At 61.1% G+C, this 115,343-nt stretch carries 105 protein-coding genes (1 of these 105 cut by a window edge); 60 read left to right on the forward strand and 45 right to left on the reverse strand.

Going from position 1 to position 115,343, the window contains the following annotated elements:
* Positions 1-53: 53 nt before the first annotated feature.
* The 8 genes from KHO30_RS04060 to KHO30_RS04095 all read left to right on the forward strand — a co-directional run bounded on the left by KHO30_RS04060 (position 54) and on the right by KHO30_RS04095 (position 9,832).
* Positions 54-1,079 carry an amidohydrolase family protein gene (locus KHO30_RS04060; protein WP_093636943.1) on the forward strand — a complete coding sequence of 342 codons (1,026 nt, stop codon included), beginning with the start codon at positions 54-56 and terminating at the stop codon, positions 1,077-1,079.
* Positions 1,080-1,123: 44 nt separating this feature from the next.
* A complete protein-coding gene (locus KHO30_RS04065; protein WP_211700117.1) occupies positions 1,124-1,975 on the forward strand; it encodes an amidohydrolase family protein in 852 nt (283 codons plus the stop codon).
* Positions 1,976-2,059: 84 nt separating this feature from the next.
* Positions 2,060-3,340 (forward strand): MFS transporter, encoded by a 1,281-nt coding sequence (locus KHO30_RS04070; RefSeq protein WP_211700118.1) that lies wholly within the window; start codon positions 2,060-2,062, stop codon positions 3,338-3,340.
* Positions 3,341-3,403: 63 nt separating this feature from the next.
* Positions 3,404-4,390 carry a DODA-type extradiol aromatic ring-opening family dioxygenase gene (locus KHO30_RS04075; RefSeq protein WP_200651770.1) on the forward strand — a complete coding sequence of 329 codons (987 nt, stop codon included), beginning with the start codon at positions 3,404-3,406 and terminating at the stop codon, positions 4,388-4,390.
* 49 nt (positions 4,391-4,439) lie between these two features.
* Positions 4,440-5,297, forward strand: coding sequence for an HpcH/HpaI aldolase family protein (locus KHO30_RS04080; protein ID WP_211700119.1), 858 nt, complete (start codon positions 4,440-4,442; stop codon positions 5,295-5,297).
* Complete coding sequence (locus KHO30_RS04085; RefSeq protein WP_211700120.1) at positions 5,298-6,845, forward strand: acetolactate synthase large subunit; 1,548 nt, start codon at positions 5,298-5,300, stop codon at positions 6,843-6,845.
* Positions 6,846-6,873: 28 nt separating this feature from the next.
* On the forward strand, positions 6,874-7,782 hold the full coding sequence (locus KHO30_RS04090; protein WP_211700121.1) for a type 2 periplasmic-binding domain-containing protein: 909 nt from the start codon (positions 6,874-6,876) through the stop codon (positions 7,780-7,782).
* A gap of 283 nt (positions 7,783-8,065) precedes the next feature.
* Positions 8,066-9,832: a hypothetical protein gene (locus KHO30_RS04095; RefSeq protein WP_244863934.1), complete on the forward strand. Its 1,767-nt coding sequence runs from the start codon at positions 8,066-8,068 to the stop codon at positions 9,830-9,832.
* A 92-nt stretch (positions 9,833-9,924) separates the two neighbouring features.
* Here KHO30_RS04095 and KHO30_RS04100 read toward each other — a convergent pair whose 3' ends face one another.
* Both KHO30_RS04100 and KHO30_RS04105 read right to left on the reverse strand, forming a co-directional pair.
* Entirely contained in the window at positions 9,925-11,223 is a 1,299-nt protein-coding gene (locus KHO30_RS04100) for an MFS transporter (protein ID WP_211700123.1), read from the reverse strand.
* 305 nt (positions 11,224-11,528) lie between these two features.
* Positions 11,529-12,503 carry a hypothetical protein gene (locus KHO30_RS04105; RefSeq protein ID WP_211700124.1) on the reverse strand — a complete coding sequence of 325 codons (975 nt, stop codon included), beginning with the start codon at positions 12,501-12,503 and terminating at the stop codon, positions 11,529-11,531.
* 571 nt (positions 12,504-13,074) lie between these two features.
* Here KHO30_RS04105 and KHO30_RS04110 point away from each other — a divergent pair.
* The 5 genes from KHO30_RS04110 (at position 13,075) to KHO30_RS04130 (ending at position 19,662) form a co-directional block, all read left to right on the forward strand.
* Positions 13,075-13,560, forward strand: coding sequence for a porin (locus KHO30_RS04110; protein WP_244863935.1), 486 nt, complete (start codon positions 13,075-13,077; stop codon positions 13,558-13,560).
* A gap of 230 nt (positions 13,561-13,790) precedes the next feature.
* The gene (locus tag KHO30_RS04115; protein WP_211700125.1) at positions 13,791-14,735 is read left to right on the forward strand and encodes a helix-turn-helix domain-containing protein; all 945 of its coding nucleotides are present in this window, start codon (positions 13,791-13,793) and stop codon (positions 14,733-14,735) included.
* 332 nt (positions 14,736-15,067) lie between these two features.
* Entirely contained in the window at positions 15,068-16,201 is a 1,134-nt protein-coding gene (locus KHO30_RS04120) for a lactonase family protein (protein ID WP_244863936.1), read from the forward strand.
* A gap of 213 nt (positions 16,202-16,414) precedes the next feature.
* The gene (alr, locus tag KHO30_RS04125) at positions 16,415-17,482 is read left to right on the forward strand and encodes an alanine racemase (protein WP_211700127.1); all 1,068 of its coding nucleotides are present in this window, start codon (positions 16,415-16,417) and stop codon (positions 17,480-17,482) included.
* Between the two features lie 245 nt (positions 17,483-17,727).
* The gene (locus KHO30_RS04130) at positions 17,728-19,662 is read left to right on the forward strand and encodes a putative bifunctional diguanylate cyclase/phosphodiesterase (RefSeq protein WP_093636979.1); all 1,935 of its coding nucleotides are present in this window, start codon (positions 17,728-17,730) and stop codon (positions 19,660-19,662) included.
* A gap of 51 nt (positions 19,663-19,713) precedes the next feature.
* Here the strand turns inward: KHO30_RS04130 and KHO30_RS04135 are convergent, their stop codons facing one another.
* The 8 genes from KHO30_RS04135 to msuE are packed head-to-tail and all read right to left on the reverse strand — an operon-like array spanning position 19,714 to position 27,567.
* Positions 19,714-20,508, reverse strand: a complete 795-nt coding sequence (locus KHO30_RS04135) for an ABC transporter ATP-binding protein (RefSeq protein ID WP_200650763.1) — start codon at positions 20,506-20,508, stop codon at positions 19,714-19,716.
* 2 nt (positions 20,509-20,510) lie between these two features.
* Positions 20,511-21,872, reverse strand: coding sequence for an ABC transporter substrate-binding protein (locus tag KHO30_RS04140; protein ID WP_211700128.1), 1,362 nt, complete (start codon positions 21,870-21,872; stop codon positions 20,511-20,513).
* Between the two features lie 58 nt (positions 21,873-21,930).
* Entirely contained in the window at positions 21,931-22,998 is a 1,068-nt protein-coding gene (locus KHO30_RS04145; RefSeq protein WP_211700129.1) for a branched-chain amino acid ABC transporter permease, read from the reverse strand.
* An 8-nt stretch (positions 22,999-23,006) separates the two neighbouring features.
* Positions 23,007-23,888 (reverse strand): branched-chain amino acid ABC transporter permease, encoded by an 882-nt coding sequence (locus KHO30_RS04150; RefSeq protein WP_054033662.1) that lies wholly within the window; start codon positions 23,886-23,888, stop codon positions 23,007-23,009.
* Positions 23,889-23,901: 13 nt separating this feature from the next.
* Entirely contained in the window at positions 23,902-24,681 is a 780-nt protein-coding gene (locus tag KHO30_RS04155) for an ABC transporter ATP-binding protein (RefSeq protein ID WP_211700130.1), read from the reverse strand.
* Positions 24,682-24,699: 18 nt separating this feature from the next.
* Complete coding sequence (locus KHO30_RS04160) at positions 24,700-25,851, reverse strand: AMP-binding protein (protein WP_211700131.1); 1,152 nt, start codon at positions 25,849-25,851, stop codon at positions 24,700-24,702.
* Positions 25,852-25,853: 2 nt separating this feature from the next.
* Entirely contained in the window at positions 25,854-26,957 is a 1,104-nt protein-coding gene (sfnG, locus tag KHO30_RS04165; RefSeq protein WP_211700132.1) for a dimethylsulfone monooxygenase SfnG, read from the reverse strand.
* 28 nt (positions 26,958-26,985) lie between these two features.
* Positions 26,986-27,567: an FMN reductase gene (gene msuE, locus KHO30_RS04170; protein ID WP_211700133.1), complete on the reverse strand. Its 582-nt coding sequence runs from the start codon at positions 27,565-27,567 to the stop codon at positions 26,986-26,988.
* 512 nt (positions 27,568-28,079) lie between these two features.
* On the opposite strand from msuE, the gene KHO30_RS04175 reads away from it, so the two are divergent.
* On the forward strand, positions 28,080-29,309 hold the full coding sequence (locus KHO30_RS04175) for an acyl-CoA dehydrogenase family protein (protein ID WP_211700972.1): 1,230 nt from the start codon (positions 28,080-28,082) through the stop codon (positions 29,307-29,309).
* A complete protein-coding gene (locus KHO30_RS04180) occupies positions 29,306-30,421 on the forward strand; it encodes a sigma-54 interaction domain-containing protein (RefSeq protein WP_093637008.1) in 1,116 nt (371 codons plus the stop codon). Before KHO30_RS04175 ends, KHO30_RS04180 begins: the two co-directional genes overlap by 4 nt.
* A gap of 78 nt (positions 30,422-30,499) precedes the next feature.
* On the opposite strand, the gene KHO30_RS04185 is transcribed toward KHO30_RS04180, so the two are convergent.
* The gene (locus KHO30_RS04185; RefSeq protein ID WP_211700134.1) at positions 30,500-31,744 is read right to left on the reverse strand and encodes an acyl-CoA dehydrogenase family protein; all 1,245 of its coding nucleotides are present in this window, start codon (positions 31,742-31,744) and stop codon (positions 30,500-30,502) included.
* 269 nt (positions 31,745-32,013) lie between these two features.
* Here KHO30_RS04185 and KHO30_RS04190 point away from each other — a divergent pair, with 269 nt between their 5' ends.
* The gene (locus KHO30_RS04190; RefSeq protein WP_211700135.1) at positions 32,014-32,433 is read left to right on the forward strand and encodes a hypothetical protein; all 420 of its coding nucleotides are present in this window, start codon (positions 32,014-32,016) and stop codon (positions 32,431-32,433) included.
* 128 nt (positions 32,434-32,561) lie between these two features.
* Here KHO30_RS04190 and KHO30_RS04195 read toward each other — a convergent pair whose 3' ends face one another.
* On the reverse strand, positions 32,562-32,729 hold the full coding sequence (locus KHO30_RS04195) for a hypothetical protein (RefSeq protein ID WP_200650773.1): 168 nt from the start codon (positions 32,727-32,729) through the stop codon (positions 32,562-32,564).
* Positions 32,730-32,793: 64 nt separating this feature from the next.
* Here KHO30_RS04195 and KHO30_RS04200 point away from each other — a divergent pair, with 64 nt between their 5' ends.
* From KHO30_RS04200 to bla, 3 genes are all read left to right on the forward strand, one after another.
* Positions 32,794-34,908, forward strand: a complete 2,115-nt coding sequence (locus KHO30_RS04200) for a phosphocholine-specific phospholipase C (protein WP_211700136.1) — start codon at positions 32,794-32,796, stop codon at positions 34,906-34,908.
* 131 nt (positions 34,909-35,039) lie between these two features.
* Positions 35,040-35,264, forward strand: coding sequence for a hypothetical protein (locus tag KHO30_RS04205; RefSeq protein WP_093637023.1), 225 nt, complete (start codon positions 35,040-35,042; stop codon positions 35,262-35,264).
* Positions 35,265-35,395: 131 nt separating this feature from the next.
* Positions 35,396-36,268, forward strand: a complete 873-nt coding sequence (gene bla, locus KHO30_RS04210; protein ID WP_200620658.1) for a class A beta-lactamase — start codon at positions 35,396-35,398, stop codon at positions 36,266-36,268.
* Between the two features lie 75 nt (positions 36,269-36,343).
* Here the strand turns inward: bla and KHO30_RS04215 are convergent, their stop codons facing one another.
* The 5 genes from KHO30_RS04215 to KHO30_RS04235 form a co-directional block, all read right to left on the reverse strand.
* Positions 36,344-36,637 (reverse strand): transposase, encoded by a 294-nt coding sequence (locus KHO30_RS04215; RefSeq protein ID WP_175049284.1) that lies wholly within the window; start codon positions 36,635-36,637, stop codon positions 36,344-36,346.
* A 150-nt stretch (positions 36,638-36,787) separates the two neighbouring features.
* On the reverse strand, positions 36,788-37,477 hold the full coding sequence (locus tag KHO30_RS04220; RefSeq protein WP_244862824.1) for a DUF2894 domain-containing protein: 690 nt from the start codon (positions 37,475-37,477) through the stop codon (positions 36,788-36,790).
* Positions 37,470-38,117, reverse strand: a complete 648-nt coding sequence (locus tag KHO30_RS04225) for an OmpA family protein (RefSeq protein WP_054033637.1) — start codon at positions 38,115-38,117, stop codon at positions 37,470-37,472. The genes KHO30_RS04220 and KHO30_RS04225 overlap by 8 nt, the downstream gene beginning before the upstream one ends.
* Positions 38,114-40,729: a DUF802 domain-containing protein gene (locus KHO30_RS04230; RefSeq protein WP_211700137.1), complete on the reverse strand. Its 2,616-nt coding sequence runs from the start codon at positions 40,727-40,729 to the stop codon at positions 38,114-38,116. The genes KHO30_RS04225 and KHO30_RS04230 overlap by 4 nt, the downstream gene beginning before the upstream one ends.
* A 10-nt stretch (positions 40,730-40,739) precedes the next feature.
* Entirely contained in the window at positions 40,740-41,513 is a 774-nt protein-coding gene (locus KHO30_RS04235) for a DUF3348 domain-containing protein (protein WP_211700138.1), read from the reverse strand.
* A 422-nt stretch (positions 41,514-41,935) separates the two neighbouring features.
* Between KHO30_RS04235 and KHO30_RS04240 the strand changes: the two genes are divergently transcribed.
* Both KHO30_RS04240 and KHO30_RS04245 read left to right on the forward strand, forming a co-directional pair.
* Positions 41,936-43,627: a purple acid phosphatase family protein gene (locus tag KHO30_RS04240; protein ID WP_211700139.1), complete on the forward strand. Its 1,692-nt coding sequence runs from the start codon at positions 41,936-41,938 to the stop codon at positions 43,625-43,627.
* Between the two features lie 144 nt (positions 43,628-43,771).
* A complete protein-coding gene (locus tag KHO30_RS04245; protein ID WP_054033629.1) occupies positions 43,772-44,083 on the forward strand; it encodes a hypothetical protein in 312 nt (103 codons plus the stop codon).
* A gap of 65 nt (positions 44,084-44,148) precedes the next feature.
* Here the strand turns inward: KHO30_RS04245 and gcvA (KHO30_RS04250) are convergent, their stop codons facing one another.
* Complete coding sequence (gene gcvA / locus KHO30_RS04250) at positions 44,149-45,066, reverse strand: transcriptional regulator GcvA (protein WP_234487546.1); 918 nt, start codon at positions 45,064-45,066, stop codon at positions 44,149-44,151.
* Positions 45,067-45,177: 111 nt separating this feature from the next.
* Here gcvA (KHO30_RS04250) and KHO30_RS04255 point away from each other — a divergent pair, with 111 nt between their 5' ends.
* The 8 genes from KHO30_RS04255 (at position 45,178) to KHO30_RS04290 (ending at position 55,207) form a co-directional block, all read left to right on the forward strand.
* Positions 45,178-46,023: a transketolase gene (locus KHO30_RS04255; protein WP_093637042.1), complete on the forward strand. Its 846-nt coding sequence runs from the start codon at positions 45,178-45,180 to the stop codon at positions 46,021-46,023.
* Complete coding sequence (locus tag KHO30_RS04260; RefSeq protein WP_200620653.1) at positions 46,020-47,018, forward strand: transketolase family protein; 999 nt, start codon at positions 46,020-46,022, stop codon at positions 47,016-47,018. The genes KHO30_RS04255 and KHO30_RS04260 overlap by 4 nt, the downstream gene beginning before the upstream one ends.
* Positions 47,019-47,114: 96 nt before the next feature.
* The gene (locus tag KHO30_RS04265; protein ID WP_054033623.1) at positions 47,115-47,879 is read left to right on the forward strand and encodes an SDR family NAD(P)-dependent oxidoreductase; all 765 of its coding nucleotides are present in this window, start codon (positions 47,115-47,117) and stop codon (positions 47,877-47,879) included.
* Positions 47,880-48,037: 158 nt separating this feature from the next.
* Entirely contained in the window at positions 48,038-49,081 is a 1,044-nt protein-coding gene (locus tag KHO30_RS04270; RefSeq protein ID WP_054034227.1) for a TRAP transporter substrate-binding protein, read from the forward strand.
* 4 nt (positions 49,082-49,085) lie between these two features.
* Positions 49,086-50,945 carry a TRAP transporter large permease gene (locus tag KHO30_RS04275; RefSeq protein ID WP_093637047.1) on the forward strand — a complete coding sequence of 620 codons (1,860 nt, stop codon included), beginning with the start codon at positions 49,086-49,088 and terminating at the stop codon, positions 50,943-50,945.
* A 119-nt stretch (positions 50,946-51,064) separates the two neighbouring features.
* On the forward strand, positions 51,065-53,134 hold the full coding sequence (gene tkt, locus KHO30_RS04280) for a transketolase (RefSeq protein WP_211700140.1): 2,070 nt from the start codon (positions 51,065-51,067) through the stop codon (positions 53,132-53,134).
* Positions 53,135-53,152: 18 nt separating this feature from the next.
* Entirely contained in the window at positions 53,153-54,118 is a 966-nt protein-coding gene (locus KHO30_RS04285; RefSeq protein ID WP_211700141.1) for a D-2-hydroxyacid dehydrogenase, read from the forward strand.
* Between the two features lie 672 nt (positions 54,119-54,790).
* Complete coding sequence (locus KHO30_RS04290) at positions 54,791-55,207, forward strand: hypothetical protein (RefSeq protein ID WP_211700142.1); 417 nt, start codon at positions 54,791-54,793, stop codon at positions 55,205-55,207.
* Between the two features lie 24 nt (positions 55,208-55,231).
* Here the strand turns inward: KHO30_RS04290 and KHO30_RS04295 are convergent, their stop codons facing one another.
* Positions 55,232-55,744, reverse strand: a complete 513-nt coding sequence (locus tag KHO30_RS04295; RefSeq protein WP_211700143.1) for a DUF3455 domain-containing protein — start codon at positions 55,742-55,744, stop codon at positions 55,232-55,234.
* 255 nt (positions 55,745-55,999) lie between these two features.
* Here KHO30_RS04295 and KHO30_RS04300 point away from each other — a divergent pair, with 255 nt between their 5' ends.
* Entirely contained in the window at positions 56,000-57,151 is a 1,152-nt protein-coding gene (locus tag KHO30_RS04300) for a peptidyl-alpha-hydroxyglycine alpha-amidating lyase family protein (RefSeq protein WP_093637061.1), read from the forward strand.
* Here the strand turns inward: KHO30_RS04300 and KHO30_RS04305 are convergent.
* The gene (locus tag KHO30_RS04305) at positions 57,132-58,439 is read right to left on the reverse strand and encodes a TAXI family TRAP transporter solute-binding subunit (protein WP_244179413.1); all 1,308 of its coding nucleotides are present in this window, start codon (positions 58,437-58,439) and stop codon (positions 57,132-57,134) included. The genes KHO30_RS04300 and KHO30_RS04305 overlap by 20 nt on opposite strands.
* A gap of 158 nt (positions 58,440-58,597) precedes the next feature.
* Positions 58,598-59,320: a response regulator gene (locus KHO30_RS04310; RefSeq protein WP_093637067.1), complete on the reverse strand. Its 723-nt coding sequence runs from the start codon at positions 59,318-59,320 to the stop codon at positions 58,598-58,600.
* Positions 59,321-59,603: 283 nt separating this feature from the next.
* On the opposite strand from KHO30_RS04310, the gene gcvA (KHO30_RS04315) reads away from it, so the two are divergent.
* The 3 genes from gcvA (KHO30_RS04315) (at position 59,604) to bfr (ending at position 62,567) form a co-directional block, all read left to right on the forward strand.
* The gene (gene gcvA, locus KHO30_RS04315) at positions 59,604-60,524 is read left to right on the forward strand and encodes a transcriptional regulator GcvA (RefSeq protein ID WP_093637069.1); all 921 of its coding nucleotides are present in this window, start codon (positions 59,604-59,606) and stop codon (positions 60,522-60,524) included.
* A gap of 182 nt (positions 60,525-60,706) precedes the next feature.
* Positions 60,707-61,906 (forward strand): aminotransferase class V-fold PLP-dependent enzyme, encoded by a 1,200-nt coding sequence (locus KHO30_RS04320; protein ID WP_211700144.1) that lies wholly within the window; start codon positions 60,707-60,709, stop codon positions 61,904-61,906.
* 184 nt (positions 61,907-62,090) lie between these two features.
* Positions 62,091-62,567: a bacterioferritin gene (gene bfr / locus KHO30_RS04325; protein WP_054033607.1), complete on the forward strand. Its 477-nt coding sequence runs from the start codon at positions 62,091-62,093 to the stop codon at positions 62,565-62,567.
* A 107-nt stretch (positions 62,568-62,674) separates the two neighbouring features.
* On the opposite strand, the gene KHO30_RS04330 is transcribed toward bfr, so the two are convergent.
* Positions 62,675-63,583, reverse strand: coding sequence for a LysR family transcriptional regulator (locus KHO30_RS04330; protein ID WP_211700145.1), 909 nt, complete (start codon positions 63,581-63,583; stop codon positions 62,675-62,677).
* 106 nt (positions 63,584-63,689) lie between these two features.
* Between KHO30_RS04330 and metE the strand changes: the two genes are divergently transcribed.
* Positions 63,690-65,969, forward strand: coding sequence for a 5-methyltetrahydropteroyltriglutamate--homocysteine S-methyltransferase (gene metE / locus KHO30_RS04335; RefSeq protein WP_211700146.1), 2,280 nt, complete (start codon positions 63,690-63,692; stop codon positions 65,967-65,969).
* Between the two features lie 39 nt (positions 65,970-66,008).
* Here metE and KHO30_RS04340 read toward each other — a convergent pair whose 3' ends face one another.
* A complete protein-coding gene (locus KHO30_RS04340) occupies positions 66,009-67,142 on the reverse strand; it encodes an MBL fold metallo-hydrolase (RefSeq protein ID WP_211700147.1) in 1,134 nt (377 codons plus the stop codon).
* Between the two features lie 83 nt (positions 67,143-67,225).
* Between KHO30_RS04340 and KHO30_RS04345 the strand changes: the two genes are divergently transcribed.
* The gene (locus KHO30_RS04345) at positions 67,226-67,840 is read left to right on the forward strand and encodes a TetR/AcrR family transcriptional regulator (RefSeq protein WP_200659100.1); all 615 of its coding nucleotides are present in this window, start codon (positions 67,226-67,228) and stop codon (positions 67,838-67,840) included.
* Between the two features lie 3 nt (positions 67,841-67,843).
* Here the strand turns inward: KHO30_RS04345 and KHO30_RS04350 are convergent, their stop codons facing one another.
* The 4 genes from KHO30_RS04350 to oxlT form a co-directional block, all read right to left on the reverse strand.
* On the reverse strand, positions 67,844-68,275 hold the full coding sequence (locus KHO30_RS04350; RefSeq protein WP_211700148.1) for a PAS domain-containing protein: 432 nt from the start codon (positions 68,273-68,275) through the stop codon (positions 67,844-67,846).
* Between the two features lie 113 nt (positions 68,276-68,388).
* The gene (gene frc / locus KHO30_RS04355) at positions 68,389-69,639 is read right to left on the reverse strand and encodes a formyl-CoA transferase (protein ID WP_200650793.1); all 1,251 of its coding nucleotides are present in this window, start codon (positions 69,637-69,639) and stop codon (positions 68,389-68,391) included.
* A 25-nt stretch (positions 69,640-69,664) separates the two neighbouring features.
* Positions 69,665-71,407 (reverse strand): oxalyl-CoA decarboxylase, encoded by a 1,743-nt coding sequence (gene oxc / locus KHO30_RS04360; protein ID WP_093637090.1) that lies wholly within the window; start codon positions 71,405-71,407, stop codon positions 69,665-69,667.
* Between the two features lie 63 nt (positions 71,408-71,470).
* Positions 71,471-72,802, reverse strand: coding sequence for an oxalate/formate MFS antiporter (gene oxlT, locus KHO30_RS04365; RefSeq protein WP_093637093.1), 1,332 nt, complete (start codon positions 72,800-72,802; stop codon positions 71,471-71,473).
* A gap of 495 nt (positions 72,803-73,297) precedes the next feature.
* On the opposite strand from oxlT, the gene KHO30_RS04370 reads away from it, so the two are divergent.
* On the forward strand, positions 73,298-73,687 hold the full coding sequence (locus tag KHO30_RS04370; protein ID WP_093637096.1) for a hypothetical protein: 390 nt from the start codon (positions 73,298-73,300) through the stop codon (positions 73,685-73,687).
* Positions 73,688-73,765: 78 nt separating this feature from the next.
* On the opposite strand, the gene KHO30_RS04375 is transcribed toward KHO30_RS04370, so the two are convergent.
* Positions 73,766-75,112: a 2-hydroxycarboxylate transporter family protein gene (locus tag KHO30_RS04375; protein ID WP_093637099.1), complete on the reverse strand. Its 1,347-nt coding sequence runs from the start codon at positions 75,110-75,112 to the stop codon at positions 73,766-73,768.
* A gap of 264 nt (positions 75,113-75,376) precedes the next feature.
* Entirely contained in the window at positions 75,377-76,360 is a 984-nt protein-coding gene (locus KHO30_RS04380; protein ID WP_211700149.1) for an aldo/keto reductase, read from the reverse strand.
* A 108-nt stretch (positions 76,361-76,468) separates the two neighbouring features.
* Between KHO30_RS04380 and KHO30_RS04385 the strand changes: the two genes are divergently transcribed.
* A complete protein-coding gene (locus KHO30_RS04385) occupies positions 76,469-77,368 on the forward strand; it encodes a LysR family transcriptional regulator (RefSeq protein WP_211700150.1) in 900 nt (299 codons plus the stop codon).
* A 1-nt stretch (position 77,369) separates the two neighbouring features.
* Here the strand turns inward: KHO30_RS04385 and KHO30_RS04390 are convergent, their stop codons facing one another.
* Together KHO30_RS04390 and KHO30_RS04395 are read right to left on the reverse strand one after the other, a co-directional pair.
* Complete coding sequence (locus tag KHO30_RS04390; RefSeq protein ID WP_211700151.1) at positions 77,370-78,038, reverse strand: Vgb family protein; 669 nt, start codon at positions 78,036-78,038, stop codon at positions 77,370-77,372.
* Between the two features lie 13 nt (positions 78,039-78,051).
* The gene (locus KHO30_RS04395) at positions 78,052-79,269 is read right to left on the reverse strand and encodes a helix-turn-helix domain-containing protein (RefSeq protein WP_211700152.1); all 1,218 of its coding nucleotides are present in this window, start codon (positions 79,267-79,269) and stop codon (positions 78,052-78,054) included.
* 130 nt (positions 79,270-79,399) lie between these two features.
* On the opposite strand from KHO30_RS04395, the gene KHO30_RS04400 reads away from it, so the two are divergent.
* Together KHO30_RS04400 and KHO30_RS04405 are read left to right on the forward strand one after the other, a co-directional pair.
* Positions 79,400-80,173 carry a DUF899 domain-containing protein gene (locus KHO30_RS04400; protein ID WP_093637113.1) on the forward strand — a complete coding sequence of 258 codons (774 nt, stop codon included), beginning with the start codon at positions 79,400-79,402 and terminating at the stop codon, positions 80,171-80,173.
* 8 nt (positions 80,174-80,181) lie between these two features.
* Entirely contained in the window at positions 80,182-81,027 is an 846-nt protein-coding gene (locus KHO30_RS04405) for a DUF2182 domain-containing protein (RefSeq protein ID WP_211700153.1), read from the forward strand.
* A gap of 25 nt (positions 81,028-81,052) precedes the next feature.
* On the opposite strand, the gene KHO30_RS04410 is transcribed toward KHO30_RS04405, so the two are convergent.
* The 4 genes from KHO30_RS04410 to KHO30_RS04425 form a co-directional block, all read right to left on the reverse strand.
* Positions 81,053-82,057, reverse strand: coding sequence for a sterol desaturase family protein (locus KHO30_RS04410; protein WP_211700154.1), 1,005 nt, complete (start codon positions 82,055-82,057; stop codon positions 81,053-81,055).
* A 48-nt stretch (positions 82,058-82,105) separates the two neighbouring features.
* Complete coding sequence (locus KHO30_RS04415) at positions 82,106-83,047, reverse strand: YVTN family beta-propeller repeat protein (RefSeq protein ID WP_244863990.1); 942 nt, start codon at positions 83,045-83,047, stop codon at positions 82,106-82,108.
* A 351-nt stretch (positions 83,048-83,398) separates the two neighbouring features.
* Positions 83,399-83,722: a TFIIB-type zinc ribbon-containing protein gene (locus tag KHO30_RS04420; RefSeq protein WP_093637126.1), complete on the reverse strand. Its 324-nt coding sequence runs from the start codon at positions 83,720-83,722 to the stop codon at positions 83,399-83,401.
* A gap of 41 nt (positions 83,723-83,763) precedes the next feature.
* Positions 83,764-84,513 carry a TerC family protein gene (locus KHO30_RS04425; RefSeq protein WP_093637129.1) on the reverse strand — a complete coding sequence of 250 codons (750 nt, stop codon included), beginning with the start codon at positions 84,511-84,513 and terminating at the stop codon, positions 83,764-83,766.
* A 121-nt stretch (positions 84,514-84,634) separates the two neighbouring features.
* On the opposite strand from KHO30_RS04425, the gene KHO30_RS04430 reads away from it, so the two are divergent.
* On the forward strand, positions 84,635-85,516 hold the full coding sequence (locus tag KHO30_RS04430) for a LysR family transcriptional regulator (protein WP_054033580.1): 882 nt from the start codon (positions 84,635-84,637) through the stop codon (positions 85,514-85,516).
* Here KHO30_RS04430 and KHO30_RS04435 read toward each other — a convergent pair.
* The gene (locus KHO30_RS04435; protein WP_200619669.1) at positions 85,489-85,950 is read right to left on the reverse strand and encodes a TerB family tellurite resistance protein; all 462 of its coding nucleotides are present in this window, start codon (positions 85,948-85,950) and stop codon (positions 85,489-85,491) included. The genes KHO30_RS04430 and KHO30_RS04435 overlap by 28 nt on opposite strands.
* A gap of 219 nt (positions 85,951-86,169) precedes the next feature.
* On the opposite strand from KHO30_RS04435, the gene KHO30_RS04440 reads away from it, so the two are divergent.
* A complete protein-coding gene (locus KHO30_RS04440; protein WP_093637138.1) occupies positions 86,170-86,502 on the forward strand; it encodes a DUF2322 family protein in 333 nt (110 codons plus the stop codon).
* 84 nt (positions 86,503-86,586) lie between these two features.
* Here the strand turns inward: KHO30_RS04440 and KHO30_RS04445 are convergent, their stop codons facing one another.
* The gene (locus tag KHO30_RS04445; protein WP_211700156.1) at positions 86,587-87,498 is read right to left on the reverse strand and encodes a LysR family transcriptional regulator; all 912 of its coding nucleotides are present in this window, start codon (positions 87,496-87,498) and stop codon (positions 86,587-86,589) included.
* Between the two features lie 111 nt (positions 87,499-87,609).
* Between KHO30_RS04445 and KHO30_RS04450 the strand changes: the two genes are divergently transcribed.
* Positions 87,610-88,632, forward strand: a complete 1,023-nt coding sequence (locus tag KHO30_RS04450; protein WP_211700157.1) for an aldo/keto reductase — start codon at positions 87,610-87,612, stop codon at positions 88,630-88,632.
* An 81-nt stretch (positions 88,633-88,713) separates the two neighbouring features.
* On the opposite strand, the gene KHO30_RS04455 is transcribed toward KHO30_RS04450, so the two are convergent.
* Positions 88,714-90,402, reverse strand: coding sequence for a hypothetical protein (locus KHO30_RS04455; protein ID WP_211700158.1), 1,689 nt, complete (start codon positions 90,400-90,402; stop codon positions 88,714-88,716).
* A 181-nt stretch (positions 90,403-90,583) separates the two neighbouring features.
* Positions 90,584-91,441 carry an oxidoreductase gene (locus KHO30_RS04460; RefSeq protein WP_093637150.1) on the reverse strand — a complete coding sequence of 286 codons (858 nt, stop codon included), beginning with the start codon at positions 91,439-91,441 and terminating at the stop codon, positions 90,584-90,586.
* Positions 91,442-91,557: 116 nt separating this feature from the next.
* Here KHO30_RS04460 and KHO30_RS04465 point away from each other — a divergent pair, with 116 nt between their 5' ends.
* Positions 91,558-92,493 carry a LysR family transcriptional regulator gene (locus KHO30_RS04465; RefSeq protein WP_200619675.1) on the forward strand — a complete coding sequence of 312 codons (936 nt, stop codon included), beginning with the start codon at positions 91,558-91,560 and terminating at the stop codon, positions 92,491-92,493.
* Positions 92,494-92,538: 45 nt separating this feature from the next.
* On the opposite strand, the gene KHO30_RS04470 is transcribed toward KHO30_RS04465, so the two are convergent.
* The gene (locus KHO30_RS04470; protein ID WP_154559415.1) at positions 92,539-92,922 is read right to left on the reverse strand and encodes a hypothetical protein; all 384 of its coding nucleotides are present in this window, start codon (positions 92,920-92,922) and stop codon (positions 92,539-92,541) included.
* 273 nt (positions 92,923-93,195) lie between these two features.
* Here KHO30_RS04470 and KHO30_RS04475 point away from each other — a divergent pair, with 273 nt between their 5' ends.
* The gene (locus tag KHO30_RS04475; protein WP_211700159.1) at positions 93,196-93,864 is read left to right on the forward strand and encodes an RraA family protein; all 669 of its coding nucleotides are present in this window, start codon (positions 93,196-93,198) and stop codon (positions 93,862-93,864) included.
* 125 nt (positions 93,865-93,989) lie between these two features.
* Here KHO30_RS04475 and KHO30_RS04480 read toward each other — a convergent pair whose 3' ends face one another.
* From KHO30_RS04480 to KHO30_RS04490, 3 genes are all read right to left on the reverse strand, one after another.
* Positions 93,990-95,024, reverse strand: coding sequence for an L-idonate 5-dehydrogenase (locus KHO30_RS04480; RefSeq protein WP_093637159.1), 1,035 nt, complete (start codon positions 95,022-95,024; stop codon positions 93,990-93,992).
* Between the two features lie 249 nt (positions 95,025-95,273).
* Positions 95,274-96,386 carry a porin gene (locus tag KHO30_RS04485; RefSeq protein WP_244863938.1) on the reverse strand — a complete coding sequence of 371 codons (1,113 nt, stop codon included), beginning with the start codon at positions 96,384-96,386 and terminating at the stop codon, positions 95,274-95,276.
* A 123-nt stretch (positions 96,387-96,509) separates the two neighbouring features.
* Positions 96,510-97,718, reverse strand: a complete 1,209-nt coding sequence (locus KHO30_RS04490; RefSeq protein WP_211700160.1) for an aspartate transaminase — start codon at positions 97,716-97,718, stop codon at positions 96,510-96,512.
* A gap of 275 nt (positions 97,719-97,993) precedes the next feature.
* On the opposite strand from KHO30_RS04490, the gene nac reads away from it, so the two are divergent.
* The 15 genes from nac to KHO30_RS04565 all read left to right on the forward strand — a co-directional run bounded on the left by nac (position 97,994) and on the right by KHO30_RS04565 (position 111,028).
* The gene (nac, locus tag KHO30_RS04495; protein WP_054033557.1) at positions 97,994-98,920 is read left to right on the forward strand and encodes a nitrogen assimilation transcriptional regulator NAC; all 927 of its coding nucleotides are present in this window, start codon (positions 97,994-97,996) and stop codon (positions 98,918-98,920) included.
* A 224-nt stretch (positions 98,921-99,144) separates the two neighbouring features.
* Positions 99,145-99,642 carry an acetyl-CoA carboxylase biotin carboxyl carrier protein gene (accB, locus tag KHO30_RS04500; protein WP_211700161.1) on the forward strand — a complete coding sequence of 166 codons (498 nt, stop codon included), beginning with the start codon at positions 99,145-99,147 and terminating at the stop codon, positions 99,640-99,642.
* A 6-nt stretch (positions 99,643-99,648) separates the two neighbouring features.
* On the forward strand, positions 99,649-101,001 hold the full coding sequence (gene accC, locus KHO30_RS04505) for an acetyl-CoA carboxylase biotin carboxylase subunit (protein WP_200619682.1): 1,353 nt from the start codon (positions 99,649-99,651) through the stop codon (positions 100,999-101,001).
* Between the two features lie 83 nt (positions 101,002-101,084).
* Positions 101,085-101,756 carry a 5-oxoprolinase subunit PxpB gene (pxpB, locus tag KHO30_RS04510; RefSeq protein ID WP_234486745.1) on the forward strand — a complete coding sequence of 224 codons (672 nt, stop codon included), beginning with the start codon at positions 101,085-101,087 and terminating at the stop codon, positions 101,754-101,756.
* Entirely contained in the window at positions 101,753-102,760 is a 1,008-nt protein-coding gene (locus tag KHO30_RS04515) for a 5-oxoprolinase subunit C family protein (RefSeq protein ID WP_200619684.1), read from the forward strand. Before pxpB ends, KHO30_RS04515 begins: the two co-directional genes overlap by 4 nt.
* A gap of 3 nt (positions 102,761-102,763) precedes the next feature.
* Positions 102,764-103,234 carry an acetyl-CoA carboxylase biotin carboxyl carrier protein gene (locus KHO30_RS04520; RefSeq protein WP_211700162.1) on the forward strand — a complete coding sequence of 157 codons (471 nt, stop codon included), beginning with the start codon at positions 102,764-102,766 and terminating at the stop codon, positions 103,232-103,234.
* A gap of 85 nt (positions 103,235-103,319) precedes the next feature.
* Positions 103,320-104,087, forward strand: a complete 768-nt coding sequence (locus KHO30_RS04525) for a LamB/YcsF family protein (RefSeq protein WP_211700163.1) — start codon at positions 103,320-103,322, stop codon at positions 104,085-104,087.
* A gap of 172 nt (positions 104,088-104,259) precedes the next feature.
* The gene (locus KHO30_RS04530; RefSeq protein ID WP_054033544.1) at positions 104,260-105,018 is read left to right on the forward strand and encodes an SDR family oxidoreductase; all 759 of its coding nucleotides are present in this window, start codon (positions 104,260-104,262) and stop codon (positions 105,016-105,018) included.
* Positions 105,019-105,050: 32 nt separating this feature from the next.
* A complete protein-coding gene (locus tag KHO30_RS04535) occupies positions 105,051-106,061 on the forward strand; it encodes a 2-hydroxyacid dehydrogenase (RefSeq protein ID WP_211700164.1) in 1,011 nt (336 codons plus the stop codon).
* A 349-nt stretch (positions 106,062-106,410) separates the two neighbouring features.
* A complete protein-coding gene (locus KHO30_RS04540; protein WP_054033540.1) occupies positions 106,411-107,112 on the forward strand; it encodes an amino acid ABC transporter permease in 702 nt (233 codons plus the stop codon).
* Position 107,113: 1 nt separating this feature from the next.
* On the forward strand, positions 107,114-107,863 hold the full coding sequence (locus KHO30_RS04545) for an amino acid ABC transporter permease (RefSeq protein ID WP_154559404.1): 750 nt from the start codon (positions 107,114-107,116) through the stop codon (positions 107,861-107,863).
* 27 nt (positions 107,864-107,890) lie between these two features.
* On the forward strand, positions 107,891-108,619 hold the full coding sequence (locus tag KHO30_RS04550) for an amino acid ABC transporter ATP-binding protein (RefSeq protein WP_211700165.1): 729 nt from the start codon (positions 107,891-107,893) through the stop codon (positions 108,617-108,619).
* Between the two features lie 127 nt (positions 108,620-108,746).
* Positions 108,747-109,595, forward strand: coding sequence for a transporter substrate-binding domain-containing protein (locus KHO30_RS04555; protein WP_093641600.1), 849 nt, complete (start codon positions 108,747-108,749; stop codon positions 109,593-109,595).
* Positions 109,596-109,713: 118 nt separating this feature from the next.
* Positions 109,714-110,253, forward strand: a complete 540-nt coding sequence (locus KHO30_RS04560) for a gluconokinase (protein ID WP_244863939.1) — start codon at positions 109,714-109,716, stop codon at positions 110,251-110,253.
* A gap of 19 nt (positions 110,254-110,272) precedes the next feature.
* On the forward strand, positions 110,273-111,028 hold the full coding sequence (locus KHO30_RS04565; protein WP_211700975.1) for a glucose 1-dehydrogenase: 756 nt from the start codon (positions 110,273-110,275) through the stop codon (positions 111,026-111,028).
* A gap of 38 nt (positions 111,029-111,066) precedes the next feature.
* Here KHO30_RS04565 and eno read toward each other — a convergent pair whose 3' ends face one another.
* Positions 111,067-112,371, reverse strand: a complete 1,305-nt coding sequence (gene eno, locus KHO30_RS04570) for a phosphopyruvate hydratase (protein WP_211700166.1) — start codon at positions 112,369-112,371, stop codon at positions 111,067-111,069.
* 134 nt (positions 112,372-112,505) lie between these two features.
* Between eno and KHO30_RS04575 the strand changes: the two genes are divergently transcribed.
* Complete coding sequence (locus KHO30_RS04575; protein ID WP_211700167.1) at positions 112,506-113,375, forward strand: LysR substrate-binding domain-containing protein; 870 nt, start codon at positions 112,506-112,508, stop codon at positions 113,373-113,375.
* A gap of 40 nt (positions 113,376-113,415) precedes the next feature.
* On the opposite strand, the gene KHO30_RS04580 is transcribed toward KHO30_RS04575, so the two are convergent.
* Positions 113,416-115,343 carry the 3' portion of a SulP family inorganic anion transporter gene (locus KHO30_RS04580; protein ID WP_280531428.1) on the reverse strand. The gene runs 304 nt beyond the window's last position, so the window shows 1,928 of its 2,232 coding nt (coding positions 305-2,232); its start codon lies beyond the right edge, outside the window; its stop codon occupies positions 113,416-113,418.

The following is a 115,343-nucleotide window of genomic DNA, read 5'->3' on the forward strand; positions in this document are numbered from 1 at the left end:
CATGGGACCAGAGTAAGGCGCTGAAGCGCCAACTCTGGTCGACAGGAGACGACATGATTATCGATTGCCACGGTCATTTCACGACCGTACCCGCTTCATTCCGCAACTGGCGAGCCAGGCAGGTCGAATTCGCGAACGACCCGGTCAACGCGCCATCGCGTGCCGCCGCGCATGTGAGCGACGACGAGATTCGCGAAGCGATAGGAAATGGTCAACTCAAGCTGCAGCGCGAGCGCGGCAGCGACCTGACGCTGTTTTCGCCGATCGCCGGATTGATGAGCCACCATCTGGGCAATGAGCGCACGAGCCTGGAATGGGCCGAAGTATCGAACGACCTCGTGCACCGCGTGACGGAACTCTATCCGGACAACTTCGCGCCGGTGTGCCAGTTGCCGCAATCGCCGGGCGTGGCGCCCGCGAATTCCATCCCCGAGTTGCGACGCTGCGTCGAACAAATGGGCTTTGTCGGGTGCAACCTGAACCCCGATCCGAGCGGCGGCTACTGGACCGGCAAACCGATGTCCGATCGCGAGTGGTATCCGATCTACGAAGCGCTGGTCGATCTGGATGTGCCGGCGATGATCCACGTGGCGGCTTCATGCAATCCGTGCTTCCACGGCACCGGCGCCCACTACCTGAACGCCGACACCTCGGTGTTCATGCAACTGCTGCAGTCCGATGTGTTCAAGGATTTCCCGACACTGCGCCTCGTGATTCCACACGGCGGCGGCGCGGTGCCTTATCACTGGGGGCGCTATCGCGGCATGTCGCTTGAAATGTGCGAGCGCCCGCTCGAAGGGCTGCTGAACAACATCTTTTTCGACTCCTGCGTCTACCACAAGCCGGGCGTCGAGTTGCTGACCAAGGTGGTGCCAACCGACAACGTGCTGTTCGGATCGGAAATGATCGGCGCCGTACGGGGCAAAGATCCGGCAACCGGCCAGTACTTTGACGACACCAAACGCTATATCGACGCGTGTACTGCGCTGACGGACGAGGATCGCTACAAGATTTTCGAGGGCAATGCGCGGCGCGTCTACCCGCGCCTCGATGCGCGCCTGAAAGCGCGCGGCAACTAACTTTGGCGCGAGCCATATGCAATGAAACACGCACAGAGACACTCATGACTTCCGCAATCGTTGATATCCATCCCCACATCATTTCCGATGACGAGAGCCGCTATCCACCGGCGCCGTTGTTCGGAAAGCGCTCGGATTGGTCGAAGGAGCGTCCCACTACCGTTGAGACGTTGATCGCGGCGATGGACGCGGCCGGCGTCGCCAAGGCCGCGGTGGTTCATTCTTCGACGACCTACGGTTTCGACAATCGCTATGTCGTTGAAGGTTGCGGCAAATATTCAGACCGGCTGGTTGCCGTCGGCTCCGTTGACGTACTGCAGCCGGATGCACCGGAACGCATTCGGGAATGGGTCGGGCTCGGTCTAGCGGGTCTGCGTTTGTTCACCGGCGGCAGCACCAAGGAGTTCGATCCGAGCGAACTCGACGATCCGCGTGCGTTCCCAGCGTGGGAACTGTGCGGAGAACTCGGCCTGACGATGTGCATCCAGACGGGGCCGATCGGACTGCCGCAGGTCACGGCGCTTGCACGGCGTTTCCCTAAGGTGCCCATCATCCTCGATCACCTGGGGCGCCCCGAAGTAGCCGATGGTGCGCCCTATGCCGCGGCGCGCAGCCTGTTCGACCTGGCGTCGCTCGACAACATCTACCTGAAGCTCACGCCGCGCATCTTTGGCGATGTGAAGAAGGAAAAGGCGAGCGCCGAAACATTCTTCCCGCGCGTGGTGGAAGCCTTTGGTGCAAAGCGGATGGCCTGGGGCTCCAATTATCCGACCTCGCCCGGGACGCTCCCGGAAATCCTCGCGACGGCCCAGGCGGGTCTGGCATGTCTGAGCGACGAAGACCGCGCGTGGATTTTCGGCAAGACCGCGCAGCGACTATATCCGGCCCTGGCCTGACGTTGCGTCGCCTCCGTGCCGGCAACCGAAGATGGTTTGCGGTGGCCGGCACGCAGAACCAATCACACTAAAGAGAAAGAGCAGATGGAGACAAGCAAACCTGGACGACCCGGGATCGCGAGCCGCTGGGCTGTCCTCGCGCTCCTCGCGATCGGTGTGCTGATTTCCTTTGTCGATCGCACCAGCATTTCTTCGACACTGGCGGACGCAGGCTTCGTTCGACATTTTTCGCTGACGAACGTCGATCGCGGCTGGATCAACTCGGCTTTCTTCTGGTCGTATGGTCTGTTCCAGGTGCCGATGGGCTATGTGGCTGACCGCTACGGCGTGAAGTGGCCTTACGCAATCAGCTTTGCGCTGTGGTGTATCGCGACCGCGCTCATGGGGGCGGTGACGGCGCTCGCGAGCCTGGTCGTCATGCGTCTGATCATCGGCATGGCCGAAGCGATCGTGATTCCTGCGAGCTATCGCTGGATTCGCAACAATTTCGACGAAAGTCAAAACGGCCTGGCTGTAGGCCTCCTCGCAATGGGGAACAAGTTTGGTCCTGCACTCGGCGCGCCGGTGGGCGCCTGGTTCATCGTCAATTATTCGTGGCAAGTCATGTTCATCGCGACGGGTCTTGTCGGGTTGATGTGGTTGGCTCCGTGGCTTCTGCTGGTCAGGAACGACCTTCCCTCCAGAACGCAGCTCACGGCGGCGAATCGAAGCGCCCGTACAGTCAGTCTCGGCAGCATCCTGTCCAGCCCGGTGGTGTGGGGCGGAATGATCACGAACTTTTGCTACGGCTATTTCACGTTCTATTGCATGACGTGGATGCCCGCCTATCTGGTCGAGCAACGCGGCCTGTCGATTTCAAGGTCCGGGCTCTATACGTTCTTCAGCTTCGCCGGAATCGCGATCGTCGCGGCGATCGCGGGATGGGCAGCGGACCGGATCATCGCCCGGGGAGGCGACCCGATTCGGGTGCGCAAGGCTTTCACTATCGCGGGCTTCGTGGGCGGATGCACGGTTCTGCTCGGCGCCTATGCCCATTCACTTGAGATGGCGCTGTTCTGGAATGTGCTCTCGCTCTCGCTGCTCGGCTTGACCACCGCGAACAATCTCGTGCTGTCGCGCCTGACCTTGATTCCGAAGCAGACGATCGGACTGGTCACGGGCGTGCAGCAGGTGGCCACCAGTCTCGCGGGCGGCGTGGCGGCAAGTCTGTCGGGTTGGTTGCTCCACGTCAGTGGAAGCTATGACCTGCCGATGCTCATGATCCTGGTCTTCCTGCTGATCGGCGCGTTGACCACGATGATCCTGTTCCGTCCCGAATGGGCGCCCAAGGTAACCGAAACGCACGGCTCGCTGCGGCAAGCCTAGAACGCAGGGCATGGCCGGACCAGCCGGCCTTGATGCACACATTAATTCATTGAGAAACCATATATGGCGAAGATCGTATTCGGGATGGCAGTGCCGCATAGCGGCATGCTCGGTCAAGCACCGGAGGACTGGCTGAAGAACGGGGAACGGGACCGCAACAATCCGGAGTTGTGGTACCGCAACCGGACCTGGACCTATCCCGAGCTAGAAGCGCACCGCGAAGCAGCGTTCGAGAAATTCCTGACGCTCGAGGAGCGCACTGCGCGCGCCACGCGTTGCCGTACCGCGCTCGATGCGATGGCCGCCGCCTACCGCGACGCCAACATCGACGTCGCGATCATTCTGGGCAAAGACCAGAAGGAAATCTTCACCGATTTCTCGCCATCGATCGCGATCTACAGCGGCGAAGAAGTTCACAACGGGCCACCGCAGCGCGCTGTCTATGCACCCGACCACCACGTCACACACAAGTGTCATCCGAAGCTGGCCGCGTATCTCATCGAGCATTTCCAGGGCGAAGGTTTCGATCTGACCGATCTTTTTGCGTGGCCCGACAACGTGTGGATGAAGCCGCTGCCTGAGTATCCGGTGGTACCGCATGCCTACAGCTTCGTTTATCACCAGATCATGGGCGACAACCCGCCGCCGCATGTGCCAATCATCATGAATTGCTTCTATCCGCCGACGCAGCCTTCGATGTCGCGCTGCATCGAATTTGGACGGGTGCTGCGCGATGCGATCAATGCATGGCCTGACGATGTGCGGGTCGGCATTTTCGCCTCGGGCGGTTTGTCCCACTTCGTCAACGACGAGGAGTTCGACCACAGCATCATGAAGATGCTGGCCGACTACGACTATGACGGCCTGGCCGCCGTGGATGACCGCTCGTATCAGTCGGGCACTTCCGAAATCAAGCTCTACGTGAGCGTGATGAAGGCGGTTCAGGAAACGGGCGCCGAGATGACGCTGGTCGACTACGTCCCCTGTTGGCGCACGCCTGCCGGCACCGGCGAGGGGATGGGTTTCATGTACTGGAAAGCGGCCGACTGATCCGGCTTCATGCAACCCCTGTGGACCCAATCACCGAGAGAGAAAGACCATGAGCGACACCCGCCTCAATAGCATTATTCGCGCTTTCGAATCCGGTAAGCCGGCCTTCGCTGCGTTTTCCAAGCTGGACAAGCAGTCTGCCATCGAGATGAGCGACGCGCCTTATGACGGCATCGTCTTCGAGATGGAACATAACCCCTACGACGTATCGGCGCTGGGTGATGCGATGCAGTACATGCTGAACCGGAAGCAGATTGCCGAATCCGGCTCGGTCGCGCCGCGCGTTACGCCAATTGCGCGTATTCCCGCCAACGGCGCGGAAATGAATCAGTCCTTTGCCAAGCAGGTGCTCGATCGCGGCGCCTATGGCGTGGTGTGGCCGCATGTGTCGACGGTGGAGCAAGCCTATAACGCTGTCGCGTCGTGCCGTTACGCCCGGCCCAAGGGCGCACCGCTGTACGAGCCCAAGGGAATCCGCGGTGACGGCCCCGCCAACGCGGCACGCTACTGGGGTTTGAGCATGGCCGATTACTACAAGAAGGCAGATGTCTGGCCATTGGCCCCCGAGGGCGAAATTCTGGTCGGGTTGATGTGCGAAAGCACGGAGGCGATTGAAAACCTCGATGACATTCTTGCGAATGTGCCGGGTATCGGCTTCATCCTCATTGGCGAGGGCGATCTCAGCCAGCAACTGGGCCATCCGCGCGATTACGAGCACCCGGTTGTAGCCGATGCCATGCGGCAGATCGTCGAGACCTGCCACAAGCACAAGGTGGTCGTTGGCAATCCCCATGTCAACGCCAAGAATCACAAGCGGCTGCTCGAAGAGGGTTACCGCTTCCTGATGTCGGCTCCGCTGAAAAGCTATGGCGTGGTCGGCATGGCGCGCGAGATGGCGGGGTATTGAATGAACGGAGCCGAAAGTCTGGTTCAGACGCTCACCGATCAGGGCGTCGACATCTGCTTCGCGAACCCGGGTACCTCGGAGATGCACTTTCTGAAGGCGCTCGAGAATCCACGCATGCGCAGCGTCCTGTGTCTTTTTGAAGGTGTCTGCACGGGCGCCGCGGACGGCTATTACCGGATGAAAGAGACGCCGGCATCCACACTCCTGCACCTCGGGCCGGGACTCGCGAATGGGCTCGCCAATATCCACAATGCCAAACGGGCATCGTCGGGTATGGTCAACATCGTGGGTGAGCATTCGGCCGCGCACCTGAAGTACGACCCTCCGCTTATGTCCGACATCGAAGGCCTTGCACGGCCGCTGAGTCATTGGGTGCGCCGCGTCGAATCGCCGCGCGCGGTGGCTTGGGACGTTGCAACCGCGGTGAGCAAGGCGAGCGAACACGTGGGGCAGATTGCAACGCTCATCCTGCCTGGTGATACCTCGTGGCAGGAGGCGGGCGAGCAGGTCGCGCCGCCGAGCACCGTAGCCGCCGCAGCGAAGACTCCAGACGTTGCGCGCATCGAGCACATTGCGCAGGTGCTGCGTTCGGGCGAGCCCACGCTCATGGTCCTCGCCGGCCACTCGACACGCGGTCGCGCGCTCGAACTGGCGGGCAAGATCAAGGCGGCGACCGGCTGTCGCATCGCGACGCAATTCTTTAGTGCGCGGATCGAACGCGGGGCAGGGCGGGCCACGCTCGAACGTATTCCTTATGCAGTCGGGCAAGCCGTCGAGTATCTGAACAGCTTCAAACACATCATCACGGTCGAGACGACCGAGCCGATCGCTTTCTTTAGCTACCCAGACAAACCGAGCTTGCTCAAGTCACCCGGCACCAGTGTTCATGCGCTGGTCGAGATGGGCGAGGATAGCGCCGCCGGCCTCGACATGCTGGTTCAGGCGCTCGGCGCGACGAACACGGCAGGCGTCCTCCAGCAGCGTTCGGATGCGACGCCGCCGACCGGCGCTCTGGGGGCCGCCAGCATTGCCCAGGCGCTCGCCGCCGCGCTGCCCGAAAACTGCATTCTCGTCGACGAATCGCTGACCACTGGCCGCGAGACGATGGGGCTGACCGTTGGCGCTGCCCCTCATGACCTCATCAACAACATGGGCGGCTCGATCGGCTATGGCACGCCGGTCGCCACCGGCGCTGCGCTGGCCTGCCCCGACCGGCGTGTGTTTTGCATGGTCGGTGATGGCAGCGCCATGTACACCATCCAGTCGCTGTGGACGCAGGCACGCGAGGGCCTGAACATCACGACCATCATCTTTGCCAACAACAGCTACGCCATCCTGAAGGCCGAGTACGCCAACATGGGCGCCGGTGCGCCAGGGGCGCGCGCGCTGGCCATGATCGATATCGATCGTCCGCGTATCGACTGGCTGGCCATGGCGAAAAGCATGGGCGTTCCCGCCGTCGCCGTGGACACAGCCGAAGCTTTCCACAAGGCCATGGCCGACTCGGTGCACGAGCCTGGCCCGTGTCTCATCGAGGTACGGCTGTAAACCCATTCAAGCCTAAGGACGAACATCAATGACAACGACACTGAACAGGGTGCCCACAGAGGTGCCAACATTACGCGCCAATCTGGCCGACTATCCGGTCACGAAGGCGATGAAGGGCGGGCGGGTGAGTTCGGACATCGTCAAGCTCGACTATTGCGGACCGACTCCGGCACATAACGGCTTCAAGGCAATGGTTCGAGAAAACGCCTTCGACGCGGGCGAGCTCGCGATCGTCACCTTTTTGCAGGCGAAAGCCTACGGCAAGCCTTATGTCATGCTGCCGACGCCGATATCTGGGCGCTTCCAGCATCATTGCGCCGGCTTCAACATCGACTTTGGCCACCTCGACCCGAAGGATATCGAAGGCAAGAAGGTCGGCGTTCGCACCTATACCCAAACGACTGCGCTCTGGATCCGGGGCATTCTGCGTCACGAATACGGTGTCGATCTGGACAAGGTGACCTGGATGACACTCGGCGACGGGCATCTCGCCGAATATCGCGATCCGGATAACTGCGTGCGCCTGCCCGCGGGATCCTCGATCCCGCAGATGATGCTAGATGGCGAGTTGAGCGCGGCCTTGCTCGGTGAAGATATGCCGAAAGACCCGCGTGTGCGCACGCTCGTTCCCGATGCGCAGGCCGCGGCCAAAGACTGGTTTGCGCGGGAAGGCGTTGTGCCGATCAACCACATGTTCGTGGTGCATGAGGACGTGTCGAAGCAGCGGCCGGACATCGTTCGCGAGCTGTATCGGATGATTGTCGAAAGCCGCGCATTGACTGAAGGCGGCGTGCCGGCCATCTTTCCACCGATCGGACTGGAAGAGAACCGCAAAGTACTTCGATTGGCAATCGATTGGGCGCTGGACCAGAAGATCATTCCACATCGCCTGTCGGTCGACGAACTGTTCGATGACGTCACGGGAAATCTGGGCTGAATGCTCGCTGAGCAATGACGGAACACGGAAAGGAGCGGCAGGAAACGGAAGCACGATGCGTCGACGAAAATGGCGGCGCAGGAGCGGTTGAGCGGTGTCACGCCGCTCACCTACGCATAATTAATGGAGGCATTACGCTGTGTATTTAACTTCGTCTTTGAAGAAACTCCTGGCTTGTACGGCAATCGGGGGCGCCTGGATTTTCATTTCAGCGGGAGCAGGTGCCGCGCAAAATGGAACCTTGCTGCTCAACCGCGTCGGTCCGGTGACTTCCGAGCTGTATGTGTCCAATGCAGACGGGACAGATGAACACAAGCTGATTCCGACCGCGGGTTTTGATTATCACGCGGCGTTCTCGAAAGACGGGCAATGGATCGTGTTCACGTCGGAGCGTGACGGCCTGGGCGAGTCAAATCTCTATCGCGTCAAAGTGGATGGTACGGGCCTGCAGCAGCTCACCAATCACATTGCCGTTGACGATGCCGCCGTTTTTTCGCCCACCGACTCTAACCTCATTGCATTCGTCTCATCACGCAGGGGCGCGAGCGATTTCGGAACCACCAACATCTGGACACTGAACATTGCGACTGGTGCGCTGAAAAACGTCACGGGTGCGCTGAAATTCGATCCCACCAAACCGCATAGCTATTTCAGACCTTCCTGGTCCCCAGACGGCAAATGTCTTGCCATTTCTTCCGATACGGGCAGCGATTGGCGCGGCCACAATCTGCCGGTTGGCTGGGAACGCACGCAGGAAAGCAGCATCTATCTCATCAGACCCGACGGCTCCGGCTGGAAGAAAATTGCCGGCAATCCAGGCTTTGACGAAGGGTCGCCATCCTGGTCACCGGACGGCAAGCGTGTCGTGTTTTATGAAACGCCCGTGGAGTCGACTTGGGGCGCGCACCGTCCGGAGTTGATCAATAAAGTCAGCTCGCAACTGGTGTCGGTGGATTTGTCCGACCTTGCCAGGACGACTTTGACGTCGACGCCCGGCTTCAAGGTATTCCCGCAGTATCTGGGTGAGACCAACGTCGCGTATCACGTCAAGGGCGGCGACACTGAGGGTATCTACACCACGGCTGGCATGTTCCGATCCACGAGCAACACGGGCATTCGCTCGCCACGCTATTCGTCGGACGGCAGCAAGATGGTCTACGAAAAAATATCGCTTCGTCCCGCGCATGCAAATGGCACGGCGCTGTTCAGCTTCGATCCTGCGTGGAGGTACACCTACGTCGACGTGTTCCCACAGCTGTCAGTGGATCACCAGAAATTGGTGTACACAGAGAAAGCGATCAACTCTTCCATTGCCATCATCAATCCGGACTTCTCTGGCTATACGCGAATTTACGACCCAGCCACCAGTGGTCTCGATCAGGACATGATCAAGAAGGGCCTGGCCGGCGCATTTCAGCCCACCTGGTCACCGGATCGGCAGTGGGTGGCGTTCGGCGTGGGCCAATGGTTCTTTACGCGCGCTGCCGGCCCAGGCCGGATCATGCGTATCAAGGCCGACGGCAGCATGAAAGGCCACGCGGAGGCCTTGACCGACGGTTCCATCAATTCGGGCTACCCGAGCTACTCGCCGGACGGGAAGAAGATCGTCTACCGCGTATGGAGTCCCAAGGTGCAGGGGCTGCGCGTTCTCGATCTGGATGCGCGCACCACCACCGTCCTGACCAACGAGGCAGACAACTTGCCGGGCTGGTCGCCGGATGGCAGCGAGATCGTGTTCACCCGCAAGCTGATCGACCCAACCGATCCGAACAAATTCAACTATGACGTGTTCACGATCAAACCCGATGGCACGGGTCTGACGCGCCTGACTTCGGATGGATCGAACCAGGGCCATGCCGTCTGGACCTGGGATGGCCGGCTCGCGTACAGCTCAGGCACCTATGGCTTCAGGGACGAACTCGCGCTGTACGACAACAGCTTCCAACCTGACGGCCAGAACTGGGTGATGAATGCGGATGGGACGGATCAGCATCCGATCACGGATACCTTGTGGGAAGAGGCGATGCCGTTGTACGTTCCCAACCCGTAATCCGGTCCTCGCAGCGGCATGAAAAAAGCGCTGTGCTTTCGCACAGCGCTTTCTATTCGGAGTGTTCTTTACTCAACAGCGTTACCCTGCACCTAAGCAGAGGTCTGCGTTTCTGCGTGCCGGGGTTCGTGAGCAATGTCGTTGACTTTTGGCGCCCATTTGCGCTGAAGCAGAACCACGGTGCTCGTTGCACCGATCAGCAGGAAGGCGAAGATCGCCATCATGGGTAGTGTGTAGCTGCCGCCAAGATGGAGCAACCAGCCTGAAAGGCTGGCTGAGATACCGCCCGCGAGACTGGTGGCGACCTGTTGGAGTCCTGTGTTCAAGCCGACCGCCTGCCTGGGGATCAAGGTTAGTTTACACAGCGCCAGGTTATTCGCGGTGACAAGGCCAAGCAACGAGAGTGAGAGCACGTTCCAGAACAGTGCCATCTCGAGCGAAGGGGCGTAGGCGCCGAGCAGAACGGTTGTTCCGCCAATAAAGCCGGCAACGATGAAGCATTTACGCACGACAACGGCATCGTTGCCGCGGGCGATAATCCGGTCCGCGGCCCATCCCGCGATCGCGGCGACGATGGCGATGCCCACAAAGCTGAAGAAGGTGTAGAGCCCGGATTTCTCGAGAGAAAGGCCGCGTTGCTCGACCAGATAGGCTGGCATCCAGGTCATGCAATAGAAGGCGAAATAGCTGTAGCAGAAGTTATTGATCAGCCCGCCCCAGACGACCGGACTCGACAGCAAGTTTCTGAGCGGCACCGAGGAGGCCAGGTGTATCGCCGCCGCAAGTTGCCCTCTGGAGGGATAGTCGTTCCTCACCATCAGCAGCCATGGCACCAGCCAGATCAGTCCGACCAGCCCAGTCGCAATGAACATCATCTTCCAGGAATACGTGACGATCATCCAGGCTGCAATCGGCGCGCCGAGTGCAGGCCCCATCTTGCCGCCAATCGAAAAGATACCGAGTGCTGTGCCTTTTTGGGTCTCCTCGAAGTTGTTGGCGAGATAGCGATAGGTGGCCGGGACCACGACAGCTTCGGCCACGCCGATGAGCAGACGCATGACGATCAGGGCGGACAGCGTCGTCACCATGCCTGTGGCCGCCGCCGCAATGCACCACAGCACGAAACAGATCGAGTAAGGCCATTTCACGCCATAGCGATCAACCAGCCAACCCATAGGCATCTGAACGAGACCATAGGACCAGAAGACGGCCGAATTGAGCCAGCCACGCTCGACGCTCGTCAGTGAAAATTCTCGAACGAAGCTCTTGTCCGCTAGCGCGGAAGACAGGCTCGTGCGATCAACAAACGAAATCAGCAGCCCGAGCGCGAGGAGAACGAGAATGCTCCAGGGATTCTCGGGCGCTGATCGCTTAGTTAGATTTGTCTCCATTGTGTTCTCTCTTGTCGTGAAGAGAGTTCGGAGACGCCGAAGTCTCTTCCAGTTCGTAAGGTGAGTGGCTACGAACGTTTGTCCGATGTTATCAGCAAGGCCGTCCAGCGCGCACAGCCAACCACGCGGGAGCACTTTGAAGCGCAACTGGCCGAAGGAAACGATCCATGGCAGCGTAGCCTACGGACGTGGTGAAGGGCTAGCGTTTCTCGATGGAGGAAGAACGACGTCAATGAACTCCGTCAAACAACGATTGGCAACCCGCATGACGGGTCGCCAATGATCACGCTCACGAGGGTCGCTGATTAGAAATGAATTTCGGCCATCAGCATGGGGACGGACGTTATCGTGCCGACCGTTTCGCTAGTTGGCGTGCCGTACATGTGATGCCAGTACTCGTAACCGACGCCTGCATACACTGCACGCGGGTGACCGGCGAATGAACCCAGATCGGCTAGCAGTGATACGCGAGTGAGAAATTCCGTCGTCGTCTCAACACCGAAACCGTCCTTTCCTTTCGGCCCGGTCAGGCTGGCAAACCCGCGCAATACCAGCGGCAACGGTCCCACCCGGAACGGGAAGAGCCACGAACTCTCGATGTGCCACGCGGTATTGAAGCGTACGTCGACGCCGGTAATACCGTTATGGTTGCTCTCTGTTCGAAGGCCCGCAGTGAGATTCAGGAACCCGCGTGGCAACGCGAACTCGATAGTCGGACCGAAAACGAGCATGCGCGCACGCTCTCCGTAGGCGTCGTTCTTGGTGCCGAATTCAAAACCGCCGGTCAGGCCGACGTCCCGAATGATGCCGATGCCCACCGGCCGCCCAAGAATCTTTCCGGCACTCAACTCGATTCGGCCAACGCTATACACCTCCTGCGCTCCGCCTGAGGAGGGACCACCAGCCTCCGGGTTCGCGGAGTTCGAGACGAGGTAATCCACGTTGAATGCGTAACTACCGAACCTGAAACCGCCGGTCGTCGTGAGATAACCAATGTTCTGGGCAACTTTGTCGGGAACGCCAGGGTAGTGAAAATCACTGCCGTAGCGGTAGCCGATATACGTATCGTTCCACGATACAGGCGGCGCGCCGGTGACTTCCCCCGATTTCAAGTCCGGTGCAGTGAGGGGCGCGGCACCGTTCGTCTGGGTCTGCTGGGTCTGCGATGGAGCCGATTCACTAGGTGCGGTGTACACCTCCGCGTAACCGAACTCGCTCAAACAGCAGAACATGGCCACACCGAGAAGCGGCTTGCGCAAAGCGACTGATATTTTCGTCATGTCTCCGTCCATATAGATTTTCTTATTGCGGCCGCACCGTCAGCAACTGGCTGAGCAATTCAACGCAGATCATTCTGTCGCGGTTGTGACGAATGGTATGGGACGCCCGATCGGCTGCCTCTACACAAAAGTTAGATTCGCTGGCATTTTTTTGTCGTGTGGTGGAGGGGGTGTCTGCGGCAGATCGTCGGCGAAGTGAACTGTGCGGTGAACGCGACGCGACTGCGGGAACCGGTCATTGAATTCGTCGGCGAAAGACCCTTTCGCTGGATTGCTCGAAAAAATGCCAGTGAATCAAGTTTTTGTATAGGGACGTGCGATCGCACATCCAATATTCTTACTTCGAAGCCAGTGCGTCCGGTGACTGGAGCCTTCTTCGAATCGTCGACGCGCGAGGTCGAACGCGCAGGATGAATACACGGTCCGGCAATCGGACCGTGCCACGTCGCCCAGAAAATTCATATGCAGTGGCACGTGGCCCGGATCCGTGCGCGCGGCGCAAACGGCGCGCACGAATTGAGTCCACGCGCGCCATGGGCTCCATCTCATCGAGACGCATGCGCTTGCGTCGATGCGTCAGGTCAAGAACGCGGCAGTCCGCTACGCGAACGGGCCCTTTTGTGCGGCTGCAGGATATGAACAGGCGGCCAATGCGGCCGGAACCTCAATCCTGAAGATTTTCAATGCAGGGGGCTCTGTCGGGGTGGGGGCTGCCCGGTTCTATCTGGCATACCATACGCAGCATCAGACCGATAACAGCGTGAAGCGTGACGTCTACGAAGCATCGGGTTCGTACTCGTTTAGTTCCGCTGACCAGCTTTCGCTTATGTATGGTTATGCGCATGATCAAACAGGCAAGGGGAACAACGCACAGCAAGTGGACTTGACCTATTCCTACTCCCTTTCCAAGCTGACCACGCTATATGGCTCTACTGGGTTTATCCAGAATCGGAATCGCGCGCAATTCACGCTCAACGGCACCGGGTATACCGGTATTGCGGTCGCGCCGGGCGCTGACACGCGCGGCATCATCGTTGGAATGTTGCATAGATTCTGATGGTGACGGCATCGGTGCCGGGAGATCGATGCCATCGTTCGGGTAAATCGCAGGTCATGCCTCGCCGAAATGTATGGAAAAATATGGGCTGTTTCCGCGGCTCCATGAGAGGGCTATGATGGAATCGAAAAAATAAGGACCGCGCGGAATCAGCGCCAGAAGTCTTCTGCGTAAGGCCGGAATGTCAATGACGGCCGCTACCCAATCGATTCGGCGGCCAAGGAGACTTTATGACACATAGTGCCGTGGCAAAGTACCAGCCCAAATCGATCCCCAAAGCGAAGCTGACAACCGTTCCAAAGGTCCGTTTGTACGTTGAACGCCCTGAGGATGAAAACTGGTTTGTGCACGTTGGGCATGTCACCGACCGGGGCCGCTGGCGCACCGAACCTCACGCGCATCCTGCCTATGGCCAGGTGATATTCGTTCGTAGCGGGCGCGGTGTAATGAATCTCGAGGGTAGCAGTGTGCCATTCGAGGGTCCGTGTGCCTTGCTGTTGCCGACCGAATGCGTTCACGGTCTCGACTATGAGATCGACGCTGACAGATGGGTCGTGACGATCGAGGTAGCCTATCTGACGCAGGTTAACGCCAAACTCCGTGAGTTCATCGCGCTCTGGGCCTTGCCCCGAATGATCCCACTCTCCTATTCCGCCGAGGCGGGAATGGAGTTTGCCAGCTTGATCGAGAGCCTTAAGCAGGAGGTTGAGTCAGATGCTGTCGGCCATGTGGTCGGTACAGAAGCACTGCTTACGACGCTTTTGCTCATGCTGGTTCGTGAAACACGTTTGGACCAGACTGGCAATGACGGTGCAACACGCAACGATGTTCGCCAGGTTGATCGCTTCCGTAAGTTGATTGACGAACATTACCGGGAGAACTTACCGCTTCAGGACTATGCGTCAATGATGGCCATTTCCCTGGTGCAACTGCGTGCGGCCTGTGCTTCCGCTGCGGAGCAAAGCCCTACAAAAATGATTCACGCACGCATTATCACTGAGGCAAAGCGCAACCTCATTTTCGGCGACATGTCGGTGGAGCAGATCGCCTTTTGGCTTGGTTTTGCGGATGCCGCGTACTTTACGCGTTTCTTCCGGAGAGAAGTCGGTCAAGCGCCAAGCCAGTTTCGCCTCGCTGCTCGACAGCAGGCTCAGCGCAAGGTCCTGTCGCAATAGGTGGGTCTGTGATTCGGATGGACCCTGAATGTGCAATAGGCGCGATCGAAAAATACCAGTGAATCTGATTTTTGTGCAGGGACGCGCGGTGGCGAATCGAATACGCTTAGCCAGCCCGTTCACCCCGTTGACAATGCTGAGACCGTTGATCGCTTTCGCCGACATTGCGTCGTGGTGAGCCGGGGTCGGGAATAGCGGATGATTGCCCGCACGCATTCCTTGAGCAATATGGAGCCAGACTGCGTGTGCATTCTTCCCACACTATCTGACCTCCAAGCTAGCGGACTATGACACGGCCCCACCAGAGAAACAGGTTGATGCGGTACGGAGCTGTGGCGGTATTTATAACGCTTACGTTGTTAGCCGGAATGTACAGCGGCCACAACAGTGCCGCTACGTTACTGGAACATGCACAAACGGAACTCGTCTACGTGGGAACACAGGAGCGGCAGATTCACGCGCTGCGCTTCGACGCGTCCACCGGCAAACTGACCGTCATCGGCCCGGTTGCTGAGGGGCTGAAATCCACATGGGTCGCTGCGCATCCTCGCTTGCCGATCCTCTATGCGGTCGACGATGACAATACGAGAGAGGGAAGTGTCACCGCATATGCCGTGGATCGCGGGACCGGCGCGCTCACCAGATTGAACGAGGTCGCCACAGGCGGTAGCGGAACCACGAATCTGGGCTTGGACATACCCTCCATGACCTTACTCGCTGCCAATTACGGCGGTGGGTCTGTATCGAGCATCGCGGTCAACGGCGACGGAAGCCTGGGCTCACTCGCGTCCACGATCAAGGAGGCAGGTTCCGGGCCGAACCGGCGGCAGGCGAGCGCGCATGCCCACAGCGCCGCAGTCGATCCGTCCGGCCGATACGCACTCGTTCCCGATCTGGGTGCTGATCGCGTGTTCGTTTACGGCTTTGACAGGGTCACCCATACGTTGTCGCCGGACGACGGGACGCATTCACGGTCTTTCATTGCCCCGCCGGGCAGTGGCCCCCGCCATCTGGCTTTCGGAGTGAGCGGTCAGTTCGTTTATCTGCTGACCGAACTGACTGCCGAAATCATGGTGCTACGTTGGGATGCGTCGCAAGGACGTTTGACGCTCGTGCAATCGGTGCCGACAAGCAGCCCGCAATTTCAGGGTGTGAAAAGCGGCGCCGAGGTCGCGGTCAGCCACGACGGGCGTTTTGTCTATGTCGAAGACCGTGGAGAAAACGCGCTAGTTGTCTATCGCGCTAGCCCCGATTCGGGAGAGCTTTCGCTGGTTCAGCGCACGTCCTCGGGCGGTGAGAGGCCATGGGGATTTGCAATCCACCCGTCGGGAAAATGGATACTGGTCGCCAACCAACGCAGCGGCAAAGTGAATGTGTTCAGCATCGACCCTGCGTCAGGCAGGGTGTCGGATACCGGGCAATCGGTTGACATACCTGCTCCTGTCAGTATCGCGTTTGTGAGGTGATGGACCCTCCCGGCGGACCGATCTCCGGAACCGCCGGGAAGGGTTTCAAGCAGCAACGAGCAGCCAATAGATAAACCCAAAAATCCAAACAATACAGTAACAAAAACTGGCTTGAGCTGGATACGATAGTGGAAAAATCTGCCTGTAGGCCGCAAAGCCAGTCTTTACCAACGGGCATTCATTCCCTTTCCAAACTAGCCCTCAACGCCTCCTATGCCACGCCCGATCGTCGCACAGATTCATCCCGCCGCAGTCAGCCACAACCTCTCCATCGTCAACCAAAGGGCTTCTCGATCACGGGCTTGGGCCGTGGTCAAAGCCAACGCATACGGACACGGAATCGATCGCGTTTTCCCGGCACTCGCGAATGCCGACGGCATTGCGCTACTCGATCTCGATGAAGCAGTCCGTGTGCGTGAGTTGGGTTGGACCAAGCCGATCCTTCTTCTGGAAGGTGTGTTCAAGCCAGGTGACGTGCAAATCGCCCAACAGTTCGATCTTTCCATGGCCGTGCATTGCCGTGAGCAACTCGATCTGTTGCGCCTGTCGCCGTCGCATGAACGCGTCAACGTGCATCTGAAGATGAACTCCGGAATGAACCGACTCGGATTCCGGCCCGATGCGTATCGTGCCGCGTGGGAGCAGGCCAGATCGATTGCTGGCATTGCGGACATCACGTTGATGAGTCATTTCGCGAATGCTGATGATGGCGACGTGGCATGGCAGATGGATCGCTTCGATGCGGTGACTCAAGACATACCGGGTCAACGAAGCCTCGCGAATTCAGCGGCCGTTTTGTGGCATCCCCAGGCGCATCGAGATTGGGTGCGGCCTGGTGTCGTGCTGTACGGCGGTTCACCCACCGGTCAGTCGCGCCACATTGACGACGTGGGCTTGCGCGCTTCGATGACACTTCGGAGCGAAGTGATCGGTGTGCAGTCGTTGTCGGCGGAGGAAACGGTTGGGTACGGCCGCGCCTTCGCCGCGAACCGCGAGATGCGTATTGGTGTGGTCGCATGTGGGTATGCGGACGGATACCCGCGGCACGCGTCGACGGGTACGCCCATCGCTATCGACGGCGTCATGACGCAGGTAGTGGGCCGTGTTTCGATGGACATGCTCACGGTCGATCTGACGCCGTGCCCGCATGCGCAGATCGGTTCCAAGGTCGAACTGTGGGGCGACCAGGTCAAGATCGATGACGTCGCTCACGCATCCGGAACGATCGGGTACGAGCTGATGTGCGCTTTGGCAAAGCGGGTGCCTGTAGAAATAGCCTGAATGACCGCATCTCTCGCCGGAGCGTGAAGCAATCCGCAAGGGATGCTCGCGTCTTCGGACGGGAGGCGCCGCCGCATTGCCTGTAGGACAGGCGTAATGGTGTCTAATGAGGGTGTCCAATGAGGGTGTCTAATAAGGGTGTCTAATAAGCCAGCGCAATTGCGTTGTAACGGACAGTGGGTGTTTACGTAATAATTGCGAGGCGTGTCCGAGTCGACCCATTAACCATTAAAAATGCGCAGGTCATGGCTTTCAGCGAACCAAGGTCTCCATTTTTCAAGTGGGTGGTGTCCTCCGCTCAGAACCTGAGCGCTGACAATCGGCAAATATTGCTTGCCAACCTGTTCACTCGAACCGCGTCGATTGTCTTTGCGTCGATCTGCGAAATCAGTGTCTGCGCAACCGCTTACTACCTTTATCCCAGAGCCCTTTACGCGTGGTGGGGCGGCGCCGTGGTTGCGCTGCTGATAACGCGTCTCGCGTTGATCTGGCTGTGCTGCGAGCGCAGTGCCCGCAATCTGCCAACCCCTACCTCAGCTTTTCTCTTTGCCAGTCTTCTCTGGGCGGTCCTGTTCGGCTATGGCACTTTTTTGTGCAATACCAGCGGAAATCAGACGCTTTTTCTGCTCGGCAACGTTTGCGCCGTGGGTGTGATCGGCGGACTAGCCGGGCGCAATGCAGGCACACCCAGGCTGGTGCTTCTCCAGATTTCGTTCATTCTCGGGCTGTTGGGTTGCGGGGCGGCGCTTTCTCCCGGCTCCGGCAAGCTCGTGCTGCTGTTTCAGGCGCCGTTTTGCGCGGCAGGCTTCTTTACTGTGGCATTGCGCAGCAATCGCGACACCGTTGCGTTACTGCTGGCGCGTGAAAGCAGTCATCGGTTGGCTCACCAGGACAGTCTCACGGGTCTGCCTAACCGCGCTCGCATTACCGAGCTGCTGCTGGAACGTACGGCGGCAGGCTCGTTACGGCAGAATCATCGATTTGCGGTTCTACTAATCGACCTCGACGGCTTCAAGGCGATCAATGACAGCCTCGGTCACGCCGCCGGCGATCAGATCCTTCAGGAAGCGGCGATTCGATTGCGTGAAGTATTGCCGACTGGCGACCTGGTCGGACGCCTCGCCGGCGACGAGTTTGTTGCCATTACCGACGGCACGGCGTTGACCCGCGACGTCCATTTGCTGGCAGACCGTATCGTCAAAACGCTCGCGCGACCTTTCACACTCAGCGAAGCGTTGGTGCATATCGGCGCGAGCGTGGGCGTCTCGCTCTATCCGGAGCACGCAAAGACGGGACCACAATTGCTGATCTGCGCGGACCGCGCGTTGTACGCCGTCAAGCGCAGTGGCAAAAGTGCCTTCTCTATCTTCGATGCCGTCAGGCACGCATCCGACGAAAGTTTGAGCCTTCTGCGAAGCGATCTGGAAGGCGCGATGCAGTCTTATAGCGATCTGCGCATGGAGTACCAGCCGATCGTCGATCTCGCCGACGATACGATTTCCGGTCGTGAGGCGCTGCTTCGCTGGACACACCCGACGCGCGGTGAGCTTTCTCCGTCCTCGTTCATTCCGACGGCCGAACGTACGGGCCTTATCCTCGCACTCGGTGAGTGGGCGTTGCTGCAATCCTGTACGGAAGCTGTCACATGGCGTGATGCAGTGAGCGTTGCCGTGAATGTTTCGCCGGTGCAATTGCGGGAGGAATCGTTCGCGTCGACGGTTGCGGCGATCCTCAGCAAGACGGGATTGCCGCCCGCGCGCCTGAATATCGAAGTCACGGAAACGGTATTGTTGAGCGACGATATCGTCACCCGGCACAACGTCGAGAACCTTCGCGCATTGGGAATCGGCCTCGCGCTCGACGATTTCGGCACAGGATTCTCAACCATGTCGACGCTTGTGCGCTTCTCATTCGACAAGCTGAAGATCGACAGCTCGTTCGTAAAAGAGTCCGTGCATCGACGCGAATCCGCGGCCGTGGTTCGCGGGATTGTGGCGTTGGCACGAGAGATCGGCATGCCCACTACGGCGGAAGGCATTGAGACGCAGGAGCAGTTGAATTTCGTGCGCGTCTGCGGATGCACGCACGCTCAGGGTTTTCTTCTGGGCAAACCGGTCCGGAGTGAAGAGATCCCGCACCTCGAAAAAAGGCTGGCTGCGCATTCCGCGGATAAGGCTTGAGAGATTTTATCGACCGGCATGATATTAGTTTCCGCGGCGTTGGCCGACCAGTCACAGGACAGAGTGGCGCGACCCTCTGCGCGTGCCGCTCGTGGCGGATTGGCCACGTCCAAGATAGGCGTCGCGCAACGTATCCAGTTCCAGCAACGCCTCTGCCGTCCCATGCGCAACCACGCGGCCGCCTTCGAGCACATACCCGGACTGCGCATACTGCAGCGCGATCGCTGCATTCTGCTCTGCCAGCAGGAAGCTGACGCCGTCGTCGCGATTGAGTGCTGCCACCGTCTCGAAGATCTCTTCGACGACTTGCGGGGCGAGCCCCATCGACGGTTCGTCGAGCAACACCAGGGAAGGCCGCGCCATCAACGCGCGGCCGATCGCGACCATCTGCTGTTCGCCGCCGGACGTATAGCCTGCAAGCGCCTTACGACGCTCCTTGAGTCGCGGGAAGGTGCCGTAGATACGTTCGAGATCCACCTCGAGATCAGCGCGGGCAGGTCGTCGCACGAACGCGCCGAGCCGAAGATTCTCCTCCACGGACAAATGCGCAAAGCAGCGCCGTCCCTCCAGCACCTGAACGAGGCCGCGTTCGGCGAGCGTCCACGGGTCCGCATCGGTAATCGCATCGCCGCGATACGCGATGCGGCCCGACGTGAGCTCGCCCCGTTCCGCGCGAATCAGGCTCGAGATGGCCTTCAGCGTGGTCGTTTTCCCCGCGCCATTGCCGCCCAGCAAGGCGACGATGGCGCCGGACGGCACGGTCAGCGAAACGCCGCGCAATGCCGGAATGAGCTGGCTGTAGGTCACGGCGATGTCATCGACCTGCAGGATCGGGGCGGCGCTCATGCTCAGAGGTCCTTGCTGCAATCGCGCGGCGTAATGCCCTTTTCCTTGGCATACGCGTTCGCCGATTTCTCGATGATCGGGCGCAACAGTGCACGATCGGCCTGAACCCAGCCGCTAATCACCTTCCATTGCTGACCGTCCCATTGCTGGAAGCGGACGGCGCCGCCGCCTTCGTGATCGGAGCATGAGAGCTTCAGCGGTTGAACCAGGCCGTACGCACCCAACTGCTTCAGACGCGCGTCGTCGAGATTCAAGTGCTCAAACCCCCAGCGCACCTGTTCGCCCGTAAGCGGTTTGTCGCCGAACCTGGCCTGAGCCACGCGCAACGCTTCGACGTTGAGAATGCCGTTGACGACGCCCAGGTTGTAATACACCGTACCGAAGCGCGCCGGGTCCTTCAAGTTGCCGTTGCCGGGTTTGATCACATATTGATTGATCGCCTGAAGTACCGGAAAGTCGGTTCCGGAGGGATGCGTGGTAATCGAAATGAAGCCCTTCGCGGCGTCGCCTGCCGGACGGGCATCTTCTTCCGAATTACTCCAGATGTTGCCGATGATGTGGTTCGCCGGGAAGCCGACCTTCTGCGCCGACTTCAACGCGACCGGATTCATCACGCCCCAGCCGCGCAGAATCACCCAGTCCGGATTGATCCGGTGGATGGTGAGCCACTGCGAACCCTGCTCGTTACCCGGATGCGGGACTTCGATCTGCGTGAGTTCAAAGCCGTACTTCTTGGAGAGCGCATCGAGCACGGGAATCGTCTCGCGGCCATAAGGAGAACCATGGTAAAGCACCACGATCTTCTTGCCCTTCAGCTGATTCAGCCCGCCTGACTGCTGGCCGATGTAATTAACGATCGCCGAGACTTCGCTATATGGGTTGAGTTGAAGCGGAAACACGTACGGAAATACAGCGCCGTCCGTGGAATCCGTGCGGCCGTGATTGATCGTGACCAGCGCGATCTTGTCGACGGTCGAACGATCGAGCGTCGCATAGGCGATTCCGACCGAGAGCGGATTGGTCGCTGCGGCCGGGGCGCCGTTCAGGCCGCTCTTGAGCCGCTCGTAGCACTCCACGCCTTTTTCCACGACGTATTCGGTTTCGCATTCGCTCCACGTCAGCTTGACCCCATTGACGCCGCCATCACGCTTGTTAATGAGGTTCATATAGTCGATAAAGCCGCCGAAGAAGCCACTGCCGCCCGCCGCATACGGCCCGACGCGGTAGCTTTGCAGCGGGAAGTATTCTTCGCCCGCGGCCTGAGCGGTGGGCGCAAACGCGGTGCTAAGGGCAAGCATCAGGCTCGCGGCAGCGGCGACGCGCGAGACTGTCCCGCGCCTTTTGAAGGAGTCGATGAAATTCATACTGGATAGACCTTGAATGGATAAACGATGGATTAACGAGCGATGCGTGAAAACGAAGTCATGGGCGCAACGGCCAGTCACGCAGACGATTCCGCGCGGTCTGAACCAGTCTTGCGAGTCCGTCCGGTTCCTTGATGAGAAAAACGATGATCAGCGTGCCGAAGAGGATCTTCTGCAGGTTCTGCAACTGACCGGCTTCAATGCCGATGGTGGCTAGTGCGCCTGCGGCATTGGAGAGAAGAATGGGCAGCAACACGATGAAGGCCGCCCCGAGAAAATTGCCACCGATGCTCCCCATGCCGCCAATGATGATGATGAACAGCACCTGAAACGACAGATTGAGATCGAAGCCGTGCGGCTCGACCGTACCCAGATAGGCAAATGCCCACAACGCGCCGGCAATGCCGATCACAAATGAACTCAGCGCGAAGGCGAGCAACTTGGTGCGGCCGGTCGGGATGCCGATCACGCGTGCGGCCGTGTCCATATCGCGCACGGCCATCCAGCGTCGGCCGAGTTCGCTGCGCACGAGGCGGGTCGCAAGAATGAACAGGACGGTGGTGACGCCGAGTACGAGCAGATAGCGTGCGGCCGGCGTGTCGATTTTCCAGCCGTATGCCGTGAGGCGTGGCGCGCTGAGTACGCCCGAGGTGTCGTTGTTGGAAAACCAGCTGACTCGCGTGAAGATCCATTCGACAAAGAACTGCGCAGCCAGCGTGGAGACGATCAGGTAGAAGCCTTTGATACGCAGACTCGGCAAACCGAACACCGCGCCCACGGCGGCAGTGATCAATCCCCCGAGAAGTAGGTCGACGACCAGCGGCAACCCCGGCATCCGCACCATGAGGTTGTAGGTGGCATAGGCGCCGACCGACATGAACGCCGCGGAGCCGAGCGAGAGCTGGCCCGCGTAGCCCGTAACCAGGTTCAGCCCGAGTCCCGCGAGCGATAGCACGAGGAACGGAATCAGAATGGCATTGAGCCAGTAGTCGTTGCCGAGTATCGGCACGGCGACGAACGCAATCAGCGCGAGAATCGCCGCGAACCATAGCTTCAGCCCCGGCAATTGCACCGGGTACGGTTTGATCCGACGCAGCGTGTTCTGCGTGGTGTGAAGAGATGACATAGCGGGCCTCACACGCGTTCAACGGCGGGTTCGCCGAACAGACCGACTGGCCGCGCGAGCAGGAATAGCATCGCGAGCAGATAGGGAAACCAGTTTTCGATCCCGCCACCGAGCAGGCTGCCGACATAGACTTCGGCAAGCTTTTCCGACGCGCCAATCAGCAGGCCGCCGACAATCGCCCCGCCGATCGACGAAAACCCGCCGATGATCAGCACCGGCAGCGCCTTCAGCACCACCAGCGAGAGCGAGAACTGCACACCGAGCCGAGCGCCCCACAGGAGCCCCGCCACGAGGCTGACAAAGCCGGCGAGAGCCCATACGATCGCCCACACGCGCGGCAGCCGTATGCCGATAGCGAGCGCGGCGAGCGGATCGTCGGCGACTGCGCGCAGCGACAGCCCGAGCCGCGTGCGCTGGGTCAGAAGCGACAGGCCGATCACCAGCACGCCGGCGGTCGCTGCGGCAAAGACGTCGAACTGGCTGATCATGACGCCGGCCACGTTCAGCGGTTTGTCGTCGATGCCGAGGTCCAGACCGTGCACCTGGGCGCCCCAGAATAGTTGCGCGGCGCCTTCGAGAATGAAGCTCAAGCCGAGCGTCGCCATGAACAGAACAATGGGCGGCCGATTCACCAGCGGTCGCAAAACGAGCCGGCCGATCAGCAACGCAATCAGCACCAGGGCCGCTAACGTGATCGCAAATGCCAGCACGGGGTGCACGTGCCGCTCGACGAGGCTCACGTACGTAAGCGCACCGAACAGCACCATCGAACCCTGCGCGAAATTGAACACGCCGGACGCTTTGTAGATCAGCACGAAGCCGATCGCGACCATCGAATACATCACGCCCGCCAGCAGTCCGCCGACGAGTACTTCGAGGAAAAATCCCATGTCGTTCAATCTCTCAGTGACGAGTGCCGAGATACGCGGCCAGTACGTCCGGGTTGGTGCGCACGTCGGCGGGGGCGCCGTCGGCGATCTTCTTGCCGTAATCGAGCACCACCACGTGATCCGACAGGTCCATCACTACGCCGATGTCGTGCTCGATCAGCACGACAGTCACGCCGAATTGCGTGTTGGCGTCGAGTACATAACCGGCCATTGCACGTTTTTCGTCTGCATTCATGCCGGCCATCGGTTCGTCGAGCAGTAAGAGACGTGGCTCGGCGGCGAGCGCGCGGGCCAGTTCGACACGCTTTTGCACGCCGTACGGCAGGGTGCCGACGGTGGTATGCCGGTAGCGCTGCAAGTCAAGCGCTTCGATAACGACTTCGGCGTAGCGGCGTTGCACTGTCTCATCGCGGCGCGCGCGGCCAATGCTCAAAGTCTGTTCAAGCCACGTGCTGCGCCGATGCAGATTGCGGCCAGTGAGCACGTTGTCCAGCACGCTCATCCGCCGAAACAGCGCGATGTTCTGAAATGTGCGGGCTATGCCGCTGTGTGCTGCGTGATACGGATTCATGCGTCGATAGACACGGCCATCGAAATTAACGTTGCCTTGCTGCGGTTGATAGACGCCGTTGATCACGTTGAGTAGCGAGCTTTTCCCCGCACCGTTCGGGCCGATCAGCGCGCAGATTTCACCCGTGTGCACGGCGAAGCTGATATCGGTGACCGCTTTCACGCCCTTGAATGACAGCGAGATATGGTCGAGCGAGAGCAGAGCGTTTGAGGATGAAGTCATTGGACGTTGAGTCATGCTTCAATAGGCCGGCTGTTCTGATGCGCCGTCTGTCGCATAGTGCTGCGGCGCCACGGCCTGACGTTTAGGTTCGACACGCCGCCAGTCGCCGGTATCGGGCCAGGCGCGTACATCGACGCGTATTGCTTCGAACAATGCAGCGGTTTTTTCGTCGAGCGGCGGCCCGATGACGAGCGCGGCATGCGTGCGTGAAAAACCGATCACTTCGCGTAACGGACGGGTGATGAGCCACCAGGTCAACGCACGAGCAAGTGGGCCGCCCTGTTTGCGCTGCGCACGGTTGATCAGACGGCGCCGCCATGAGCGTGCACCGGGCAAACGGTCATCGACGAGCTGTGCCACCCGGGCGTAGGTTTCGCGTGTGCCTGCTACGAGGGTGGGCGCGAGTTCGCGGCGGTCGTTGTCGCGGGTCGCGAGCGACTCCGGAAAATTCAGGCGAAAGCCGCTCAGTACCCACGGCGCGATCAGGTAACGCGCCTGGGATGCGGCGGCGAATGCGCGTGCTGCAAACGCTTCGTCGCTCGCGTTCAGTTTCTCGGCGGCGACGAGTTGCTGTGCTTCACGCACCAGCGTCGCATGCGGGAAACGCTGTTCGACGAGCTGCCCATCGGCATCGAGGCGCACGAAGGCGAATGCGTCGTCATGGGGGCGAGCAGCAGAGGCAAAGCCGTTCTCGTTGTGGACCGACAACGACAACGCTCGATAGTCAGTCACCGCGGCATGCGGATGCGACGCCAGATTGCGTGGGTTGGCATCGATCACGCGCAAACCTTCATGCGTCAGCAGGCGATCGATCTGGCTGTCGTCTTCGGCGAACACGAAGCGCGGCGCGATATGCGTGAGCACTGAGCGCAACGCGTCGTCGGTGAGTTGCGGGTCGAGCGGTATCGCGACGCCACCGTTCCATTGTGCGGCCAGCGACAGTAGCAGCGCCTCCTCGCGCGGATGGCTGACGAGCAGCAGCGCGTCACCCGCCGCGAAGCCTTGCTGCGCGAGACCGGCGGCCAGCTGCTCGACCGCCGTGGCGACGTCTTGCCACGACAACGCGTGCCACGTGCCCAGCCGCTTGTGCCGCAATGCGATAGCGTGCGGCCGTTGCTGCGCCTGATGGCGCAGCCAGTGCGGCAGCGTCGACGGCTGTGCGTTTGTCATGATCAGGCGGCCTTGGCCTGCTGCTTGAGTTCGAGCTCACGCACCAACGGCAGGACCCGCTTGCCGAAATACTCCACCTCTTCGATGAAATGGAGAAAACCGGTCAGCACGAGGTCCACGCCGATCGATTTCAGTTCGACGATGCGCTCGGCAATCTGCTGCGGGGTACCGATGAGATTGGTGCGGAAGCCGTCGTTGTATTGCACGAGGTCTTCGAAGCTCGACTTGGCCCAGTTGCCTTCGCCTTCCGGCGAAGCCTTGCCGGCCTGTTTGACGGTGTCGCCGAACGCATGCACGGCTTCGACGTGCGCGTGTTTGATGATGTCGGCGAGCACGGCCTTGGCTTCTTCTTCGGTATCGCGGGCGATCACGAAGGCATTCACGCCGATGCGCACCTTGTGATTGTTTTTTGCTGCCTTGGTCTGAATATCGTCGATCTGTGCCTTCAGGTTCTCCGGCGTGTTGCCGTTGGTGAAATACCAATCGGAAACGCTCGCAGCGTTGTCGCGTGCGGCGCGTGAACTGCCGCCCTGGAAGATCTCCGGATGCGGCTTCTGCACGGGCTTGGGGCTCAGCGTGTAATTGTTGAAGCGGTAGAAGTCACCCTTGAAGGTGAAATTGTCCTGTGTCCAGATGCCCTTGAGTGCCTCGATGAATTCGTGCGAGCGGCGATAGCGTTCGTCGTGTTCGAGCCACGGTTCGCCGAGCGCGGTGAATTCACCCTTGAACCAGCCACTCACCACGTTGATCCCAATACGGCCGTTGGAAATATGGTCGATGGTGGCAATCTGTTTGGCGACAACGGCGGGGTGCCACGGACCTGGCAGAATCGCCGCCAGCACCTTGAGTTTGGTTGTGGCGTGCAACAGGGCCTGACTGAACGACACTGACTCATGCTGATATTCCGCACCGTATCCGGCGGTAAAGCGGATCTGGCTCAGCGCGTATTCGAAACCCGCCTTCTCCGCGGTGAGTGCGAGTTTCTGGTTGTACTCGAGACTCCAGTCCGTGCGCTGCTCGATTGTGCTGACAACCAAACCGCCGCTGACATTGGGCACCCAGTAGGCGAACTTGACGGCGTCGTCGTGAGAATGGTTCTGGCTCATGGTATTCCTGATGATTGAATGAAGAGACTTAGGCAGCCAGCGTTGCGGCTTGCGGGAAAGAAGCGGGGAGGCGTCCGGCATGCAACCATGGCAGCGCGCGTGTCACCGCGAGGGCAGCGCGTTCTTCCAGTGCCGGATTAGAGATTGCATAGCCGTTGAAATCCGCTTCAGACGCATACACGCCGATCGGTAACGTGCGAGTCTGAAAGAAGCTGAACAGCGGACGCAATTGATGATCGATGACGAGCGCGTGGCGATCGCTGCCGCCCGTTGCGGCGAGCAGAACCGGCACGTCGACCAGTGCCTCGTGATGCACGAGATCGAACAGATGCTTGAAGAGTCCCGTATACGATCCGCGATACACCGGGCTCGCAACGATCAGCAGGTCCGCCGATTCAATGGCCTCGATCTGCGCGGCCACGTCGGCAGGGACCTGCGAGCGCTGAACCGCACCGGCTAGGCTGGAGGCGATCTGCCCCAGTTCGACGAGATGCGTGTCGATCGGCAGCGCGTCGCCGAGCGCGGCAAGCAGGCGTTCGACCACCACGAGGGTGCGCGACGGCCGTTGCAATCCACCGGAAACGGCGACTACTTTCAATCTCTTACTCATTCGAACGATCCTTTCAGGCGAAAGAAAATTAATCGGGAGTGCCGCTTATTTAGCGAATACCGTGCCATCCGGCTTCGCGTGACAAGACGGGGCGAGGACGAATGTGCGAGCCAACGCCGATCGCGCGCCAAGTCAAATGGCATAACCGTTTGCGGTTTTTGCTGCCGCGCATATCGCGGTGGCATGGAACCATTGCAGGCTGACGTATGAAGCTGGCGAAGCAAGATGGCCTCGGCGCTGCTGCTGGAGAAGCAGCGCCGGGTGCCGGAGAGGGACGCGAGGGCTTTCAGTATTCCAACAGGCCTGCTGCCTGGGAGGCAGTGTGTGAGGGCAGTGCTGGTGCAGAGGCAGCATCCATACCGATGCTGCTGCGTAAGCAGCAATTCGACTTTGGATACCACAACAAAATGCATCGGAAGTCGCGGTAGATGGTCAGAATACGCTTCTGAGGGAGCAACCCTGATCGGTGCCGTTCAACGCCCGCACGTGGCGGAGTGAGTGTCCTTGCCCATATGAATTCGACCTACGTACTGCCGGACGCGCCGGCTTGCCTGCTACCGAGCGCGGAGACAGCATCGGTCAGTGAAACGCCGCTGCAGATCGCGCAGCGGCTCGCAACCCTATTTGCGCTAACCGCCGCCGAACGCGACGCGCGAGGCGGGACGCCGAAAGCGGAGCGGGACGCGTTGCGCGCCAGTGGTCTTCTGGCGATGAGCATTCCGGAGGCGCACGGCGGTCTCGGGGCGAACTGGCGGCAGACGCTGGATGTCGTGCGCACGCTTGGCCGGGCCGACAGTTCCCTCGGACATGTATTCGGCTTCCATCATCTGATGCTGGCGACGGTGCGGCTGTTTGGTTCGTCGGCGCAGTGGCGTGCCTGGTTCGAGCAGACTGCCCGCCGTCAATGGTTCTGGGGCAATGCGTTAAACCCGCTCGATGAACGGGCTGTGAGCCACTCGCACGCGGATTGGCGCGAGTTCAGCGGGCAGAAGAGCTTCTGTTCCGGCGCGCTCGATTCCGAAATGCTGATCGCGTCTGCGCGAGACGCCGATACGGGGGCGTTGCTAATCGCGGCAGTACCCACCGGGCGCACGGGCATCTCCGTCGCGGAAGATTGGAACAACATCGGCCAGCGACAGACGGACAGCGGCACGGTGACGCTGGAAAAGGTGCGGGTGGAGAACCACGAGATTCTGACCGACCCGGGGCCGCTGTCGACGCCTTTTGCGTGCCTGCGGCCCTTGCTCGCTCAGCTGATCTTGACGAATGTGTACCTCAGCATCGGCGAAAGTGCGTTCAACGACGCCCGTCATTACACGCTTCATGAGGCGCGTCCGTGGCATACGTCCGGTGTGCAAACCACCGCGGCGGATCCTTATATCCTGGGCCAGTATGGCGAGTTCTGGGCGGGCCTCGAGGCTGCACGGCTGTTGACCGACCGCGCGGCCGATCGTTTCGATGCGGCATGGATTCGAGCGGACGCGCTGACCGACGCCGAGCGCGGCGACGTGGCGTTAGCGGTTGCAACGGCCAAAGTTGCGGCCACAGAAATCGGGCTCACCATCTGTACCCGTATGTTTGACGTGGCCGGCGCGCGTGCGACGCATGGCGCGTTGAGGCTAGACCGTCACTGGCGAAATTTGCGCACGCATACGCTTCACGATCCGCTTGCCTATAAGCTTCGAGAAATCGGCGAATGGGCTCTGACGCAACGATATCCGACGCCGAGCTTCTACTCATGAACTATTCACTCCATCACGTGTTACCGGACCGGCCTGCCGTCGCGCGAACGGAAGTGCCGCCTTTGTTGACGATGCCCGACAAGCGCACGCTGACCACCTCGATTCGTGCAACCGCGCAGGTCTTCTCGGACCCGCAATCGCTGGCCTTGCTCGAACGTATTCGCATGGTGGCGCCGAGCGACGCTAACGTGCTCGTGATCGGCGAGACAGGGACGGGTAAGGAACTGGTCGCGCGTCATGTGCATAACCTGAGTGCTCGCAAGGACGGCCCGTTTGTGGCGGTCAATTGCGGGGCGTTCTCCGAGTCGCTGGTGGAGAGCGAGTTATTCGGGCACGAGAAGGGCGCGTTTACCGGCGCGTTCTGCGCCAAGCCTGGCTGGTTCGAAGCGGCCAATGGCGGGACGCTGTTTCTCGACGAGATAGGCGATCTGCCGCTATCGATGCAGGTCAAGCTGCTGCGCGTATTGCAGGAACGCGAGATCGTGCGGCTCGGCTCGCGCCGGAGCATTCCGATCGACGTGCGCGTGCTGGCGGCTACCAATGTGCATCTGCAGGATGCGGTGGCGGCAGGCCATTTCCGCGAGGACCTGTTTTATCGCCTGAATGTCGTGCATCTGGCTGTGCCGACGTTGCGCGATCGGCCCGGCGATATATTGCCGCTGGCCCGCTACTTCATTGAAGAGTACCGGAACCGGCTGGGCTACGGTCCCGTCGACATCGAGCCGCGCGCGGAGCGAAAGCTGCTGGAACATAGTTGGCCCGGCAATATCCGCGAGCTTGAGAACGTCATTCACTACGCGTTGCTGGTGTGCCGTAGCGATTCGTTAGGCGAGGGCGATCTGCAGATGTCGTCGTTCGGGATTCACGCCGCGCGACGGGCGGCTGCCGAACCTGTAGCGTCCACACCGTTGGAAGGGCTCGAAGGGGCGCTGCGTCATCTGTTCGATCACGCCGAAGGCAACCTGTTCGAGCAGATCGAAGACACGGTGATGCGCGTGGCGTTCGACTTCTGCTACCGGAATCAGATTCAGGCGGCGAGGCTGCTGGGCATTAGTCGCAATGTGTTGCGGGCGCGTTTGATTCGGGCGAAGCAGATTTCCGCGCAGAAGTAGGCTCATTTGCGTTGCATGCCTTTGGAGGTTGAAGCGGACCGGCCGCGAGACCGGTCCACATGCCGCTGCGGTAGCCGACTATGCCGCAGTTCTGCTATTGCCAATCTGCCAGACGAAGGGCGGCTCCTTGCCGTTGATTTCCCAATCTCCCACAATTCGCTCCTTATAGATCAGCGGATTGTGTGACGCAGCGGTCCGCGCGTTTCGCCAGTGGCGGTCCAATAGTTTGTTTTCGCTAGTGCCCGAAGCACCGAGTGCATTGAAAAGGTCCGTGGTCGCCTGCAAAATCAAACTGGCCACGGCGACCTGGGCTTTTGCCGATTCGATTTCGGCCGCCACGTTCGCCGCATGTTCAGCATCACGGTCCGCACCGAAGCGCGTTTCGTATGCTCTTTGTGACGGCTCCGCGGCTCGCACAGCAGCCGCTTCTGCTGCATACACGCGTGCCGCGATTTGCCCCACCACCTGCTGCACCTGGGCGTCTTCGCTGACGCGTGGCGCGTTTCCATGGCTGTAAACACGGGTGCGTTTGCGTACCTCATGCGAGATGTCGCGCAAGGCGGCGCGCCCCGTACCTGCAATTACGGCGATCAGCACGAGCTGATAGAACGCAGTCTGATATTTGAAGCGCGTGGCGAAGTCGATGATGTTCTCTTCTTCGACCACGGCATTTTCGAATACGGACGTCCCGCTTCCAGTGGTGCGCTGACCGAAGCCATCCCAGTCGTCGCTTTGTTTGACGCCTGACTGATGCGTGCTCACTGCTGCGATGACGTCGGCGCCGTTATCGTCGCGCTGCGCATAGACGTCGATCCAGTCGGCAAAAATGCTGCCTGTGCTGTAGTACTTGGTTCCGTTGACGACCCACTGGTTGCCGTGGCGCGAGACACGCGTGATCACGTCGCCGATCTTGACCGCACCGACTTCGGTCCACGCGTTACCGACGATCTCACCCGCCACGAAGCGTTGCAGCCATTTATCCTGTGCGGCGCCGGGTGCTGCGTTAATTCTGTCTTCGACGAAGGCGAAATGGCCGCGCAACGCTTGCGGCAAACTCGAATCGGCCTCGGCCAGTTCGATCAGAAGCTGCACGAGTTGCGGAAGCGACGCGCCGGCGCCGCCGTGTTCGCGCGGCACTCTGACTGAGCCGAACCCCGCTTCCTTCAACCAGACAATCTGCTCGTACGGTAGCGCACGAGTACGTTCGCGTTCGAGCGCGCCTTCCGCGATCCGGTTGAAGATCGGCCTGAACCTGGCAGCCAACTGTTCGTAGTCTGTGCCGTACGAAAGCGGGCGTTTTTCACGCGGGTTTTGTGATGTCATGCGCTTGCTCTTAAGTCGATTGGTGGAGTAAGGCAGAGCGATTGCGCTCTTGACCATATGGACTACAAAGCACGAGCTATGCCATCGAGGCGGGCGTCCTGCCTTGCCCCTCGATAGACGATATCGGAGTTTCAGGCTGCTGGATTGCGAGCAGTGTGCTGATGGGCTGCTTGTCTGACAGCAGTTTGGACCGGATACCTTGGATCACGGCCATGCTACCTTCTTAAATGTCCACGAGCGCGCGCTCATGATTCGATACCGAGGTCCATATGGAACCCACCTGGCAATTCCAGCTAAGAATCACCGTCTCACCCGAACTTGCAAACGATCTGCGCACAGACCCGGCCGGTGCCTCGCATGCTGCGCTTCGCAATGTGCTGGGCAAGCACAACGCGACTTTGAAATGTCAATTCGACGCTTTCGCAGACTACGTGAATGAAGCGGAAAAGCAGGGCTTGGAAAACTATCCGCTTTATCAATGGACTCGGCAGACAATTGAGAATCCGGAGAAGAAAGCGAAGTACTTGCAATCGTTCACTGTCTACGTGAATGGCGAAGAGATATACGGCAAGGAAATCACCGACGTGTTGCAAGCTGAATTGACTGCACTCATCAGTGACGATGGCATTAATAGCGTCGCGCGGTTCGATACCAATCCAGCGAATAACCCGCAGCCGCCCAAGCGCTAGCGGTTACACGGCGGTTACACGTAGTCCATCTGCTTTCCAGCACGACACTCGCGTGTAATAAATCGAAACTATTGTCTCGGCACCGCTTGCGCCAGAGCGCGGCGGTTGCCGACGCGCGATCGCGTCCGTCAGTCATTCATTTCCACGGAGACCTCCATGCCGACGTCGGCATTCCGGCTTTTTGCGCTCATCTGTTCTGTTGCTGCGGCAGCGCTGCTTGGCGCATGCAGCGACGGCGTATCGTCCACGCCGGTCAAGGCAGCATGCGGCAACGCCACCGTTGTGAACGCCCGCATGAGCTGCCCTCCGGGCTTCGTCCCGCCCGCCTCCTGAGTCCAGAATTCAAATTAGGTCCATCGCATGGTCACCAAAACTCGTCGAGATTTTCTGAAGCTGTCCGCCGGACTGGCGGGCGCGACAGCCGCCACCACCCTGTTTCCCGAATCGATTCGCAAGGCGTTGGCGATCGAGCCGAGTTCGGTCACTGGCACGATCCAGGACGTGCAGCACATTGTCGTGTTCATGCAAGAGAACCGCTCGTTCGACCACTATCTCGGTCACCTGAGCGGCGTGCGCGGTTATAACGACCGTTTCCCCGTGACGCTGCCGAACGGCCAGCCCGTATGGTTCCAGCCGCGCCAGGAGGATCAGACGAAGGTGATTGCGCCGTTCCGCTACGACACGACCAATCCGAACGTCAACGCGCAATGTATCGGTGGTCTGCCGCATACGTGGGCCACCACGCACGGCGCGATCGACAGCGGCCGCGCCGACAAGTGGGCTGTGCAGAAAACCAATATGACGATGGGCTATCACGTGCGCGAGGACATTCCGTTCCACTACGCGCTCGCCGACGCCTTCACGGTGTGCGACAACTACTTCTGTTCGATTCCGGGTAACACGCATCCGAACCGCATGTATTTGATGACGGGGATGGTCGACCCGCTTGCCACGGGTGGCGGACCGCTACTCGACAACACCGACTACATCGACAACCAGTTCGATACCATCAAACTGCAGCCCTTCAACTGGACCACCTATCCCGAGCGGCTGGAAACGGCCGGCATCTCCTGGCAGATTTATCAGCAGGGCACCGGCTTCGATAATTTCACCGGCAACTACGGCACGAACATGCTGGCCTCGTTCCAGAACTTCGTGAATGCGCCGGCGGGTTCGTCGCTGCAAAACCGCGGGATGAGCACACGCACACTCACACAGTTGAAGGCCGACGTGCAGGCCGGCGCATTGCCGCAAGTGTCCTGGCTGTTGCCGCCCGCCGCGTATTCGGAGCATCCGAAATTCACGCCGCTCTATGGCGCCAACTACATCTCGACGATCCTCGACGCGCTGACGTCGAATCCCGACGTGTGGAGCAAGACCGTGCTGTTCATCATGTACGACGAGAACGACGGCTTCTTTGATCACGTGGTGCCACCGCAGGCGCCTACGGTGCCCGGCTCCGGCATGAGCACCGTGGATATCTCGCTCGAACGGCACAACGTCGTGACCGCGACGCAGGCCGGCACGTATACCGCGGACAATCTGCCATACGGCCTCGGGCCGCGCGTACCGATGACGGTCGTGTCGCCGTGGTCGAAGGGTGGTTTTGTCTGCTCGCAGGTGTTCGATCACACGTCGGTGCTGCAATTCATCGAAAAGCGTTTCGGCGTAGTCGAGACCAATATCTCGCCGTGGCGCCGTGCCGTTTGCGGCGACCTGACCACGGCGCTCGACTTTTCGAAATCGGATGCGGCCGTGCCGTCGCTGCCGAGCACGCAAACCTACGTCGCGCAGGCCGATCTGCAATGCGCGCGTTCCACGGCGCAGGCTGCGCCGGCCAGCACGGCTCAGCAGCTGGTGACGGCGCAGGAAGCGGGCACGCGGCCCGCGCGGGCGCTGCCGTACGAATTGCATGTGAACGGGAAGTTGCAGTCGCAAGGGTATGCGCTGACGTTTGCGAACACCGGCACGCAGGGCGCGCATTTCTGGGTGTACACGGGTGACCCGACCGCGATGCCGCGCCGCTATACCGTCGAGGCCGGCAAGCAATTGACCGATACGTGGGCACTCGACGCGAACGGTAGTTACCTGGTGAACGTCTATGGTCCGAACGGTTACTTCCGGCGCTTCGCCGGTTCGTCCGCTGCAGATGCTGCAGCCAAGCCGGATGTCGTGACCTGTTACGACGTGGCCAACGGCAACGTCTACGTGACAGTGTCCAATGCTGGGACCAAGTCACTCACGGTCACCGTAAGCGACGTCGTCTATGGACAGGCGCCGCGCACGTTGACCGTGCCTGCGGCAAGCAGTGTGGAGGCGCATTGGGACTTGTCATGCAGCAGTCAGTGGTATGACTTTCAATTGACGGTCGCAGGCAATGCGGGCTGGTTGCGGCGCATAGCAGGTCACGTGGAAACAGGCCACGCCAGCATCACCGATCCTGCTGCCACTGCGCCGGTGACGAAGGCGATTTAGGCGTACAGAGTGGACATTTCTTTCAATGTCATTTCGGGTCGGCGGCAAAGTGGTAAGTCAATTTTACATTTGGCGACAAGGCGCGAAGTTCGTGAGAGGATGGCATTTCACTTTTTCTCGCGGAGGGCGAAATGGGACTCTTGGACGAAGTAGGCAAGATCGCTGGTGCGGTAGCGGCCGTTGAAGCAGCAGAAAAAGTCGATCCGGACGCAGGTCTGCTAACGAAAGGCGTTGCAGCGATTGCAGGCTTTGAAGGCGCAGGTGCATTGGAGGGATTGGTCGAGAAAAAAGACGGCGAGAAGCAGGACGACGCCGACAACGCTCAGGCTGCAGACGGTACGAATCCTCAGACGTGATTTTTTCGCTGTGAGCGGGCCAGTTCTACTTAGGACTGGCCCGTTTTTTATGGTGAGCCGGGACGTGATATGCCTGGTCGTTGCCATCCGTCGTGTGCTTGTTGTGAGCGAATTGATTTGAGGACGACTCTTTGACCATCTCTGCGACACGCAGGAATCTGACGCTTGGGTTGCCGCTGCTCCTCGGCCTTCGCGTTACTCCCACACTGGCCGCAAACGCATCCCCATTAGCCGACATCGAACGCCGCAATGGCGGACGCCTTGGTGTGTTCGCTATCGATACCGGTTCGGGCCGAACCTTGGCGCATCGCGCTGACGAACGCTTTCTGATGTGCAGCACGTTTAAGGGACTGCTCGCCGCGCAGGTGCTATCGCGCGTGGATGCAGGCAAGGAGGATCTTGCCCGTCTGATGAAGTACACCGGGAAGGATCTGATCTTTACGTCGCCCGTGACGAAGGCACACGTTGCAGAAGGCGCGATGTCGGTGGGCGCACTGTGCCAGGCGATTGTTGAAGTGAGCGACAACACGGCGGCCGTGTTGTTGATGAGAAGCGCCGGTGGTCCCGCCGCTTTGACTCAATTCGTTCGCGGCCTCGGCGATACCGTGACGCGTTCCGATCGGTACGAACCCGAGTCGAACAAATACAGCGGTGTGCTCGATACCACTACGCCTCGTTCGATCACCAACTCGGCGAGCAAAATTCTCTTGGGAAATGTTCTGAGTCCCCAATCGCGTACGCAGCTGGAAAACTGGATGCTTGCCTGCAAGCCGGGTTTGAACCGGCTCCGCGCTGCGTTACCGCCGGACTGGATAGCGGGTGACAGGCCCGGAACCAGCGTCGAAGAAGAAACCAACGACTATGCGATCGTTCGCCCGCCCGGACGCGCGCCACTTTTGATCGCAGCCTATTACGATGCGCCCGCGCTTGACATGCCAGCTCGCGAGGCTGTCTTGCGGGAGGTCGGTACAGTGTTCGTGAAGTGGACAACGGATCGGGCATGACGCACGATGACCCGCGCAATCCGCGGATGGATGTGATCCGCGGCGTCCCGATTCTTCCTATCCTGCTTCACCACTTCAACATCGCGTGCCGTTTGAACACTCCAACTGCTCGCTCATGCCAAGTTCGGCGAAAACCTTCGACATCATGCCGGCGCGTCGCCACTCCAGCCATTTGATGTAGCAGGTTTGCGATGGCGGAAAGCTTGCGGGGAGGCGCTGCCACTTTTCGTTATTGCGAACGATCCACAGTATGGCGTTGACGATCTCGCGCGGATCTCGCCGTGGTCGGCCAACTCTCGGTGTGGTGTCGTGGTGGAACAGGTGGGCGATGCGTTGCCAATCTTCATCAGACAGCGGGGATTCGAACATTTTCAGATTTTAACCAGCCAGTACAATCCGATTATCCCAAGTAGAGGCCGTCTTCTAAATTGCGATTTCGGACGTTAAAGCGGCGCAAACCGGAGGATTGCTTTTGGCTGGATTGTGGTGGTCCAGGGGCTCGACGGATCTGCCCTCGCGCTAACGCGATTTGCCCCTGGTATTCTTTTTGGCGCCCGCGGCGCGAGGCGCATCTTTCGCCGGCAAGGCACCGCCGCCGTTCATCTGCTCCATCCACGACAAGGCGTCGACGTACGACAGGAACTGCTGGAGATACCCCGGCGACAATTCGCGCATCAACGAGAGCGATCGATGAACAAGGCTGCTCGAGTTGAGCGGACCGGCATTGCCCGGCGCTTTCATCAACGACTGCCGCAGCTGTTTCTCGGATCGGACCTTGGACCAGGTCTCCCTGAAGTAGTCGAGCGCCTCCAGTTCCGGATAGGACGATGGCCGAGGCGTGGCGCTACCAGCTGTGAGGCTGTCGCCATCTGCAGGCGCATGACTGGCGATGTAGTCGATCAGTCCGGCCAGCGTTCCGCGAGCGGGATCGCCAGGTGATGCCTTGGTGTCGGTGCCAGCATCGCCAGCCTCGGATGCAGCGCGCTCGAGATCGACCGCATACGCCTCGATCAGTTTGGATAGCCTCTCATCCAGCAGCCGCCGCGCCTCGCCACTATGACTGGCTGCCCGCCGATCCAGCGCCTCGATGAAATGAAAGCGAATGGGATCCATGCGATCGGCGCCACGCTCGCGCCATGCGTCGAGCGTTGCCCGGGCGCCACCTGTCACCTCGCTAGCGCCACTACTCGTACGACTCACACTACTCACGAGGCTTCACCGTTGCGCTCGAAGGCCTCGGGACCGGTGCTATTTCCACGCGCCGGTTTTTCGCCCGGCCCTGGTCATCGGCATTCGTGCTGACGGGCTGCTGCGAGCCGAACGCGGCCGCAAATACGGAAGAGGCGGGAACGCCTGCATCGATCAGCGCACGGGTCACCGTCAACGCGCGTTGGGCCGAGAGCTCCCAGTTGTCGGCAAAGCGACGGTTAGCTTCCCGCACCTGCCGGTCATCGGTAAAGCCGCTCACCATCAGGATCTCGTCATTGGCCCGGAGGTAAGCGGACAGCGGCCCCGCCAGGCTCTTCAGGACGTCCCGGCCTTCCGGCTGCAATTGATCGGAGTTCAGTGCGAACAACACGCTGCCGTTGATGCCGATGCGTCCGTTGACCAGCGTCACCCGGCCCGCTGCCAGCGGTCCTGCCAGCGCCTGCTCCAACGTCTTGCGGCGCTGTGTTTCCATCTGACGCTGCTTGACCTCTTGCTCCAACCTTGTCGAGAGTTCCAGCTGCACGCCGATGACGCCCACCAGGATCAGCACGAACGCGCCCAGCAACACCGACATCAGATCGCCGAAGACGGGCCAGATGGGCGCCGTGGTCTCCACGCCGCCGTCGATTTCCTCGCTCATGCCGCTTCAGCTCCGACAGACGCCCGCTTGCCGGCGAGGTGCTGCAGGTCTTCGACGATCTGCTTCTGCGACATCATGCTCAGGTCGATGACTTCTCGCGCCTGGGCGACGTAATAGGCCAGCTGCTCATCGCTTCGCGCGAGGGACTTGTCCAACGCGGCTTCGATACGCTGCAGATGTGCGACCAGCGTGGTATTCGACTCGCCGAACACCTGGACGGCCGCGCCGAATGCTTCGCCGAGGCTCGCCACTTCGACGGCGCTGCCGGTGACCTGCGCGGCCACCGCGCCCAGCTTTCCGGTCTCGAGTTCGACCTTGTCAGTGAAACGGGTGCTGACACGATCCAGCAGATCCGCTGACGTGGCGACGAGCGCGTCGACGGCCGTGCGCTGTTCGGTGGATGCATGGTTGACAGCATCGAGCAGGGTTTCCAGCGTTGCCAGCAGGCGGCTGCGCTCGTCCAGCATCGCGGTGTCGCGGACCATGCTGTCGGAGAGCTTCTGACGCAATTCGGCGACGACTTCCGCCGCTGCCTTGGGCGCTTCCGACGCGGCTTGTACGAGCTGGCCGATCTCGGCGATTGTGTTGCTCGCGTGCGCCTGTGTTTGAGCGGAGATGTCGCGTGCAGTTTGTGCCAGCGTGTCGCAGATCTCCTGCTGGCGGCTCGCGCTGCGCGTGCCAACCTGCTCCCATTCCTTGCTCAACGTCGTTGCCATGGAGCCGAGTGTCTCGGTCCAGGCGGCCAGCCGCTGCTGGTCGCGTGCGGCGAGTTCAGCCTGCAGGTTTGCGGCGGCCTTGGGGGCATCCGCAGCCACTTGCACGAGCCGGTCGATCTCGGCGATCGTGCTGCTCGCGTGTGCTTGTGTTTGGGCCGAGATGTCGCGCGCGGTTTGCGCCAACACGTCGCAGATCTCCTGCTGACGGCTCGCGCTAAGCGTGCCTGCCTGCTCCCACTCCTTGTTCAGCGTAGCGGCCATCGAACTGAGTGCCGCGGTCCAGGCCTCCAGCCGCTGCTGGTCCCGTGCGGCGAGTTCCGCCTGCAAGTCTGCGGCGGCCTTGGGCGCGTCCGCAGCCACTTGCACGAGCCGGTCGATCTCAGCAATCGTGCTGCTCGCATGCGCCTGAGTTTGAGCGGAGATGTCGCGCGCGGTTTGCGCCAGCACGTCGCAGATCTCCTGCTGCCGGCTCGCGCTAAGCGTGCCCGCCTGCTCCCACTCCTTGTTCAACGTAGCGGCCATCGAACCGAGCGTCTCGGTCCAGACTGCCAATCGTTGCTGATCTCGCGAGGCCAATTCCGTCTGCATGTCCGTATGCGATTGGCCCACCGCGGCGAGCAGTGACGCCGAGTGCTGCTCGAAGGTTGCAGCGGCCGCCGCCAAAGCTTGCTGATTGTGTCCCGCCAGTTTTTCGCCGACCTGTTCTTGCCGTGACAGCGCCTCGTTCCACGCTGCCGACACGTTGCCCGCCGTCGCTTCCAGTCGCGCGGAGACGCCTTCCAACAGGCCGGCCGAGCGTTGCTCGAAGGTCTCGGTGAATCGATCCAGCGACGTGCCCAACTGCTGCGTGAGCGCCTCGTTCGATCGTTGCTGCCCCTCGAGCGCCTTGTTCCAGATGCCCGCGACGGTGGCGGTGCTTGCCTCGAATCCAGTCGAGAGTCCATCCAACTGCTGCTGGACGGCGTGCGTGACGGTGTCGTGCATCGCGGCCGTCTCGCGCGCGAGACCTGCCAACGTGGCCGCCATGACCGGCTGCAGCGCCGCGCTGGCGGCGCGGGTGCTTTCGGCGACGCTCTCCTTCAACGACTGCTCCACGGACGCAGCAAGGCGCGTATAGGTGGCTTCGGCTCTGCCGTGGAAAGCGTCCTGGCTGGCGAGCTGCCGCTCGTTCAAGGCGAGGCTCTGTTGTTCGATGGCTGTCATCATTGCCTGCAGACGCTCGACCAGCGTGGGCATCACCTCGGCCTGCCGCTGCAGGAGCTTGAAGCTTTCCTCGCGCTGATGCGTCTGCGAGTAGATGCGCAAGGTCGTCGCGATCTTCACGTCGAGCAATTGAGCGGCATCGATCCGTTCGCGCCGGCACAACGCCGAAAGCAGTCCCAGCATTGCTGACGTGGCCACGCCCGCAATCGACGTGCCGAACGCGAAGCCCAGTCCTTTGACCGGTGCGCCGAGCGAATCGCGGATAGCTTGAAGGTCTGTCGCGCTTTCCAGCGCCATGCCGGTGCCGCGCAGGGTCGCCACCATGCCGAGGAGCGTGCCGAGCATGCCCAGCAGGACGAGCAGACCGACCAGATACGGCGTCAGCGCCGGGCCCGGCAAGGCCACCCGCTCACCCTCAACGCGCAGGCGCACCGCATTGCGCAGGCTGGGATGCAGGGGCTCGAGCCAGGCGCCCAGGCTGGCCGGCGGCCCGGACAGGTCCGCAACCGCACGCGCCAGCGTGGACGTGGCCTGGCTGTAGCGTCGCAGCTCGAGCGCGCCTGCCACGTAGCAGACGCCAATCAACAGTGTGACCGCCAACGCCAGCACATTCGAGCCGACGTAGCCGCCACCGATCCAGCACACCGCGGCCAGACCTACCAGAAAAACAACGAGATTGAGATATCTGGACATAGTGTCCCAGTTAGCAGGTGCGAAGGGCGGCGAGCAGCCCCTCGACCGGTTGTAAACGAACATCCAATTCGGCCAGCAACACGCTCTGCATATCCTTGCGGAACGTGTTCAGCCACGTGCCGGGTATGGCGGGTATGGCGGGTGTGGCGGGTGGGACGGTTGCGGCGTCCCCCGAGGCTTCCGCGTCGGCCAGCGTTTGTTGCTCCGCCTCGCGCAAGCGGTCGAAGTGCCCCTTGAGCAAGCCGGGCACGGCGGCCAGCAGACTCCGCTCGCGCTCGCTGAGCGCGCGCTCCATCACGGCGTCCACCACCGCGAGCCGGGCCATGGCGGGCGTTCTGGCGGCCAGCATGGCCCGCAGGCGGCCGCGCAGGGTGCCGATGCCCGTCTCCATCGACTGCTGCAAGGAGAGGTAGCGCTGACGAAAAACCGCGTAATCGACCGGCGCATCCGCCGGGGCGCCTTGCGGGAGCGCCTGCGCTGCCGACCCGCGACGCCTCGCGACGGCAAACACGCTATCGCCGACGATGGCATCCGCCAACGACGCGCGCACGCGGGCGCACTCGCTCTCTTCAGCGTCACTGAAGGCGCGCGCGCCGCCGGCGACGGCAGGCGGAGCGTTGCTCAGCGCCGAGGACAACGCGATCGCGTCGGTCCAGCCGAGCCATTGGCTTAGCCGGTCCGAAAGCGATTGGCTGGATTCGGGAACATCGACGTCCGTCAGGCGAGCAAGTAAACGAATGAGCGCCGGACCACTGAAAGCTGTGCGCTGTGGGGCTTGCACCATACCACCAGAGTCAAAAAAGTCAGCAGTTTACACGGCGGCGGGGTGAGGGATGCAGCCCCTTAATGAACGGGCGGGGCAAGCGAGGGGTTTCAGCGCGGCCAACAGGCCGAACGCGATGCGGTGATTTGGGCCTCCATGAGGGTTTTTACGAGGTTAATTCGGCGGCTTCTACACCGTCTATCGACTGAACGGTCACGGCGATCGGGTGGCGCGATGCACCGCGCCGACGCGGTGTAGTTTCTCCCGAAAGAGCCGGCACGGCGCCGCCCACGTCCAGCCATTTCATCTGCCTGTCATAGCTTCGCGACTAGGATGCCCTGTCACTTCTGTCGCACCCTGGTCCGGCACGGCACTCGCGGCGCATATCGCGCCGTGCGCTCGCCGTCCGTTGCCGACCTTCCACCCCCATACAAAAACTCGACATGACAAACAAGAAAATCGACAAGGATTTGCCGACCGATCAGGGCGCTAGCATCGTCTCGCGCCGTGGCTTTCTGAAGTTTGCAGGCGCATCGAGCCTCGCGACGGCCGCGGGCACGCTTGCATCGGCGGCGCGGGCCGCGAACAGCGCGCCCGACGGCACGCCTGAGCAGATCCATCTGACCTGGGGCAACGATCCGACGAGCGAGGTCACCGTGTCATGGGCGTCGCCGGCGCCGGCGGTCAATCCGCTGGTGCGGTTAAGCGGCGGGGGCGGGGCGAGAGTAACGGTGCACGGTGTGCAAAGCACCTATACCGATGGCATCAACGGCGAGGTCGTGTTCACCTATCACGCGCGTCTGCGCGGCCTCAAGGCAGACACGAGCTACGAGTACGAGGTGAGCGCCGACAACGACAGCAACGCGGCTCAGCCCTTTACCGCGAGCTTCCGCACGGCGCCGCGAGGCCGCGCGCCATTTCGCTGGACCAGCTACGGCGATCTCGCGACGCCCAACACCGGCTGGGTCCTGTCGTCGCCGCAAAGCCGTTTTGCGGTTCAGGCCGTCGAGCGATTTCAGCCGCTGTTCCACCTGCTCAACGGCGATCTCTGCTACGCCAATCTGAACCCGATGAGCCAGCCCGACGTGTGGCGCGATTTTGGCAACAACTGCCAGACTTCGGCGTCGAACCGTCCGTGGATGCCCTGTCCGGGCAATCACGAACTCGAATTCCACAACGGCGAACAGGGCCTCGCCTCGTATCTCTCGCGCTACACGCTGCCTGAGAATCACACGCGCTTCCAGGGACGCTGGTACAGCTTCCGCGTGAGTTCGGTGCTGTTCATTTCGCTCGATGCGGATGACGTGGTCTATCAGGATGCGGCTGCGTTCGTGGCCGGCCCGGCTCCCCTGGTGCCGGTGGCGAGCACCGGCAATCCGCCGATTCAGCCGGGCACGTCGCTTTATGTGCGTGGCTATAGCGAGGGTGAGCAGACCCGCTGGCTCGAGAAGACATTGCGCCGGGCGGCGGAAGACGACGAAGTCGACTGGATCGTCGTGCAGATGCATCAGGACGCGCTGAGCTCATCGAAGACCGGCAACGGTTCCGATAAGGGCATCCGCGAAGCGTGGTTGCCGCTGTTCGATCGTTATGGCGTCGATCTGGTGCTGTGCGGGCATGATCACGATTACGAGCGCAGCTATCCCGTGCGCGGCTGCAATCACAACAAGGGCACCGACATCGCCACAGGGCGCGTAGTCGATACGCTGCAGCCGCGGCCGGTGATGTCGGCGGTGTCGTCGGGGGCATCCACGTTCGATACGAGTCACGGCACGATCCACCTGATTCTCGGCGGTGGCGGCACGAGTGCGCCGCTCGACGTGTATGGGGTGGATCTCGGTACCGGCTTGCCGCAGGCGCGTATTTTCACGCGGCCGAATCGTCCGGTTGCCGGGACGACCGCGGGTACCTTCGTGCGTGCCAGCGCGGATGCTGTTGAAGATGCAGTCTGGTCGGCACAACGGGACACCGGCACGGGCTACGGTATCGCGGTGTTCGACCATGATCCGGGCCATCCGGGTGGCGAGACCACGATCACGATGAACTACTACCACGCGCCGGGTGCGGACCAGACACCGACGCAGAACTACGAGTTGTTCGAAACGATCGAGTTGAAGAAGAAGCGTCGAGGGTAAGTTCAACGCGATTTCACGTGTCGTGATTTGAAGCCGGGCAGTGTCACCTGCAGACTAGACTCCCTTAAATAGAAACGGTAGGCTGTCAGTGCTGGTGACTCTGTTTGGCTATGCTGGTCTTGAACGACAACGTGGAGCCTGCACATGGACGTGAGCACTGAAACGCTGGTGGAACTGCTGCGGGAAGTAGAGGCCGACGACCCGATCGACTACGCGGACCTTCCATTCGGAGAACAGGAACTCAGGCGGCTCGTCATGAGTTCGCTGGTCGAGCGTCACCACCAGGTCGAAGCAGGCAACATGTCGATCTCCGATATCCACGCGCTGTATCTGCTGAGCACCGCCAAGCTCGTTCTCGAGAATACGGTGCTTCACGCGAGGCTGCTTCTGCTCCAGGGGCAGCAGGTCGATGTACGGTCACTGCTTGCACCGTTCACCCTCAAAGGCAAATCTTAAAGGCCGGTAGTCGGCACTGTCTCCGGCAGCGCATTGCGCATGACCGGACCAGTGCCGCACGCGCATCACTTCTGAAGTTCCGCAAACAGCCAATCCTGAAAGCTATGCAGCTTCGGCAATTCGGCGCGAGATTTCAACAGGTTCAGCGTATAGCCATTTACCGGAAGTCCTTCCAGACCGAACGGCGCCACTAGTCGCCCCGTTTCCAGTTCACGCTGCGCCAGAAGCAGGCTTTCGAGGCAGACGCCCAAGCCGTCCACCGCCGCGCTGATCGCCATGAACGATCGATCGAAACGCGGACCGCGTCCAATATCGAGCCGCGTCTTGCGATAAAGACGCATCCAGTCTCTCCATCCGACCAGACAGCCCTCGCTATGAATCAGCGCATGGTGCGGTAAATCCGCGACGCTGCGCAGCGGATGTTCTCCGGTCATCAGCGCGGGCGAGCACAACGGCACGATCGTCTCGGGCGGCAACTCGAGCACCATCGTGCCGGCCGGCTGCAGCTTTCTCGGACCGTAGCGGATGTCGATATCCACCGCTTCCGAGATCAGATCCACCGCCTCTGAAGAAGCATTCAAGCGCACATCGATATCCGGATGCGCCGCACTGAAACGCGCGATGCGCGGCATCAGCCACTGAGTCGCAAAACTGGGCGTGCAATGGATCGTGAGGATGTCGCTCTTGGCGGCGCGCCCGATCTCGCGCGTGGCTGAGTCGATTCGCGCGAAGGCCGCGGTGATTTCCTCAGCGTATTGCCGCCCGTAGTCCGTCAGGATCACCGTGCGGTGCAGCCGATGAAACAGACGAATGCTCAATTGCTCTTCCAGCAGCTTGATTTGATGGCTCACGGCTGAGGGCGTGACAAACAGTTCGTCTGCTGCGAGCGCAAACGAAGAGAGCCGCGCAGCGGCCTCGAATGCCTGTATCGACTTGAAGGTGACGCGATTGTGCATGGCAGCATCAAGGTGAATTGAATTCATCCATTAGCCCATCTTAATTCGTTTGAGCGCGTGTGAGCGCGAGATTACGCTTGAGTCACTGGGATCGGCATCACAGCGGCCCCTGCGAAGCGATCCCCAAGGAGACAAACAGTGACCACTAGCGAAACCGCGCCGTACGCCCAACTCGCGGAGCACGCCTATCAGATTCGCCGCAACGCGCTGCGCATGGGCGAAGTGCAGGGGCAGGGTTATATCGGCCAGGCGCTCGATATTGCCGATGTCCTCGCCGTTGCCTACTTCCGCGCCATGCGCTTTCGCGCCGACGATCCCGAATGGGAAGGCCGCGACCGCTTTCTGCTATCGAACGGTCACTACGCCATCGCGCTGTACGCCGCGCTGATCGAGGCCCGCATCATCGCCGACGAAGAACTGGAAACCTATGGCAGCGACGACAGCCGTCTGCCGATGTCCGGTATGGCGAGCTATACGCCCGGCATGGAGATGTCCGGCGGCTCGCTCGGGCAGGGACTGACGATCGCGGTGGGCCGCTGCCTGGGCCTGAAGCGCAAAGGCTCGGATGCCCGCGTCTACACGTTGTTCTCCGACGGCGAACTCGATGAAGGCGCGATCTGGGAAGGGCTGATGTCGGCCGCCCACTGGAAGCTCGACAACCTGATCGCGATGGTCGACGTCAACAACCAGCAGGCCGACGGCCCGTCGTCGAGCGTCATGGCGTTCGAGCCGCTGGTCGACAAACTGCAGGCGTTCGGCTGGTTCGTGCAACGCGTGGACGGTAACGATCTCGCCGCCGTCGTCGCCGCGTTCGATGCGGCACACGCGCATCCGGAAGCGCAACCGCGAATCATCGTCTGCGATACGCGGATGGGGTGTGGCGTGCCGTTCCTCGAAGCGCGCGAGAAAAATCACTTTATCCGCGTCGATGCCCACGAGTGGCAACTCGCGCTGCAGGCACTGGAAGCCGGGAGAACCGTATGAGCGCCGCCGTACCGAAACCGCGTCTGAAAACGTCGGCGATGATCGCCTCGATCGCCGGTGAAGGGCAGATCACCCGCTCGGCTCCGTTCGGCCACGCGCTGGTCGAACTGGCGCGCAACCGGCCCGAAGTGGTGGGCATGACCGCCGATCTCGGCAAGTACACGGACCTGCATCTCTTCGCCAAGGAATACCCGGAGCGCTACTACCAGATGGGCATGGCCGAACAGCTGCTGATGGGCGCCGCGGCCGGCATGGCGCACGAAGGCGCGCAGCCGTTCGTCACCACGTACGCCGTGTTCGCCGCGCGCCGTGCCTACGACTTCATCCATCAGGCGATTGCCGAGGACAACCTCGACGTCAAGATCGTCTGCGCCTTGCCGGGTCTCACGACCGGCTACGGCCCGAGCCACCAGGCGGCGGAAGACCTCGCGCTGTTCCGCGCAATGCCGAACCTCACGGTGATCGACCCGTGCGACGCCATCGAAATCGAGCAGATGGTGCCGGCCATCGCCGACCATCGCGGGCCCGTATATGCGCGGCTGTTGCGCGGCAACGTGCCGGTCGTGCTCGACGAATACGACTACCAGTTCGAACTCGGCAAAGCGAAGCTGCTGCGCGACGGCGCCGAGGTGCTGATCATCTCGTCCGGGATCATGACGATGCGCGCGCTGGAAACGGCGAAGGCGCTGGCCGCCGATCGCATCGACGTAGGCGTGCTGCACGTGCCGACCATCAAGCCACTCGACACCGCCACGCTGCTGCGCGAAGCGCGCCGCTCCGGCCGACTTGTCGTGGTGGCGGAGAACCATACGGTGATCGGCGGTCTGGGCGAAGCAGTGGCCGCCGTGCTACTGACCAATGGCGTCACACCGCCGTTCCGCCAGATCGGCTTGCCCGACGCTTTTCTCGACGCGGGTGCGCTGCCGACCTTGCACGACCGCTACGGCATTTCGACCGAGGCGATGTGCGACACGATCAAAGGCTGGCTGCGGTAAAGGTTCATCAAGGCGGGTAAGTGCCGCACATACGCGCACTTACCAATAGCAAACAAATCAGCAAACCATAAGCTTCATATTCAGGAGATCCGCATCATGTCAGAGTCACGTCTACTCGACGGCAAGGTCGCCGTCATTTCCGGCGGCGCGTCGCCGCGCGGCATCGGTATGGCGACCGCCCGCATGTTCGCGGCGCACGGCGCACGCATCGCCATTTTCGATCTCGACGAAAATGCCGCGGTCGAAGCCGCTGCGTCGATTGGGCCCGAACATCGCGGCTACGTTTGCAATGTGACCGACCGTGGCGCCTGCCAGGCTGCTGTCGAACGCACCGTCGCCGATTTTGGTTCGATCGATATCCTGATCAACAATGCCGGCATTACGCAGGCTGCCAAGCTGCTCGAGATCGATCCGGAAAGCTGGGACCGTATTCTCGACGTCAATCTGCGCGGCGTGTTGTATCTGTCGCAAGCGGTCGTCCCGCAGATGAAGAAGCAGAAGAGCGGCTCGATCGGCTGCATGTCGTCGGTATCGGCGCAGCGCGGCGGCGGCATTCTCGGCGGCCCGCATTACTCGGCGGCGAAGGCCGGCGTGCTGGGCCTTGCCAAAGCGATGGCGCGCGAACTCGGCAACGACGGCATCCGCGTGAACTGCGTGACGCCGGGGCTGATTCAGACCGACATCAACGCAGGCAAGATCAGCGACGACAAGCGCGGCGAAATCCTCGCGGGCATTCCGCTTAATCGTCTGGGCGTACCCGACGATGTGGCCGGCGCCTTCCTGTTCCTCGCGTCGAATTTGTCGTCGTATATCACCGGCGCGGTGATCGATGTGAACGGCGGCATGCTGATTCACGGCTGACGCCTGACGGCAGGACGGGCCGTCAGGCGGGGGGCCGGCGGCGGCGATGGGGACCACGTAGTAGAGAACAGACGATCGCGGCGAGCAACACGTGCAGCCGCCGCGGTTCAGATTCCAAAACCATAACGACGCGCGATCCAGCATTGGAGGAAGACACCATGACAACCCGTTCGAACGCCCCGCAGGGCATTAGCCGCCGCACCTTTCTGAAGGCCGGTGCAACCTTATCCGCCGCCGCGCCGTTATGGAGCATCTCGCGAAGCGCGATGGCGGCCCCCGAGTTTTCGTACAAACTCGCCACCGGCCAGGACCCGACACATCCGGTTAACATCCGCGCGCAGGAGGCGATCAATCGTATTCGCGAAGCGACCAAGGGCCGCCTCGACATCAAGCTCTTTCCGCAGAATCAGCTTGGTTCCGACACCGATCTGCTGTCGCAGGTGCGCAATGGCGGCGTCGAGTTCTTCAACCAGGCGTCGTCGATTCTGGCGACGCTGACGCCCGCCGCAGGCATCGTCAACACCGGCTTCGCGTTCAAGGACTACGACGCGGTCTGGAAGGCGATGGACGGCGATCTCGGCAACTACATCCGCGCGCAGATCGGCAAGTCGGGCCTCGTGTCGGTGAGCAAGGTGTGGGACAACGGCTTCCGGCAGATCAGTTCATCGACGCGGGCGTTGCGCGCACCGGCTGATCTGAAAGGCTTCAAGATTCGCGTGCCGCAAGCACCGATGCTGACCTCGCTGTTCAAGGCGCTCGACGCCGGCCCCGCGCCGATCAATTTCAACGAGCTGTATTCGGCCTTGCAAACCGGCGTGGTGGAAGGTCAGGAAAACCCGCTGCCGATCATCGCGACGGCCAAGCTCTATGAAGTGCAGAAGTACATCAGCCTCACGTCGCACGTGTGGGACGGTTACTGGATTCTCGGTAATCGCGCCGCGTGGGAGCGCCTGCCTGCGGACATTCGCGCGATCGTCACACGTGAATTCGAAAGCGCCGCGATGCTGCAACGCGCGGATATCGCCAGGCTTAGCCTCTCCTTGCGCGACGACCTGAAAAAGAAGGGCATTACCTTTATCGATGTCGACCGGGACGCGTTCCGTGGCGCGCTGGCCAAGACGAGTTTTTATCACGACTGGAAAGCCAAGTACGGCGACGAGGCGTGGGGACTGATGGAGAAGTCCGTCGGAAAACTGGGGTAATGCGATGATCTCAATCTCCTATTCGCACGAGCGGCAGCATCGGTTCGCCTGTGCGCTCGATTCCACTCTCGGCCATCTGGTGGAGATTCCCGCTGCGTTGCTGGTGCTCGCGGAAATCGTCGTGCTGCTGGCTGGCGTGACGAGCCGCTATCTGCTGCACGCGCCGCTCGTGTGGTCCGATGAGCTCGCGTCGATGCTGTTCCTGTGGCTCGCCATGCTTGGCGCCGTGATTGCGTTGCGGCGCGGCGAGCATATGCGGATGACAGCGCTGGTCGGCATGGCGCCGCCAGGTGTGCGCGCCTTTCTCGACGTGGTCGCGATCGCGGCGCCGATCGCGTTCCTCGCGATGGTGATCGGCCCGGCGATCAGCTTCGCGCAGGACGAATCGTTCATCACCACGCCGGCACTCGAATTGTCGAACTCGTGGCGCGCGGCTGCCTTGCCGGTTGGTTCGGCGCTGATGCTGCTGGTGGCCGTGGTACGGCTCGCCCGCATGGGCAACTGGCGCCTGACGCTCGCCGCAATCGCAACGGTCGGCGCGCTGGCCGGCATCTTCATTGCACTCGGTCCGTTGCTGCGCGATCTCGGCAATATCAACCTGCTGATCTTCTTTGTCGGTCTGGTCGCGCTCGGTGTGTTGAGCGGCGTGCCGATTGCCTTCTCGTTCGGACTCGCGACCTTCGGCTATCTTGCGCTGACCACGAATACGCCGATGCCTGTGGTAGTCGGCCGGATGGACGAGGGCATGTCGCATCTGATCCTGCTTTCGGTGCCGCTCTTTGTGTTTCTCGGCCAGTTGATCGAGATGACCGGCATGGCCGCGGCGATGATCGCGTTTCTCGCGAGCTTGCTGGGTCACGTGCGCGGCGGACTGTCCTATGTGCTGGTCGGCGCGATGTATCTGGTGTCGGGCATATCGGGCTCAAAAGCCGCGGACATGGCGGCGGTTGCGCCCGTGCTGTTTCCCGAGATGAAAGCGCGTGGTGCGAAGCCGGGCGATCTGGTCGCGCTGCTGGCCGCGACCGGCGCGCAGACCGAGACGATTCCACCGAGCCTCGTGCTGATTACGCTCGGTTCCGTGACTGGCGTGTCGATCTCGGCGCTCTTCACGGGCGGCATGCTGCCGGGCATCGTGCTGGCGATCACCTTGTGCATCGTGGTGCAGTGGCGTTATCGGCGCGAAGACATGTCGGGCGTCAAACGTGCGACGGGCGTGGAGATTCTGCGCAAGTTCGTCATCGCGTTTCCTGCGATTGCCTTGCCGTTCGTGATCCGCGCCGCGGTGGTCGAAGGTATTGCAACGGCGACCGAAGTCTCGACCATCGGCATTGCGTATGCGGTGCTGGCGGGCTTGCTGATCTATCGCCGTTTCGAGTGGAAGCGGCTCAAGCCGATGCTGATCGATACCGCAACGTTGTCCGGCGCGATTCTGCTGATCATCGGCGCGGCGACGAGCATGGCGTGGGCGTTGACGCAATCGGGCTTCTCCGGACAGCTCGCGCAGACGCTCGGCGCTCTGCCTGGCGGCGCGGCGATGTTCATGGCGGCATCCATCTGCGTATTCGTGATTCTCGGCAGCGTGCTCGAGGGCATTCCGGCGATCGTGCTGTTCGGCCCGCTGATGTTCCCGATCGCGCGGCAGATGGGCATTCACGACGTGCACTACGCGATGGTGGTGATCCTCTCGATGGGCGTGGGCCTGTTCGCACCGCCGTTCGGCGTGGGTTATTACTCGGCTTGCGCGGTGAGCCGCATTCATCCCGACGAAGGCATGAAGCCGATTCTTGGTTATATCGCTGCGTTGATGGTCGGGTTGATCATCGTCGCTGCGGTGCCGTGGATTTCGACAGGTTTCCTGCATTGACCCGCTGACGTATGAGGCAGCGCGGTGCCGCCTCATACGAAGTTCTTCCGCCTGATCCGATTCGATTCGTTTATTGCCGCCGCCCTGCGCGCCGGGGCGGCGTAGAGGAGCCTTTTGCCATGTCCACCACTGAAGCTCAGTCTGCTGCATCGATTGCTTCGCTTACGCCATCGACTTCACTATCGGCCGCAGCGACGCAATCGCAATCTCGTGAGCAAGGGGCGCAATTGCCGTTGGCCGACGCGATCCGCTTCCTCTCCATCGATTCAATTCTGCGCGCAGGTGAAGGCCATCAGGGCGTGCCGCTCGGCATGGCCGAAATCGCGACGGCGTTGTTCACCCGGCACCTGAAATTTAATCCCGCCGATCCAACCTGGCCCGACCGCGATCGCTTCGTGCTATCCAACGGCCACGGTTCGTTGCTGCTGTATTCGCTGCTGTATCTGACCGGCTATGCGGCGATCGGGCTCGACCAGCTCAAGACCTTCCGCGAACTCGGTTCGCATTGCGCGGGGCATCCCGAGTATGAGCCGGCGCATGGTATCGAGGCGACCACTGGTCCTTTGGGGCAGGGCATTGCCAACGCGTTCGGCATGGCCATCGCCGAAGCGTATCTCGCGGCGAATTTCGGTCGCGAGCTCGTCGATCACTACACGTATGCATTCGTCGGCGATGGCTGTCTTCAGGAGGGTATTGGTCAGGAAATGATTTCGCTGGCCGGCCATCTGCGGCTCGGCAAACTGATCCTCTGCTGGGATGACAACCAGATCACCGACGACGGCAGCACCTCACTCTCCATCAGCGAGGACGTCTGCGCGCGATTTCGTGTCGCCGGTTGGCAGGTGATTGAAGTCGACGGCCACGATCTCGAAGCGGTCAGCGCGGCGTTGACGATTGCGCGCGCCGACCCGCGGCCCTCGATGATCGCGTGCAAGACGGTTATCGGCCGCGGTATCGCACGCTTGCAAGGACAGCGCGGCGGCCATAGCGGCAAGCTGTTCCAGGCGGATGCCGACGCGGCGCGCGCACAACTCGGCTGGCCGCACGCACCGTTCGACGTGCCCGCCGATGTCCTCGGCGCGTGGCGCGAAGCGGGCCGTCGCAGCAGCGAGGAATACAACGCGTGGCATGCACGTCTCGCCGCGTTGCCGGACGCGCAGTGCGCCGAGTTCGAACGGGTTATGGCGGGCGGTTTGCCGGAAGGCTGGCGTGACGTGCTCGACGCTTACCGCAAGCGTGCGGTGGAACGCGACGAGCCGCAGCCTGGCATCACCGTGTCCGGCGAGATCAGCGATCTGTTCGCGCCGCTGCTGCCTGAACGCATGGTGGGTTGCGCCGATCTCGAAGCGCCTACGGGCCACAAACGCCAGTTGCACGCCTTCACCGCGGACGATCACAGCGGCGCATACGTCCACTGCGGTGTGCGCGAGCATTTGATGGGTGCGATGGCCAACGGCATGGCTGCGCACGGCGGCATCGTCGCGACCAGCGTCACGTATCTGGCGTTCTCCGACTATCAGCGCCCGGCGATGCGCATGGCCGCGCTGATGGGTCTGCCGGTGCACTACGTGTTCAGCCACGACTCGATCGGCGTCGGCAAAAACGGGCCGACGCATCAACCTGTGGAGATACTTGCTTCGTTACGCGCCATGCCGAATATGCGCGTGCTGCGTCCCGCAGATGCGGTGGAGGCCGCCGAGTGCTGGGCGCTCGCGCTCGAGCATCGGCATGGGCCGAGTACGTTGATTTTTGCAAGGCAGGCGTTGCCGCTGGTGCGCCGCGAATATAGCGCCGAGTCGTTGTCGCGACGCGGTGCTTATGTGCTGGCCGAAGCGGAGGGCGGTGCGCGTGTCGTCACGTTGCTGGCCACCGGCTCTGAGGTCGCGCTGGCGTTGCAGGCGCGCCTTCAGTTACAGGAAGAGGGCATTGCGACCGCCGTGGTGTCGATGCCGTGCTGGGAACTTTTCGATGAACAGGACGCCGACTATCGTGCGGCGGTTTTGGGTCCGAACACTGTGCGCGTCGGTATCGAGGCGGCACTGCGTTTCGGCTGGGACCGCTATCTGGGCGCGCGCGGTGGTTTTGTCGGGATGACGGGCTTCGGCGCCTCGGCTTCCGCGGAGACGTTGTACGAGCACTTCGGTATCACGGCGCAACATGTCGTGGCCGAAGCAAAGCGGCATCTGTAAATCCACAAGGACATGAGCATGCATAAGATCGCCTTTCTCGACCGCGCCACACTTGCGCCGCAAATCATGTTGCGCGAACCGCGCTTCGATCATCAGTTGATCGAGTATGAAAACACGTCGTCTGAGCAGGTATTGCAGCGGCTCGCCGGCGTGTCGATCGCGATCATTAACAAGGTGGCGCTGACGCAGGACATGCTCGCTCAATTGCCCGATCTGAAGCTTGTCGCCATCGCGGCCACGGGCACCGATTGCGTCGATAAAGCGGCTTGCCAGCGGCTCGGCATCGCCGTGTGCAATATTCGCGGCTATGCGATCAACACGGTGCCCGAGCACACCTTTGCGCTGATACTTGCGCTGCGGCGCAATCTGATCGCGTATCGCGATGACGTGCTCGCCGGCGAGTGGCAGAAGTCCGGGAAATTCTGTTTCTTTACGCACGCGATTCACGATCTGGCCGGCGCGCGTCTAGGCATCATCGGTGAAGGCGTGCTCGGGCAGCGTGTCGCGGAACTTGGCAAAGCCTTTGGCATGCAACCGATGTTCGCCGCGCACAAGGGACGTGACGGTCTGGGTCCGCTTTACACGCCGTGGGACGAAGTGCTCGCGACCAGCGACATCATCACCGTGCACAGTCCGCTCACACCGAACACGCGAAACATGCTGGCCATGCCTGAGTTCCGCGCGATGAAAAGAAAGCCTTTGATCATCAACACGGCGCGCGGCGGTCTGGTCGATGAAGCTGCATTGGTGCAGGCGCTTGACGAAGGTTTGATCAGCGGTGCAGGGTTCGATGTGACCACAAGCGAACCGCCTCCTGAGGACAATCCGCTGATGCGCGCGGCAGCTCGCCCGAACGTCATTCTGACGCCGCATGTTGCGTGGGCGTCGGACGAGGCGCAACAGTGTCTTGCCGATCAATTAATGGACAACATTGAAAACTTCGTCAACGGTGTGCCGACCAATCTGGTGCAAGGGGCACATTGATTGACAGCGCACGCGGCGTTACGCTGCGTACGGATCGTCGGACAAATCGCATGCGCATCGATCGCAAACAGAACTAGTTCGTTGCCGACAAAAATCTGACTACTCCGGACGAGAAAATTACCTCTCGCCAACCGTATGGTCCATCAAATCGACCTGTAGTCCCCCATGGCCGCGGGTGTAGAGAATGCCCGCGCGTTTCTGACGATCTTGCCCCCACTTCGTGGCGGGTCACCACAGGTTATTTTTTCGCATTAGCATAAGAGAGATGTCCCGTGCCGTTCGGTGGAGGGAATCACCGGACCATTGCCACCGGGCAATCAACGTGTGCGGGTCGCGCAAATTATCCCCACGTCAATCCATCGCAGGTTCACGCTGCGAACTTGCCGTTCGGCATGCTCTTCGAGCCAACGGCCATCATCAATCCAATCGTCTCGATTGAACGAATCGTTGGTTAATATGAGGAATGTACGTACATCATTTATTGTCGGAGTGCTTCTCCTCGAGTTGGTGTTCGGTGCTTTTCTACTGTTACAAAAAAGCCATCGCTCGACAGTCGACCCCGACGCTGCGACAAGCGGTTCGACGGAATTGGCCGCGACTTCGCCCCCATTGGGTGACACCCATGTGACGGCGGGAAGTGTGATCGGTGCGGCGCCTCTTTCCGGCAACACGGTGACTGACCCCAAGCAGTCTACAAACGGGACAGTGGTGACCGTATCCGGCTCGCCAGTGGACGACGTCGTGCCACTGCCGCGGGCGAACACGCGACCACGCGAATCGGTCGCCGTTCGTGCTTATGTCGAGTCGAAGACCAACCCCGTGTTGCGAACCGATGGCACGCGTGACAGTCTGCGTCGCCATGGCCCGAATCCGGTCGCGGCCGCGATCACGGATCAGTTGGTCAAGGAGTCCGCGAAACTCGATCCGGGTTTGCCGCCGCCGGCCCAAGTCCAAGTCCAAGCCAGTCATGACGACTCGTATCGTACTGGCTCGAACCCGGTTGCGGCCGCAATGACTGACCAACTGGTGCGAGAGTCTGCGAAACTCGATCCGTCACTGCCGCCGCCGAGCCAGTCCGACATGAAGTAAGCGCGCGACGCGAAGCTTGAGCGGCTACCGGTAGAACACGTAGTCCGCGAGATAGGGCGAGCTTCCGGCTTGATGTTCCGTTGAACACAGTGCTGTGGGCGCTAGCCCGCCGACGGTATGCAAGCGCTGCACATACCGCACAGCTGACAGTGGGCCGCTACCGGCCGTGCTATGCGTTTCGAGCAATAGTTGGGGAATGCTCGCCCGTGTTTCGCTGGGTCGCTGTGCCAGCACGTGGCCGACGATCCGGCTGCCATCTTCCGTTTCCCAGGACGGACCCGCGCCGTGCCGGACCGTAGCGTGGCCGCTCGCATCGTAGAGCGTTGCCAGCGGACTCTTGAACACCCATCCCAGCTGATGTTGCGCGTCGAATTCACACGAATAGTTCTGCACGCCGGACGCGGTGAGCGTCATCACGCGCTCGGCTTGAGGTGGATCGATGGATGTGCGCGGGGGACTTGCTGGCGGCGTTGCACACGCGGCCAGCAGCGACACGGCGATGGTTGCGAAGCCTGCTTGTGAAACTTTTCTGAGCATGGATATCCCCTTGAATGAAACACGGCGCATGGCGGTTGCGGTCGTTGAGTACCGGTGAACTGAATAGTACGGATGGTACGCGTGATCTCCACGGCTAACCTGACACCAATCAGCTGACTCCAGTCACCCGCGGCTACTCGGTGTATCCTCGCCGTGCAAGACCTACCGCGCCTGTTGTTCGGACATGCCGGATGCATCGGCGCGAAAACCGACAACGCTGCTGTCCCGCACAGCAAGCGAAAAGGAGGCAAGCCGATGAACGATCAACACCCGTACTCTTGTCTATGCTGCAGCGACTCTCAGAGCGCTGCCTTCAGCCGCCGCCGCTTTCTCACCCTGGCGGCCGAAAGCGCCGCAGCGCTTACTCTCTTCCCCAGTCTCGCCTACGCGGATTCTGTCCCGACCATCGCTTACGAGTCGGTTCCCAATCTGCTGCATCTCCCACGTGACGTTTATTTCGGCGAGTGTTCGGGCGTGAGCTTTAACTCGAAGGGGCATATTTTTGTGCTCTCGCGCGGCAATTCGATCGGGCCGGCTTACGGCGCCGCCGCGGCTCAGCTTCTAGAGTTCGCGCCGGACGGTCGGTTCGTCCGCGAAATTGGCCACAACCTGTATGCCTGGTCGTTCGCACACACGGTCAAGGTCGACCGGCACGACAACATCTGGGTGACCGACAAGGGTTCCGACATGGTGATCAAGTTCACGCCGGACGGACGCGTCGCCATGGTTTTCGGTCGTAAGCAGGAAGCGGCAGACGAGGAAACGGGCCCGCTCAAGCATCCGAATCCGCCTTTGCCGTCGGAGCCGGGGCGCTTCAGGCAAGTCACCGACGTCGCCTGGGACAGCGCTGACAACACCTATATCAGCGACGGGTATATCAACTCCCGTGTGGCGAAAGTCGACAAGGACGGCAACTGGCTCAAATCGTGGGGCGAACGCGGGACGGGTCCGGGTCAGTTTCATACGCCGCACAGTATCGCTGTCGATGCCAAAGGCCTCGTGTATATTGCCGATCGCAGCAACCGTCGCATTCAGGTTTTCGACGGCGAGGGTAATTTCCAGCGGCAGTTCACCATCGACGTACCGGTCCCGCCTGGCGCTCAACCCGCGATCGGCAGCGTTCCCGATGAAGCCACGATAGCCGCCGGCACTTTTGCACCGGGCTCACCGTGGGCGATCTGCATTTCTCCCGGCCCGAATCAGGTGCTTTACTGTTCCGATGCGTTTCCGGGGCGCATCTACAAACTGACGCTCGAAGGAAAGCTGCTCGGCATGCTGGGTCAATCCGGCAAGCAACTGAAGCAGTTCGGCTGGATTCACCAGATGGCCTGTCCGTCCGAGAACGTGCTGTTTGTCGCCGAGCTGTTGAACTGGCGAGTTCAGAAGCTCATGCTGCGTCCGACGTAGCTTGGTCCGCAACGCGTGAAATTCTGTTCCGTACTACGGCAATCGCCTGCTTGAGCGCATACACGTCCTGGAAATAACGCTGCGGCATCCGGATCTGATTGGCATTGGCATCGATGTGCTCGATCTCGTCCTGCCATTGTGCAATCTGGTCCGGCGTTGGATGGCTGGTTTTCCATATTTCGTCTTCGAGCGCCTTGATCTCGCGATACCAGACAACCAGGCGTTTCTTTATGCGCGCCTCCGCCATGCGCGGCAACGCCTGCAGCAGGCCGAGCAATAAAGCCATGAAGGGGAGCAGGATCAGCAGACGTCGTTCGATAAAGCTGGCCAGCCAGAATGGCAGGTAGCGTTGCAGGAAGGGGCGGCCCGTTTTGAAGTAGCGCTCGCTCTCTTCGGCAACAGGAAAGTCCGCGGTATTCAGATTGGGAAACACGCCAAGCGGCGTGAAGTAATCTTCGCCGCCGTGGACGGTTTTAGCAGCGTCCAGCAACAGGTAGACGAGTGCAGGGTGTAGCGTGTCTTTGGCGACGAGCAAGGCGGTGGCGGCGAGCAGCGTAACGTCCGCTTGCGGCAGATCGTTGACGATGCTGGTCGCGGCGCGTGGAAAAATAACCTTGGATAGCGATGGGAATTTCTGTATCAGCGCATCGGCCTGTACAAAACTCATCAGCTTGAGATCGCTGTTCAGCAGTGTGGTCTGCATGGGCGCATCAGGCCTGCCGATAAAGAATGCTGCATCCAGCTGACCGTTTTCGAGGGCTTGATAGGATTTGACCGCGTCCATCTCGAGCAGCTTTGTGTTGTCGCGTGTGACGCCGCTGTACCCGAGCAATACCTGCGAGACGTTCAGCAGGCCACTGCCAGGAACACCGATTGAAACTCTCTTGCCACGTAGTTGTGCCAGCCGGGTGATGGTGGAGTCACCACGGTAGAACACCCAAATCGGTTCATAGGAGACGGCGGCGATCGTCTGCAGGTGATCGGTTTCTTTCGGGCTGGTGGTGCCGGACTGGATGAAGCCCACCTCGTATTCGCTGTTGGGGTCACTCAGCCGCTGATAGTTTTCACTCGACCCCGACGAACTGCGGATATCGAGCTTGATGCCGTCACGCTTCAGGATGGGTGCATAACGATCTGCAAAGCCGCGATAGATCCCGTTGTCTGCACCGGTTGTGATGACGATGGTGTGCCGGAAGGCGGGCTCGAGTATGACCCAAAGCCCCCAACCAAGCGCGGCGATCAGCGCGATCACGCCGGCGATGAGAAGCCGCCGGCGACCCGGTGTCATAGGGCGTTTTTCGTTGCGATGAAGCGCTGGGTTGTGCCTGGGCATTGTTCGCCTCTCTCGCGCGGGTGGTGTCTGACAGCCAGCATGGATAATGCAGTGCCGTGCACGCCTTGTCCATATCCGCACTCGAGCTTGCGATTGCCGTAGCGCGTGAAGACTCAGTGCGTCGAAGACGGTTGCGCGCCGTCCGGCACAAATACATAACCATGACTGCGGACGGTCTGGATGAACCTCGGCGCGGAAGGGTCCGCTTCGAGAAGCCTGCGCAACCGCCACACCTGAACATCGACCCCGCGGTCGGTATGATCGTCCTCCGGGCCGTGCAGCAATTCAAGCAGGCGCTCACGGGTAAGCGTGCGCATGGGGTGACTGACGAAGATCTTAAGCAGCGCGAATTCTCCCGCCGATAGCGTGAGCCGGTTGCTCTCCGTCTTGAGCGTGCGCAACTGAAGGTCCAGCGTGAACGGGCCGAATCCGAGGACTTCGTGTTTTTCCCGCGCGGCGGTCGAGGCAGACAGGGTTCGTCGTCGCAATACGGCTCGCATGCGGGCAAGGAGTTCGCGTGGATTGAAGGGTTTGCCGATGCAGTCGTCCGCGCCCATTTCGAGCCCCACGATCCGGTCCATGTCGTCGGGTCCCGAGGCCAGAATCACGGGGACGGTGTTGCCCGCGGCGCGTAGCGTGCTCAGCGCGGCGAGGCCATTCACACCGTGCATGATCTGGTCGAGGACGATCAGATCGGGTGGGTTCCGTTCGATGTGTTCCCCGAGCGACTTCACCTCGTGCAATACGGAGACCGCCATGCCTTCTCGTCCGAGAAAGTCGGCCAGCGACCCGAGTAGTTCGACATCGTCGTCAACGACCAGAATTTGAGTTGTCATAGTAGGGAAATCGAACGCATAGGCCGGCAAGCAGGGGGTGCAATAACGTTGGCCGCCACGTCACGACTGCTGGTTTGCCGCGCCAGCTTTCAGTGTCGTCAGGCTGCTCGTGACTCCGCGAACGTTGTGCTTCAGCTGCTTTAACGGAGCAACCTGTGGGAATCCGTCGCTGAATGCCGGCTTTTTTTAAGCGTCGTGGAGCCCATCGAGGGCGCCAGGCCCGCGTCTTCCCTGGCAAGGTGGCGTAGCATGGCAAACTCCTCGCGCCTATCGTCCATGCCCGATGCATCCGACTCGCCCATTACCGCCTTTGCTGTCGTTACGAGCCTTTGAAGCAGCCGCGAGGCGTCTGAGTTTCAGCCATGCGGCTCAGGAACTCTTCGTGACCCAAAGCGCCATCAGCCACCAGATCCAGAAGCTGGAAGCCGACCTGGGCGTCGCGTTGTTCGAACGACGCACGCGCGCCATCGAACTCACGCCGGAGGGAAGGGCGTACTACGAAAAGGTGCACGCGGCATTCGAACTCCTGCGGGCCGGCACCAGCGAGGTTCGCGCCCACGCCGACGAGCGCGTCACGTTGACGGTCGGGTTGTTGGCGTCTTTTGCCACGCGCTGGCTGGCGCCGCGCCTGCATGCGTTCTCGGCCGCCCATCCCGGTATCGACTTGCAATTGCGTCCGGAGATTGCGCTTGCCGACGTGTCCGGCGGCGAGGTCGACGTGGCGATCCGTTACGGCCGCGGCGGCTGGCCGGGCGTGCGTTCGCAGCAACTCATGCCGGAGCGTCTGTCACTGGTTTGCATCCCGTCCCTCGTCGACGGAAAGAGCCGTCCACGCAAGCCGCAGGACCTGCTGCGCTTTCCATTGCTGGCGTCGTATTCGAAACATGCGTTCGAGTGGGAAGTCTGGGCGCATCGTTTCGGGCTGGACCTGACCCGGGCGCAGCGCGTGCAACTGCATGACTACAATATCGTCGTTGAAGCGGCCCTCGCCGGGCAGGGCATCGCCATGGGCCGTCACCGGCTGATTGCCCAGCAACTGGCGAGCAAGGCACTGGTCGAGGTGTTGCCCGACGCGGTGCTCGACGACCCTCGCATTGGTTGGTGGCTCGTGATGCCCAAGGGGACGTTGGGCGACCCGGCGTCCGCATTCCGCGCGTGGATCACGCAGGCAGCGGCGCAAGACTCGTTGGACCGCACGCATTAGTTTCGCTCATGCATCGAGTGGAAAAACTGATTTGCCACTTGCTGGTCTAGCAAATAGGATCGGGAGTCCCTTACGATCGGACACGCGTGATATGACCTCTTCGATGCCCGCGCCGATCCTCGGACATAAGCCGCTATCTCCCTGACTCAAGCGTGAACCCACCGCGCGTTATTGGACCGACCATGCCTTCTCCTCTTTCGCCTTCTGCCGTCGATGCGTTGCGCGCCCTTACGCCCGGTGCTCAAAGCACCACGCATTTCAATCACGCGGGAGCCTCGCTGCCGTCGTCCGCCACGCTGGAGGCGATGCGCGCCCACCTTTGGCTCGAAGCCACGATGGGTCCGATGGAAGCCGGCATCGCCGGGCGTGAGCAGTCTGAGCGCGCTCGCTTGCTTGCTGCGCGACTGCTGAACGCCCGTCCGGCGGAGATCGCCCTGACAAGCGGCAACTCGGCAGGGTGGGGGCGCGCATTCGCCGCGCTAGGACCGTGGCAATCCGGCGAACGGATCCTGGTCGGGCGTCACGAGTGGGGCGGGAATCTGGCTGCCATGCGCCTGTCGGCCCAGCGCGCAGGGGCGTCGATCGAAGTCATTCCGTCCGATTCCAGCGGCGCCGTGGATCCGCAGGCGCTGGAGGCCATGCTTGACGACCGTGTGCGCCTGATTGCGCTGACCTGGTTGCCGGCGAACGGCGGGCTGATCAATCCGGCTGCGGCGATCGGGCAGGTCGCACGCCGCCACGGCATCCCCTACTTCGTCGATGCCGCCCAGGCGATTGGACAACTCCCCATCGACGTCGCCGAGGTGGGTTGCGATGTCCTGACCGCTCCGTGCCGCAAGGCGCTGCGTGGTCCGAGAGGCACGGGCCTGTTGTATGTGCGGAAGGAGTTTCTGTCCCGCTTGACTCCGGCTTTCGTCGACATACGATCCGCGCCGCTGGGCGCTGACGGAGAGCCCGTCTTGCGCGACGACGCGGTGCGTTTCGAGGCGGCGGAGGCCGCGCCGGCGCTGCATTGCGGCCTGGCTAACGCGTTGGAAGAGGCGTTGGAGATCGGCGTTGAAAATATTCGCGCGCGGATCGACAGCGTGGCACGCGCGTTGCGCGGCCAACTCGCGGAGGTTCCCGGTGTGACGGTGCTGGACCAGGGCCGCGAGCAATCCGGGCTGGTGGCGTTCAACATAGCAGGTCTGGAGGCAGCGTCGGTGCAGCGCAGTCTGGCGGATCAGGGTGTCACGATCGGCAGCAACGGTGTCCCGTACACGCCTCTTGATATGGAATCCAGAGGACTTAAACAGATCGCGCGCGCGTCGGTCAGCTATCTGACTACCGAGGCGGAAATTGGCAGACTGCTGGATGGAATCCGCAAGTTGGCAATCCAGTGACCCTTTGCGCGTTTGGTTTGCTTGGATCTGAGGGGATACCAATTCTCATTCGTACGGTCGAGCCTGCCATGCACTATGCTGCGCTAACGGGTGCCGCACATGAGCCGCGTGATGCCATGCACCAAACAGCATCACGCGAAGTGCGTTGCCTGAGCGGCGTGGCGTAGCGAATAGAGGAGGCGGTATGCAAGGAGATGCCAAGGTACTCGAATACCTGAACGCGCAATTGAAGAATGAGCTGACCGCAATCAACCAGTACTTTCTGCATGCGAGAATGTATGGTCATTGGGGCCTGAAAGGTCTCGGCAAACACGAGTACGACGAATCAATCGGCGAGATGAAGCACGCCGATCTGCTGATCGAGCGCATCTTCGTGCTGGACGGTTTGCCGAATTTGCAGGACCTCCACAAATTGCTGATCGGCGAGGAGACGCAGGAAATTCTTGAGTGCGACCTCAAGCTCGAGCGGATGTCGCAGGCAACGTGCAAGGAAGCCATCGCCTACTGCGAGACGGTTAGCGATTACGTCTCACGCGCGATCCTTACCCATATTCTCGACGACACCGAGGAACATATCGACTGGCTCGAAACCAATCTGGAGCTGATCGACAAGGTGGGGATTCAGAACTATCAGCAATCGGCAATGGAGTCACCGGAGTAAATCCGTCGAGACCCCCCGGGCGGCGAAGTGAACCGACGATCAGCACTACGTCGTCACGCACTCCGGTCGCCCGTCAACGCATCGAATTCTCCAGATACGCTCAGCGTTCAGCCGGTTTTTTCTGGCGCGTTCCAGTCCGATTCGCGCGCGAGTTCGACGAACGCTTTCAGATAATCGATCGCCGCGTCTGTCTCGCGCACGCCGAGAAAAATCTGCTTGGCAATGCCTCGCTTGCCCAGTCTGACCGGACTGATGGCGACCTTGCCGGCGTACTCTTCCACCAGCCAGCGCGGCAGCGCGGCGACGCCCCGTCCACTCGCCACCATCTGCAACATGATGTCGGTGGTTTCAATGACCTTGTGGCGCTTCGGCATGACGTTCGCCGGCATCAGAAACTGGTTATAGATATCCAGCCGATCGATTTCCACCGGATACGTAATGAGGACTTCATCCGCCAGTTCCTCCGGCGGAACAAAGGACAACTGCGCGAGTCGGTGTCCGGGGCCGACTACCAGCACCTGCTCGTAATCGAACACCGGCTCGAAGCGTAGACCGGGTTTTCGCAACGGATCCGGCGTAACCAGAATGTCGATGTCGTAACCGAACAGAGCGCCAATGCCGCCAAACTGGAATTTCTGTTTGACGTCGACATCCACGTCCGGCCAGCGCGCGAGATACGGCGAGACCACCTTGAGCAGCCACTGATAACAGGGGTGGCATTCCATTCCAATACGCAGCGTGCCGCGCTGCCCCTGGGCGTATTGCTTCATCCGTTCTTCCGCGTGTTCCATTTGCGGCAGCACGCGGTTGGCAAGCGCCAGCAGATATTGTCCTGCCTGGGTCAGACGCAGGTTTCGCCCTTCGCGATCCCACACGGCGGTGCCCAGGTGTTGCTCCATCTTCTTGACGGTGTGACTCAGCGCCGATTGCGTCAGGCACAGCACGTTGGCCGCCGCGGTCAGGGAGCCTTGCCGGTCCACTTCCCGAATGATCGTCAGATGGCTTCGTTCAAGCATGGCGGGTCCATGAAGAAAACTAATTGATCAATGAAATAATGCCATTATATTTCATGAGCCATCCACCCTATGATCGAGCCGTTCATTTTCGGAGCAGCTCATCACCATGGTTACGACACACAATCTGGGTTTCCCCCGCATCGGCGCAAAGCGTGAGCTGAAGTTCGCTCAGGAGCAGTATTGGAAAGGCCAGTCGTCGCGCGACGAACTGAAAAGCCTGGGCGCGCAACTGCGTCAGCGCCACTGGGAGAACCAGGCCGGCCTCGATCAGGTTCCGGTTGGCGATTTCTCGTTCTATGACCAGGTGCTCGACACGAGCTTCATGCTGGGCAATATCCCGGAACGGGTCCGGGGTTTCGAGGGTGACGCGCTCGACAATTACTTTCGCGTGGCACGTGGCCGCTCCGCGCATGATTCCGCCTGCAGCTGCGGCGTGCAGGCAGGCGAGATGACCAAGTGGTTCGATACGAACTACCACTACATCGTGCCGGAATTCAGCGCGTCGACCGAGTTTGCGCTCGATGCTTCGCACCTCCTCGATCAACTCGCCCAGGCTCGCGCGCTTGGCGTCAAAGCCAAGCCGGTCATCATCGGGCCGGTGACGTATCTATGGCTCGGCAAGGCGAAGGACGATTCGGACAAGCTCGCGCTGCTGCCGCGTCTGTTGCCTGTGTACGCGGCACTGCTCGATCAACTGGCGGCGCAAGGCGTGGAGTGGGTGCAGATCGATGAGCCGGCGCTGGTCACCGAACTCGAGCCGGCATGGCAACACGCGTTTGTCGCGGCGTACGACGCGTTGAAGACCACCCGCGTGAAGCTGCTTCTGGCAACCTATTTCGGTGAGCTGCGCGACAACCTCGCGCTTGCTTGCGGATTGCCGGTTCAAGGTCTGCATGTCGATGCGGTCAACGGCCGTGGCGAGGTCGAGCAGGTCGTCGCACGCTTGCCCGCCGACAAGATTCTGTCGCTTGGCGTCATCAATGGCCGCAACATCTGGAAGACCGACCTGAGCGCGGTGCTGGAATGGTTGACGCCGATTCATCGGACCTTGCAAGCTCGCTTGTGGATCGCGCCGTCGTGTTCATTGCTGCATGTTCCGGTCGACCTGAACAGCGAACAGAAGCTCGATCACGAAATCCGTTCGTGGCTCGCGTTTGCCCTGCAAAAACTCGATGAACTGAAGATCATCGCGAAGGCGCTGAACGATGGACGCGAGTCTGTGCAAGCCGCGCTTGCCGACAATCAGGCCGCGATCCAGACCCGTCGCACGTCGCCGCGCGTGCACAACCCGACGGTCAAGGCCGCGATCGCGAAGATCGATGCCGCGTTGGGACGTCGCGCCAGCGCCTATCCGCAACGCGCCGCCCGGCAGTCCGCGCTGTTGAACCTGCCGGCTTACCCGACCACCACCATCGGATCATTCCCGCAAACCGCTGAAATTCGCCAGGCGCGCAGCCAGTTCAAGAGCGGTGAACTGGACGAAGCCAGCTACACGACGGTGATGCAGCACGAAATTGCGCGCAGCGTGCAGGAACAGGAGGCGCTGGGTCTCGACGTGCTCGTGCATGGCGAAGCAGAGCGTAACGACATGGTCGAATATTTCGGTGAACAACTCGATGGTTACGCGTTCAGCCAGTTCGGCTGGGTGCAGTCGTATGGCTCGCGGTGCGTGAAGCCGCCCATTCTGTTCGGCGACATCAGCCGTCCCAAGGCGATGACGGTCGAGTGGATCACGTATGCGCAATCGCAGACCGCCAAGCCGATGAAGGGCATGTTGACCGGCCCGGTCACGATCCTGAACTGGTCGTTCGTGCGTGACGATCAGCCGCGTTCGGTTTCCTGCTATCAACTGGCGCTGGCGATCCGCGAGGAAGTGCTGGACCTGGAGAAGGCAGGTGTACGCGTGATCCAGATTGACGAAGCGGCGCTGCGTGAAGGTCTGCCGTTGCGCAAGTCGCAGTGGAACAACTACTTGCAGTGGGCGGTGGAATCCTTCCGCATCACGGCAAATGGCGTGCAGGACGAGACGCAGATCCACACGCACATGTGTTACTCGGAGTTCAACGACATCATCGCTTCGATCGCCGATATGGACGCTGACGTCATCACGATCGAGACGTCGCGCTCGGACATGGAATTGCTGGACGCCTTCGACCACTTCAATTATCCGAACGAAATCGGGCCGGGCGTCTACGACATCCACTCGCCGAATATCCCCAGCCAGGAGCACATCGTGAATCTGATGCGCAAGGCGGCCGAGCGGATTCCGGCCGAGCGCTTGTGGGTGAACCCCGACTGCGGCCTGAAGACGCGTGCGTGGGAAGAAGTCATTCCTGCATTGAAGAACATGGTTGCGGCAGCGAAAACGTTGCGCGCGGGCATCTAATCAAACCGACTGAGACGACGCTGCGCGAGGTCGCCGACCTTACGAATTCGCTTGCCGGGTCTGGCGGCAGAAGAACCGGCGCAGCGGTGTCCTCGACTCTCGCGCACTCTCGGTCTCGGCGACTTCGCGCCACCACTTCTCGCCGCGGTGCGGCGAGGCCAGGTCCAGCCGCTCACCCATGCGGGGCGTCGACAGCGGAATGCCGCGCGCGGCGGTGAGCCCGATCACGCGCTCGTACGGTTCCTGCCAGCGATGCATGGCCAGATCGAACGTGCCGTTGTGAACGGGCACCAGCCAGCGGCCACGCAGATCGACGTGGGCCTGGACGGTCTCGTCGGGTTGCATGTGGACGTACGGCCATTGCGCGTCGTAGGCGCCGGTTTCGAGCAGCGTCACGTCGAAGGGACCCAGCCGTTCGCCAATGGCCTTGAATCCGTCGAAGTACCCCGTGTCGCCGCTGAAGAACACGCGTAGCGCGTCATCGACGATGACCCACGAAGCCCACAAGGTGCTGTTGCCGTCGAACAGACTGCGGCCGGAGAAATGCTGCGCCGGGGTTGCCGTGAACGCCAGGCCGTCGATTTCGACACCCTGCCACCAGTCGAACTGGCGGACCTTCGACGCCTCGATACCCCACTCGATCAGACGGTCGCCGACGCCCAGCGGCGTCAGGAATACGCCTGTCTTCGCAGCGAGTGCCAACACGGTCTCGCGGTCCAGGTGGTCGTAGTGGTCGTGCGACAGAATTACGCCGCGCAACGGCGGCAAGTCTTCGAGGGCAATGGGCGGCGCGTGAAAGCGCTTCGGACCGAAGCGCCGGAACGGCGATGCCCGTTCCGCGAAGACCGGGTCGGTCAACCAGAACTGGCCCCGCAGCTTGATCAGCATGGTGGAATGCCCGAGGCGATACAGGCTCCGGTCCGGTCCGGCCTGGAGTTGTTCGCGCGTCAGCGCATCGACGGGCAGGGCGCCCGCCGGCGTCGTGCCGGCCGGCTTGTTGAGCAAAATATTCCAGACGATGCTCAAGGTCTTGCCGAGTCCTTCGACAGGACGCGGTTTGACGTTACGAAAGCGCTCGCCGTCGTGCTGAGCCGACATATCGAACGATTCACGCCCCCGTTGTGCAGCCGTCAGCCCCAAGGCGCGGCGAATAGAACCGGTAAACGATGTCATGCGGGCAGCCTCGAAGCGGAAAGTAGACTGTTGAGTGTAGTTTATTTTCGAGAAAAGTAAACTGCCCGGTGTAAAATTTAATGATGAGCACCAGTGAACCCACCCTCCGCCTGACCGACCGCAAGCGCGCCGCCGTTATTGGGGCGGCGATCGAAGAATTTCTCGCGGCCGGCTTCGACGCGACCAGCATGGACCGTATCGCGGCACGCGCGGGCGTCTCGAAGCGGACGGTCTACAACCATTTTCCAAGCAAGGAAGCGCTGTTTGCGGCGATCCTGGGGCAGTTGTGGGAGTCGAGCGATACGGGGGAGGTGACGGCTTATTCGGCCGCGCATCCGTTGCGTGCGCAGTTGCTGCAGCTTCTGTTTAAAAAGCTGGCCCTTCTGAATAACGAGGCGTTTCTGTCGCTGGCGCGCGTTGCGATCGCGGCGGGCATTCATTCGCAGGAGCGCGCGCGCGACATGGTGGCGCGCATGGGCGAGCGTGAAGAAGACCTGACAGTGTGGATTCGGGCAGCCGCTGCTGATGGCCGCCTCAAGACATCGGACCCGATGTTCGCCTCGCAGCAGTTGCAGGCTCTCGTGAAAGCGTTCGCGTTCTGGCCGCAGGTGACGATGGGACAGCCACCCCTCAGCGCGGATGAGCAAAGGCACGTCGCGGAATCTGCGGCCGATATGTTTCTTGCGCGCTACGCATGACGCTCACGCGCGCGCGGATGCTTCCAGTTCGGCGAGACGCTTGCGCAGCAGGCGATCCTCCTGGAAGCGGCTGGTTTCGTCGCGGATCACGGCGACGATGCCGGTGAGCTCGTTCTGCGGCGAATGCAGCAATGCGACCGTAAAGGCAATCGACAGTGACCGCCCGTCCTTATGGACGGCAGGAACACGCAGCACGTCGTTGCCATAACGGGTTTCGCCCGTTGCCATGGTCTTGTGATAACCGTCCCAATGGCGGCCGCGCAAACGTTCCGGAATGATCAGGTCCAGCGACTTTCCCAGTGCCTCGTCCTGCGTAAAGCCGAACATGCGCTCAGCGCCGGGGTTCCATAACGTGATGCTGCCGGCGGCATCGGAAATGATGATCGCGTCGCCGATTGCGTTGACGAGTTGCTCGAAGTCGATAGCGCTTTGCATGGCGCTCCCCGGAAGTAAAACCGCAGATCCTTGAATTGAATACGGCGCCCGCTGAGGGGCGCCGTATTCACAGGCCCGAGCCTACGCCCAGGCCCGTTGCGTAAGTAACACTATTAAACCGCTTTGATTTCGTGCAGGTTGAAGATGTCCTGCCGGCTGTAGCCGAGGCTCGCCAGCACTTCATCCGTGTGTTCACCGAGCAGCGGCGACGCGGTCACTTCCGGCTTCATGTCCGAAAACTTGATCGGACTGCCGACCGTCAGATACGTGCCGCGTTTCTTGTGCGGCACTTCGACGATCGTGCCGCTCGCGCGCAATGACGGATCGTTGGCCAGTTCTTTCATTGTCAGCACCGGCGCGCACGGAATATCGAACTTGCGCAGGATGTCGACCGCTTCGAACTTGGTCTTGTCGGCGAGCCAGCCTTCGATGGTGCCGAAGATCTCGAAGATATGCGGTTGACGTGCTTCAGCGGTCTTGTAGGCCGGATCGTCGATCCACTCGGGTTTGCCGAGCGCCTTGCAGATCGGCTCCCATGCATGGCCCTGAATCGTGAAGTAGATGTACGCGTTCGGATCCGTTTCCCAGCCCTTGCACTTGAGCACCCAGCCCGGCTGACCGCCGCCGCCCGCATTGCCGCCGCGCGGCACCACGTCGCTGAATTCGCCGTGCGGATACTGCGGATATTCCTCGAGATAGCCCACGCGTTCCAGGCGCTGCTGGTCGCGCAGCTTCACGCGGCACAGGTTCAGCACGCTGTCCTGCATCGACACCGCGACCTTCTGGCCCTTGCCGGTTTTGTCGCGTCCAATCAGTGCGGTCAGAATGCCGATCGCCAGATGCATGCCGGTGTTGCTGTCGCCGAGCGCCGCGGCGCTGATGGTCGGCGGGCCGTCCCAGAAGCCAGTGGTGGAGGCCGCGCCGCCCGCGCATTGCGCGACGTTTTCGTAGACCTTCAGGTCGTCGTAGTGATGGCCGTCGCTGAAGCCCTTCACCGAAGCGACGATCATCTTCGGATTGAGTTCATTCAGGCGTTCCCATGAAAAGCCCATCCGGTCCAGCGCGCCCGGCCCAAAATTTTCGACCAGCACGTCGGATTCGCGAATCAGCTTTTCCAGTACTTCCTTGCCCTCGGGCTTTTTCGTGTCCAACGTGAGCGACTTCTTGTTGCTGTTGAGCATCGTGAAGTAAAGCGCGTCGGCGTCGGGGATGTCGCGCAACTGGTTGCGCGTCACGTCGCCCGAACCCGGTCTCTCAACCTTGATCACGTCGGCGCCGAACCAGGCGAGCAACTGGGTGCACGCAGGGCCGGCCTGAACGTGGGTGAAGTCGATGATCTTGATGCCTTCGAGTGGTTTGGTCATTTGATATCTCCGTGGTTACGCTGGATCACTTTTTCATTGCCGCGCTTTGCGGATTCAGATTGGTCAGGCGGCCGCTTTCGGTGCCCGCCGCTTCGTCGATGACGGCGTTGATCAAGGTCGGCTTGCCGGACGCGATCGCTTCGAGCAGCGCCTTCGTCAGTTCTTCCGGTGTCGTCGCGTTGTAGCCGACACCGCCGAATGCCTCGATCATCTTGTCGTAGCGCGCGCCCTTCACGAACACGGTCGGCGCGACGTCCTTGCCGCCGGTCGGGTTCACGTCGGTGCCGCGATACACGCCGTTGTTGTTGAAGACGATCGTGCAAACCGGCAGGTCGTAGCGGCAGATGGTTTCGAGTTCCATGCCGCTGAAGCCGAACGCGCTGTCACCTTCGATCGCAACAACCGGTTTGCCGCTCGTCACCGCCGCGCCGATCGCGAAGCCCATGCCGATGCCCATGATTCCCCACGTGCCGGAATCGAAGCGCTTGCGCGGCTCGTACATGTCGATGATGCTGCGCGCGTAGTCGAGCGTGTTCGCACCTTCGTTGACGACGTTGATGTCCGGACGTGTCTTCAGCACATCGCGGATTGCACGCAATGCGCTGTGGAAATTCATCGGCGACGGGTTCTTGTCGAGCGTGGCGGCCATCTTTGCGAGGTTCTTGCTCTTGCGCTCGGCGATCGCGCCGGTCCACTCAGCGCTCGGCTTTGCGAATCCCGCATCCAGACCGGCACGCAATGCCGCCACGCACGAGCCGATATCGCCGATCACCGGCGCGGCGATCGCGACGTTGCTGTCGATCTCGGTCGGCGAAATATCGACCTGGACGAACTTCTTCGGCTCCGCGCCCCACGTCTTGCCCTTGCCGTGCGAGAGCAGCCAGTTCAGACGCGCGCCGATCAGCACGACCACGTCGGCTTCCTGCAGCACGAACGAACGTGCCGCCGACGCCGATTGCTCGTGCGTATCGGGCAACAGGCCCTTGGCCATCGACATCGGCAGATACGGAATGCCGCTTTGCTCGACGAACGCGCGGATCTCCGCGTCAGCCTGCGCGTAAGCCGCCCCCTTGCCGAGCAGGATCAGCGGACGCTTGGCGCTCTTCAGCACATCGATGGCACGCTTGACCGATTCCGGCGCCGGCAACTGACGCGGCGCGGCATCGACCACTTTGACCAGCGATTGCTGCGCCTTCACGGCGTCCAGCGTTTGCGCGAGCAGCTTGGCCGGCAAGTCCAGATACACGCCGCCCGGACGCCCCGACACCGCGGCGCGAATCGCACGCGCCACGCCGATGCCGATGTCTTCCGCATGCAGCACGCGATACGCGGCCTTCGCATACGGCTTGGCCGCATTCAACTGATCCATTTCTTCGTAATCGCCCTGCTGCAGGTCGACGATTTCACGCTCGCTCGAGCCACTGATCAGGATCATCGGGAAGCAGTTGGTGGTCGCGTTGGCGAGCGCGGTCAGGCCGTTCAGAAAGCCGGGCGCCGACACTGTCAGGCAGATACCCGGCTTTTGCGTCATGAAACCGCTAATCGCCGCTGCATTGCCCGCGTGCTGCTCGTGACGAAAACCGATGAAACGCATCCCTTCCGCTTGTGCAAGCCGCGCGAGGTCGGTAATCGGGATGCCGACCAGTCCAAAGATGGTGCTGATGTCGTTCAGTTTCAGCGCGTCGATGACGAGATGAAACCCGTCGGTCGTCTCGGCCGCTTGTTGTGTCGAAGTCTCTTCTACTGTTTGCCGGTCGGCTTCTGCCATGATGCTGCTCCTTGGTCGCGGGACGTTATGGATTTGTCGTGAGTGGCGAGTTCACGTTGTTGTTCATTCAGGTGAGCCGCCTGGCGACGGCCGCAGGCGCGCTTCGGCGATCACTACGCCAGCCGGCGCGCCTGAGTTTTCGATCCAGCGTTTTCTCATGGGGGCGAGGATGAATTTCGCGGACACGGCTGCCGCGATCGACACCACCGCCGCCGAGATGAACACGGTGCTCCACCCGCCGCTGGCCGACAGCACCGAGGCGAGCGGCACCAGCATCGATGCGGTGCCCTTCGCGGTATAAAGCGTGCCGGCATTGGCCGCGGCGTATTTGCTGCCGAACGTGTCCGCGCAGGTCGCCGGGAAGATCGAGAAGATCTCGCCCCAGCACAGGAACACGGCGGCGGCGAAGAACATGAAGGCGTACGGGTTGTGGCCGAACTGCATGAGCCCGAGCAGCGCGACGCCTTCACCGAGAAAGATCATGAACATCGTGTTTTCACGGCCGATGCGATCCGACAGAAACCCGCACAACGGACGCGTAAAGCCGTTGCACAGGTTGTCGATCGAGAGCGTCATCGTGAGCAGCGGCAGCGTGATGCCCATCAGGTTCACCGGCAGCTTGGCGAAGCCGAATTCCTTCGCAATCGGCCCGAGCTGGGCGGTGGCAATAATGCCGCCGGCTGCGACGAATACGAACATCAGATACAGGACCCAGAAGAGCGGCGAACGGATCATCTCGCCGGGCGTGTAGTCGATCTTGCTGGCGACCACGCGTTTGGCTGCCACCGCGAATGCAGGAGGTTTCGGCCGTACCAGCATGGTGGCGAGCAGCAGAATGCAGACGCCCTGGAAAATGCCGAAGAACATGAACGTGTGCTCGTAACCCGAGCGCTGGATCATGTTGGCGATGGGGATCACGGTGACGGCCGCGCCCGCGCCGAAACCTGCCGCGGTCAAGCCGGCAGCGAGACCGCGCTTGTCCGGAAACCATTTGAGCGCCGTGCCGACGCAGGTGCCATACACGCAACCCGCTCCGATGCCGGCGATCACGGCCGCGATGTAGAGTTCGACGAGACTGCTCGCATGCGCGTCGATGATCCAGCCGAGCGCCGCGCACACCGAACCGCCGATCACAACCGGGCGCGGCCCGAACTTGTCGACGAGCCAGCCTTCGATAGGCACGAGCCAGGTTTCAGTGACGATGAAGACCGTGAAGGCGGTCTGAATGGCTGCCTGGCCCCAGTGATGGGCGTTGTCCATCGGGACGACGAACAGCGTCCAGGCGTATTGAAGATTCGCGACCAGCCCCATGCATACGATGCCGATTGCTAGCTGCACCCAGCGGTTTTGCCGGAACGGCGTACTGCCTGTCCCGGATACGTTGGTATGTCCCATGTCCTTCGTCTCCTGTATATTCCGTCGCGCTCGAGCGGCGCGTTGGACCTACGTGATCGAATCGCTTCATCGCCGGTTTGTCTGTTGGCAATCAAGCGCCATTGGTCGGCCAGAGGGAATTGCACTGACGAAAACCCTTGCCCGTCGATCTCACAACAACTGGGTAAAAGGCGTTTCGCGTGGAGCGCGTCTGAAGGATGCTGCGCGCGAACAGCGATAAGTAAAAGTTAAAACATTTTATGGTTAGCATTAGGCATACCGAATGGATGGGTATGCCGGTTCTGATTGCGGGTCATGAGCAACGAGGCTCTGCGTCGACTGAGCAGGGATGTGGTGCACTGCAAGAACAAACGGATGCTTTCCGGTGCGTTTACGGATCGGCAGAGGAATCTATATATAAGTAAAACGTTATAGTTTTTCGAAAAAACTTTAACTGTTGTTTATCTATGCGCGCTCCTATTCTTCGTCATGCCAACCTGCCTGAAGGAGACGACCATGAACCCGTCCCAGTTCGACGCCCGCGACAACGCGCACGATGCTGAAGTAGAGGCGCAACTGTGCGCCTATAACAGTGCTTTCGATGAACTCGGCCTGCGCTTCCGTTGGGATGCGCGCACGCTGGCGTTGCTAGCCACGATCGACGACGAGGAGGCGCAGATTGCCGCGTACATCGAAGCTCATCATCCGCACTTGCTGAAAGCGTATAGCGTCGGGTTTCTGAGCCGGGCCATTCTCGAGCGGAAAAAGGCGCGCTATCCGGCGCGCGTATCGATTCACGTCGAAAGCGCGCAGCATCCGACCCGCGTGGTACATCAGCCGCAGATGAGCAGCTGGCGCGAGCGCGTGTCGTATGAGATGGAGCTGCCGGCGCTCGCGGGTGTCTAGACGCGGCGCGCGTGTGTCCATGTTGCGACCGCGGCACCTGTGACTTGCATGGTGCCACTCGCAGTGGAGAGATACTGCCTAGGTAACCCGCGACAGCACAATTAGCACGGTCGTCACCGTAATCGCACCGCCGATCCGCGTCGCGATCTGCGCGAACGGCATCAGCGTCATGCGATTGGCGGCAGTCAGGATGGCGACGTCGCCCGTGCCGCCCTGGCCGCTGTGGCAGGCGTTCACGATGGCCGCGTCGATCGGATACATCTTCATCCAGTACCCCACCAGAGCGCCGACCGCCATCAGGGTGGCGACGGTTGACACGATGGTGATGAGGGTCGGCAGGGTGAAGGAAGCCATCAACTTGTCCCATGGCGTCAGCGACACGCCAATGGCGAACAGCAGCGGGTAGGTGACCGCGGTGGAAAAAAACTTGTACACGATGTATGCGCCCTGCTGCAACTGGGGAGACACCGCCTGCGTGAGTTTCACGACCACCGCGATAAAAAGCATCGCGACCGGCGCCGGCAGGCCGAACAGCCGCTGGCACAAGATGCCTACAACGTAGAGCGTCAGTGCGGTGATCCCCGCCGCGGCGATATGGGTCACATCCATATGCCCCGAGATTTCTTGCTGGGCAGGGTCCATCTCGTCGTGCTCGCCTGGCTGCAAACGCCCTTCGCCGGTGAAACGAGGGTATCGCTTGCCGACGAAGTTCAACGTGCCGGCGAAAATGATCGCCGCCAGGCTGCCGAGCATGACAGGAGGCAGAACGGTCGCAAACAGCACACCTGGATCCTGATGCAGGATTCCGGCGTATCCAACGGTCAGCGGAATGGCCCCTTCGCCGACTCCGCCAGCCATGATCGGTACGACGATAAAAAAGAACGTGTGATAGGCGCCAAGTCCCAGCGCGGTGCCGACGGCTGTACCAACGGCGCCGGCCACGATCGTTCCGATACCGAGCGGCACGAAGATCTTGAGGAAGCCCTTGATCAGCACCTGCCGGTCCATGCTCAGAATGCTGCCCACAATAATGGACGCAATAAACAGGTAAAGAAAATTGGTGGACTTGGTGAACTCGATTGTGACCTTCACGATCTGCACAGGCAGCAACTTGTAGTACACCAGCGCGGACGGGATAAAGGTCGCAAAGATGGCAGCGGCGCCGATGGCGCGAATACCCGGAATGCGCTTACCGATTTCGGCCAGCGTGAAACCGAAGAACGCAAACATGACAATCACGAGCGAGATCTCATTCGGCAGCTTGTCGATATAGACAAGCACTGCGATGAGCGCGCCGGCAATGATGTAGATCGGCAGCGGAATGATGCCGATGCGGATTTCCATCAGCCTCCACCATCCTTGGGGCCAGAAGGCCTGCTTCTTCGCCTGATCCGGCGGTAGAGGGGTGGAAGCCGCTGTCTTCATCGAAGTCTCCTGAACGGATATTCGGTTGCTTGCGCCGCTTTTTCAGTTCGCTATCGACTTTGTGGAGTGCCAAAGACACTCGTCATGTATTCCGTGGCGGCTAGACGAGTTGTGCGATGTTTGGCTGAAATCTGCGTTTAGTTAGTGTCGTGCGCAAAGAACTCCAAGCGTAGCATCGTGTGCGCGGCACGGGGTACCGTGCATACCCCTACCACGCGTTGTGCCCAACCCGCTGTCAGGTAGAGATCTGGCACGCCAGGCGCATTAGCGATCCACGCGCTGCTGCAGATGCGCCGGGTACCGATCGCCGACCACCTTGACCTCATGCAGGGCCGCTTCGATGGCCGACAGATCGTCAGCCGACAGTTCGACTGCGGCCGCGCCGATGTTCTCTGTCAGTCGATGAAGCTTGGTCGTACCCGGAATCGGTACAATCCACGGCTTCTGCGCCAGCAGCCAGGCGAGAGCGATCTGGGCGCGCGTAGCACCTTTGCCGTCCGCGATCCGGCCCAGCACTTCGACGAGGCCCGCATTGGCCTTGCGGTTCTCCTCCGAGAAGCGCGGCACGATACTGCGGAAATCGGTTTTGTCGAACGAGGTGTTCGCGTCGATGGCGCCGGTGAGGAAACCCTTGCCGAGCGGGCTGAACGGCACGAAGCCGATGCCCAGTTCCTCCAGCGTGGGGAGCACCGTTTCTTCCGGCTCGCGCCACCACATCGAGTACTCGCTTTGCAGTGCCGCCACCGGTTGCACGGCATGGGCACGACGAATCGAATTCGCGCCGGCTTCGGAGAGACCGAAGTGTTTCACCTTGCCTTGCTGGATCAACTCCTTGACGGCGCCGGCGACGTCTTCGATCGGCACGTTCGGGTCGACGCGATGCTGGTAGAAGAGGTCGATGCGATCGGTGTTCAGGCGCTTCAACGAAGCCTCGACGACCGCACGAATGCGCTCGGGCCGGCTGTCCAGACCCTGGCTCACGTCGCCGTCCTTGAAACCGAACTTGGTGGCGATCACCACCTGATCGCGAAACGGCGCTAGCGCCTCGCCGACGAGTTCCTCGTTAAAAAACGGTCCGTAGGCTTCTGCGGTATCGAAGAACGTCACACCCAGTTCGAAAGCGGACCGGATCAGTTTGATGCCTTCGGACTTTTCGGTCGCGGGGCCATAGCCATAGCTCAAACCCATGCAGCCGAGGCCAAGCGCCGATACGTCGAGACCGCTGTTTCCAAGCTTGCGATGTTGCATGTTCTTGCTCCTTCCGTGCGATGTCGGTTGACGCCAACGATCTTATGCTGTTGTGATTGGCTCAACAATCTGGCTAGAATTGCACAGGGCATTGAGGAAAATTCATCTATGGCGCGCGCCGGTCTGTCCGAACTAACTGCATTCGTCGCCATTGCCGACCAGCGAAGCTTCCGCGCGGCGGCGCGTACGCTGGGGGTCTCGCCCTCGGCGCTGAGTCATTCAATGCGGGGTCTGGAGGCACGGTTGGCGGTGCGGCTGCTTAACCGCACAACAAGATCCGTTGCGCTCACCGAGGCGGGTGAGCAGCTCCTGCGGCGGGTGCGGCCCGCCATCGCGGATCTGGAAGAGGCGGTGAATCAGGTCGCGTCGGAACACGACCGGCCGTCGGGATCGATCCGGATCAGTGCGTCGGAGGCGTCAGTGAGACCGCTGATCCGGCATGTTCTTCCTGACTTCCTCGCGGCATATCCCGACATTCACGTCGAGTTCGTCGTGGACACACGGCTTGTGGATATCGTGGCCGATGGCTTCGACGCGGGCATACGCGTCTATGACGACGTGCCGCGCGATATGATCGCCGTCCGCTTCGGGGGCGACATGCGTTTCGCAGCGGTAGCTTCGCCGGACTATCTTGCGCATCACGTACCGCCGAAAGCGCCGCACGACCTGATGCAGCACCGGTGCATCCGCTTCCGCTTTGATAGCGGCGTACTTCCCCGGTGGGATCTCGAACATCGGGGCAAAAGAGCGAATATCGATGTTGCTGGGCCGGTGACGCTCGGCAATCTCAATTTGGTGATCGAGGCCGCCCTCGCCGGTATCGGCATTGCCTGGGTTCCGGAATATCATGTGTCGGAGCATCTGGCGTCGGGGCGCCTCATCCACTTGCTGCCTGAATGGAGTCCGACTTTCGCCGGTTTGTGCCTCTATTACCCCGCGAACCGTCATCCGCCGATCGCACTGAGATTGTTCGCGCAAGCGGTGCGCGACTGGGTAAGCAAGCGGTAAATTACTCGCTCGCGGACTCGACCGGGACCTCGGCGTTTCGCGCGGGGCGGCGTACGGCTCGCACCTTGCCGCTGTTTCCGCCACCACAGAAGAACAGATCGCCGCCGTCGGCTTCCAGCCCCGACACGGTGAGGCCGGGCGGCATCTCCAGGCTCTCCAGCACTTCTCCCGTACCAGGATCGACGCGCCGCAACTCGCTCGCGTCGTCTTCCCAGGTGCCGTGCCAGAGTTCTCCGTTGCTCCAGGTGACGCCGGTGACGAAGCGGTTGGATTCGATCGTGCGCAGAATCGCGCCGGTTTGGGGATCGACCTGGTGGATCTTCCGGTCCTGATACCGCCCCACCCAGAGCGTTCCTTCGGCCCACGCGAGCCCCGAGTTGCCACCGCCGCCAGGCGCAGGAATGGTGGCGAGCACGTGACCGGTATCCGGATCGATCTTCTGGATGCGATCGTCGGCGATCTGGAACAGGTGCTGGCCGTCGAAGGCCGTGCCAGCCTGCGCGGCGACGTCGAACGAGCGCAGCGTTTCTCCGCTCACCGGATCGAAGGCGTTCAGCTTGTCTCCGGCGGCAATCCAGACACGCTGACCGTCGTACGTGACGCCCCCCACCTGGTTGACGCCCGGAAAGGGCCCATATTCACGGATGATTTTGGCGGTTGATTTGTTCATGTTTCGATCCTAATCACTCGGTAGGGGGAGCGGGGAGTAACAAAGTGGTCGTGAATCCGGGCATGGGTGGCGTCATCCAGCGTCTTGCTCGCCCGCGGCCGAACGACTGCACCTTGCCGGCTGCCGCCAGCGAATCGAGTGCCCGCTGCATGGTGCGTTGACTGGCGTCCAGCGCAATCGCGAGCGCCGAGCTCGACCACGACTCACCGTCGGCGAGGAAGGCGAGCACCATCGCATGCGGCTCTTCGACCGGCCGTGCAAGCACGACGACCTCGCGTGCGCCGTGCGGCACCAGTGCAAAACCGCGTTTCGTCGCGCTCACGCCGGCCAGCGGCCCAAGCAATGCGCGAAGCCGTCCGACTTCGACGCGCAGCCGCGCGCGATGCGATTCATCGGCATGCTTGGTCCGGAATGCGCGCGCGATGAGGGTGTCCCTCGATACGTCTTCGGGCCATGCTTCAGCCAGTGCGCGGGCTAGCGCGAACAACACGGGACGCCTCGCAAGCGGAACCACGATGTTTGCTTCACGTATGACGTAACGGCACGCGTCCACCACGAGCGCCTTCGACGCGAGTAACGCCTCAACTTCCTCGAGCACGAGCAGACGCTCTTCGCCATGTGCAATCAGACGAGCCGCGGGCGTGTCCAGCAGAAGGCGTGCGCTCTCGACCTCTGCCGTCAGCGACGGGATACCTGCGTGACGTGCGGCCTGCTCGGCTTTCGCGAGCGCGGCGCGCGCTGTTTTCGTCTGCAGGCGGCGCATCGCGATTCCGGCGACGACCAGCTCGTGGGCGGCGCGCAGCGCGGGCGGGAAGGGCGTGGGATCGAGGTGGACGAGCAGGCGCTCGGCCTCGTCGAGGCGTCCGATCAGAAGGAGGCGCCGGACTTCGAGATACCGCGCATGCGCGGCGTTCAGCCGGTCGCCATGGGCTTCGAGCGTTGCCCGCGCGGCGTCGAGCGCTTTTGCGGGCCAGCCCAGATCGCGCGAGGCGAGCGCGATTTCGGCCTCGGCGACCACGCACCGCGCGCGGGCCACCGGCGCTTTCGGGCCGAAGGCGCGCGCCGCGCTTCGCACCAGCGCTTTTGCCCGAACGAGATCGCCGAGCTGCGCCATCGCGATGCCTCGCAGCGCGAGTGCAGCCGCGTCGTCTCGCAAGGCGATCCGGTTCAGCGCGCCGAGCGGGTCGCCCGCCGCGAGCGCACGCGCCGCGGCCGTGACTAGTGAGTCCATGGTCTATCCGAATCCCGCCACACTTGTCACTCCCACCGTTCGGGTGCCCGTGGCTAATCTAGCACGACCACCAACCAGTTCGTCGTATCGACAACTGAACGAACGACGAAGGACTCCCAAGGAGGGAAGCATGACCACGACACATCAAACCGGGACGCGTGACGAGTGGCTGGCGGCGCGGATCGAACTGCTCAAGGCGGAGAAGGCGCTCACGCGGCAGAGCGACGCGCTGGTGCAGCAACGGCAGGCACTGCCCTGGGTGCGAATCGACAAGGCGTACACATTCGAAACTGCTGCGGGACGCGCCTCGTTGGCGGACCTCTTCAAAGGACGCTCGCAGCTTCTCGTGTACCACTTCATGTTCGGACCCGACTACAAGGCGGGATGCCCGTCGTGCTCATCGATCGCCGATGGGTTCGATGGCATCGCCGTTCATCTGGCGAATCACGACGTCACGTTGTCGGCGGTATCGCGGGCGCCGTTGGAGAAGCTGCAGGCGTATCAGCGCCGGATGGGCTGGACGTTCCCGTGGGCTTCCTCGGCTGGCAGCGACTTTAACTTCGACTTCAACATCGCGTTCACCGAGGCGCAGCAGCGCGAGGGAAGCATCGAATACAACTACGAGCGCGGTGGGCATGCGATGGACGAAACGCAGGTCGTCCCGGAGCCCGTCGCCCAGTTCGCGGCCACCTGTGGAACCGACGCGGCGACGTACACGCGCGACAGGCCGGGTCTGAGTGCGTTCGTACTCGAGGACGGTGTCGTCTATCACACGTATTCCACCTATGCGCGAGGTGTGGACGGCATCTGGGGTATGTATCAGTGGCTCGACCGCGCGCCCAAGGGGCGTAACGAGACAGGCGTCTGGTGGAAGCGTCACGACGAGTACGAGACGACGCGCTGAGCCGGGCGATGGAACACGTCAGCGCAACCGGAGGGCGGGAGATGCCGGGGCACTCGATCGAAGCGCGCGCTTCGCAGCGGGCTTTCTTCGGCGTCTCGGCCTTACTCTTCACCGTCAGCACGGCGGCAACGATCGTCGGCGCTGTGTCCATGTCGGCGATGGGTGAGATGCCGATGCCCGGCGGCTGGACGATGTCGGCGGCGTGGATGCCGATGTGCGGACAAACGTGGTCTGGCCTCGCGGCGTCGTTCCTCGGCATGTGGGTGGTGATGATGGTTGCGATGATGCTGCCATCTCTCGTCCCCATGCTGTTGCGCTATCGCGAGGCCGTCGGCGGGGCGGGCGTAACGGGTTTGGGCTGGCTGACGGTGGTGGTGGGCGCGGGGTATTTCTTCGTGTGGACCGCGTTCGGCATGGCCGCATTTCCGCTCGGTGCTGCGCTGGCGGCGCTCGAAATGCAACAGCCGGCGCTGGCGCGCGCCGTTCCGTTCGCAATGGGTGTGATTGTGCTGATCGCCGGGGCGCTGCAGTTCACGGCGTGGAAGGCCCGGCGTCTTGCCTGCTGCCGCACAACACCTGGTCGCTGCCTCATGTTGCGCGCATTGTCAGCGGACGTCACCACGGCATGGCGCCACGGCCTGCACTTGGGCTTGCAGTGCAGCTACTGCTGCGCCGGCCTGACGACGGTCCTGCTCGTTGCCGGGGTCATGGATCTGCGTGTGATGGCCGCTGTGACGGCGGCCATCACCGTTGAACGTCTTGCGCCGCGTGGCGAGCGGGCGGCGCGCTTGATTGGGGTTGGTATCGTCGGCGCAGGCGTGTTGCTGATCGTGCGAGCAGCGGGCTTGGGATGATTCACCCGCTCCATCCCAATGACAATCAGTCCGTTACGCCGCCGTAGTTGCGTTGGCCCCGCAGGCGCATCGCGATGCGGCCAAAGGCGCGCCATTGCTGTGCGATCAACCCGTCACCGTAGGAACGTGCTGCGCCGTGCGGCACGGGCAACTGGTCACGAATGCCGGTCGGCTCGACAGTACGGTCCCACGACGCGGTCCTGAACATCATGTCCCACCACGGAAACAGCACGCCGAAGTTACAGCCGTAGCGCGTGCCTTCATGGCCGTAGCCAATTGCATGATGACGCCGATGGAAAATCGGACTCACGATCGTGCGTTCGAGCAGCCATCCATACGGCAAGCGCGCGTTCACGTGCTGCACGCTCTGCATGAAGTTGCCGACCGCAACCAGCACGACGAACTGCGTCGGCTGCACACCGATGAACAGCGAAACCGCTGCGAAGAACGCCGCCTGAATGATGTCGTCGAGAAAGTGATTGCGGTCGTCGGCCCACAACGACATCTGCTGCTGGCTGTGGTGCACCGCGTGCAGTTCCCACCACACGCCGAAGCGATGCTGCCAGCGGTGATACCAGTAGCCGAAGAAATCGAGCACGATCAGGTAGATAAGGAACGACACGACCGGTTGATCGGTGACGCCCGGCCACAGTCCGTCGATGTCGATGTTCGGCACGTTGTAGATCGCCATCAAACTCTGCCAGTGATTGAACAGCGGCTGCAGCATGAAGAAGAACGCGATATTGACGATGCCGAGCTTGGCGATCCACGTGTAGATCACATCGGCGCGCAGCGCTTTTCGATCGGACCACGCCTCGACGGGCCGCAGCGCTTCCAGTGGCCGCAAGGCGATATACGTGACCAGGATTTCCAGCACGCCGACGATCACCCAATAGAGCGCATCGTAGGTGTCCTCGTCGTATCCCATCAGGCCGAACCGATAAAAAAACGGCTGCACCACGTCGACGTACAGGAGTGTCTGCAGCGTCGAGATGCCGTTATCGAGTAACGCGAGGATTTCGTGGATCATCGGAAATCTCTTGAAATTGCGGGTGCTGTCATCAAAACGAAAGCCTGTTCAGTCTGGATTGGGTGCATACACGGGCGCACGATTGGCGAAATACAAACCATGCGGTGAACGTCCGACCGCGATCGTGTCGATAAGTTTATATGTCGTCAGATCAATGATGCCGACATGCCGCGAAAAACGGAATGTGACCCACAGGTAGCGGCGATCCGAAGACAGTTCCATGTCATCAGGGCCGGGCATGAGTCCGGTGATGTCGGCGGTCTTCGTCAGCGTGTTGTAATCGAGAATGCTGATTGTGCTTTCCACGCGGTTCGTGAGCGCTATGTGCTGGCCGTCGTCGAGGTTGCGGAAGTTGTGCGCGCCGCGCCCGGTCTGAATTCTTTTCACGACTTGTTGTTTGTGCCAGTCGACCACGGCCACATCGTCTTCGCCCGTCATGCCGATCAACAGATAGCGGTCGCCTGGCGTCATCCAGAGTCCGGCGGGTGTATTGCCCACATGCAGTTTCCACAGCACCGTCTGCGTCGCCAGATCGATCGCGGCCACTTCGCCGGTGTCTTGCAGTGTGACGAATACCGTCTTGCTATCGGATGAGAACGTCATGTGGCTCGGCGTCTTCGAGAGCGGGACACGTTTGGCGAGCGTCATGTTCTGGCCGTCGTAGTGGTACACGTCGACGCGATCCAGTCGCAGACCGGCTGTCACGAACCATTTGTGATCGGGCGAGAAACCGAGCTGATAGGGATCTTCAATATCGTCGACCTTGCGCTGCACCTTCCCGGTGTGCGGATCGAGAAACATCAGATCGTTCGAGATCGAATCCGCGACGATCAGCGAGTGCCCGTCGGGCGTGATCATCAGATGGTGCGGTTCCTTGCCGGTCGGCTCCGTGCCGATCACCTTATGCGTAGCGGGATCGATCAGCGTCAGTTGGGCTTCGCCGGAGTCGAGCACGATCACGTTGTCGGCTGCCTGCGCCGGCATCGCCATGGTTAGCGTGCAATACGTTAGCGCGGCAAGCGCGCAGGTCTTTGTAATCGAAACGATAGAAAGTGGCATCTGAACGATAGACGGGCAGGAAAACAATTTGGGGGAACATCATGGCGGCGGGCGCAGGGGATTCAGCGCGTGGATCGTGCTTGGGCCGCGCGCTCAAACCGTTAACGGCTTAACGCACCACTTCGCTCTGTCGATGACACGCGACACGTTGTTATTTGTATGAAGGGTTCGACGCTGGCTGAGGCAACGTCAGAGGGGAAAATGAAAAAGGCGCGGCTGTCTGATGACAGCGCGCGCCTTTGATCTGATAACTGCTGCCTGGTTCTTCTCCCGCGGACACCTTCAATCGAAATCGAACATGTCGAAAAGCGAGCGCTTCTTCTTGTGTCCCCGATAATCCGTTCGGTGATTGTCATACGTGCGGTTGTTGTCGTACGCGTGGTCGCGATGCCGTTCCCGATCTCGATCCCGATCCGGATAGCTGTCGCGGCTCGTGCGTGCGGTAGCGTTAGCCTGCGCGTCATCGCCGCCGGCGTCCTGCGCAATCAGCTTGTCGAGTTCGCCGCGATCGAGCCAGACGCCCCTGCATACCGGGCAGTAGTCGATTTCGATCGAGCGTCGCTCGGTCATCAGCAGGTCAGTGGTCTTGCAAACGGGACATTTCATTTCGTTGCTCCTCAAGAGTAAAAAAATTCATCTAGCGCTCGTTACTCCGCGCTAACCATGCGCTTCGAATTCGCCCGGCGCACGAGCATGTTGAGTGCCTCGACAAACGCGGAGAACGCCATAGCCGCGTAGATGTAAGCTTTCGGCACGTGTGAACCAAAACCTTCCGCGATGAGCGTCATGCCGATCACGAGCAGGAAACCGAGCGCGAGCATGACGATGGTCGGATTACGGTCAATGAAGCGCGACAGCGGGTTGGCGGCGAACAGCATCACGGTGACTGCAGCAATCACGGCAACGAACATGATCGGCATGTGCTCGGTCATCCCGACGGCAGTGATGATGCTGTCGACCGAGAACACGATATCGAGCACAAGGATCTGTCCAATTGCAGCCATCGCGGTCAACTGCACGGTCGTGCTGGCCTTGTCGCGTACTTCTTCCGCATGAACGACGTGGTGGCGAATTTCGCTCGTTGCCTTCCAGACGAGGAACAGGCCGCCGCCGAGCAGGATCAGATCGCGCCATGAAAACGCGTGGCCGAACAGCGTCACGGCAGGCGCGGTCAGTTGCGCAATCCACGCGACGGTGCCGAGCAGGGCGAGCCGTAGCACGAGCGCAAGCATGATGCCCATGCGCTGAACGCGAGCGCGCTGCGCTTCCGGCAGCTTGTTGCTGAGGATCGAGATGAAGATCAGGTTGTCGATGCCGAGCACGATTTCCATCACGACCAGCGTGAGGAGAGCGGCCCATGCGGCGGGGTCGGCGGCGAGTGTGAGTAAAGAGTCCATGGGGTCCGTAAGCAAAGGGTGACAGGCAACGTCGGTATGCCGTTATCATCGCCGTCTTCATGGTTCGGATAAATCAGTGATAATCTGAGCGATATATCGATTTTTTCGAAGTGTCGCCAACATGCTTAACTATCGCCATCTCTACTATTTCTGGATCGTCGTGAAAGAGGGCGGCTTCGCGCGTGCGGCCGAGCGTCTCGACATGGCGGTTCAGACGATCAGCGCGCAGGTGCGTGAGCTGGAAAAATCGATCGGGCGCCAGTTGCTCAAACCGGCAGGGCGCGGCGTTACGATGACTGAAGCCGGCGAGACGGCTTTCAATCGCGCGGAACAGATTTTTCAAATCGGCGAAGCGCTGCTCGATGAGATGCGCGAGGCGGGCGGCGAGCGTGTTGCCCGGCTTGCAGTGGGTCTTTCCGACGGCATCTCAAAGCTGGCCGCGCACGCGCTGCTCGCGCCAGTGCTTGAAACGCCGTCGCTCAGGCTGCTCTGCCACGAGGGCGAACATGCGCAGTTGCTGTCGGAGCTCGCGCTCCATCGGCTCGATCTCGTGCTGGCGTGCCAGCCTGCGCCGCACAATGCGGATCTACGCGTTGTGAGCCAGCGCCTCGTCGGTTCGCCCGTCGACTGGTATGGCCCCGCGGAGATCATCCGCAAATCCGCCCGTACCGGCTTTCCGCAATGCCTGGCCGAGCTGCCTGTGCTTCTGCCCACCGGGCACGGCGCGTTGCGTGCGCGGCTTGACCGATGGTTCGAAACCGAAGGGATCCGGCCGCGAATTGTCGGGGAGTTCGAAGACAGCGCGCTGATGGCGGTGTTCGCCGCGCGTGGCCTCGGCGTGTTTCCCCTCGCGGAACTGGGCGCGGGGGATGTGGCGCTGCTGCGCGGACTGCGCTGGCTCGGTCGAGCGGAAGGCGTGGTCGAAGAGATCCACGCGATCCGCTCGCGACGCGGGCAACATCATGCGCTCGCTTCTCAGGTGGTCGCTGCCGGGCGTGCGTGAGTGTACGGCGCGTCCGGCAACGGGATGTGCCGGCTTGCCATCTGGTTTGGCTTAGGCCCCCATGCGTTGAACACAGCAGCCAGCAAGGCAATTTCGCCATCGGCCAGATAGTTGTCCGCGATCGCGACGGCGATACATAGCCGCATCACCTTGCGACGCAACGCGGCGTCGTCGATTTCATCCAACAACGTGGTGAGCAGGCCCGCGCCGATCTGGCCGACTGGCGGCGCGAACGGCGTGTTCGCGACCGATTGATCCTCGCAAAGCGTTTGCACAATCTGCGCGAATTGCTCTGGTGCGAGACCGAGTTGGCCCGCTATATCCAGGCTTTCGAGGGCGAGCTCTTCCGAACTGCTGACGTGTCCGTCGGAAGTGAGTGCCAACGCGACGATACGTGCGGCGGCTTGAGGACTGTTGCGCGGATAGGTACGCATGTTTGGGCTCCTGGCGCGGACAATGTCCGCAGTGGTGGTGAACCTCAGTCTGCGTCAGGTTGGGGAACGGATAAATCTGCTAATCCGGGAGCTAAGGTTCGGAAAAACCGAAGCTTCCGCAATGAACTGCATGAGATCTCCTCGTTCAGCACGATGCAAAACACCCTATCGGATAAGATACGGCTCGCCGCATTTTTCCGAATAGAAGGAGTGTTTTCAGTGATTCAACCGAGCAACGTGTTCAAGGACAACCTCGCCCAGCTGCCGGCCATCGACGCTATCGAACGTATCGATCTGCTCGACGGCAAGGGCGCCGTGGTGGCCAGCATCGAGAACAAGCCTGGTAAGCAGGGGTCGCTCGCGGTGTACAACTATCTGCAGCAGGCCTTCGGCACGCTGGACGCCAAGGCGGCCGAACACGGCCTCGCAGTGTTCGCCGAGCATACGGCCGACGCGCGCAACCGTCCGGGTGCACACCCGAACGTCGACCATCTGCTCGCGATTGTGGCCGGTGGGGAAGCGTTGCGCATCGACGTCGTCGCAGCGGGCTGAGCGCGCTGCTGTTGCATGGCACGGCGTGGATCGCGTGACACCGGTCCGCGCCGTAACCCATATCGGTTCATCGTGGCGCCCTGCCTACGGATGACCACCTGACTCTTCACCGGCAAGAATAAAGTCAACGAACGCCCGGAGCGGAGCCGGCATATGCGTCCGGCTCGGGTAGTACAGAAACGGTCCAGTGAAGGTTTGACACCACTCGTCGAGCACCGGTACGAGCGCACCTTGCTCTATCGCCGGCCGTAGAAATTCATCGAACGAGTAGACGATTCCCAATCCTGCGATGGCCGCGCCTCGCTCCAGTTCGATTATTGAGGCGATCATCGGTCCGTTTGGCTCGATCCGCACGACCTCGTCGCCTCGCTTGAATTCCCACGTCGCGAGCACGCCGCTGTCGAAGCGGTGTCCGATACACGCGTGGTTCAACAGTTCACCCGGATGTTGCGGTGTACCGCGGGCCGAGAGGTAGGACGGCGCGGCCGCCGCGACGAAATGTTGAACGCGCGGGCCGATCGGCACAGCGATCATGTCGCGCTCGAGGCGTTCGTCGTAGCGGATGCCGGCATCGAAGCCCGCCGCGAGGATATCGATGAACGTGTCGTTGGTGCCGACGTCCACCGTGATACCTAGATGAGCGGCGAGGAAGCGGGACAGGAGAGCAGGCAGAATTTCTCTTGCCGCGATCGACGGAACGTTTAATCTCAATGTTCCAGTCGGACTCTCGCGAAAGAGATTCACCGCGTCCAGCGCGATGGTGATTTCCCCGAAGGCCGGCGCAAGCCGTTCGAAAAGACGCTGCCCGGCTTCCGTTGGCGTGACGCTGCGCGTCGTTCGGTTGAGCAGCCTGACGCCGAGCTGCTGTTCGAGCCGTCGAACGGCTTCGCTAAGCGATGAGGCTGACACGCCGCCCGTCAGTGCGGCATGGCGGAATCCGCGTGCTCGTGTGACGGCGACGAATGCTTTCAAATCGGACAGGTCGGGTTCCTGCATTGTTCGCTTTTCCGCTCGGGTCATCCGGATTGAGGTGGATTATCGCACGCTGGAAATCGACCGATACTTCAGCGCAAGCGCCTTTCTTGCGGCGCACCTACTGAGGACATCATGAAGCAACTTCAACTGGGTAAGACGGGCCCGCAAAGCTCCGCCATCGGTCTTGGCTGCATGGGGATGTCGGGCATGTACGGCCCGTCTGACCGCGCTGAAAGCATTGCAACGATCCACGCGGCGCTAGAAGCCGGCATCACGTTGCTCGATACCGGCGATTTCTACGGCTCCGGTCACAACGAAATCCTGATCGGCGAGGCCCTGAAAAGTGCGCCGCCGTCACGCCGCGATGCGGCGATCATCAGCGTGAAATTCGGCGCCATGCGCGACCCGGCAGGCGGCTGGTCGCTCTACGATGCGCGCCCCGCGGCGGTCAAAAACTTTCTTGCCTATTCGCTGCAGCGGTTGGGCGTCGATCATATCGACATCTACCGCCCTGCGCGGCTCGATCCCAACGTGCCTATCGAAGACACGGTGGGGGCGATTGCCGACATGATCAAGGCCGGCTATGTGCGGCACGTCGGCTTGTCCGAAGTAGGCGCCACGACCATTCGCCGTGCGGCAGCGGTGCACCCGGTGAGTGACCTGCAGATCGAGTACTCGCTGATTTCCCGTGGCATTGAAGACGAGATCCTGCCGACCTGCCGCGAACTCGGCATTGGCGTGACGGCGTACGGCGTGCTATCCCGCGGTTTGATCAGCGGCCACTGGAGCAAGGACGCCGCGGGGAAAGGCGATTTTCGCGCCATGAGTCCGCGTTTTCAGGGGGACAACGTCGATCACAATCTCGCGCTGGTGGATGCGTTGCGCAAGGTGGCCGATGCAAAAGGCGTCTCGGTTGCGCAGATCGCGATTGCGTGGGTTGCGGCACAGGGCAGCGATATCGTGCCGCTGGTTGGCGCGCGTCGGCGCGATCGTCTCGCCGAAGCACTCGGTGCGGTTGACGTGACGCTCAGCGCTGAGGATCTGGCCGCGATCGCGCAGGCAGTGCCGCATGGGGCCGCCGCAGGTGAACGTTACGCAGCGGCGCAGATGGCGCATCTCGACAGCGAGCAGGGAAGTAAGGGCCACACGGCGTAATGCGTTGACGGGTCGTGCAAACCGGGTGAGCCACGCACGCTTGAATGCGCCGCGGCGTGGCTTCACCCGGTTGTCAGCGCGTCAGAAACGGTGGTCCGGATCAGTACCCGGCGTGAACGAGACGCCGCGCAATACCTCGCCAAAGCCTGCGCTTCGCAACGCGACGAATTTCTCGCGAGCGGCACCGGTCGCAGTCGTATTCGCGAGCAGATCGCGAATGGCTACCAGCTTGTTCGGATCGGCGCCCACATCGCCGTTGCCGCTGATGGTCGACGTCATTGCCCAGAGCGTGACTGTGCCGTCATTTTCGACGCGGCCGGTCAGGTTGCGCAGCCCATCCGTCGCCGGTGCCCACGGCAGTCCAGTTGCCGTATTGGAGCCGGTTGGGTATCCGGAAACCGTGTATTGCTGGCCCAGGTTCAGACCCGCCTGCAGGGTGTAGGCGAGCGTCCATTTTTTCGCGCCAGCGTTATACACCCATTTCTGCAAACCCGCGCCAGTCTGCGCGGCCGCGTGCGTGTACAGATCGGGGCCGCCCGTGTAGCCATCGCCCTCGTCCGCGACATAGAGCGTCGTCGCGTTGGCGAACCAGAGGCCAAACGGAAAGGAGAGCGTAGTCGCGGTCTTGTTGGGTGTCGACGGAAAGCCGGCCAGCACGCACATATTGTTTGGCAGTCCATTGGTTTGGACCGTGGCGGAATCGTAAGCAAGCGCCTTGCTTGGCAGTGCCGCATTCGCAGCCGGCACACCTGTGCCAGACGGGCAAGCTTTCCCCGTGGTGTCCACAAAATACACTGTGTTCACGCCGTTGCTGCCGCTACCCTTCGTAAAGTAGAGGACGTTGTTGAATACGGTCATGCCACGGAAGTTATCGTCCTTGCCGATCTTGTCTGCCGAACCGCCAAGTTCAGTGACCGAAAAGCTGGCGAGCGGAGTCGGTGCGCCCGGGTCCTGCTGCGCCTCATGCTTTTTCGTGGCGTCGATGAATTGTGCGCCGGCGCCGATGACCACTCCGGCCGGTTGAGGGTTCGCACCGTTACCCGCGTTGCCGGCTGTGTAGAAAAAATCTTCGCCATCGCGGTTATTCAGAATCGCCGAACGTCCGTTGTTGCCGCTATATGCGTTCGTCTCGGTGATGCGGAAGTGCCCATCACGGTCGACGCGAGCGACTGCCCGATAGTAATTCTGCCCCACCGGATTAGTGGGATCGACTGCGCCTGGCGTGTTCGAATTGGAGACATCCACCGTATTGACCGGCGCGACATAACCCATAAAGGTCAGGTACTGGCCGTCGAGCGAAAGGTGCAGGCCGAGTTCCGATTTGGAACTGAAGCTGGTGACGAGTTGGTCGCGTCGCGGCGTTTTCTGCAAACTGTTGGGCACTTCGAGCGAGCTGACCCACTCGCCTGATGGCGTGAGCTGATCGAGAAAGATCCGCGACGTGATGCCGAAGCTGGCGTCGTAACCATCGTTGTTCCAAACAAACGGATAGGTACCGTCGTTCGGCGCGCCAGTTGCCGCGCTACAACCGCCCTGAGTGGCTCCGCAATTCGGCGGTAGGATCGCGCCAACCTGAACGTTGCTCGACAGGTTGTCGTACACGCTTCGACTTACAACCAGTAAGCCTGGCTCGAAGCGACTTTCGCCGCGGAAATCGGACTGTTCGGCATGGGCGTTGAGGGCGGCGGCGCATAGCACGAGTGCTACCGTGGAAGCCGGTCGGGGGAATGACAGGCGGCGTGTCGCGTTGCAGACGGGAGTCGTTTTCATCTGTTGGTTCCGGGTGGGGAAGTAGAAGTTCTTGTCAGACGGACTAGCACGTACAACCCGGTTACCGTATCAACGCATGATGAAGGATTAGTGGCGGCGACTTCGGTGCAAACCCCCATTGCGTATCGGCCTATCCGCTTCCCATTACACAATGCAAACGGGAAGCGGATGGTGTCAGCATTTATTCAGAAAAGTCAGTCGATGCCGACAATGCCTTCCATGTTTCGGTTTCCTGCGTAACATACGCATTCTTCTCAGCGATGGCCTTCAGCGTGTCGGTGCCAAGCGGCAGGCGCAGCGGCGGTGTTTGTGCGTCGACCAATTCGACCATGGCGGCTGCGAGCTTCTCCGGGTTGCCCGGCTGGTTGTGATTCATGTGGGTAGCACGCCGGCGAACCTCTCCTGACGTCTCGTCATAGTCGGCAATCACGTTCCCGGCAACCACAAGCGATGTCGCGTCGAGGAAGTCCGTACGGAAGTAACCAGGCTCCACGACCGTTGCGTGAATACCGAGCGGCTTCAGTTCGGCCCGCAATGCTTCAGTCAAGCCTTCAACGGCGAACTTGGTCGAAGAATAGGCGCCGAACCCGGCGGCTGCCCGATAACCGCCGATCGACGACATATTGATGACGTGACCGGCCCGCTGCGCGCGCATCACCGGCAGAACGGCGCGTGTGATATTCAGCAAGCCGAATACGTTCGTGTCGTACATGCGGCGCACATCGGCATCGCTCGACTCCTCGATGGCACCAAGCAAGCCGAAGCCCGCATTGTTGACCAGAACGTCGATCCGGCCGAACCGTTCAACTGCGGCTTGAACCGCGGCCTTCGCCTGGGCTTCGTCGGTCACGTCCAGCGCGACGGGAAGGAGGGCCGCCGAGTGACCGAAGCGCTCGGTGATCGCTGCGATATTGCGGCCAGTGGCAACGACCGCATTGCCGTCAGCGAGAGCGGCCTCGGCGATCAGGGCGCCCAGGCCGCGCGTCGCGCCGGTGATGAACCAGACGCGCTTGAAGCCATTGTTCGTGTTGTTAGCCATGATGTTTCTCCTACGATTCGGGTGAGAGTGAACGAATAGTAGGCGTGTCGATTGGCACAAACTAGACGGTGGTTGGTAGACTGATAATCAACTTTTATTTGCTAATCCGGGCGGCCATGAACGAAGTACGCGCAATCACGATATTCGTCCGGGCCGCGGCGCTGGGAAGCCTGCGCAAGGCCGCCGTGGATCAGGGCATCTCGCCGCAGGCCGCGAGCCACGCGGTCATGCAGCTGGAAAAGGAGCTGGGGGTCCGGCTTTTCCACCGAACCACACGCAAGTTGAGCCTGACCGAGGAGGGGCAGGGGCTTCTCGACAGCGTGAGGCCTGCGTTGGCCATACTGTCCTCGGCACTCGACGACGCGCGGCGATCGAAAGACGCGATCGCCGGGCCGCTGCGGGTGAGCGCGCCAAGCGCGTTCTCGCGCACCGTGCTGTGGCCGTATTTCCTGGAATTCGCCGAATTGCACCCGAATGTGCAACTGGATGTGCAGTTCGACGATCATTTCACCGACCTTGTCAGCGATCGCGCCGACGTGGGCTTTCGCGGCGGTTCGCCGCCGTCGGGCGGCACGATCGCGCGACGGTTGCTGCCGATCCAACTGATTGTCTGTGCGTCGCCTGCCTATATCGAGCGTTATGGCGCGCCGCGGACCATCGATGAGCTCGACGGGCACCGTTGCACCGGCTATCGGCGGGCGAATACCGGCAAGCAGTCTCCGTGGGAATTTCTGATCGATGACGAGATCGTCTATCGCGACGTCGCAGCCAGCTTATGCGTCAATGACACGGAGGCGGAAACCCAGGCCGTGCTGGCGGGACTCGCCATCGGTCAACTCGGCGGCTTTTCGGCGACCTTGCCTATCAAACGTGGCGAACTTGTTCCGCTGCTCGTCAGGCATGTCACGCAGCGTGAGGCCATCTACGTCTACTATCGCCATCGAACCGAGCAACCGCTGCGCGTGAGGGCGTTCATCGACTTTATGGTCGAGCGCCTCGCGGGGAACCGGAATTTCTATCTCGAGCCGTCTGAGCTTCGTGCGGCGCGTTGAGCGTGTCAGGTTCGATGAGTCGGCGAGGCGGCCGGTAGCGATCTCTTATGTCTTCGGCAACGTGGATTTGCCGCTCCGTTTGCGTGGCTTCGGTTCGACACCCACGCGCGGGTCGCGCGCGAGCACGAGCGCGGTCATCGTTTCGACGGTAGTTTCGAATGCCGGATCGTCTTGCGGCACATAAAGCCATTTCCCAAGCACCGGATGCGGCCGCAAAGCGGGTACTTCTTCAATGAGCGCGGCGTGACGTTCGTGCGAAGTGCACACCAGCAGGCCATTCCACGGCTTGTCGCGATCGGCGGCAATCAGGCACAGCAGGCCGTCGATATAGGCAGCATCGCTGCCGAACATCCGTTTGCGAATATAGGTGGCGTCGCGCTCGAATGCGTCGAAGATCCAGACGAGCGAGTTACGGATGGAAGAGGGCATCGGTGTGAAATCCAGGGGGCGATGAGCGATGTTAACCAATGTCTGCTTTCGCTGCCTATAGCTGATCGTCGAGAGCCGACCTCCACGTATCTCAGCGCCGCGCCGCCCGGCAATTGCGGTTCATAAGCGTTTCCTATCGCGCAAGAACGAACCCGTCTTGGCGCGATTTGTGGGGGCGATATACCGTTATATCCGTGTTGCAGCGGTGTCGTGCCTACTCGTTCCTGATCTGCATGAGCCGCTCCCCCTTACATCCGGAAGCGAAGATCGACCATGTACAAAGCCATCAGGAAGAACCCGTCGGCGGCTCAGGCTGCCGATACCATCCTTAGCGCATTGCGCGATATTCCCGTCTCAGCGCTCAGCGACAACATGCATCGCAACATCGGTAGCGTGGGCCTGCACCCGTATCAGCGGCCTGGCAAGAAGACGATGGCCGGCACCGCGGTCACCGTGCGCTCGCGTGGCGGGGATAACCTGACTTACCTGCGCGCCCTGGAGTTTTGCCGTCCAGGCGATGTCCTGGTCGTGGACGCGGGTGGCGATCTCAACAACGCCGTGGTCGGCGGCATTTTGTCGTTCTACGCAGCAAACATAGGCGTTGTCGGCTTGGTCATCGACGGTGCGATCCGTGATGTCGCGGAAATCCGCGATCGGGATTTTCCGGTTTACGCCCGTGGGGTCACGCACCGGGGGCCGTATAAAGACGGTCCGGGTGAAATCAATGTACCGGTGTCGGTCGGCGGAATGGTGGTCAATCCCGGCGATATCGTCGTCGGCGATCAGGATGGCTTGCTGGCCATTCCACAGGAGGATGCCGAGTATGTCATCGAAAAAGCGCTGGCCGTTCTGGAAGCAGAGGCTGAGACGATGCGAGCGATGAAGGAAGGCCGCTGGAACCGCGCGTTTATCGATGCGCTCGAAGCACGATGCAATAACTGAGCCTCGCGCAACGGGAAGGAAAAAGCCGACGTCTGCATCACGACGTCGGCTTTTTTATGGGCGCTTTATGTATGGCGACGAGAACGCAGCTTGCCGCGTCTTCGTCGCCATACATGCGGGATCAATCAATCGAAGCTCACCAGCACCTTCATCGATTTTGAGCGATCGCCCGCTGTCTGGAACGCCTTGACCGAATCCTGATACGGGAAAATACCCGAGATCAAAGGCTTCACGTCGATCAACCCCTTGTTCAGCAGTTCGACGGCAACGGCGAACTCTTCGTGAAAGCGGAACGCGCCGCGCAGATCGAATTCCTTGGCGACGATCACATTGATCGGCAACGAGATGTCGCCACCGAGGCCGACCTGCACGATCACGCCACGCGGTTTGAGCACGTCGAACGCACCGCGCAACGCCGCTGCGTTGCCGCTTGCTTCGAACAGAACGTCGAAGCTACCCTTGTCGACGGCGAACGGCTGGAGCGCGTCCGGCGTCTCCGCGATGTTGAACGCGAGGTCGGCACCGACCTTTTTCGCGCTGTCGAGCGGCAGCGTATTCACGTCAGTTGCCACGATCGTCGCCGCACCGGCTCTGCGCGCGGCCGCCACGATCAACGCGCCAATCGGCCCACATCCTGTGACAAGCACCCGCTTACCGAGCAACGGACCTGCGCGCCGAACGGCGTGAAGGGCGACCGAGAGCGGCTCGGCCATCGCGGCTTCCGCATCGCTCAACGAGTCCGCCACAACGTGCGCCTGCGAGCGGTCGATCACGATCTCCTGGCGGAATGCGCCCTGCACGTGCGGCGTGCGCATCGCGCTGCCGTAGTAGCGCATATCCAGGCAGTGGTTCTGCAGCCCTTGCTGGCAGTATTGGCACAGGCCACACGGCCGGCTCGGGCTGATGGAGATCCGGGTGCCGACCGGCATATCCGTCACACCAGATCCCACGCGCGCGACGGCACCCGAGACTTCATGACCGAGCACCATGGGCTCCTTGATGCGAATCGTGCCGAAACCACCATGGTTGAAGTAGTGAAGATCCGAACCGCAGATACCGCCGGCCCGAACCCGCACGAGCAGCTGGTTGGCTTCCGGTTCAGGCGTGGGAACGTCCTCGATGCGCAGATCGAGCGGGGCGTGAATGACAAGTGCATGCATGGTGAGGGCCTATAACGGTGAATGCGGGATCAGCACGCTATACGGTACCGCCTCGAGGCCCAGTCGACAAAGATCAAAGTTGTCTGGGCCGATAGTCGACGCTTATGGATGCCCATTCGAGCGCCCTGGGCATGTTCTCGATCACATTGTTGACGATCGGGACAAGACTTCGCGTCCCGATGTCGTTCGGCCGTTGGAGAAGTCTGCCGGCGTCGGGCGACACCGAACAGACGTGCCACACTGCAAACCTTAGAACTTGTGACGCAGACCGATCGTGGCTTCGAACAGCGAGTTGAAGCCGTAGAACGGCTGATTCGAGCCGGAGGCGGCGGCGAGGGTCGTCCATGCGCCGGTCAGGTGGTTGTAGTCCACGCCGACATAGACGTCGGTGCGCTTGCTGAGGAAATAGTCGAACGTCGGACCGGTCGTGATACGCGTGCCGCTCTGTCCTGCGTGATGGACGAAGTCGATGTAGAACGGCAGATCGAGCACGAGTGACGGCGTGATGAAGTACTGGACCGCGGTGGAGAAGGAGTCGTTGCGATAGTCAGCCGGATAGACGTGACTGTAGATATACGAGCCGAACACCTTCGCCGCGCCGAACTTATACGTTGCGCCCGCGGTGAAGATCTTTTGCGAGCTGTCCGGAATCGTCACGCCGAAGTACGTGCTGCCATAGGTGCTGGTCGCAGGCGTCAGGCCGCCAATATCGTTGACGATCTGATAGGCCGCGCCAACGCTCAAGGGGCCGTGGTCGTAAGAAAGGCTGACGGCCGGCGACGAGTTCTGGTGAGTATTTCCCGCTACACCGCCAAACGTATACGAGCCCTTGAGGGTAAAACCGGCAAGCGTCGGCGAGGTATATCGCACGGAATTGTCCAGACGGCCGCCGCCCGTCAGACCGGCGCCCTGAAAGCCGACCGTGCCGGTGTAATTGGCGAACGCATAGATATCGTGCGTCCAGCCCATTTCATGCACCAGCGTGTATTGCCGGCCCATCGTCAACGTACCGTAGGACGCGCTGCTCAGGCCCACCAGCGCGGTGCGGCCGAACAGGCGGGCGGTGCCGGACGGCGTGGATTGCTGCGTCACGCCGGTATTCGGTGTAAAGCCGCCTTCGAGCTGGAAGATCGCGGACAAGCCGCCACCGAGATCCTCGGTGCCCTGCAGACCCCAGCGGCTACCCTGAATCTCGCCGCCGCTACCCATCGTGAAAAGCTTCCCGCCGGATTTGTTCTGGTGGGTGTCATAGCGCACCGCTTCGTCGATGATGCCGTACAGGGTGACGCTCGACTGCGCGTGCGCGATCCCAGAAACTGCCAGTCCTAATCCAGTTAGTATGCCTAATGTATGCTTTTTCACGAGTAGATCCCCTTGCAGATTGACGAAAAATGGAAAACTCCAAACCGACTGCCACGTCCTCTCGGCGCGGCATGTCTTTTTTACAAAGCGACGACGCGACGTATTCACGTCGTCGCCGTACTCTCAGTTCAGTGCGGCGACCGCGGCGGCAATCTTCCGGCAGCCCTCATCGATAATGTCGATGCTTGTCGCGATCGACATCCGGAAGAAAGGGGAAACGCCATACGCTGATCCGGCAACCAGTGCGACGCCGGCGTGCTCAAGCAGATACAGAACGACATCCACGTCGCCCTCGATGCGCTTGCCTTGCGGCGTGGTGCGGCCGATCATGCCGCCGCAATTGACATACAGATAGAAAGCGCCGCCTGGCGTTTTGCAACTGATGCCGGGAATCGCGTTCAGCGCTTCGAGTGCGTGGTCGCGGCGTTCTTTGTAAGTCCGCACCGATTGCCGCACGAATGTCTGGTCGCCGTTCAGCGCCGCGAGCGCTGCGGCCTGGCTGATCGAACTGGCGTTGCTGGTGGATTGGGACTGGAGCGTGTCCATGGCCGCGATCAGGTCAGCGGGGCCGGCGGCGTAGCCGATGCGCCAGCCGGTCATCGCGTAGGTCTTGGACACGCCGTTGACAACCAGGGTGCGCGAGCTGAGTTCGGGTTCAATCGACAAGAGGTGCTCTGATGCCTCGCCTTCGAACCGGATGTGTTCGTAGATGTCGTCCATCATCACCAGCACCTGGGGGTGGCGCAACAGCACATCCGCCAACGCGCGCAGTTCTGCGGCGCTATACGTTGCGCCCGTGGGATTGGTCGGCGAATTGATGATCAGCCAGCGCGTGTTGGGCGTAATCGCCGCTTCGAGGGTGGCGGGCGTGAGCTTGAAACTGTCTGCTTCGGTGCAGGGCACGACGACCGGCACGCCGTCACAGGCGAGCACCATGTCCGGGTAGGACACCCAGTAGGGAGCGGGAATCAGGACTTCATTGCCGGCTTCAACGGTGATGGCGAGCGCGTTGAAGATCGCGTGTTTGGCGCCGCACGTCACGATGATGTGTTTGGGATCGTACGAAAGGCCGTTCTCGCGTTGCAGTTTCGCCGCGATGGCGGCGCGCAGCGCCGGTGTGCCCGCGGTTTGCGTATAGCGCGTTTCGCCGCGTTCCATCGCGTCGAAAGCGGCCTGGCGAATGTGCGCGGGCGTGTCGAAATCGGGTTCGCCAACCACGAGGTTGACGATGGTCTTCCCCTGCCGCCGCAGTTCCGCGGCCCGGTCCGCCGCGGCGCTGCTCGGCGAAGGTTTGATTCGTTGGACGCGGGCGGCAATTCGCGATGCACTCACACTTGACTCCTCAACGGCATTTGATGAGGCTTCACCTTAAGCGCGCGAAAAAGTTCAAGCCAAGACGTCTTTCCGCTGGCGCAATAACATCCACTTATGACAGGACGGTACGCGTACGCGTCCGGCATATACCCATTGGGGTCCATGCGGGAATACGCTGACAGGCCACGCTTTTAGCGTTGCAGAAGCGGGAGTGAGGTTTTTTTAAGCACTGTGCGCGGGGCGGCGCTTGCCCTATCATTGTTGCCATCACTTAACGTTGAGACGCGACTACCGTGAACCTGCGGCGTTTGAAGTACTTCGTGAAGATCGTCGATATCGGCAGCCTGACGCAGGCCGCCGAAGTGCTTCATATCGCCCAGCCGGCGCTGAGCCAGCAGTTGATCACGCTCGAAGACGAGTTCCAGCAGCAGCTGCTCGTGCGCACCAAGCGGGGCGTCACGGCCACTGAGGCGGGCGCCACACTGTATCGCCACGCGCAGTTGATCCTGCGCCAGTACGAACAGGCTCAGGCCGACGTGAAGAGCGCCGGCCAGACGCTGTCAGGCCAGGTTTCGGTAGGGCTTGCGCCCGGCACCGGCGCGTCGGCGCTGTCGCTGCCGCTGTTGCGGACCGTGCGCGCCCGCCATCCGGACATCCTGCTCTACATCAACGAGAATTTCGGCACGACGCTCAGCGAGCTGATCATGAACGGGCGTATGGACATGGCTGTGCTGTATGGCGATAAGCCCGTCCATGGCCTGTCGTTCCAGCTTCTGATGAACGAGGAATTGTTCCTCGTGGCGCCGCGCAGCATGGGGATCACGCAGGAACAGATCGCCGTGACGGCGTTGCGCGACGTGCCTTTGCTGCTGCCGCGTCCATACAACTATCTGCGCAAGTACGTCGACGAGGGTTTCGCGCGCGTGCAGATGATCCCCAAGGTCGTGGCCGAAATCGAATCCGCGTCGACGTTGTCGGCCGCCGTGAGCGCCGGGATCGGTGCGACCATCCTGCCCGATTCCACAGCACGGGTCGTGGCCGCGGCGGGCGACGTCGTGCAATGCCGGATCGTTTCACCCGTCATCAAGATTCCGCTTTCGGTCTGTCTGTCCGACCATTTGCCGCTTTCCGAGCCCGCCGCGGCCGTCAAGGATATCTTGCTGGAACTGGCCGGCGACCTTGCGCTCGACGTGCGTTTCGAGTCCGGCGCCGATACATAAGCGCGCCTTATCGCTACAAAGCCAAACCCTCTTGGCGCATTTTTTATGCGCCGGATACATTGAGTCCATCGTCGATCGCCTCGGCTCGCAGTGAGCCGGCGCGACGAGGCTAGCCGTCACGCGGGCGGGGCAACCGGAGATTGAATCGGGTTGCCGTACAGCCCCAGCGGTGCTTCGCGCACGCCAATCGACCGGCGCGCGTCCAACCGGCTACGGACTCAAAGATGGATCTCCAGAAGATTAAGGCGCTTATCGACCTGTTGGCGGACTCTCCGCTGGCCAAGCTCGAAGTCATCGAGGGCGAGGAACGGGTCAAGCTTGTAAAGGCGAAACGGCGCGGCAAGCGGGCTGAGGCGCCCTCGGGCGATGAACGTGTAGCCGTGACGTCCACCTCGGGGACGCAAGGGAGCCAAGGGGCTCAAGCGCCGCTCGCCGAGCCAGCGCAATCCGTCGACGCTCCCAATGCAGCCCCCGCAACTGCCAGCGAGCCGCAATTCGTTCGTGCGCCCATGTTCGGTGTCGTTCATCTGACGCCGGCGCCGGGCGAAGCGCCCTTCGTGAATACCGGCGACACGATCAAGGAAGGGCAGGTGCTCTGCACGATCGAGGCAATGAAGATGTTCAACGCGATCGAGTCCGAACTCAGCGGCGCCGTGCTGGAGATTCTTGTGGCTCCGGGCAGCGAAGTGGAATCCGGGCAGCCGCTGTTCCGGATCGGCTGATCGACCATGTTCAACAAAGTACTGATTGCCAACCGCGGCGAGATCGCGCTTCGAATCCAGCGCGCCTGCCGTGAACTCGGTCTGAAAACCGTCGCCGTCCATTCCGAGGCAGACGCCGATGCGCGCTATGTGCGGCTCGCCGACGAGGCGCTGTGCATCGGTCCCGCCGCGCCGGGACAGAGCTATCTGAACCGGGCCGCGATCCTGTTCGCGGCGCACGTGAGTGGCGCGCAAGCGGTTCACCCCGGCTACGGCTTCCTGTCGGAAAACGCGGATTTTGCCGCGCAGGTCGAGGCTGCCGGCATGGCCTTCATCGGTCCCGAGCCCGACTCCATCCGAACGATGGGCGACAAGGTCGCCGCCAAACGGGCCATGCGCGCTGCCGGCGTGCCCTGCGTGCCGGGCCCGGACGGCGGTCTGCCGGACGACCCCACGGAGATTCTGCGGGTCGCGCAGGAGATCGGCTATCCGGTGATCGTCAAGGCGGCGGGCGGCGGAGGCGGGCGAGGCATGCGCGTCGTGCCGGGACCCGAGCAGTTGCTAGAAGCCGTGTCGGTGACGCGCGAAGAAGCACGCCGCGCCTTCGGCAAGCCCGAACTCTATGTCGAGAAGTTTCTCGAGCATCCGCGTCACGTCGAAATTCAGGTGTTGTGCGATACGCACGGCAATGCCCTCTGGCTCGGTTCGCGCGACTGTTCGCTGCAACGGCGGCATCAGAAGGTCCTCGAAGAGGCGCCCGCACCCGGCATCGACCCAGAATTGATCCGGCAAGTGGGCGAGCGCTGCGTCGAGGCCTGCCGGCAGACGAATTACCGTGGCGCCGGCACTTTCGAATTCCTGTTCGAGAACGGCCAGTTCTACTTCATCGAAATGAATACGCGGCTGCAGGTCGAGCATCCCGTGACGGAAATGACCTCGGGCGTCGACATCGTGCGGGAACAGATCCGGATCGCCCAAGGGCACGCGTTGACGATTCGTCAGCCGGACATTCGCACGCTTGGTCATTCGCTGGAATGCCGGATCAACGCTGAGGACCCGTTCACCTTCGCCCCATGTCCGGGGAAGATTTCCGTTTGGGAACTGCCGGGTGGCAACGGCGTGCGGGTGGACTCGCACATGAGTGGCGGCGCGGTCGTGCCGCCGTATTACGACTCGCTGATCGCCAAGGTGATCACCCACGGCGCAACCCGTGAAGAGGCGCTGGCGCGCATGCGCATCGCGCTCTCGGAGATGCGCATCGAAGGCATTCGCACCAACGTACCATTGCATCAGGCCATGCTCGAGGACGAAGGGTTCGGTGAGGGCGGCGTCGATATTCATCATCTGGAGCGTTGGCTCGCAAAGAGGAAACAGACATGACGCTGACTGTTGAGCATGCGTCGATTGCGCACGGGGATGTAGTCGAACGGCTGCGTCCGGATTCACAGAGGACTGTCCTTGCAATGAAACAGGATGAATCGGAGCAGGCGCTTTGCATCAGCATGCTGGGTACGACTGCCATGCTGTTCGAAGCGCCGGGTGCGCTCGATCTGCATGCGCAGCGCCGCATCTGGACACTCGCCCGCGAGGTCGAATCATGGCTTGGCGTGCGTGAAGCGGTGCCCGGCGTGACCAATCTGATGCTGACGTTTTCCACGCCGCCCGAAGACCCGGACTCGCTCGGCGCCGCGTTGCGCGACGCGTGGGCCGCGGCGGGCGAGTTGCAGATCGAAGGGCGGGTGGTGGACTTGCCGGTGGAGTACGGCGGCGAGTTCGGGCCGCATCTGCAAGACGTGGTGAATCACACAGGACTCTCTATCGATGAGGTCGTGCAATTGCACTGCGCGCCGCTCTACACGGTCTATGCGCTCGGCAGCCATCCGGGGTACTGCTATCTGGGCGGCATGGACCCGCGTATCGCCACGCCGCGGCGCAAGGTGCCGGTGCTGGGCTTGCCTGGCGGCGCGGTGTCGATCGGTGGCGTGCAGACCGGGGTCTCGGCATCGACGGGACCGAGCGGCTGGAACACGATCGGTCATACATCGATGTCGTTCTTCGACCCCACGCGCGATAACCCGGCCACGCTCGCACCTGGCGACATGATCCGTTTTCGCGTCGAAAGGATTGTTTCATGATCGAGATCTTGTCTTCGTCCGCGCTCGCGACGGTGCAGGACCAGGGGCGTGAAGGCTACCTGCGCTACGGCGTCGGAACGGCCGGCGCGATGGATCGGTTGGCGCTCGCGGTCGGTAATCTGTTGCTCGGCAATCCGGACGACGCGGCCGGCATCGAAATTCCGATGTTTCCCTTCCGCATCCGCTTCCTTGAAGATCTTTCGTTCGCCATCACCGGTGCCGATTGTTCGGCGCGCCTGGGCGACCGGCCGGTGCTGCCGTGGTGGACCGTGCATGCGAAACAGGGCGACGTGCTGACAATTGGCGTGCCGACCAGTGGCACGCGCTGTTACCTGTCGCTCGCGGGTGGCGTGGACGTACCGGTGGTGCTTGGCTCACGCAGTACGCAATTGCGCGGCCAGTTCGGCGGCTTCAACGGTCGTCAGTTGCAGAAGGGTGATGTGGTGAAGGCAGTGGGTCTCGCCGAGCGCGTCGTGCCGCAAGATGCTGTGCTCGCCGCGGGATTCGGCACGGTGCCGCCGGAGTACTCGTTGCCCGCACCGCTGTCCCTGCCTGCAGCCGACGCTGGCGAAACTGTGGTGCGCGTGTTGCCCGCCGCGGAATACGACTGCTACGAGCCGGAATCGCTCGAAGCGTTCTGGCGCGATGGGTGGAAGGTGACGCCGCAGAGCGATCGCTATGGATATCGCCTCGCAGGTCCCACCCTGGTCGCGACGCATTCGATCGAAAAGCGCTCGCACGGCATCGTGCCGGGCGTGATCCAGGTGCCGCATAGCGGCCAGCCGATCATTCAGTTGCGGGATGCGCAGCCCTCGGGTGGCTATCCGAAGATCGGCACCGTGATCGAAGCCGATTTGTGGCGGCTCGCGCAGGCGCGTATTGGTACGAAGATTCGCTTTGCTCAGACGACGTACGCGGAAGCCGTCACGGCGCTGGAAGAACTGGACAGTTATCTCGTCAGGGTGCGCAATCTCGTTGCACTGTTTTGCCCTTCCCGACACTGACACATGACACAAAAAATCGAAGTGGATATCGGCGAGCTTCGGCAGATCACGTCGTGGCTTGCAGAAGTCGATATCGAGTTCATCGAAATCAGCAAGCCCGGGGCGACGGTTCGGTTGACGATGGAGCAGGCGCCTTGCTCGATCGGTGCGGATGCGCCGGCGTCGGCGCAGGCGGTTTCGGCTGTGGTTCCTGGCGGACTCGCGTGCGCAGCGGACACGGCGCAGACGCAGGCCGTCAGCATCACCGCAAAGTCGGCCGGCATCTTTCTGTCGACGCATCCGGCGCGCTCAACGCCTTTGGTCAACGCGGGCGATCACGTCAAACCGGGCGACATTGTCGGCCTGCTGCAGATCGCGCAATTGTGCGTGCCTGTGGTCGCGTCAGCGGATGGCATGGTTATGCGCTTGTGCGTCGCGCATGGCGCAACGGTCGGTTACGGAACGCCCTTGCTCGAACTCTCGCCGTCGGCGTAGACGCATATCGATAGATAGACACTGAGCCGGTGTGGTCCGTTGCGGATAGCCCGGCACAGACCGCTTAAAGAATGGAGAGTGGATAGTGGAAATCGACCTGAACGCGGACCTGGGCGAAGGCTTTGGACCCTATCAAATGGGCGAAGACGAAGCGATGCTCGATATCGTCTCGTCCGCCAACGTCGCATGCGGCTATCACGCGGGCGACCCCGTCATCATGGACAAGACGGTGCGGATGGCTCTCGCGCGCCAGATCGACGTCGGCGCGCATGTCGGCTTTCCCGACATGATGGGCTTCGGCCGGCGGCAGATTCAGGCGGACCCGCTTGAACTGGCGAATTACGTCGTGTATCAGATGGGCGCGCTGGCGGGCATCGCGAAGCGGGCCGGACATCGCGTCACGCACATGAGCTTTCACGGCGCACTGGGCAACATGGCTGCAGCATCGTATGAACTGGCTGAACCGTTGGTGCGGGCGCTCGCCGAATTCGATCGCGATCTGATCATCAGCGTTTCGACGAACACGGAAATCGAACGGGCTGCCGATCACATCGGGATGCGTACGGCCAATACGTTTCTCGCCGACCGTGCCTACGACGATCAGGGTGCGCTCGTCTCGCGCAAGCTGGAAGGCGCGGTCATCAAGGACCGCGCGGCCGTCCTGGCACGTGTCAAGGAACTGCTCGAAGACGGCACGATCACGACGATCACGGGCAACAAGCTCAAGATCGCCGTCCAATCGATCCTGCTGCACGGCGATACGCCGGGTGCGGTCGAACTCGCGCGCACGGTACGCGGCGTGATCGAATCGGCGGGTGGGCGCGTCGTGCCGGTGTCGAAGCTCATACGCTAGGCGCGAGCGGGCCAACCTGCACCGGTCAGCTCGAATTGACCAACCATAAGCCAGTCTTATCGCCACAAAGCCAATCCGTCTTTGCCCCGCGTTTTCACGGCGTATACATTGGTAACAGGCTTATCGCACGCCTCAAAGGGCGACAGTTCAGAACTATAGATAGAGGTCATTCATGCCGTTTTCAGACTACAAGACCGCGCTGGTGACGGGCGCTTCGACCGGAATGGGCGCTGCGATCGTCGAGCGCTTCTGCCGTGAAGGACTCGAAGTGCATGCGCTCGCTCGCAACGCGGAACGTCTGAATGAGCTGGCGGAACGAACCGGTTGCATCCCGCACGCGATCGACGTGTGCGATCTGCCGGCCGTCACGAAGCTGACGCAGGACGTGCAGTTCGATATCGTCGTGAATAACGCCGGCATATCGACGAAAGGTTCGATTCTGGATGCCGCTGCCGCAGACATCGACCTTCAAGTGGAAGTCAACCTGCAAGCCGTTCTGCATATCGTGCGGCTCACCATGCCGGGTATGGTTGCCCGCGATCGCGGTCACATCGTCAACATCAGCTCGATCGCAGGGATCTACAACTTCAACGGCAACTCCATTTACTCCGCGACGAAGGCAGGCATCCATGCGTTGTCGCGCCAGTTGCGAGTGGATGCGACCGGCAGACGCGTACGCGTGACGGAGATCTGTCCGGGCCGTGTCGCCACCGATATTTTTGGCCACGTGCATGGCGACATCGAGGCGGCGCGCAAGCAGTTCATCGACGGCTTCGAGTTGCCGCTGCCGTCCGATATTGCCGACGCCATCGCCTTTGCGATCGCCGCGCCGCTCGCGGTCAACATCAGCAATATGGAAATTCTGCCCACGCTGCAGGTGCCGGGCGGGCTGACGACGATCAAACGCGATCCCGCCGATCACAACGAGTAAGTGCAATCCAGAGTTCAACAAGGAGGTTTTCCATGCGTGCATCGGTACTGGTTACCCGTGCGTCATTTCCGGACATCGTCGATCGCCTGCGTGCGAACTTCGACGTGACCGACAACCCTGACGACACGATCTGGACGCAACCAGAGCTGATTGCCAGGCTGCAAGGCAAGGTTGGGGCCATGACGGCCGGTAGCGACCGCATCGACGCGACCTTGCTCGACGCTTGCCCGCAGTTGAAGGCGGTATGCAATATCGGCGTGGGCTACAACAACGTCGACGTGGAAGCCTGCACTGCACGCGGCGTGCTGGTGACGAATACGCCGGACGTCCTGACGGATACCACCGCCGACTTCGGCTTCGCGTTGATGATGGCAACGGCGCGCCGCATCACCGAGTCGGAACATTTCCTGCGTGCCGGCGAATGGACCAAAACCGGGCGCTACGACATGTTCGTCGGCAACGACGTGCATGGTTCGACGCTCGGTATTCTCGGCATGGGACGTATCGGGCAGGCCATTGCGCGACGTGGTGCATTCGGCTTCGGCATGCGCGTGATCTATCACAATCGCTCGCAACTGGCGCCCGATGTCGAAGAGAGCTGCAAGGCACGCTATGTCGACAAGGAAACGCTGTTGCGCGAGTCGGATCACCTGATCATCGTGGTGCCTTACTCGGCCAGCTCGCATCACGCGATTGGCGCCGCGGAGCTCAAGCAGATGAAATCGTCGGCCACGCTGACCAACATCGCACGCGGCGGCGTAGTGGACGATGCCGCTTTGGCGGTGGCGCTGAACGAAGGCAGCATTGCGGCGGCCGGTCTGGATGTATTCGAAGGTGAACCGGTTATCTGCCCGGCGCTTCTTGCGCAAAAGAATGTGGTGCTCACGCCGCATATCGGCAGTGCGTCTGTCAGCACGCGGCGCGCGATGGCCGCGCTTTGCGCAGACAATTTGATCGCCGCTCTAGGGCACGGCGCAGCGGCCGGCAAGCCGCCGACACCGGTGAACCCGCAGGTACTGGCGCGCCCGACAGCCGCAGCCTGAGCGATGACCGGCGCAGCATGCTGCGCCGGTGTAGTACCGCCGTTGTTTCTCAAGCGTGAGCGCTCCGACAAAGGGGCGCGCCACTGATGATGAGGGGCCCGCAGAGGCGCCGCATACTGGAGACAAACACCATGCACAACCACGCCTGTCGCATTGCCGCACGCCGTTCCGATTCATCATTCCCGAAACTTATTGCACCAGAAGAAAGGCCTCTGCAACAGCCTTTTTTCGCGAGCTAGTATCAATTCAACACGGAAGTCAATGACGGCTTCCGCGGGAATGACGATGGTGCCGAGAGTCGAGTCAGACCGGGATCATCGCTTCGATCCGAATCATTGGGACGTGCAACATGAAACTTCATTTTGACCTGGCGACGGTGCTGCGAGGCGACTATGGGGCGCTGTTTCTCCATGGGATCGAACTCACCCTCGCGATGGCCGCGCTGGCGTGGATACTCTCACTGGTGGTGGGCATTCTTCTCACGCTGATCCGCCTGACCAACAATCGCCTCGCGACGGCGTTTGTCGCATCATTCGTGGCCTACCATCGCAATGTGCCGATGCTGGTCCAAATCCTGTTCTGGTACTTCGGCATTTCGAACATCCTGCCGGAATCGGTGCAGACAGTGCTGAACCACTACAACGGTCAGTTCATTTTTGCGGTCGTGGCGATCGGCCTGTGCAGCGCGGCCTATCTCTCCGAAGATATCCGCAGCGGATTGCGTGCGATTCCCTACGGTCAGTACGAAGCGTCGCGAGCACTGGGTCTGAACTTCCTGAACGTCATGCGTTTCGTCGTGCTTCCGCAAGCGCTGCGCAATGCAATTCCGCCGATGGTCAATCACGCCGTCCTGCTGTTCAAGAACACGAGTCTCGCAATGGCGATCGGCGCGGCGGAACTGACCTATGTCACCCGGCAGATCGAGAACGAAACCTTCCTGTCTTTCGAATCGTATTTCATCGCCACGGCGGTGTATCTCGGCCTCTCCCTCGTCATCATGCTGTGCGGCGCCAAAATCGCGATGCACTACCGCATTCCGGGAGTGAAGTGACATGTTCGATATCCTGCGCGATAACTGGACACTGCTGCTCATCGGGCAGTATCCGCATGGCCCGCTAGGCGGCATCGTACTGACGATCTTGCTGTCGCTTTCAGCGCTCGTCATCGCATTTCCCCTGGGTATCCTGGTCGCCCTGGCCCGCATCAGTCCTTTCCGGTTTCTGCGTGCGCCGGCCACAGGTCTCGTCTACATGGTGCGGGGCATCCCGCTCCTCATGGTGATTTTCTGGGTCTACTTTCTCGTGCCTGTTCTGACCGGCTATCCGGTCACCGGGTTTGTCACGATGCTGTGTGCGCTCGTCATCTATGACTCGGCCTATCTCGGGGAAATCATCCGTGCGGGCATCGAGGGGCTGCCGAAAGGGCAGACCGAGGCCTCGAGAGCGCTCGGCATGAGCTACATGAAGACCATGCGTGCAGTCATCCTGCCGCAGGCGCTTTACAACGTGGTGCCGAGCATGGTCACGCAGTTCGTATCGACGATCAAGGAGACCTCGCTGGGCTACATCATCAACGTCCAGGAAATCTCATTCGCGGCGGATCAGATCAACAACCGGCTGCTGACGAAGCCCTTTCCCGTGTACCTGATTCTCGCCTTGAGTTACTTCGCGCTGTGTTACGCGCTCACACAGCTTGCGCAGTATCTGGAGCGGCGCGTGACGCGCAAGCGGGCCGGTGTCGCATCGAGGACCCAGAAGGCGGCCAACGTTGCGCTGACCGATCCGCTGCCCACCGAGAACTAGGCGCTCAATCACTTCGAGGTATTTCGCATGATCAAGTTTTCCAGCGTCAACAAATGGTACGGCGAATATCACGCTCTCGTGGACGTGAATGCCGAAGTTCGTAAAGGTGAAGTCGTGGTGGTCTGCGGGCCATCAGGATCGGGTAAGTCGACACTGATTCGCACCGTCAACCGGCTCGAGGAGATCAACCGCGGGCAGATCTTCTTCGACGGTCAGAACATTCACGACAAGAAGCTGGGTCTGAATGCTTACCGCAGCCGTGTCGGCTTCGTGTTTCAGCAATTCAACCTGTTTCCGCATCTGTCGGTGCTGGACAACATCACGCTTTCGCCGATGCGAGTGCACGGCCTCAAGCGCGCGGATGCGGAACGTAAAGCAGCTGAATTACTCGCGCGTGTCGGTCTGTCGAACAAGGCCAGTGCGTTTCCGCCGCAATTGTCCGGTGGCCAGCAGCAGCGAGTCGCGATTGCGAGAGCATTGGCGATGGATCCGCCGGCAATGTTGTTCGACGAACCTACCAGCGCGCTCGATCCCGAGATGGTCGGCGAAGTGTTGAACGTGATGAAGAGCCTCGCGCAGGAAGGCATGACGATGATGTGCGTCACGCACGAGATGGGGTTTGCGCGCGAGGTTGCCGATCGCGTCTGGTTTATGGACGCAGGGAAGATTCTCGAAACGGCTGAGCCGGAGGAATTTTTCTTGCGCCCGAAACACGAGCGGGCGCAGCGATTCCTGTCCGATCTTCGCTCGCATTGAGGCAAGCATTGAAGCAAGCAAGGCGGTATGGCCTTCGCGGCACAGATACAGGTTCAGATTCAGATTCGGTTTGACCACCGTTGATCAGCAGTCGATTGCTTTACACATAAACTTCAGGAGCATCACGATGCAGGTAAAGAAGATTTTCGCGGGGATGTTGGTCGTTGGCGGCGCGGTTGCATCGATTGCCCCGGCACATGCTGATCAATTGGCCGATATCAAGGGCCGCGGCGAGTTGAGCTGTGGTGTGTATTCGAACGTTGAGCCGTTCTCGTATCCGAATGCGCAGACGCGCCAGCTCGAAGGCATGGACGTCGACCTGTGCAACGCGGTGGCGAAACAGTTGGGCGTGAAGGCGAAGCTCGAACCGTTGGCTGTCGAGGCGCGCATTCCGCAATTGAAGCTGGGGCGCGTTGACATTGTGGTCGCCAACCTGGCCTACACCAAAACTCGCGCTACGCAGATTGCCTTTAGCGACTCGTACTACTCCACCAAGGAAGTTCTTGTCGTGAAGAAGGCCGATGCTAGCAAGAAGCTGACCGATTTCGCAGGCCAGAAGATCAGCGCTGCCGACGGCTCAACGTCTGCTCAGTCGATTCCAATTTCGATCAAGGATGGCCAGGCGGTGACCTTTCACGATACCAGCTCGGCGTTTCTCGCACTCGAGCAGAACAAGGTCAAAGGCTTCGTGACCAATCAGATGACTGCCACGAAGATCGCGAAGCAGGTGGATGGCACGGACGGCGCGGTGGCGATCGCATCGGAACCGATGCTGATCGAGCCGATCGCGGTTGGCTTGCGCCAGAACGAGCCGGCCATGCTGAGCGCGGTCAACAAGGCCCTGGCTTCGATGGAGCAGAGCGGCGAGATGAGCGGTATCTTCGACAAGTGGCTCGGACCGAAGACGCCTTATGGCCTGACCCGAACCGACAAGGTCACGCCGATCGACCAGCTCAAGTTCACGCCGGTGTCCTAAGGCGGAAAGTGTGTGATGCAGCGGCGCGCTTTCATCCGTGCGCCGCTGCCGGTTGAATGGCCGGCGCGATTCCGTTCTTTGGATCGCATGCCGCGACGACGTAGCTGGATTTTGCAACGTGACACATAAAATAGTGGTGATGGGCGTGTCGGGCTCGGGTAAGTCGACACTTGCACGTGAGTTGGCCGTGGCGCTGCAGGGCGTTTTCATCGAAGGAGACGAGCATCACTCGGCGGAAAGCCGCGACAAGATGTGTCGCGGAATCGCGTTGTGCGACAGTGACCGCGAGCCGTGGCTGGACCGCCTCGCCGAGCTGGTGGATGATACGCATGGAACGGCCGTACTGTCCTGTTCCGCGTTGAGACGTTGCTATCGGGAGCGCATGCGCGCGCGTGTCGCCGGGTTGAGATTCGTGTTTCTCGACATCACCTTGGCCGCAGCGGTTGCACGGGTTTCCAGGCGCATGGATCATGAGTTTCCAGCGACCTTGGTGGCGAATCAATTCGCAACGCTCGAGTCGCCTGTCGGTGAAGAGGGTGTGCTCCATCTTTCCGCTTCGCTGCACAGCGCGTGCGGTCTGAGAGAGGTCATGCAATGGCTGGGCGCGCCGGACGGTGCTGGATGGAAGTCGGACGAATTAGCGTTGAAGAGGAGTTGAGTTGAACAACAATCTGAAGATGTTCGATCTGTCGGGGCGTCGTGCTCTGGTTACCGGGTCGAGTACGGGTATCGGTTATGCGCTGGCCAAAGGATTGGCAGGTGCCGGCGCTGAAGTGATTCTGAATGGCCGCAATGCGACCAGGCTCGCAGAGGCTGTCAGCCGTTTGCGCGATGAGGGCGCGACTGTTCATGCCGCGAGTTTCGATGTGACGTCGGCCACTGAGGTCGATGCTGCGATCGCCGATATCGAACGCGACATCGGTGCGATCGACATTCTCGTCAACAACGCCGGCATGCAACGCCGTGCGCCGCTCGAACAGTTTTCCCATGCTCAATGGGAAGAGCTGATGAAGACCAATGTCGACAGCGTGTTCCTGGTCGGTCAGGCGGTCGCGCGGCACATGATCGCTCGCAAGCGCGGCAAGATCGTCAACATCTGTTCGGTACAAAGCGAACTGGGCCGCCCCAACATCGCGGCCTACACCGCGAGCAAAGGCGCGGTGAAGATGCTGACGAAGGGCATGGCAATCGACTGGGGACAACATGGCATCCAGGTCAATGGACTTGGGCCGGGCTACTTCAAGACGGAGCTAACCGAAGCGCTCGTCAAGGACGAAACGTTCAGCAACTGGCTGATTGGACGCACGCCATCGCGACGCTGGGGCGATGTGGAAGATCTCGTCGGCGCTGCCGTGTTTCTGGCGAGCGACGCGTCGAACTTCGTGAACGGCCATATCCTTTACGTGGATGGCGGCGTGACTGCTACGTTGTAGGGCGTGGATCAGTTTTGACGGTCATGTTGCGCGGCACGTTATGCGACTTGCGTGCCACGCAGCGAGCGAGCCGCGAACGGTGCCGCGCCAGCAAACGTTGCTTGCGAACCCAATTCGCGCTCGATACGGATCAACTGGTTGTATTTTGCGGTTCGGTCCGTGCGAGAAAGCGACCCCGTCTTGATCTGGCCGCAGTTGGTCGCGACGGCGATATCCGCAATGCTAACGTCTTCGGTTTCTCCCGAACGATGTGAAATCACCGCGCTGTAAGAGGCGCGGTGGGCCGCTCTGATGGTGGCCAGCGTTTCGCTGAGCGTGCCGATCTGGTTCATCTTGACGAGTATCGAGTTCCCCATGGATGCGTCAATACCATCCTGAAGCAGCCGTTCGTTGGTGCAGAAGATATCGTCGCCAACGAGCTGGCATTGGCTGCCGAGCCGGGACGTCAGCAATTTCCAGCCGGCGTAATCGTTTTCGGCGACACCATCCTCGATAGAAACGATCGGATACGCGGCCACCAGTCGGGCCAGATAGTCGACTTGTTCTTCGATGCTGCGCTCAGTGCCTTCGCCACGATAGACATAGCGTCCGTCCCTGAAGAACTCGCTGGACGCCGGGTCTATCGCCAGCGCGATATCGACGCCGAGTCTATACCCCGCCTCCTCGACTGCGGCGACAATCAGATCGAGCGCTTCCTCAGCGGTGCGCAACGGAGGGGCGAAGCCGCCTTCATCTCCAACATTCGTATTGAACCCCCCACGCTTGAGCGCGCCACGAAGCGTATGAAAGACCTCGGCCCCCATGCGCACACTGTCGGCAAACGATGTTGCGCCTGTCGGCAAGATCATGAATTCCTGGAAATCGAGCGGATTGTCGGCATGTGCGCCGCCATTGATGATGTTGATCATCGGAACCGGCAGCACAGACGCCTGCACCCCGCCAAGATAACGAAACAGCGAGGTCCGGCTGAACGCGGCCGCGGCGTTCGCTGCGGCCATCGAGCAACCGAGAATCGCGTTTGCGCCGAGACGTTGCTTGTTTTCGGTGCCGTCGAGTTCGATCATGGCTTGATCGATGTCACGTTGGGCCGTGGCGTCCATGCCAATCAGCGTGTCCTGCAGATCGGTGTTGACCGCATTGACTGCCACGCTGACGCCTTTACCCAGATACCGGCCTGAATCGTTGTCCCGCAACTCGACGGCCTCGCGCTCCCCGGTTGAAGCGCCAGACGGCACCGTTGTCCGGCCTTTCGAACCATCGTCCAACGTGATCTCGACTTCAACCGTCGGATTGCCTCGGCTGTCCAGGACTTCGTAACCCACGACCTGCGCGATCCGGCTCATTTTTTAACCTCCTTTACGATAGAAAAACTGTCCGATTTGCTTCCACTGAACGTGAAGATACGCACTCGTGTAGCATTCGAAAACTGAGTTTTATTGCGTGATCGGTCAGTTTTTTTAACGAAGGGATTTTTCAGGTGCGTACACTTCCCCCGCTATCTTTGTTGCGCGCGTTCGAAGCAACGGCCAGAAACGGTTCCGTGACCAAGGCGGCCGAAGAGCTGTTTCGAACCCACGGTGCGGTCAGCCGTCAGTTGAAGCTGCTTCAGGAGCACGTCGGCTCAGCGCTTTTCGACAAGGAAGGCACGGGGTTGAAGCTGAATCAGCACGGGCAGGACCTCTATGTGCTCGTCAGCTCAGTGTTCGAGCAACTCGAGCACGGCTACGCCAGGTTGCAGGCCCAAGTGCAGGGTTCAGGCCTGCATGTGGCATGCAGCGCGACGTTTGCGATGCGTTGGCTGGTGCCGAACCTTGCCGATTTCTATCGCGCGCGTCCGGACATCCGGATCCGCCTGTCCATGACTTCAGCTCGAGAGATCAGGACGGAAGGCGCTGATCTTGTCATTGCGTGGGATCTCACCTCGTATCCGGAGGCGGACCGTGTCCGTGCAATTCCGCTGGCACCTGTCGCTTTCGGGCCTGTATGTACACCGGGTAACAGGCGCTCGGCAGCAAAGGGGACGCGTATCGCGCACGACTTCACATCGAGTGCGTGGACGCATTGGGAGGCACAGACGGGCACCAGAGTTGGAACCGGCGGCCAGATCACGTTTCCCCATACACACCTTTGCATCGAGGCGGCATTGTCCGGTCTGGGCGTGGCGCTCATCGAGAAACGGCTTGTAAGACGGGAGCTGGACGAAGGGCTTCTGGTGGCGCCTTGGGGATTTGTTCAGCTTCCCTTTGGATTGATGGCCTTGCCTGCCGCAGGTCGAACCTCGCCGAAGGATCTCAACGAGTTCATAGCCTGGTTGCGCGCGCGGCTTGAATATAAGGACGCTAGCTAGGGTTGCTGTGCGGATGGTTGCTTTACTTCCAATGGCAATCTCAGTGCGCCGCGCGCAACGCCTCGTCAGCGAGAGCTAGCCGTGACGCCATGACCTTGACGACAAATCGATGAATTTGCTGCGCGGTCTCGGGATCGTCCTGTTCAAGCGCGCGCAACGACTCGAGCGTCAAACGCCGGACACGCGCGGGACCCTCAGCAAGCACGTCCGCGCTGCGCACTTGCCGCGTGTACACCGCCATTTCACCGACGATGGTACCAGGTCCAAACGAACGTAATCTGAAGGACCTGCCGTCCGCAAGCGGCAGTAAGACGGTGACACGCCCGCGCTCGACGAAGTACATGGCGTCCCCTGGCTCACCGTGACGGAACACCGCCTGCCCCGCGTCAAGGTCGCGCACTTCCAGAAGGGCCAGCAGCCTTTCAAGCGCGCACGACGTGAAATGCGGCGCGAGCATCGCCTGGAAATCCTCTTCGCCGCGCGGCAGCGCGCGTGAGTCCGACGCGAGAACTGTGTCTTCAACCCATTCCAGCCCGGCGTCCAGCGTAGCGAACTCGTGAATCCGGAGGTTCAGCGTGCCGGTCTTCAGGAGCAGGTCACGCGAGCGTGCCGGCAGCCCCGTCAACACCAGGTCTGCGTCAAGCGTTGCGCACAGTTGCCTGAGCTTGACGAAGCTGACCGATACCGACGCGTCCAACCCGTTGGTCGAAGCGAAGTCGAGCACGACAAAGCGGACGGGTACCGGCCCGTGCTGGGTTAGCCGTTCGCGCACGCGCTGCAAGATCGAATTGGCGGTGCCGAAGAAGAGGAAGCCCTGCAAACACGTTCCGCACACCTGTGCGCCTAGTTCGTGAAGCCGTCCGGTTGCCTCGATACTGCGCTCGACATTCGATGTGCGGGTGCTGCCATCGAATTCCATCCGAACGCAACTGATGCGTCCGTACAGCAGGGCGAACATCACACAGGCGGCGATGACGCCGGCCACCACGCCCGGGACGACGCCGTAGAACGCAATAGCGCCCAGAATCAGCGGTACCAGCAGATACTCATGCCAGTTGAGCTGGCGATATGCGCCCACTAGCCACTGGATCAACAGGCGTAGTCCCATGAAGAGCTGCAGCCCGACTAGCACCGGCACCGGAAATAGCGCCACCAGGTCCGGCGAGACGGCCAGTACGAACAGACACGCGAGGGAGGCGAATACGCCCGCCATACGGCTTGTCGCACCCGCGCGTGCGTTGAGCATCGATCGGTTGTACGACTGATAGCCGACCATTCCGCCTAACATCCCGCTCGCGATATTGGCGATACCGGCCGCCCGCATTTCGCGGTTCAGATCGATGTCTTCGCCCGTGGCCGCGCCAATTGCCGTCGAATTCATCAGGATCGTGATTGCCGAAATCGACGTGACCATGAGTGTCTCCGGCAAGTGCGCAGCGATGGCCGACCAGTCGACGCTCCCGTGCGCCAGCGATGCCGGCAGATGCAGCTCTGGAATCCGCATCGCGTGCAGCGCCGCGCGCGGAAGCAATAATCCCGTGTTGCGAGCGTCGTCGATCGACAAGCCTTCTGCAAGCAGGAGCACGTAAAACAGTGCGACGCCGAATGCAAGCGTGATCGGCAGCGCCGCAGCGTGTTTCCATGTGCGCGACAGGAGCGTGGCTAACGCGCACACCACCACGGCGGGTGCCCATGCCAGCCAGTTCAGGTGCGTCACCAGCGCCAATGTGTGCCAGTTCAAGGGCTCGCCGGTCACGACCCGAAACGCGCCGGCTAGCAGGAGAAAGCCCGTGCCGGCCAGGAAGCCGCCTACGACCGGATAAGGCAGGAATTGCAGGGAACGGCTGCGCTTCGAAGAACCGACCGCATACAGAATGACGCCTGTCACCACGGAACACAGCGCGATGGCGATCAGCACCGTCAGCAGAATTGTCTGCGGCGTACCGCCATTAGCGCGCACGCTGCTCG

Origin of the sequence: Paraburkholderia aspalathi, from assembly GCF_905220735.1 — a bacterium.
Classification (GTDB): Bacteria; Pseudomonadota; Gammaproteobacteria; order Burkholderiales; family Burkholderiaceae; genus Paraburkholderia; species Paraburkholderia aspalathi.

Excerpts from the sequence above, each read along its gene's own strand:
- KHO30_RS04550 (WP_211700165.1), top strand. The coding sequence starts at position 107,891 with ATGATCAAGTTTTCCAGCGTCAACAAATGGTACGGCGAATATCACGCT.
- alr (WP_211700127.1), top strand. The coding sequence starts at position 16,415 with ATGCCACGCCCGATCGTCGCACAGATTCATCCCGCCGCAGTCAGCCAC.
- frc (WP_200650793.1), bottom strand. The coding sequence starts at position 69,639 with ATGACCAAACCACTCGAAGGCATCAAGATCATCGACTTCACCCACGTT.
- accC (WP_200619682.1), top strand. The coding sequence starts at position 99,649 with ATGTTCAACAAAGTACTGATTGCCAACCGCGGCGAGATCGCGCTTCGA.
- KHO30_RS04275 (WP_093637047.1), top strand. The coding sequence starts at position 49,086 with ATGATCTCAATCTCCTATTCGCACGAGCGGCAGCATCGGTTCGCCTGT.
- pxpB (WP_234486745.1), top strand. The coding sequence starts at position 101,085 with ATGAAACAGGATGAATCGGAGCAGGCGCTTTGCATCAGCATGCTGGGT.
- KHO30_RS04350 (WP_211700148.1), bottom strand. The coding sequence starts at position 68,275 with ATGCAAAGCGCTATCGACTTCGAGCAACTCGTCAACGCAATCGGCGAC.
- KHO30_RS04305 (WP_244179413.1), bottom strand. The coding sequence starts at position 58,439 with ATGACACCGGGTCGCCGGCGGCTTCTCATCGCCGGCGTGATCGCGCTG.
- KHO30_RS04420 (WP_093637126.1), bottom strand. The coding sequence starts at position 83,722 with ATGAAATGTCCCGTTTGCAAGACCACTGACCTGCTGATGACCGAGCGA.
- KHO30_RS04160 (WP_211700131.1), bottom strand. The coding sequence starts at position 25,851 with ATGACAAACGCACAGCCGTCGACGCTGCCGCACTGGCTGCGCCATCAG.
- KHO30_RS04235 (WP_211700138.1), bottom strand. The coding sequence starts at position 41,513 with ATGGTGCAAGCCCCACAGCGCACAGCTTTCAGTGGTCCGGCGCTCATT.
- KHO30_RS04060 (WP_093636943.1), top strand. The coding sequence starts at position 54 with ATGATTATCGATTGCCACGGTCATTTCACGACCGTACCCGCTTCATTC.
- KHO30_RS04470 (WP_154559415.1), bottom strand. The coding sequence starts at position 92,922 with ATGCCCTCTTCCATCCGTAACTCGCTCGTCTGGATCTTCGACGCATTC.
- gcvA (WP_093637069.1), top strand. The coding sequence starts at position 59,604 with ATGCATCCGACTCGCCCATTACCGCCTTTGCTGTCGTTACGAGCCTTT.
- KHO30_RS04130 (WP_093636979.1), top strand. The coding sequence starts at position 17,728 with ATGGCTTTCAGCGAACCAAGGTCTCCATTTTTCAAGTGGGTGGTGTCC.
- KHO30_RS04185 (WP_211700134.1), bottom strand. The coding sequence starts at position 31,744 with ATGACATCACAAAACCCGCGTGAAAAACGCCCGCTTTCGTACGGCACA.
- KHO30_RS04270 (WP_054034227.1), top strand. The coding sequence starts at position 48,038 with ATGACAACCCGTTCGAACGCCCCGCAGGGCATTAGCCGCCGCACCTTT.
- KHO30_RS04070 (WP_211700118.1), top strand. The coding sequence starts at position 2,060 with ATGGAGACAAGCAAACCTGGACGACCCGGGATCGCGAGCCGCTGGGCT.
- KHO30_RS04530 (WP_054033544.1), top strand. The coding sequence starts at position 104,260 with ATGCCGTTTTCAGACTACAAGACCGCGCTGGTGACGGGCGCTTCGACC.
- KHO30_RS04135 (WP_200650763.1), bottom strand. The coding sequence starts at position 20,508 with ATGAGCGCCGCCCCGATCCTGCAGGTCGATGACATCGCCGTGACCTAC.
- KHO30_RS04105 (WP_211700124.1), bottom strand. The coding sequence starts at position 12,503 with ATGACGAAAATATCAGTCGCTTTGCGCAAGCCGCTTCTCGGTGTGGCC.
- KHO30_RS04385 (WP_211700150.1), top strand. The coding sequence starts at position 76,469 with ATGGCGCGCGCCGGTCTGTCCGAACTAACTGCATTCGTCGCCATTGCC.
- KHO30_RS04155 (WP_211700130.1), bottom strand. The coding sequence starts at position 24,681 with ATGACTTCATCCTCAAACGCTCTGCTCTCGCTCGACCATATCTCGCTG.
- KHO30_RS04540 (WP_054033540.1), top strand. The coding sequence starts at position 106,411 with ATGAAACTTCATTTTGACCTGGCGACGGTGCTGCGAGGCGACTATGGG.
- KHO30_RS04240 (WP_211700139.1), top strand. The coding sequence starts at position 41,936 with ATGACAAACAAGAAAATCGACAAGGATTTGCCGACCGATCAGGGCGCT.
- KHO30_RS04400 (WP_093637113.1), top strand. The coding sequence starts at position 79,400 with ATGACCACGACACATCAAACCGGGACGCGTGACGAGTGGCTGGCGGCG.
- eno (WP_211700166.1), bottom strand. The coding sequence starts at position 112,371 with ATGAGCCGGATCGCGCAGGTCGTGGGTTACGAAGTCCTGGACAGCCGA.
- KHO30_RS04245 (WP_054033629.1), top strand. The coding sequence starts at position 43,772 with ATGGACGTGAGCACTGAAACGCTGGTGGAACTGCTGCGGGAAGTAGAG.
- KHO30_RS04260 (WP_200620653.1), top strand. The coding sequence starts at position 46,020 with ATGAGCGCCGCCGTACCGAAACCGCGTCTGAAAACGTCGGCGATGATC.
- KHO30_RS04195 (WP_200650773.1), bottom strand. The coding sequence starts at position 32,729 with ATGCGGGCGTTCACAACGGTGGCGTTGCCGCATGCTGCCTTGACCGGC.
- KHO30_RS04450 (WP_211700157.1), top strand. The coding sequence starts at position 87,610 with ATGAAGCAACTTCAACTGGGTAAGACGGGCCCGCAAAGCTCCGCCATC.
- oxc (WP_093637090.1), bottom strand. The coding sequence starts at position 71,407 with ATGGCAGAAGCCGACCGGCAAACAGTAGAAGAGACTTCGACACAACAA.
- tkt (WP_211700140.1), top strand. The coding sequence starts at position 51,065 with ATGTCCACCACTGAAGCTCAGTCTGCTGCATCGATTGCTTCGCTTACG.
- KHO30_RS04415 (WP_244863990.1), bottom strand. The coding sequence starts at position 83,047 with ATGGCGATGCCGGCGCAGGCAGCCGACAACGTGATCGTGCTCGACTCC.
- gcvA (WP_234487546.1), bottom strand. The coding sequence starts at position 45,066 with ATGAATTCAATTCACCTTGATGCTGCCATGCACAATCGCGTCACCTTC.
- KHO30_RS04445 (WP_211700156.1), bottom strand. The coding sequence starts at position 87,498 with ATGCAGGAACCCGACCTGTCCGATTTGAAAGCATTCGTCGCCGTCACA.
- KHO30_RS04460 (WP_093637150.1), bottom strand. The coding sequence starts at position 91,441 with ATGGCTAACAACACGAACAATGGCTTCAAGCGCGTCTGGTTCATCACC.
- KHO30_RS04545 (WP_154559404.1), top strand. The coding sequence starts at position 107,114 with ATGTTCGATATCCTGCGCGATAACTGGACACTGCTGCTCATCGGGCAG.
- KHO30_RS04085 (WP_211700120.1), top strand. The coding sequence starts at position 5,298 with ATGAACGGAGCCGAAAGTCTGGTTCAGACGCTCACCGATCAGGGCGTC.
- metE (WP_211700146.1), top strand. The coding sequence starts at position 63,690 with ATGGTTACGACACACAATCTGGGTTTCCCCCGCATCGGCGCAAAGCGT.
- KHO30_RS04215 (WP_175049284.1), bottom strand. The coding sequence starts at position 36,637 with ATGTTCGAATCCCCGCTGTCTGATGAAGATTGGCAACGCATCGCCCAC.
- KHO30_RS04340 (WP_211700147.1), bottom strand. The coding sequence starts at position 67,142 with ATGACATCGTTTACCGGTTCTATTCGCCGCGCCTTGGGGCTGACGGCT.
- KHO30_RS04285 (WP_211700141.1), top strand. The coding sequence starts at position 53,153 with ATGCATAAGATCGCCTTTCTCGACCGCGCCACACTTGCGCCGCAAATC.
- KHO30_RS04090 (WP_211700121.1), top strand. The coding sequence starts at position 6,874 with ATGACAACGACACTGAACAGGGTGCCCACAGAGGTGCCAACATTACGC.
- oxlT (WP_093637093.1), bottom strand. The coding sequence starts at position 72,802 with ATGGGACATACCAACGTATCCGGGACAGGCAGTACGCCGTTCCGGCAA.
- KHO30_RS04330 (WP_211700145.1), bottom strand. The coding sequence starts at position 63,583 with ATGCTTGAACGAAGCCATCTGACGATCATTCGGGAAGTGGACCGGCAA.
- KHO30_RS04180 (WP_093637008.1), top strand. The coding sequence starts at position 29,306 with ATGAACTATTCACTCCATCACGTGTTACCGGACCGGCCTGCCGTCGCG.
- KHO30_RS04430 (WP_054033580.1), top strand. The coding sequence starts at position 84,635 with ATGCTTAACTATCGCCATCTCTACTATTTCTGGATCGTCGTGAAAGAG.
- KHO30_RS04075 (WP_200651770.1), top strand. The coding sequence starts at position 3,404 with ATGGCGAAGATCGTATTCGGGATGGCAGTGCCGCATAGCGGCATGCTC.
- KHO30_RS04555 (WP_093641600.1), top strand. The coding sequence starts at position 108,747 with ATGCAGGTAAAGAAGATTTTCGCGGGGATGTTGGTCGTTGGCGGCGCG.
- KHO30_RS04475 (WP_211700159.1), top strand. The coding sequence starts at position 93,196 with ATGTACAAAGCCATCAGGAAGAACCCGTCGGCGGCTCAGGCTGCCGAT.
- KHO30_RS04375 (WP_093637099.1), bottom strand. The coding sequence starts at position 75,112 with ATGAAGACAGCGGCTTCCACCCCTCTACCGCCGGATCAGGCGAAGAAG.
- KHO30_RS04535 (WP_211700164.1), top strand. The coding sequence starts at position 105,051 with ATGCGTGCATCGGTACTGGTTACCCGTGCGTCATTTCCGGACATCGTC.
- KHO30_RS04370 (WP_093637096.1), top strand. The coding sequence starts at position 73,298 with ATGAACCCGTCCCAGTTCGACGCCCGCGACAACGCGCACGATGCTGAA.
- KHO30_RS04100 (WP_211700123.1), bottom strand. The coding sequence starts at position 11,223 with ATGGAGACAAATCTAACTAAGCGATCAGCGCCCGAGAATCCCTGGAGC.
- KHO30_RS04200 (WP_211700136.1), top strand. The coding sequence starts at position 32,794 with ATGGTCACCAAAACTCGTCGAGATTTTCTGAAGCTGTCCGCCGGACTG.
- KHO30_RS04145 (WP_211700129.1), bottom strand. The coding sequence starts at position 22,998 with ATGTCATCTCTTCACACCACGCAGAACACGCTGCGTCGGATCAAACCG.
- KHO30_RS04140 (WP_211700128.1), bottom strand. The coding sequence starts at position 21,872 with ATGAATTTCATCGACTCCTTCAAAAGGCGCGGGACAGTCTCGCGCGTC.
- KHO30_RS04300 (WP_093637061.1), top strand. The coding sequence starts at position 56,000 with ATGAACGATCAACACCCGTACTCTTGTCTATGCTGCAGCGACTCTCAG.
- KHO30_RS04515 (WP_200619684.1), top strand. The coding sequence starts at position 101,753 with ATGATCGAGATCTTGTCTTCGTCCGCGCTCGCGACGGTGCAGGACCAG.
- KHO30_RS04310 (WP_093637067.1), bottom strand. The coding sequence starts at position 59,320 with ATGACAACTCAAATTCTGGTCGTTGACGACGATGTCGAACTACTCGGG.
- KHO30_RS04410 (WP_211700154.1), bottom strand. The coding sequence starts at position 82,057 with ATGATCCACGAAATCCTCGCGTTACTCGATAACGGCATCTCGACGCTG.
- KHO30_RS04110 (WP_244863935.1), top strand. The coding sequence starts at position 13,075 with ATGCGTCAGGTCAAGAACGCGGCAGTCCGCTACGCGAACGGGCCCTTT.
- KHO30_RS04480 (WP_093637159.1), bottom strand. The coding sequence starts at position 95,024 with ATGCATGCACTTGTCATTCACGCCCCGCTCGATCTGCGCATCGAGGAC.
- KHO30_RS04465 (WP_200619675.1), top strand. The coding sequence starts at position 91,558 with ATGAACGAAGTACGCGCAATCACGATATTCGTCCGGGCCGCGGCGCTG.
- bfr (WP_054033607.1), top strand. The coding sequence starts at position 62,091 with ATGCAAGGAGATGCCAAGGTACTCGAATACCTGAACGCGCAATTGAAG.
- KHO30_RS04345 (WP_200659100.1), top strand. The coding sequence starts at position 67,226 with ATGAGCACCAGTGAACCCACCCTCCGCCTGACCGACCGCAAGCGCGCC.
- KHO30_RS04230 (WP_211700137.1), bottom strand. The coding sequence starts at position 40,729 with ATGTCCAGATATCTCAATCTCGTTGTTTTTCTGGTAGGTCTGGCCGCG.
- KHO30_RS04380 (WP_211700149.1), bottom strand. The coding sequence starts at position 76,360 with ATGCAACATCGCAAGCTTGGAAACAGCGGTCTCGACGTATCGGCGCTT.
- msuE (WP_211700133.1), bottom strand. The coding sequence starts at position 27,567 with ATGAGTAAGAGATTGAAAGTAGTCGCCGTTTCCGGTGGATTGCAACGG.
- KHO30_RS04520 (WP_211700162.1), top strand. The coding sequence starts at position 102,764 with ATGACACAAAAAATCGAAGTGGATATCGGCGAGCTTCGGCAGATCACG.
- KHO30_RS04455 (WP_211700158.1), bottom strand. The coding sequence starts at position 90,402 with ATGAAAACGACTCCCGTCTGCAACGCGACACGCCGCCTGTCATTCCCC.
- KHO30_RS04405 (WP_211700153.1), top strand. The coding sequence starts at position 80,182 with ATGGAACACGTCAGCGCAACCGGAGGGCGGGAGATGCCGGGGCACTCG.
- KHO30_RS04390 (WP_211700151.1), bottom strand. The coding sequence starts at position 78,038 with ATGAACAAATCAACCGCCAAAATCATCCGTGAATATGGGCCCTTTCCG.
- sfnG (WP_211700132.1), bottom strand. The coding sequence starts at position 26,957 with ATGAGCCAGAACCATTCTCACGACGACGCCGTCAAGTTCGCCTACTGG.
- KHO30_RS04150 (WP_054033662.1), bottom strand. The coding sequence starts at position 23,888 with ATGGGATTTTTCCTCGAAGTACTCGTCGGCGGACTGCTGGCGGGCGTG.
- KHO30_RS04265 (WP_054033623.1), top strand. The coding sequence starts at position 47,115 with ATGTCAGAGTCACGTCTACTCGACGGCAAGGTCGCCGTCATTTCCGGC.
- KHO30_RS04115 (WP_211700125.1), top strand. The coding sequence starts at position 13,791 with ATGACACATAGTGCCGTGGCAAAGTACCAGCCCAAATCGATCCCCAAA.
- KHO30_RS04065 (WP_211700117.1), top strand. The coding sequence starts at position 1,124 with ATGACTTCCGCAATCGTTGATATCCATCCCCACATCATTTCCGATGAC.
- KHO30_RS04435 (WP_200619669.1), bottom strand. The coding sequence starts at position 85,950 with ATGCGTACCTATCCGCGCAACAGTCCTCAAGCCGCCGCACGTATCGTC.
- KHO30_RS04205 (WP_093637023.1), top strand. The coding sequence starts at position 35,040 with ATGGGACTCTTGGACGAAGTAGGCAAGATCGCTGGTGCGGTAGCGGCC.
- KHO30_RS04080 (WP_211700119.1), top strand. The coding sequence starts at position 4,440 with ATGAGCGACACCCGCCTCAATAGCATTATTCGCGCTTTCGAATCCGGT.
- KHO30_RS04565 (WP_211700975.1), top strand. The coding sequence starts at position 110,273 with ATGTTCGATCTGTCGGGGCGTCGTGCTCTGGTTACCGGGTCGAGTACG.
- KHO30_RS04225 (WP_054033637.1), bottom strand. The coding sequence starts at position 38,117 with ATGAGCGAGGAAATCGACGGCGGCGTGGAGACCACGGCGCCCATCTGG.
- KHO30_RS04395 (WP_211700152.1), bottom strand. The coding sequence starts at position 79,269 with ATGGACTCACTAGTCACGGCCGCGGCGCGTGCGCTCGCGGCGGGCGAC.
- accB (WP_211700161.1), top strand. The coding sequence starts at position 99,145 with ATGGATCTCCAGAAGATTAAGGCGCTTATCGACCTGTTGGCGGACTCT.
- KHO30_RS04190 (WP_211700135.1), top strand. The coding sequence starts at position 32,014 with ATGGAACCCACCTGGCAATTCCAGCTAAGAATCACCGTCTCACCCGAA.
- KHO30_RS04425 (WP_093637129.1), bottom strand. The coding sequence starts at position 84,513 with ATGGACTCTTTACTCACACTCGCCGCCGACCCCGCCGCATGGGCCGCT.
- KHO30_RS04295 (WP_211700143.1), bottom strand. The coding sequence starts at position 55,744 with ATGCTCAGAAAAGTTTCACAAGCAGGCTTCGCAACCATCGCCGTGTCG.
- KHO30_RS04320 (WP_211700144.1), top strand. The coding sequence starts at position 60,707 with ATGCCTTCTCCTCTTTCGCCTTCTGCCGTCGATGCGTTGCGCGCCCTT.
- KHO30_RS04175 (WP_211700972.1), top strand. The coding sequence starts at position 28,080 with ATGAATTCGACCTACGTACTGCCGGACGCGCCGGCTTGCCTGCTACCG.